At 42.9% G+C, this 115,343-nt stretch carries 78 protein-coding genes and 2 pseudogenes (1 of these 80 only partly in view); 41 read left to right on the forward strand and 39 right to left on the reverse strand.

Annotation, left to right across the window (positions count from 1 at the left end):
* Nucleotides 1-718 precede the first annotated feature (718 nt).
* The 12 genes from HMPREF0659_RS07605 to hflX form a co-directional block, all read right to left on the reverse strand.
* Complete coding sequence (locus HMPREF0659_RS07605; RefSeq protein WP_013265761.1) at nucleotides 719-2,731, reverse strand: fructose-bisphosphatase class III; 2,013 nt, start codon at nucleotides 2,729-2,731, stop codon at nucleotides 719-721.
* A 3-nt stretch (nucleotides 2,732-2,734) separates the two neighbouring features.
* The gene (locus tag HMPREF0659_RS07610) at nucleotides 2,735-3,892 is read right to left on the reverse strand and encodes a glycosyltransferase (protein ID WP_013265822.1); all 1,158 of its coding nucleotides are present in this window, start codon (nucleotides 3,890-3,892) and stop codon (nucleotides 2,735-2,737) included.
* A complete protein-coding gene (locus tag HMPREF0659_RS07615; RefSeq protein ID WP_013265382.1) occupies nucleotides 3,893-5,131 on the reverse strand; it encodes a glycosyltransferase in 1,239 nt (412 codons plus the stop codon).
* 19 nt (nucleotides 5,132-5,150) lie between these two features.
* The gene (gene lysA, locus HMPREF0659_RS07620) at nucleotides 5,151-6,308 is read right to left on the reverse strand and encodes a diaminopimelate decarboxylase (RefSeq protein WP_013265683.1); all 1,158 of its coding nucleotides are present in this window, start codon (nucleotides 6,306-6,308) and stop codon (nucleotides 5,151-5,153) included.
* A gap of 145 nt (nucleotides 6,309-6,453) precedes the next feature.
* Nucleotides 6,454-7,770, reverse strand: coding sequence for an aspartate kinase (locus HMPREF0659_RS07625; protein ID WP_044046166.1), 1,317 nt, complete (start codon nucleotides 7,768-7,770; stop codon nucleotides 6,454-6,456).
* Nucleotides 7,771-7,828: 58 nt separating this feature from the next.
* Nucleotides 7,829-8,563, reverse strand: a complete 735-nt coding sequence (locus HMPREF0659_RS07630; protein ID WP_013265828.1) for a cell division ATP-binding protein FtsE — start codon at nucleotides 8,561-8,563, stop codon at nucleotides 7,829-7,831.
* 257 nt (nucleotides 8,564-8,820) lie between these two features.
* Nucleotides 8,821-9,555: a hypothetical protein gene (locus HMPREF0659_RS12815; RefSeq protein ID WP_013265312.1), complete on the reverse strand. Its 735-nt coding sequence runs from the start codon at nucleotides 9,553-9,555 to the stop codon at nucleotides 8,821-8,823.
* Between the two features lie 212 nt (nucleotides 9,556-9,767).
* Nucleotides 9,768-10,355, reverse strand: coding sequence for an SMI1/KNR4 family protein (locus tag HMPREF0659_RS07640; protein WP_013265086.1), 588 nt, complete (start codon nucleotides 10,353-10,355; stop codon nucleotides 9,768-9,770).
* A gap of 1,054 nt (nucleotides 10,356-11,409) precedes the next feature.
* On the reverse strand, nucleotides 11,410-13,056 hold the full coding sequence (locus HMPREF0659_RS07645) for a fumarate hydratase (RefSeq protein ID WP_013265368.1): 1,647 nt from the start codon (nucleotides 13,054-13,056) through the stop codon (nucleotides 11,410-11,412).
* Nucleotides 13,057-13,152: 96 nt separating this feature from the next.
* Nucleotides 13,153-16,083 (reverse strand): M16 family metallopeptidase, encoded by a 2,931-nt coding sequence (locus tag HMPREF0659_RS07650; protein WP_044046030.1) that lies wholly within the window; start codon nucleotides 16,081-16,083, stop codon nucleotides 13,153-13,155.
* 47 nt (nucleotides 16,084-16,130) lie between these two features.
* On the reverse strand, nucleotides 16,131-17,984 hold the full coding sequence (locus tag HMPREF0659_RS07655; protein ID WP_013265196.1) for a DUF4954 family protein: 1,854 nt from the start codon (nucleotides 17,982-17,984) through the stop codon (nucleotides 16,131-16,133).
* A 120-nt stretch (nucleotides 17,985-18,104) separates the two neighbouring features.
* A complete protein-coding gene (hflX, locus tag HMPREF0659_RS07660; protein ID WP_013265581.1) occupies nucleotides 18,105-19,355 on the reverse strand; it encodes a GTPase HflX in 1,251 nt (416 codons plus the stop codon).
* Between the two features lie 921 nt (nucleotides 19,356-20,276).
* Here hflX and HMPREF0659_RS07665 point away from each other — a divergent pair.
* Nucleotides 20,277-20,471: a hypothetical protein gene (locus HMPREF0659_RS07665; protein WP_044046031.1), complete on the forward strand. Its 195-nt coding sequence runs from the start codon at nucleotides 20,277-20,279 to the stop codon at nucleotides 20,469-20,471.
* Between the two features lie 50 nt (nucleotides 20,472-20,521).
* Nucleotides 20,522-23,131, forward strand: coding sequence for a fimbrillin family protein (locus HMPREF0659_RS07670; protein WP_044046032.1), 2,610 nt, complete (start codon nucleotides 20,522-20,524; stop codon nucleotides 23,129-23,131).
* Between the two features lie 247 nt (nucleotides 23,132-23,378).
* Here the strand turns inward: HMPREF0659_RS07670 and HMPREF0659_RS07675 are convergent, their stop codons facing one another.
* From HMPREF0659_RS07675 to HMPREF0659_RS07685, 3 genes are all read right to left on the reverse strand, one after another.
* Nucleotides 23,379-24,209: an MBL fold metallo-hydrolase gene (locus HMPREF0659_RS07675; protein WP_013265235.1), complete on the reverse strand. Its 831-nt coding sequence runs from the start codon at nucleotides 24,207-24,209 to the stop codon at nucleotides 23,379-23,381.
* Nucleotides 24,210-24,400: 191 nt separating this feature from the next.
* A complete protein-coding gene (gene murB, locus HMPREF0659_RS07680; RefSeq protein WP_262502353.1) occupies nucleotides 24,401-25,420 on the reverse strand; it encodes a UDP-N-acetylmuramate dehydrogenase in 1,020 nt (339 codons plus the stop codon).
* Nucleotides 25,421-25,561: 141 nt separating this feature from the next.
* Nucleotides 25,562-26,419 (reverse strand): DUF4348 domain-containing protein, encoded by an 858-nt coding sequence (locus HMPREF0659_RS07685; RefSeq protein ID WP_013265826.1) that lies wholly within the window; start codon nucleotides 26,417-26,419, stop codon nucleotides 25,562-25,564.
* A gap of 141 nt (nucleotides 26,420-26,560) precedes the next feature.
* Here HMPREF0659_RS07685 and pheS point away from each other — a divergent pair, with 141 nt between their 5' ends.
* Complete coding sequence (pheS, locus tag HMPREF0659_RS07690; protein WP_013265326.1) at nucleotides 26,561-27,598, forward strand: phenylalanine--tRNA ligase subunit alpha; 1,038 nt, start codon at nucleotides 26,561-26,563, stop codon at nucleotides 27,596-27,598.
* 658 nt (nucleotides 27,599-28,256) lie between these two features.
* Here the strand turns inward: pheS and HMPREF0659_RS07695 are convergent.
* Both HMPREF0659_RS07695 and HMPREF0659_RS07700 read right to left on the reverse strand, forming a co-directional pair.
* Entirely contained in the window at nucleotides 28,257-28,748 is a 492-nt protein-coding gene (locus HMPREF0659_RS07695) for a 3'-5' exonuclease (protein WP_013265055.1), read from the reverse strand.
* Nucleotides 28,749-28,833: 85 nt separating this feature from the next.
* On the reverse strand, nucleotides 28,834-29,355 hold the full coding sequence (locus HMPREF0659_RS07700) for a DUF6155 family protein (RefSeq protein WP_013265671.1): 522 nt from the start codon (nucleotides 29,353-29,355) through the stop codon (nucleotides 28,834-28,836).
* A gap of 157 nt (nucleotides 29,356-29,512) precedes the next feature.
* Here HMPREF0659_RS07700 and HMPREF0659_RS07705 point away from each other — a divergent pair, with 157 nt between their 5' ends.
* From HMPREF0659_RS07705 to HMPREF0659_RS07720, 4 genes are all read left to right on the forward strand, one after another.
* Nucleotides 29,513-32,203, forward strand: a complete 2,691-nt coding sequence (locus HMPREF0659_RS07705; protein WP_013265065.1) for a 3'-5' exonuclease — start codon at nucleotides 29,513-29,515, stop codon at nucleotides 32,201-32,203.
* 190 nt (nucleotides 32,204-32,393) lie between these two features.
* Complete coding sequence (locus HMPREF0659_RS07710) at nucleotides 32,394-32,654, forward strand: SemiSWEET family transporter (protein ID WP_004360329.1); 261 nt, start codon at nucleotides 32,394-32,396, stop codon at nucleotides 32,652-32,654.
* A gap of 170 nt (nucleotides 32,655-32,824) precedes the next feature.
* Nucleotides 32,825-33,388, forward strand: coding sequence for a hypothetical protein (locus HMPREF0659_RS07715; RefSeq protein WP_226893222.1), 564 nt, complete (start codon nucleotides 32,825-32,827; stop codon nucleotides 33,386-33,388).
* A 9-nt stretch (nucleotides 33,389-33,397) separates the two neighbouring features.
* Nucleotides 33,398-33,910, forward strand: coding sequence for a hypothetical protein (locus HMPREF0659_RS07720; protein WP_013265409.1), 513 nt, complete (start codon nucleotides 33,398-33,400; stop codon nucleotides 33,908-33,910).
* A 20-nt stretch (nucleotides 33,911-33,930) separates the two neighbouring features.
* On the opposite strand, the gene HMPREF0659_RS07725 is transcribed toward HMPREF0659_RS07720, so the two are convergent.
* A complete protein-coding gene (locus HMPREF0659_RS07725; protein WP_013265429.1) occupies nucleotides 33,931-34,290 on the reverse strand; it encodes a hypothetical protein in 360 nt (119 codons plus the stop codon).
* A gap of 879 nt (nucleotides 34,291-35,169) precedes the next feature.
* Nucleotides 35,170-35,355: a PG1828 family lipoprotein gene (locus tag HMPREF0659_RS07730; RefSeq protein ID WP_013265153.1), complete on the reverse strand. Its 186-nt coding sequence runs from the start codon at nucleotides 35,353-35,355 to the stop codon at nucleotides 35,170-35,172.
* 341 nt (nucleotides 35,356-35,696) lie between these two features.
* Here HMPREF0659_RS07730 and mtaB point away from each other — a divergent pair, with 341 nt between their 5' ends.
* From mtaB to HMPREF0659_RS07815, 17 genes are all read left to right on the forward strand, one after another.
* Entirely contained in the window at nucleotides 35,697-37,046 is a 1,350-nt protein-coding gene (gene mtaB / locus HMPREF0659_RS07735) for a tRNA (N(6)-L-threonylcarbamoyladenosine(37)-C(2))-methylthiotransferase MtaB (protein ID WP_013265134.1), read from the forward strand.
* The gene (locus HMPREF0659_RS07740) at nucleotides 37,043-38,080 is read left to right on the forward strand and encodes a glycosyltransferase family 2 protein (RefSeq protein WP_013265725.1); all 1,038 of its coding nucleotides are present in this window, start codon (nucleotides 37,043-37,045) and stop codon (nucleotides 38,078-38,080) included. The genes mtaB and HMPREF0659_RS07740 overlap by 4 nt, the downstream gene beginning before the upstream one ends.
* Nucleotides 38,081-38,201: 121 nt before the next feature.
* Nucleotides 38,202-39,014, forward strand: coding sequence for a gliding motility protein GldB-related protein (locus tag HMPREF0659_RS07745; protein WP_013265456.1), 813 nt, complete (start codon nucleotides 38,202-38,204; stop codon nucleotides 39,012-39,014).
* Nucleotides 39,015-39,517: 503 nt separating this feature from the next.
* Nucleotides 39,518-40,231: a carboxypeptidase-like regulatory domain-containing protein gene (locus HMPREF0659_RS07750; protein WP_013265614.1), complete on the forward strand. Its 714-nt coding sequence runs from the start codon at nucleotides 39,518-39,520 to the stop codon at nucleotides 40,229-40,231.
* Nucleotides 40,232-40,242: 11 nt separating this feature from the next.
* Nucleotides 40,243-40,956: a carboxypeptidase-like regulatory domain-containing protein gene (locus HMPREF0659_RS07755; protein ID WP_013265233.1), complete on the forward strand. Its 714-nt coding sequence runs from the start codon at nucleotides 40,243-40,245 to the stop codon at nucleotides 40,954-40,956.
* Nucleotides 40,957-40,967: 11 nt separating this feature from the next.
* The gene (locus tag HMPREF0659_RS07760; RefSeq protein WP_013265729.1) at nucleotides 40,968-41,681 is read left to right on the forward strand and encodes a carboxypeptidase-like regulatory domain-containing protein; all 714 of its coding nucleotides are present in this window, start codon (nucleotides 40,968-40,970) and stop codon (nucleotides 41,679-41,681) included.
* A gap of 11 nt (nucleotides 41,682-41,692) precedes the next feature.
* The gene (locus tag HMPREF0659_RS07765) at nucleotides 41,693-42,391 is read left to right on the forward strand and encodes a peptidase associated/transthyretin-like domain-containing protein (protein ID WP_013265478.1); all 699 of its coding nucleotides are present in this window, start codon (nucleotides 41,693-41,695) and stop codon (nucleotides 42,389-42,391) included.
* Nucleotides 42,376-42,996: a radical SAM protein gene (locus HMPREF0659_RS07770; RefSeq protein ID WP_013265783.1), complete on the forward strand. Its 621-nt coding sequence runs from the start codon at nucleotides 42,376-42,378 to the stop codon at nucleotides 42,994-42,996. Before HMPREF0659_RS07765 ends, HMPREF0659_RS07770 begins: the two co-directional genes overlap by 16 nt.
* Before the next feature lie 88 nt (nucleotides 42,997-43,084).
* Nucleotides 43,085-48,631: an alpha-2-macroglobulin family protein gene (locus HMPREF0659_RS07775; protein ID WP_013265767.1), complete on the forward strand. Its 5,547-nt coding sequence runs from the start codon at nucleotides 43,085-43,087 to the stop codon at nucleotides 48,629-48,631.
* 141 nt (nucleotides 48,632-48,772) lie between these two features.
* On the forward strand, nucleotides 48,773-49,780 hold the full coding sequence (locus HMPREF0659_RS07780) for a 4-hydroxy-3-methylbut-2-enyl diphosphate reductase (protein WP_013265516.1): 1,008 nt from the start codon (nucleotides 48,773-48,775) through the stop codon (nucleotides 49,778-49,780).
* A 336-nt stretch (nucleotides 49,781-50,116) separates the two neighbouring features.
* Complete coding sequence (locus HMPREF0659_RS07785; RefSeq protein WP_013265638.1) at nucleotides 50,117-51,325, forward strand: MFS transporter; 1,209 nt, start codon at nucleotides 50,117-50,119, stop codon at nucleotides 51,323-51,325.
* 1,133 nt (nucleotides 51,326-52,458) lie between these two features.
* Nucleotides 52,459-55,725, forward strand: a complete 3,267-nt coding sequence (locus HMPREF0659_RS07790) for a SusC/RagA family TonB-linked outer membrane protein (RefSeq protein WP_013265892.1) — start codon at nucleotides 52,459-52,461, stop codon at nucleotides 55,723-55,725.
* A gap of 68 nt (nucleotides 55,726-55,793) precedes the next feature.
* Nucleotides 55,794-57,248 carry a RagB/SusD family nutrient uptake outer membrane protein gene (locus tag HMPREF0659_RS07795; protein ID WP_013265907.1) on the forward strand — a complete coding sequence of 485 codons (1,455 nt, stop codon included), beginning with the start codon at nucleotides 55,794-55,796 and terminating at the stop codon, nucleotides 57,246-57,248.
* 21 nt (nucleotides 57,249-57,269) lie between these two features.
* Nucleotides 57,270-57,986: a DUF4843 domain-containing protein gene (locus tag HMPREF0659_RS07800; protein WP_226893194.1), complete on the forward strand. Its 717-nt coding sequence runs from the start codon at nucleotides 57,270-57,272 to the stop codon at nucleotides 57,984-57,986.
* Between the two features lie 147 nt (nucleotides 57,987-58,133).
* Entirely contained in the window at nucleotides 58,134-59,570 is a 1,437-nt protein-coding gene (locus HMPREF0659_RS07805; RefSeq protein ID WP_013265285.1) for a PKD-like domain-containing protein, read from the forward strand.
* Nucleotides 59,571-59,622: 52 nt separating this feature from the next.
* Nucleotides 59,623-62,166, forward strand: a complete 2,544-nt coding sequence (locus HMPREF0659_RS07810) for a zinc-dependent metalloprotease (protein WP_044046169.1) — start codon at nucleotides 59,623-59,625, stop codon at nucleotides 62,164-62,166.
* A gap of 26 nt (nucleotides 62,167-62,192) precedes the next feature.
* Nucleotides 62,193-64,799, forward strand: coding sequence for a zinc-dependent metalloprotease (locus tag HMPREF0659_RS07815; protein WP_013265749.1), 2,607 nt, complete (start codon nucleotides 62,193-62,195; stop codon nucleotides 64,797-64,799).
* A gap of 611 nt (nucleotides 64,800-65,410) precedes the next feature.
* Here the strand turns inward: HMPREF0659_RS07815 and HMPREF0659_RS07820 are convergent.
* The 3 genes from HMPREF0659_RS07820 to HMPREF0659_RS07830 are packed head-to-tail and all read right to left on the reverse strand — an operon-like array spanning nucleotide 65,411 to nucleotide 66,300.
* Nucleotides 65,411-65,716: a hypothetical protein gene (locus HMPREF0659_RS07820; protein ID WP_013265289.1), complete on the reverse strand. Its 306-nt coding sequence runs from the start codon at nucleotides 65,714-65,716 to the stop codon at nucleotides 65,411-65,413.
* Nucleotides 65,717-65,720: 4 nt separating this feature from the next.
* A complete protein-coding gene (locus tag HMPREF0659_RS07825) occupies nucleotides 65,721-66,074 on the reverse strand; it encodes a phage holin family protein (protein ID WP_013265805.1) in 354 nt (117 codons plus the stop codon).
* A 10-nt stretch (nucleotides 66,075-66,084) separates the two neighbouring features.
* Nucleotides 66,085-66,300, reverse strand: a complete 216-nt coding sequence (locus HMPREF0659_RS07830) for a YtxH domain-containing protein (protein WP_004360299.1) — start codon at nucleotides 66,298-66,300, stop codon at nucleotides 66,085-66,087.
* A 232-nt stretch (nucleotides 66,301-66,532) separates the two neighbouring features.
* Here HMPREF0659_RS07830 and HMPREF0659_RS07835 point away from each other — a divergent pair, with 232 nt between their 5' ends.
* From HMPREF0659_RS07835 to HMPREF0659_RS07855, 5 genes and pseudogenes are all read left to right on the forward strand, one after another.
* A complete protein-coding gene (locus tag HMPREF0659_RS07835; protein ID WP_013265192.1) occupies nucleotides 66,533-67,027 on the forward strand; it encodes an SPOR domain-containing protein in 495 nt (164 codons plus the stop codon).
* Nucleotides 67,028-67,447: a Holliday junction resolvase RuvX gene (gene ruvX, locus HMPREF0659_RS07840; protein WP_013265447.1), complete on the forward strand. Its 420-nt coding sequence runs from the start codon at nucleotides 67,028-67,030 to the stop codon at nucleotides 67,445-67,447. It begins immediately after the preceding gene.
* A gap of 153 nt (nucleotides 67,448-67,600) precedes the next feature.
* Nucleotides 67,601-68,161, forward strand: a complete 561-nt coding sequence (gene def, locus HMPREF0659_RS07845; protein ID WP_013265431.1) for a peptide deformylase — start codon at nucleotides 67,601-67,603, stop codon at nucleotides 68,159-68,161.
* Nucleotides 68,162-68,165: 4 nt separating this feature from the next.
* Nucleotides 68,166-68,780: a tetratricopeptide repeat protein gene (locus HMPREF0659_RS07850; RefSeq protein ID WP_013265522.1), complete on the forward strand. Its 615-nt coding sequence runs from the start codon at nucleotides 68,166-68,168 to the stop codon at nucleotides 68,778-68,780.
* A gap of 313 nt (nucleotides 68,781-69,093) precedes the next feature.
* Nucleotides 69,094-69,925 (forward strand): annotated as a pseudogene (locus HMPREF0659_RS07855) (IS5 family transposase).
* A 119-nt stretch (nucleotides 69,926-70,044) separates the two neighbouring features.
* Here the strand turns inward: HMPREF0659_RS07855 and HMPREF0659_RS07860 are convergent.
* The 5 genes from HMPREF0659_RS07860 to HMPREF0659_RS07880 form a co-directional block, all read right to left on the reverse strand.
* A complete protein-coding gene (locus HMPREF0659_RS07860) occupies nucleotides 70,045-72,363 on the reverse strand; it encodes a glycoside hydrolase family 3 N-terminal domain-containing protein (RefSeq protein ID WP_013265864.1) in 2,319 nt (772 codons plus the stop codon).
* A gap of 50 nt (nucleotides 72,364-72,413) precedes the next feature.
* Nucleotides 72,414-73,400, reverse strand: a complete 987-nt coding sequence (locus tag HMPREF0659_RS07865) for a hypothetical protein (protein WP_226893195.1) — start codon at nucleotides 73,398-73,400, stop codon at nucleotides 72,414-72,416.
* 78 nt (nucleotides 73,401-73,478) lie between these two features.
* Nucleotides 73,479-75,254, reverse strand: coding sequence for a SusD/RagB family nutrient-binding outer membrane lipoprotein (locus HMPREF0659_RS07870; protein ID WP_013265918.1), 1,776 nt, complete (start codon nucleotides 75,252-75,254; stop codon nucleotides 73,479-73,481).
* Between the two features lie 58 nt (nucleotides 75,255-75,312).
* The gene (locus HMPREF0659_RS07875; protein ID WP_013265148.1) at nucleotides 75,313-78,489 is read right to left on the reverse strand and encodes a SusC/RagA family TonB-linked outer membrane protein; all 3,177 of its coding nucleotides are present in this window, start codon (nucleotides 78,487-78,489) and stop codon (nucleotides 75,313-75,315) included.
* 27 nt (nucleotides 78,490-78,516) lie between these two features.
* Nucleotides 78,517-79,731 carry a glycoside hydrolase family 5 protein gene (locus HMPREF0659_RS07880; protein ID WP_013265520.1) on the reverse strand — a complete coding sequence of 405 codons (1,215 nt, stop codon included), beginning with the start codon at nucleotides 79,729-79,731 and terminating at the stop codon, nucleotides 78,517-78,519.
* A 277-nt stretch (nucleotides 79,732-80,008) separates the two neighbouring features.
* Here HMPREF0659_RS07880 and HMPREF0659_RS13070 point away from each other — a divergent pair, with 277 nt between their 5' ends.
* Both HMPREF0659_RS13070 and HMPREF0659_RS07885 read left to right on the forward strand, forming a co-directional pair.
* The gene (locus HMPREF0659_RS13070; protein ID WP_458692619.1) at nucleotides 80,009-80,137 is read left to right on the forward strand and encodes an IS1/IS1595 family N-terminal zinc-binding domain-containing protein; all 129 of its coding nucleotides are present in this window, start codon (nucleotides 80,009-80,011) and stop codon (nucleotides 80,135-80,137) included.
* A gap of 94 nt (nucleotides 80,138-80,231) precedes the next feature.
* Nucleotides 80,232-81,449, forward strand: a complete 1,218-nt coding sequence (locus HMPREF0659_RS07885) for an IS4 family transposase (RefSeq protein WP_044046034.1) — start codon at nucleotides 80,232-80,234, stop codon at nucleotides 81,447-81,449.
* 691 nt (nucleotides 81,450-82,140) lie between these two features.
* On the opposite strand, the gene HMPREF0659_RS07890 is transcribed toward HMPREF0659_RS07885, so the two are convergent.
* Entirely contained in the window at nucleotides 82,141-86,157 is a 4,017-nt protein-coding gene (locus HMPREF0659_RS07890) for a hybrid sensor histidine kinase/response regulator transcription factor (protein WP_013265459.1), read from the reverse strand.
* Nucleotides 86,158-86,575: 418 nt separating this feature from the next.
* Here HMPREF0659_RS07890 and HMPREF0659_RS13040 point away from each other — a divergent pair.
* Nucleotides 86,576-87,222, forward strand: a pseudogene (locus HMPREF0659_RS13040) (transposase).
* A 324-nt stretch (nucleotides 87,223-87,546) separates the two neighbouring features.
* Here the strand turns inward: HMPREF0659_RS13040 and thrS are convergent.
* Nucleotides 87,547-89,496: a threonine--tRNA ligase gene (thrS, locus tag HMPREF0659_RS07900; RefSeq protein WP_013265405.1), complete on the reverse strand. Its 1,950-nt coding sequence runs from the start codon at nucleotides 89,494-89,496 to the stop codon at nucleotides 87,547-87,549.
* 385 nt (nucleotides 89,497-89,881) lie between these two features.
* On the opposite strand from thrS, the gene infC reads away from it, so the two are divergent.
* The 4 genes from infC to HMPREF0659_RS07920 all read left to right on the forward strand — a co-directional run bounded on the left by infC (nucleotide 89,882) and on the right by HMPREF0659_RS07920 (nucleotide 92,338).
* A complete protein-coding gene (gene infC, locus HMPREF0659_RS07905) occupies nucleotides 89,882-90,562 on the forward strand; it encodes a translation initiation factor IF-3 (protein ID WP_009436028.1) in 681 nt (226 codons plus the stop codon).
* A gap of 113 nt (nucleotides 90,563-90,675) precedes the next feature.
* The gene (gene rpmI / locus HMPREF0659_RS07910; RefSeq protein WP_009436018.1) at nucleotides 90,676-90,873 is read left to right on the forward strand and encodes a 50S ribosomal protein L35; all 198 of its coding nucleotides are present in this window, start codon (nucleotides 90,676-90,678) and stop codon (nucleotides 90,871-90,873) included.
* 35 nt (nucleotides 90,874-90,908) lie between these two features.
* Complete coding sequence (gene rplT, locus HMPREF0659_RS07915) at nucleotides 90,909-91,253, forward strand: 50S ribosomal protein L20 (protein ID WP_004383393.1); 345 nt, start codon at nucleotides 90,909-90,911, stop codon at nucleotides 91,251-91,253.
* 305 nt (nucleotides 91,254-91,558) lie between these two features.
* Complete coding sequence (locus HMPREF0659_RS07920) at nucleotides 91,559-92,338, forward strand: hypothetical protein (protein ID WP_013265905.1); 780 nt, start codon at nucleotides 91,559-91,561, stop codon at nucleotides 92,336-92,338.
* A 50-nt stretch (nucleotides 92,339-92,388) separates the two neighbouring features.
* Here HMPREF0659_RS07920 and HMPREF0659_RS07925 read toward each other — a convergent pair whose 3' ends face one another.
* The 8 genes from HMPREF0659_RS07925 to HMPREF0659_RS07960 all read right to left on the reverse strand — a co-directional run bounded on the left by HMPREF0659_RS07925 (nucleotide 92,389) and on the right by HMPREF0659_RS07960 (nucleotide 102,521).
* A complete protein-coding gene (locus HMPREF0659_RS07925) occupies nucleotides 92,389-92,823 on the reverse strand; it encodes a hypothetical protein (RefSeq protein ID WP_044046035.1) in 435 nt (144 codons plus the stop codon).
* Between the two features lie 64 nt (nucleotides 92,824-92,887).
* Complete coding sequence (locus HMPREF0659_RS07930) at nucleotides 92,888-93,385, reverse strand: STM3941 family protein (RefSeq protein ID WP_013265814.1); 498 nt, start codon at nucleotides 93,383-93,385, stop codon at nucleotides 92,888-92,890.
* A 6-nt stretch (nucleotides 93,386-93,391) separates the two neighbouring features.
* Nucleotides 93,392-96,124 (reverse strand): Tex family protein, encoded by a 2,733-nt coding sequence (locus HMPREF0659_RS07935; RefSeq protein WP_013265214.1) that lies wholly within the window; start codon nucleotides 96,122-96,124, stop codon nucleotides 93,392-93,394.
* 42 nt (nucleotides 96,125-96,166) lie between these two features.
* A complete protein-coding gene (locus HMPREF0659_RS07940; RefSeq protein ID WP_044046036.1) occupies nucleotides 96,167-96,697 on the reverse strand; it encodes a 50S ribosomal protein L19 in 531 nt (176 codons plus the stop codon).
* 23 nt (nucleotides 96,698-96,720) lie between these two features.
* A complete protein-coding gene (locus tag HMPREF0659_RS07945) occupies nucleotides 96,721-97,371 on the reverse strand; it encodes a murein L,D-transpeptidase catalytic domain-containing protein (RefSeq protein WP_013265176.1) in 651 nt (216 codons plus the stop codon).
* Between the two features lie 139 nt (nucleotides 97,372-97,510).
* Nucleotides 97,511-99,652, reverse strand: coding sequence for a M3 family metallopeptidase (locus HMPREF0659_RS07950; protein ID WP_044046172.1), 2,142 nt, complete (start codon nucleotides 99,650-99,652; stop codon nucleotides 97,511-97,513).
* A gap of 706 nt (nucleotides 99,653-100,358) precedes the next feature.
* The gene (locus HMPREF0659_RS07955; RefSeq protein ID WP_013265502.1) at nucleotides 100,359-101,369 is read right to left on the reverse strand and encodes an iron ABC transporter permease; all 1,011 of its coding nucleotides are present in this window, start codon (nucleotides 101,367-101,369) and stop codon (nucleotides 100,359-100,361) included.
* 21 nt (nucleotides 101,370-101,390) lie between these two features.
* Nucleotides 101,391-102,521, reverse strand: coding sequence for an ABC transporter substrate-binding protein (locus HMPREF0659_RS07960; protein ID WP_044046173.1), 1,131 nt, complete (start codon nucleotides 102,519-102,521; stop codon nucleotides 101,391-101,393).
* 130 nt (nucleotides 102,522-102,651) lie between these two features.
* Between HMPREF0659_RS07960 and HMPREF0659_RS07965 the strand changes: the two genes are divergently transcribed.
* The 5 genes from HMPREF0659_RS07965 to HMPREF0659_RS07985 all read left to right on the forward strand — a co-directional run bounded on the left by HMPREF0659_RS07965 (nucleotide 102,652) and on the right by HMPREF0659_RS07985 (nucleotide 110,898).
* On the forward strand, nucleotides 102,652-104,118 hold the full coding sequence (locus HMPREF0659_RS07965) for an SLC13 family permease (RefSeq protein ID WP_013265348.1): 1,467 nt from the start codon (nucleotides 102,652-102,654) through the stop codon (nucleotides 104,116-104,118).
* A gap of 39 nt (nucleotides 104,119-104,157) precedes the next feature.
* A complete protein-coding gene (locus HMPREF0659_RS07970; RefSeq protein WP_044046037.1) occupies nucleotides 104,158-104,859 on the forward strand; it encodes a hypothetical protein in 702 nt (233 codons plus the stop codon).
* A 249-nt stretch (nucleotides 104,860-105,108) separates the two neighbouring features.
* Entirely contained in the window at nucleotides 105,109-105,555 is a 447-nt protein-coding gene (locus HMPREF0659_RS07975; protein ID WP_044046038.1) for a YhcH/YjgK/YiaL family protein, read from the forward strand.
* 722 nt (nucleotides 105,556-106,277) lie between these two features.
* Nucleotides 106,278-107,978: a thiol-activated cytolysin family protein gene (locus HMPREF0659_RS07980; RefSeq protein ID WP_013265690.1), complete on the forward strand. Its 1,701-nt coding sequence runs from the start codon at nucleotides 106,278-106,280 to the stop codon at nucleotides 107,976-107,978.
* Between the two features lie 94 nt (nucleotides 107,979-108,072).
* Nucleotides 108,073-110,898 (forward strand): C10 family peptidase, encoded by a 2,826-nt coding sequence (locus HMPREF0659_RS07985; RefSeq protein ID WP_013265798.1) that lies wholly within the window; start codon nucleotides 108,073-108,075, stop codon nucleotides 110,896-110,898.
* A 550-nt stretch (nucleotides 110,899-111,448) separates the two neighbouring features.
* Here HMPREF0659_RS07985 and HMPREF0659_RS07990 read toward each other — a convergent pair.
* Together HMPREF0659_RS07990 and HMPREF0659_RS07995 are read right to left on the reverse strand one after the other, a co-directional pair.
* Nucleotides 111,449-113,944 (reverse strand): TonB-dependent receptor, encoded by a 2,496-nt coding sequence (locus HMPREF0659_RS07990; RefSeq protein ID WP_013265372.1) that lies wholly within the window; start codon nucleotides 113,942-113,944, stop codon nucleotides 111,449-111,451.
* A gap of 491 nt (nucleotides 113,945-114,435) precedes the next feature.
* Nucleotides 114,436-115,343, reverse strand: partial view of a zinc ribbon domain-containing protein gene (locus HMPREF0659_RS07995; protein ID WP_013265184.1) — the 3' portion only. The gene runs 259 nt beyond the window's last position; only the last 908 of its 1,167 coding nucleotides appear in the window; its start codon lies off the right edge, out of view; the stop codon is at nucleotides 114,436-114,438.

A 115,343-nucleotide genomic window follows, 5' to 3' on the forward strand; every position in this document is an offset into this window, starting at 1 on the left:
AAGATAGCAAACATTAAGATTTAAAGTTTAGACATCAATGGTTAATATAAAAAAACTCACACAGAGGAGTGTACTCTGTGTGAGGTTTAATTCAATTCATAATTCTTAATTGATAATTCTGATTACCGATGTGGGAAAGTTCAAAGCAATAAACTCTAATTATCAAGTTCAATGTCCAAACTTCAAATTCAAAGGGACTACGAATTACGCAAATTGCACGAATCATTTAGTAATAAGCATTCGTGTCATTAGTGCTATCGTAGTTGTTCAAAGTTCAAATCATAATATTCAAAGTTCAAACTTCAAATTCAATGGGACTACGAATTACGCAAATTGCACGAATCACTTAGCAATAAGCATTCGTGTCATTAGTGCTATTCGTAGTTGTTCAATGTTCGTAGTTCTAATCATCAAGTTCAATGTCCAAACCTCAAATTCAAAGGGACTACAAATTACACGTATTGCACGAATAAGTAGGCAACAAGCATTCGTGTCATTAGTGCTATTCGTAGTTGTTCGAAATTCAAATCATAATATTCAAAGTTCAAACCTCAATGTTCAAAGGACAAGAGATTCTAATCATAAAGTTCAAAGTTCAAACTTCAATGTTCAAAGGACAAGAGGTTCTAATCATAAAGTTCAAAGTTCAAACCTCAATGTTCAAAGGACAAGAGGTTCTAATCATAAAGTTCAAACCTCAATGTTCAAAGGTCAGTGTTTAGACCTTTGGTGGAGTCTTACGTTCATGCTCGGTGAGGAAGCCACAGCGGTAAGCATAAAGGAGTTCTTTGAGTGCTTCAATCTGTAGACGGAGTTCTGTACCCTTGTCGGTGTCTTCCACGCGTAGGCGCTGTTGGTTCATCTCAACAATCTGAATGGTTGAAACGATGTCTGTTCCTCGCTTGATGGCATCTTCTGTTGATGTGAAAGGCTCGTGTTGTACGAGCTGGAAACCACGTGAGTGATAGACGAGGGTGTAACCAGCGATACCCGTTTCCTTGTGGTAGGCTTGTGAGAAACCACCATCAATCACCATCAGTTTGCCGTTTGCCTTGATAGGATTCTCACCCTTGACAACATGAACAGGGACGTGACCATTGATGATGTGACGGTTAGGCTGTGGCACATCAAATTCATCTAAAATCATATCGGCAATCTCCTCATTGTCGCGCATACCAAAGTAGTAGCCCTTCTCCTCATGATGAGTTTCCTTCTCAGCAATGAAGTAGCGTTCGAAAGTAGCCATCTTTGCCTTGTCGAAGAGCGGACTATCAGGTCCACACCATAGGAAGAGGAAGAAGTCGATAGCATCTTGACGTTCTTCATCTGTCTGCATTTCATTGTTTGTCTGGAAGGCAGAACGAATCTTCATACCTGTCTGATAAAGCAATTCCTTACCCTTCAACTTCACACCTGGACCAATCTCAACCTCTTTTAGTTTGCCCTCTTTCGTGAGTGGGATAGAGGCATGATAAAGGAGATTGTGGTTGAAGACGTTATACATACAGCCGTGGCGGAGCAGAGAACGAATATGGCTACGCAACTTCTCACTGCCAGTAAACGACTGATGCAGGCGGTCGATGAGTGCCTGTTCAGCCTCAGTAAGCTGTTCTGGATTCTTCGGGTCGATGGTTGGGAAGTTGCATGAACACATCTTATATTCCTTACCATCAAGGGTAATTGTACCCTTCTTATAGTCGATAGCTTTGAGCAAACGACGGTCGTCCATCTTCCAAAGCGGATGACGGCTAATCATCTGTGACTCAATTTTAAATTGAAGGACGCTGATAGCCTTGTGCATCTGTGCTGTCAGTGCCTTGCTACGCTCATCGAGTGGGTTGTCTTTCGATATCTTTGGCATGAACTCCTCGCATGGATCATCACCATATACGTCCATTGCAAAGGTAGCTAATTGAATAAGGTTGATACCATATCCATCCTCAATGGTAGCCATGTTCGCATAACGCAGGGCTATGCGAATAACATTACAGATACAAGCATCGTTACCAGCACATGCTCCCATCCACAAGATATCATGGTTTCCCCATGTGATATCCCAGTTGTGATAGTTCTTCAAGGTGTCCATAACGATGTGAGCACCCGGTCCACGATCGTACACATCACCTAAGATATGCAGCTGGTCGATGACTAATCGTTGGATAACCTCACAGATAGCAATGATGAAGTCATCAGCTCGTCCAGTAGAGATAATCGTCTTGATGATAGCACTCACATAGTCGGTCTTATCCTTATCGTCAGCATGCTCGTGTAGTAACTCTTGGATGATATAAGAGAAGTCGGCAGGTAACGACTTCCGAACCTTTGAGCGTGTATATTTGCTGGATACATCACGACAAACCTCGATCAAGCGGTGTATGGTGATATGATACCAGTCTTTGATATCCTTTTCCTCTTTCTTAACGAGCTCCAGTTTCTGTTCTGGATAATAAATCAGAGTACAAAGTTCTTGCTTTTCTATGTTTCTTAGTCTTTCACCAAAGAGCTCATTAACCTTTCTCTTAATGTTACCAGAGGCATTTTTAAGCACGTGTTGGAACGCTTGATACTCGCCATGAATGTCGGCAAGGAAGTGTTCAGTACCTTTTGGTAGGTGTGCGATAGCCTCAAGGTTGATAATCTCAGTTGCAGCGTCAGCAATATTTGGGAACGACTTTGCTAATAGTCGTAAGTAGCGTTCATCCTTTTTTAAATCGTATTTCTTCTGTGTCATGCGTTAATGTCTTTGTACGAAATTATTTCTTTTGATGCCCTTTGTTTTCCTATCATCACGTGGAGGGACAGGCATGAATCCCTCTTTAAGAAGCACCTTCTCGGCAAGGAGCTGTATCATACGACATGAATAGCGATAGAGACGAAGGTGGCGGAGTGCGTCTGCAAGTCGGTCTTCGTCATAGTCATTATACTTTATAACTGTGTATAAATCAGCCAACAGACGTAGGGAAAGTTTCTTCTTTCGCTCTATCTGTCGTGTGTTTGCAATGATGGTTGCTATCTTCTTGATGATAGCATCTTCCTCATTGGAGTAGTCACTGAGTCGCTGTCGCGTCATGGGCTGGTTTCCTATCAGCTTGTCTGTGTCAACCGAGGTTGTTTCTTTTGGTGACAAGAGTGGGAATCGCTGTATGGCAGCAGTGTCAATCGTGGGTGCATTGAGTTGTAGTCGGCTGATACAGTTGTCCACAATCTCTCTTATTCCCTCGTCATCAGCATAGAGGAAGATTCTTCGCCATTGTTCTGGATTCAGACTTCGGAGGTTCAGAAGTTGGTCGCTGGGCAAGAGATTGTGGGTTGTCTCTTGTGCTAAGCCAACGTGTAACAGACTTGGAATTGCATCTTTCTCCATTGCTGTCATGGCGAATTGATAGCGTGTGTCAAGTACTTTACGATAGAAAGAAATCGTTTGCAGTGCCATGTCGTCGTCGCTCAACGAACTATTAAGAACGCTATCTTGTACGATGTCAATGCGTTGTGTCCATCCTAACTTTAGTATGTCCTGCCTTTCCTGCTCGTTAGTCACAAGGAGAGCATCCATACCTCGCACCATCTTCGCTTGATAGAGTAGCGTCTTTATCTTCTTAGTAGACTTCTGCTCTGTCGTCCTTGCTCTCTCATCAAGTGCCCAATGTGGTGAGAACACTACCGCACACTGCTTTTTAGCAGCCCAATTGGCATGTGTGGCAGCTTTGCGTTCCCAACAGGTATGAATATGAACGATGTCAGGTTGGAAGTCAGCAAGGAGCTTTTTGAAATCCCCTTGTTGTGTAACCGTCTTGACATCAGCATATTCTTTCTGTGCTATGGTGAGTCGAAGAAGGTAATCAGATAGCAGATTGCCTGCTTTTATGCTGTCTATGTAATGGAGGATGCGCATTTATAGTTTGTGAGATATGAAGTCATACTTATCTGCACGATGGTATTTTAATTTATAACCAAGGTGCTTCCATGCGATAGCAAGCTCGTATGGGATAATTTTCCAGGCTGGAATATCAATGTCGAAACGTCTTAAGGCTTTCTTCGCCATGACTAAACGCAGGATGATAGTGAGGATAAGCGACAGTCCAGCCGCAACAGCGATAGTCCACATACCGAGGAGGAGCGAGCCAGCAAGTGCAACACATTGTAGGAGGTAGTTACCATGCAGAGCCGTTTGGTCGATATATGGGAGAAGACGATGTTGTGGTGTTCGTTGCAAGTGTTGGCGATTCTCCATATAGAAAAGGTGGGTGCTGAGCCAGACTTTCTCTGTTGGCGTCTCTTCTATGAGTGTTCCTTCAGGCGAATTTTCAAAGGCCAAGTTGCTACCTTTGGCGTATTTGTTCACCATGAAATCGTACTCTCCACGTATATACTTCAAGTTCCCACGGAATCCCTCTTCACGTAAGAAAGTGGCTTTACGGAATGCTAAAGCGTTAAACGGGCACGCGTATGCCTTATTATGCTGATATTCACACATAAAATAGCGTGCCAAATAATGTCTTTCGAAGTGTCGATAAGCGGGTGTTTCATCCTCATAACGAGTATAGCCCACAACGAGTTCTTTGTCTTCTTGGCAGTTTCTGGCTATAGCTTGCAGCCAGTTATCACCCGTTGGATAGCAACAGATGTCAGCCATTATCACCCAATCATACTTCGCAGCCTTCACTCCTAATGTTATAGCAAGCTTCTTCTTGCTCATATAACGTGATGATTCAGGGATGAAAGTGGTGTATAGATGCGAGTTAGATGCAAAGCGTTTCAGTACATCACTCGTCTCATGATCATTCTGTGGAGCCACAACAATCACCTGAAAGTCTGCTGGATAGTTCTGATTCAGATAGAGTGGGAGGTTCTTTGCAAGTTCCTGTGCATTGTCATGGGGTGTAAAGATAATCGAGATAGGAGGTAAAGTTGGGAGTTGTTCTTCAATGACAATTGGCTCCGTTATCGTTTCATTCTCCTCCTCTATACGCTCATCTTCCTTACTTATTTCTTCACTTTCGGCTGTGGAAGTTGGCAGACCATACTCTGCAATCCTTACTTTTCGGAAGAAAGGATTGAGAAAAGAAGTCAGCAATGCTACTAAAAGCAACACTACTGAGATGATGATGGTCGTATTATCAAAAGTGAACATTTATTCGTTTCGTTATGGATTATAGTTCGTCTGAGGTATAACCTATGGGCAGTTTCCTACAATTATATTGCGAAGCCATGATTTCTCCGTATGCTCCGGCAGAGCGCATCGCAATCAAGTCGCCTCGATGAACGGTGTTAAGTTCGATTTCTTTTGCGAAGACATCACTCGATTCGCAAATCGGTCCTACCACATCATAAGCGTGTAAAGCGCCATCGTTCGACAGGTTTTCTATCTTATGGCTTGCCTGATAGAGAGCGGGACGAATCAAGTCAGTCATTCCTGCATCGACAATCGCAAACTGTTTTGCTGTTCCTTGCTTCACATAAAGGGTGCGAGTGATGAGACTTCCCATCTGTCCTACGACTGCACGACCCAATTCGAAGTGGAGTTTCTGTCCTTCTCTTAGTTTCAGATAGCGTGCGAAGGTATAGAAATAAGACTTGAAATCAGGGATTGGATGGTTGTCAGGATTGTCGTAATCGATACCCAATCCACCACCAACATTGATATTCTTAATCTTTATATTCTCCTGCTCTAAACCGTCTTGTATCTCGTTGATACGGCTGCAAAGATGACGGAAATCAGTCATTTCGAGCAGCTGTGAACCGATGTGGAAGTGCAAACCGATAAAGTGAATGTTCGACATCCTGCTTGCTTCAAGGATGGTAGGTAGCATGTCTTGCATGGCAATACCAAACTTATTCTCAGCTAATCCAGTGGTAATCTTCTCATGTGTATGTGCTCCCACGTCAGGGTTGATACGGAAACATACGTTTGCCGTCTTACCCTTTTTCGCTGCCAACTCATTGATAACTTCTAACTCAGCCACACTCTCTACGTTGAAACAGAAGATGTCATGGTCTAATCCGAGGTTGATTTCCCAGTCTGACTTACCCACACCTGCATAGACAATCTTGTCTGCTGGGAAGCCACAGTCTAAGCAACGCTGTATCTCACCACCACTCACACAGTCAGCTCCCATACCTGTCTGCTGGATAACATTCAGCACCTTTGCGTTCGCATTGGCTTTAATAGCATAGTGGACGATGAAGTTTTCATATTTTTTTAACTCTTTATTAATCGCCTGTAGTGTCTCTCTCAAGAGGTCACAGTCATAATAATAAAATGGAGTTTCAATTTTCTTGAACTTATCTATAGGGAATTTCTGTACCATGTGTTTTGTCTCCTGAAGTGGTGTTTATCTGAGTTGTAGAGGAAATCTACGCCCTCGCATGTCCAATTGTCTGCTCCCAGTGATGACCAGGCGAGGGCGTTTGTGCCTACAATAAATACTTATTGTTAATTTATCAGTTCTTTCTTTAGTTAAAGAGGACGGTTGACAATGACTGTAAGGCACGCTTCTTATCCTCCTCGCGAATCAAGAAAGAAATGTTAAAGTTGCTTCCACCATAGCTAATCATACGTACAGGGATATCCTTCATTGCGTCAGTTGCCAATGTCTCAAAGCCAACATTACTCCAATCAAGGTCGCCAACAACACAGACAATACACATCTCTGTGTCAACGGTTACGGTGCCATACTTTTTCAACTCATCAACAATCTCAGCCAAATGGCTATTGTTCTCGATGGTCATTGATACACCCACCTCACTGGTAGTAATCATGTCGATAGAAGTCTGATAGCTCTCGAAGATTTCAAATACCTTACGTAAGAAGCCCGATGCACCTAACATACGACTTGACTTAATCTTGATAGCAGTGATATTGTCTTTGGCTGCAACAGCCTTAATCTTTCTTCTCACCAATGTGTTGTCGATGATAGTACCCTCTGCATCTGGGTCCATCGTGTTCTTTAGACGAACAGGAATACCAGCATACTTAGCTGGCTGAACGCAAGTAGGGTGGAGAATCTTCGCACCGAAGTAAGCCAACTCCGATGCTTCTTCGAAGTTCAGCTGGCGTACAGCCTCTGTCTTCTCCACGACACGTGGATCATTGTTGTGCATTCCGTCGATATCTGTCCATATCTGAATCTCCTCTGCGTTGATAGCAGCACCTACAAGTGAAGCGGTATAGTCAGAACCACCACGCTGCAAGTTGTCTACCTCACCATAGGCATTACGGCAGATGAAGCCCTGTGTGATATAGATCTGATAGCCCTGATTCTCATCCATAATCGCTGTCAGATGCTCTTTGATATACTGTCCGTCAGGCTCTGCATTCTTGTCAGTGCGCATAAAGTCGAGTGCAGAAAGTAATGTTGCTTTGATGCCCTGCTCCTGCAGATAGTTTACAACCATGTTGGTTGAGAGTACCTCACCCTGTGCAACGATGCTCTTTTCCTCAAACGAAGTGAACAAATCCTTTGTGAAGGTGCGCAAGTAGTTAAACTCTTCTGTCAAGAACTGACGTGTCTTCTGCTTGTATTCCTCAGTAGAGTAAAGTTCCTCAACGTGGCCAAGATATTTCTGTTCGAGGTTGTTGATAAGTTCGTTTGCTCCCTCTGGATTCTTGCGATAGAGGTAATCAGATATTTCTATCAGTGTGTTTGTCGTTCCACTCATTGCGGAGAGCACGATAAATGTTGGTTCTCCTGACTTTGTTATCAAGGAAGCTACACCCTTCATACGTTCTGGTGAACCAACGGATGTACCTCCAAATTTCATTACTTTCATCATCTTCAATCTTTCTAAATGTGGATTTATGCTGAGTTCTATGCGCTTAATCGTTTTGTTATGGCTCGTCAATCGTCTCTACTGGAGCCGTCTCTTCTGCTAATTCGCAAACTTCTTTCTTGTCGGTGAGTTGGTGAAGTTCGCCCTCATGACAGCGATAAACCTTACCGGGGAACTGGTCAATGAGGTTGATGTTATGGGTAGACATGATAACCGTTGTGCCTGCTTGGCATGAGTCTTTGAGAATACTAACAATGTTCGCAGCCGTCTCTGGGTCAAGATTACCCGTAGGCTCATCGGCAATAATAATCTTAGGAGTGTTCAGCAAGGCGCGTGCAATGGCAATACGCTGCTGCTCACCGCCAGAGAGTTCACTTGGCATCTTGTTCTTCTTGTCGGTCATACCCACCTGTGCCAACACTTCTTCAATGCGTCGTTCAATCTTCTGTTTGCTGGTCCAACCTGTTGCCTGCAAGACAAACTTGAGGTTCTTTGATACAGAGCGGTCATGCAAGAGTTGGAAATCTTGGAAGATAATACCCATCTGTTTGCGGAGTGCAGGGATACGACTACGCTTAATGTTAGGCATACTCTCGTCGAGAACAACAGCCTTCTCAGCATCTTCGCTGTCAATATCCAATTCGCCATAGATGGTTTTCAATAGCGAACTCTTGCCCGAACCAACACGGCCGATGAGATAGATAAACTCTCCTGTTTCTGCCTGAAAGTCAACATCTTTCAGAATTAAGCGTTCATCTTGATATATGTTTACCTTCTTGTAGTCTATTAACATGATTATCTCTGTATGATTTATTATTGTCAATTGATACTTATGTCCATTGCCTATTGGCAAGGATTTATTCTGCAAAGATACTAAAAAACACTGTAATAGATGCAGGAAATAAGAGGTTTAACGCATTTACACTTTATTATGATTGTACAAGGACAACTTTCACAAACCATTATGGCTGTGAAAGCTGATAGAACCCCTACTGTTAGAGGCTCTAAATCGCTGAATACTTTCTCATCAGAGAGTTTTAGGTAACGGCGTTACTTGCCTTTGGTTGGTTGACGATATGCGGCTTTCAACTTATTAGGGAAGTCAACCGACAGGGCTGAATCTTTGAAGTTAATGTAGATGTCTTCGTTATTCTTTGTCTTGATATGCGTCACATTCGTATCGTCTGAATGTAAGTATAATAGCACATCCTGCCCTTCTTCGGTCTTGAAATGACCCACATTAATTTCGCCAAGTGACATTCCGTTTGTTCTCATCTCTATGTCTGGCACCGTTGCGTTGCCGTCTACTTGTGTAATACTTGCTATCGGTATTTCCTTAGCGTATAACCCTTCAATAAACAACGTGTCATTTCTAATCGTCGTATTATTATCGCTGCCTGTGATTGGAAGGGTCCCGATGAGGGGAATCATACCTAAAATCACAATGATAGAGAGCATGAGTACGAGTATGCCCTTCCCCTTCTTCTCTATCTTGTACAGCTGTAACAGCATGTAAACGATAGCTACTATTTCGGGGACGAGTATAACGACAAGTTGATAATCTTCCCAATGAAAGGCAAGACAAGCGAAACCACCGACAAGGATGAAGCTACCTGCCAATATTAGTGCTATCTTAATTCTCCTCAATCGTTTAAGTCCTTCCTCGCTTTTAAGTTTCGCTTTCGGTATTCTTGACCCAAAATTGATAGAAGAATCTGGTCCGATAGTACTTCCGAGAATAATCAGCGGTAAGCTCATCAGTAGTGTTATAATGATGTCTATCATATCTCAACTTGTTTTAATTTTATTTATGCAATATCAATCAACTTTGTTATCAAGGTTTATAATAGAAACTAAGCATTAGCTCTCTACCTCTAATGTCTTGATTACTAAAGCTACTTGAAAGCGTATTATTAATTCCATAGCTATAGGTTGTCAATACCCTTGTATGGGTGTTCACTGATACTCTTATATGACTAATATCACGAGGCTTTATGTTACCTTTTAATTGGAGTGGTATAAAGGTCTTCATCTATTTTTCTTCCCCTCTCATCAAACAGTGAGTATATCCTCTTTAACTCTGATATAAGCATTTGCTCGAACGTTTCCCATTGGAATAGGGAGGTTGCATCGTCTCTATCACAATAGTGCACGGTGCTTGTTCTTTTATCTATATAAAGATAAGAACCGTCCCAGTCATAACCGCCTATAAAGAAATGGTCGTCTGTGGCATTTCGAGGTCTTTCCCGAATGTTTGCCGTAATAATCGAAAACGGTTGGCGGCTTTCATCAGTGCTTCTTTTATAGTTTCTTCTTAATCCGTCTAAACAAAAGGTTCCAACCAATATGTCCAAGCCATTGCTTACATCTAACAAGAATTTTTTATAATCGATGGGAATTTCCATGCCCAATTCTTTCTCCAATGCTTGGACATCGTTCTTACTTAGCGGAGGATATAGGGTGTTTAGCCAAGCCTCGGGGGCTATATGGGGCGCTTTTCCTATAAGGATTGCACCGGAGGATTGGGATTCTTCAATACCCTGGTTCTGAAATCTATAAATTAAATCCCTATATGTTTTATTCATATTCGATTTTTCTATATACGTTATACTATTTATGGTAAAGGCTCATCATTAAAAATGAAGAATTTGACAATAGTTGATTTAATCTCTATTGATTTTCTTCCCACTTGATGGATTCCTGTAATTACCATTATGCCTACTAAGATGTTCTTCACAAATTCAATAAGATATCGCAAATATATAATAATATTCAATACGGCGCAACTATTTGGCTCAATAATTTGCTGCGTATTATGTGAGGGGGATAGTAGTTGTGTTTATAGCTTTTGTGGTTAATGTAAAATAAATTCACAACGTGCTTTTTAAAAGATGCTCTTTTGGCTTCTTAAAGACGCCTAATTGGCTTGCAAAAGGTGCCCTTTTGAGGTCTTACTAACGCCCTTTTGGAATCCATTTAAGCACCTTTTGCTTTCACGTTTTGCAAGTGTTTGGTTCTCTGTTAGTTACAGAGGTATCGAAAAGAAGCTTTTTGGGGCTTTTTTAGGGAGTTTTTTAAGGCTTTTGTGTCAATATTTTTCGTAACCAACGAGCCTTTTTTAGTTCTTCCGAAATCTGGAGTGCTCAACTAAAAGTCTTATATAATAGGCACACGGAGTCACGGAGGGGACGGAGGTAAACGCAATGTCACGGAGGTGCCGACGGCACAAAGAGCAACGGAGGTGTAGCGTACAGATTTTTGATAACTTTTGGGATAAATGCTTTGGGTATAAAGTTGCTAAAAAAGTGTGCAAACAAGCTCCGTTGCTCTATGCACCGACGGTGCCTCCGTGACTTTCATTGCTTGGGTTTAATAATCCTCCGTCCTCTCCGTGCCTCCGTGTGACATTACTTCAAACTCTAAGCACAAGTGGCAAACCTTATCACTCCAAAATCCTGAAGAGCCACCTTTTAATAAAAAAGCAAACGAAAAAAGCGGTATAAAGACGTTGTAAAAGTTCGTCTTATACCGCTTTGTAAGATGAGGCTATACCTATGTTTCGTTAGGGAAAGGGATATCCTTTCCTGCGATTTACGCTTGATAGCATCGTTGGTATAGCTGATTTATGTGCTGTGTGGATTACTTCTCGCAGCTGCAGCCTGTCCAAGGCTTCAGCTCTTTGAAGAAGTCGTGACCCTTATCGTCAACAAGGATGAAGGCAGGGAAGTCCTCAACGGTAATCTTCCAAACAGCTTCCATACCCAATTCAGGATACTCTACGCACTCGATACTCTTGATGCTGCTCTGTGAGAGAACGGCAGCCACACCACCGATAGTACCGAGGTAGAAACCACCATGCTTCTGGCAAGCATCTGTCACAGCCTGTGTACGGTTACCCTTAGCAATCATCACGAGTGAACCACCATGCTCCTGGAACTCGTCAACGTATGGGTCCATACGGTTGGCAGTGGTAGGTCCCATTGAACCACATGGGTAGCCCTCTGGTGTCTTGGCTGGTCCTGCATAGAGGACAGGGTAATTCTTGATGTAATCAGGCAATTCCTCGCCAGCATCCAAACGTGCCTTGAGCTTAGCGTGAGCAATGTCACGTGCCACGATGATAGTACCCTTGAGGTTAACACGTGTTGAAACAGGATACTTTGTCAGCTCAGCACGAACGGCATCCATACCCTTGTCGAGGTCGATTTCTATGCCCTTCGCACCTTCTCCTGGCTTGCGATACTCCTCTGGAATCAACTCGCTTGGGTTGGTGTCCATCTTCTCCAACCAAATACCGTCCTTATTGATCTTCGCTTTGATGTTACGGTCAGCAGAACAGCTAACACCCATGCCGATAGGGCAGCTTGCACCGTGACGTGGCAGACGGATGATGCGGATGTCGTGAGCAAGGTACTTACCACCGAACTGTGCACCAAGACCAATCTTATGAGCCTCTTTGAGGAGCTTCTCCTCAAGGTCGATGTCGCGGAAAGCACGTCCTGTCTCGTCGCCAGTAGTAGGAAGATTGTCGTAATACTTGATACTTCCGAGCTTAACGGTGAGGAGGTTCTTCTCAGCAGAAGTACCACCAATCACGAAACAGATGTGATAAGGAGGACAAGCAGCAGTACCGAGGCTCTTCATCTTCTCAACGAGGAAAGGAATGAGCGTACCCTCATTCTGGATAGTAGCTTTGGTCATTGGGTAGAAGTAGGTCTTGTTAGCAGAGCCACCACCCTTTGCTACCATTACGAAACGATATTCAGCGCCCTCAACAGCCTCAATATCAATCTGTGCAGGGAGGTTACACTTGGTATTTACCTCATCGTACATATTGAGCGGAGCGTTCTGTGAGTAGCGGAGATTCTCTTGTGTAAAGGTGTTGAAGACACCACGAGAGAGTGCCTCCTCGTCCTCGAAACCAGTCCATACCTGCTGACCCTTCTCACCGTGAATGATAGCAGTACCCGTGTCCTGGCAGAAAGGCAGTACACCCTTCACAGCTGTCTCAGCATTGCGGAGGAACTGGAGTGCCACGTACTTGTCGTTTTCTGATGCCTCTGGGTCGGTCAGAATCTTTGCAACTTGCTCATTGTGTGCACGACGGAGCATGAACTCACAATCGTGGAAAGCCTCCTGTGCTAATAAAGTAAGTGCTTCTTTGCTTACCTTCAGAATCTCTTTACCTTCAAACTCACCAACGCTGATACCTTCCTTTGATACCAGACGATACTCGGTGTCATCTTTGCCCAATTGGAACATTGGTGCATACTTGAATTCTGCCATAATGTTTTGTTTACCTGTCTGCCCTTAATCGGTAGGGCAGACAGGGTTTTTTCTATTTGTTTATAATATGTTTTTGTATTCTTTTCTTACTGTTTATTAATAGCCGAAGATTTCTTCTGTTGTCACTCTCTTGATAGGTGCAATCTTTTCTAATGCCTTGAGGTCAAGTTCTTTCTCGTTACCAAGGATGATATACTTGAATGGCTTGTTGGCAATATACTCCTTCTCGAAGTTAATAACATCCTGCAGTTGCAGACTTGGAAGGGCGTTGTAAATCTTTTCACTCAATGAGCAGTCAAGACCTAAACGCTGTGCTGCAAGATAAGAGGTGAGGATAGAGTACTTAGTTGTACGAGCAGAAGCAAGGCTCTTCATCAAGCTTTGCTTGGCGAGGTCAAAGCCACTCTGGCGTACAGGTACGTTGTTGAGAAGCTTGTTGAACTCTCTCACACAGTCCATCATCTTGTCATTCTGTGTGATGATGTAGGTGTAGAAACTCTCATTACCTCCTAAACGATAAGGAGATGCATAGACAGCTGAAGCTGAATAAGCCAAACCACGTGCCTCACGTAACTCTTGGAAGACGATGGCATTCATACCACCTCCGAAGTATTCATTGAAGAGGGCAATGATAGGGGCACGGTCGGCAGACCACTTCTGGTTCTGATTGTGGAGCTGAACCATGTAGATATTCTTTGCATCGTAAGGTGCAATAAGAACCTCGTTCTTAGGTGTTGTCTCCTCAGTATAACGCTTGATAGTAGGCACTGCAGCGAACTTCTTTGGTGTCTGGATAGTCTTGCTGACAAGCTGGTCAACCTCTTTCAGGCTTGAAGGACCGTAGTAAAGCACTGTCAACTTATAGTTCTTCAAGTTCTTCAAAAGGTTAAGCAGTACCTGTGGGTTGATTGACTTCAACTCCTGTTCACTTGGAATGTTGCGAGTAGGGTTGTACTTTCCGTAGGTAGCATAGTTTCTGAGGGCAGCGAAGTTAGCCTTCTGGTTGGCTTTGTTATCGCTGCGTGACTTTAGAATCTGCTCTACATAGAGGTCGTAAGCCTCCTTGTCAACCTTTGCATTACTGAGTAAGTTGTTCAACAGAGCAAGTGCCTGAGGCAGGTTAGAGTTGAGACCACTTAACGTAATGTATGAAACTTCGTTTCTTTCAGAGATGCTATAGTCGCAAGCTAACTTATAGAACTGCTGCTTAATCTGCTCGTTGCTGAGCTTATTGGTACCTAAGTAATCAAGATAACCAGCTGCATAGCTGAGCATTGGGTTATGTTCGTCACCGTAAGGAACTACGAAGCAAAGTGTAAAGAGGTCGTTTGTTTTGTCCTGCTTATAGAGAACAGGAAGACCCTTTTGTGTTGTTGCCTTGGTAAGGTCGCGCTTGTAGTTAACAAACTGTGGCTGGATAGGAGTTGTCTTGGTGTTTACAATCTCCTTGAGGAAGTCACTCTGCTTGTCGTTGTTGGTTGGGATTGGAGTGATAGTAGGCTTCTCAACCTTCTTAATAGTAGTATCGTTACCTTGCTCCTTGTAGACACAAGCGAAGTCGTTACGGAAGAATTGATTAGCAAACTTTACTATCTCAGCCTTTGTTAACTTTGAAATACGATTGAGTTTATCCACCTCCTGCTTCCAGTCTTTGTGGTTAATGAAGGCATCCACATACTGCTTTGCACGGAACTGGTTGTTATCTAACTGCGTATAATAGTAACGCTTGTAGTTGTTAACGATAGATGGCAAGAGATCATCAGAGAAGTTACCCTTCTTGAGTTTCTCAATTTCAGACAAAGCAAGGCTGCGCACCTCCTGCAAAGTCTGTCCACTCTTTGGCTGTCCATAGACATAGAATACCGAATATTCGTCCATATCTGCGATACCTGCGCTAACCTCCTGTACCTTCAGCTTCTGGCTGAGGTCGAGGTCGAAGAGTCCTGCTTGTCCGTTAGACAAGAGTTGTGCTATAACCTCTAATGTATCTAACTGCAAAGACTTACTTGCGTCTGCACGCCAACCCATGAAGAGCATAGGAGCTTCCTTACCAACAACAGTCGTATCAACGGGTGCTGTGAGGGCTGGTTGAGCTGGGAACTGTGGTACGTCGATGTGGGCGCTTGGCTTCCAATTGCCAAAATACTTCTCAATCGAAGCTACTGTCTTGTCTGGGTCGAGGTCGCCTGAAAGACAGATAGCGATGTTGTTTGGGACGTAGTATTTGTTAAAATAGTTCTTGATGTTGGTGATTGAAGGATTCTTCAGGTGCTCACCAAGTCCGATAGTGGTCTGTGTACCGTATGGGTGGGTAGGGAAGAGCTTTGCAAAGAGGGCTGCATAGACTTTACGCCAGTCGCTTGAAAGACCGATGTTATACTCTTCATACACCGCCTCCAACTCTGTATGGAAGCCACGGATAACCATATTCTGGAAACGATCGCCCTGAACTCTTGCCCAAGTGTCAATCTCATTAGATGGAATATTCTCTACATAGCAAGTTACATCATTAGAAGTATAAGCGTTTGTACCCTCACTACCGATGGCTGTCATCATCTTGTCATACTCGTTTGGAATGTTATAACGAGCTGCAAGTTGTGAGATAGAGTCAATCTGGTGGTACCATTGCTTGCGTGCAGCTGGGTCAGTGATATGGCGATACTGCTCGAAACGAGCCTCGATAGAGTCGAGGTAAGGGCGTTCAGCCTCCACATTAGACGAACCAAAGTGGGTAGTACCCTTAAACATAAGGTGCTCTAAGTAGTGTGCAAGACCTGTTGTCTCCTTTGGGTCATTGCGAGAACCTGTGCGCACAGCGATATATGTCTGTACACGTGGCTTCTCTTTGTTGACAGAAAGATAGATTTTCAGGCCGTTTTTCAGTGTGTAGATACGTGTCTGCATCGGGTCATTCGGTATGCTCTCATAGCTGTAACGCTGCGCATAAGCCGTCACAGATGCAAATAGGAACAATAGTCCTAAGCTTAGCCCCTGCATGAGGGTACTGTTAAGGAAATGTTTTTTCATACAATCAGTATTTGTTTATTGTTATAATTGGGTAGAGAATGTAATGATTAATTCTCAAAATCAACCTCATGATCAAGGCTATTAACGAACGATTCAAAGACCTCTCTGTCTACATCGCCCATCTCAAACTCCTTCTCGGCATCCTTTTTAATCTCTGCAATCCATGCACGCCGTGCCTCGATATAATCCTGTTTGATGCGTGCATCGTCCTCGGGAGAAATCTCATTAATGCCGTAGTATTCCAGAATCATGCGATAGGTCCACGCCCATTGATAGATACGATAGTTCTCGTTAATCTCTCGGAAGCGGTTAACCACCTCTTCTATCGTTTCAAGACTACCGCTCTTGATATCTTCGATGAGGCGTCGCTCTTCTGATACAGGGAGCAGAAGACCAGAGAGGTCGTCCCATCGTCCAAGTCCTACTTCGGTCTGTGGCTTACCAAAGAAGCCCCATTTGTGTGCACGTTTCAGTACCGCTCCCATGTAGATGCGCAGTGCGATGTCATAATATTTGATACCTTTTCGCAGACTGGTAGCATTGATAACGTATTCATGATAGTTATAAGACGAAACATTGTCACCACTTGCCTGTCGCAGATTCTCAAGTATCTTCTTTCCCTGCAGAATCTCTCCAACAGAGTAAGGTGATAGCCAATCGAAGTTGACAATACTCTTCTGTGTCTGCTGTGGACGCATATCACGCTTTGGCCACTTGCGTATGTCGCGATAAAGACCAACCGTTGTGATGTTACGACCGGGCACGAGATACATCTTATCAGCCTCTGCAATGAGGTAAGAGAAGGGGAGGGCAGTCGTGTTAGGGTGGTGCATCAGCTTACCGAAACATACGGAGAACGTACCGATCGTTGCTGGCATGAGCAGATAACTACCACTGGCAGTCTTCGTTCCACGCTCCAAGATACCCCAGTGCATTGGTCCCATCTTATAGGCATGGTTAGAGAAGTTGGTACCAGAACCTGCGTTATAGAAAGAGAACATACCACCAATGAGCAGTGAACTCTTATGATGTGAGGCACAGAACGGACCGCAGAAAGCTGCGCACGCCTCACCGTTTGACATAAAGGAATTGGCAAAGAAGACACTCTGTGAGGCTGTGAAGCCATTGCTTATCTGACAGGCTTCACCCACGAAGCAGTCTTGCATTTTCACACTGTTCACAATGCTGGAGCCATCTGATATGATAGAGTTCTCACAGATGACACCTGTACCGATGTAAACGCTGGCATATTCAGAGCTGAGAATGGTACAATCGCTCAAACGACTTGCACCAGAAATCTCGCAATCGTCCTGAATAACCGTGTTGGTAATCTCCCTTGTGTTGACAATCTTCACATTGTTGCCAATCGTTCCACGTTCTGGATTGGTGCGAGCAATCTCCTCTTTCACTAATCTTCGGATAGCATTCTTGAGGTCTTTGTCGTTGAAATGCTTCACCATAAAGGCTGCAAACTGGCTATTGAGGTCGTGGAAGAAAATCACATTGCCGTCGCCCACCTCGTTCAGCACCGAGATAAGATTACCTTCTCCATAGGTAGCTCCTTCCGTAGTCTCCATGACAGAGATGTTAGAGATGAGGCAGTCGTCACCGATGGTATAGTTATTAATATAATTCCCCACCTTCTCAATAAGGCAGTCGTTACCAACGGTCACATTACGTAGGGTTGCATCATTGATACCAGAATGTTTGACGAAGCCCTTTGTTATCTCGACTTCTTTCTGGACACTTCCCAACTGTACGTCACCATAGAACATGACACGGTGGAAGAATTTCGCTTGAAATCCGTCCTCCGCAACCTCTACTCGACTCCAATCTTCTGCCCAGCAGCTATTGCTCTCGAGTATCTCAATCTCTTCAAAGGTAAGGGAACGATATTGCATAAACTTTTCTTTTAGTTGTTGTTATTAGCCTTATTAGGCTTATTGGGTTTATTAGGCTTATTAGCCCCATTAGCCTTATTAGCCTAATAAGCCCAATAAGGCAAATATGCCCAATAGTCTTTATTCCTCTTCGATATTGTAAAGGAAGTCATTGTAAGGATACTTCTGCACGTGGAGTTCGCGTACTTTCTTGTAAAGCACCTCTCTGAACTCGTCGATATTCTCCTTTTCCTTGGCTGAAATAAAGAGACAGTTGTCATGCTCCTTAGCCATCCATGTCTTCTTTAGTTCGTCCAAGGTGATATTCTCTTTGGTTGCTGGCGTGAGGTCGTCTTCCTCTTTCTCCACCCAATGATAGTTGTCAATCTTGTTGAAGATAATCATTGATGGCTTGTCAGCACAACCAAGTTCAGACAAAGTCTGGTTGACTACCTGTATTTGTTCCTCAAAGTCAGGATGTGATATGTCCACAACGTGCAAGAGAAGGTCGGCTTCGCGCACCTCATCGAGTGTTGACTTAAACGAATCAACCAAGTCGGTTGGCAACTTACGGATAAATCCAACGGTGTCAGCTAACAGGAACGGAAGATTGTCTACAACGACCTTGCGCACAGTTGTGTCGAGTGTTGCGAAGAGTTTGTTCTCTGCAAATACCTCGCTCTTAGCCAAGAGGTTCATGGTGGTTGACTTACCCACGTTCGTGTAACCCACCAAGGCAACACGAATCATACGGCCACGGTTCTTACGCTGTGTTACCTTCTGCTTGTCAATCTCAGCAAGTCTTTGCTTTAAGAGGGTCATACGCTGCAAGATGATACGGCGGTCCATCTCCAACTGGGTCTCACCCGGACCACGCAAACCTACCGAACCTTTACCGCCACCAGAGCCTGAACCGCCACCCTGACGCTCCAAGTGAGTCCACAGACGTTGCAGACGTGGGAGCATATAGCGATACTGTGCCAACTCAACCTGTGTCTTTGCGTTGGCTGTCTGGGCACGCATAGCAAAGATGTCGAGGATGAGAGAGGTACGGTCTAATATCTTCACACCGAGTTCCTGTTCGATATTACGCATCTGCTTTGCCGACAACTCGTCGTCGAAGATGACCATACCGATAGGCTCCTCCTCGTCTTCTTTCATCTTGATGTAATCTCTTATTTCTTCAAGTTTACCCTTGCCGACGTATGTAACAGAGCTTGGACCTGTCACTCTCTGTGTGAATCGCTTCACTGTGATAGCACCAGCAGTATCAGCGAGGAACTCTAATTCGTCAAGATATTCCTTCGTCTTGTCCTCGTTCTGGTCCTTTGTAATAAGACCCACAAGGATGGCTGTTTCCGCCTTGACGTCAGATATGATAAATTCTTTCATTCAATTGTCTCTTTTTACTTGATGTTTAGCGCACAAATTCTTTGTTAGAATAAGTACACAATGCACAGGGCAAAGGTACTCAAAAAAAATGAAAGATACTAATGAGATATGTTGTTTTTATTATCTTTAAACCCAATTCGGTCATTAGAGTCTAAACATATTTTGTTTTATTATCGAGTAGATTGCTTGACTTTGCAACGCAGGCGTAGCGGGCTACGTCAAGTTACAAAGCCAAGCAAGATGCCGATAAGAAAATAAAAGATGTTAGGAAACAATACCATCGTAAGAAGAACTATACATATTGTGGTCTAATGCCGATTTGGGTTAAGTTCACTCTCTTAGATACTTTTTTCTTTCTTTCCTCTTTTTCTTATAATTTATCATCCCTTCTTTCCTTATAGATTCCTTTATAAATGGGGACTATTAGATAGCGGATGATTAATAGAAATGATACGTGCGAAGGCTTAGCACATATGGTGCGGAGGCTTAACACGTGTGGTGCGGGTGCTTAATATGAAAGATTATTATGGAATGCCTGTACGCCAATCACTTACATTTATCGTCACGTATGATAGCTTTCTTTTATCGTCTGATGCCTATATTTCCCTATGTTCTACTTGCTTTTCTCGTCGAATTTGTTGTATGCGCGATGCAATTTGACTTTATATTTTTCGATAATAATTGTTAAAATGTATTTTTGTTATAGGATTATATTGTAACTTTGCATCCGAAATCAATTTAGGGTAAGTAAATAACTCTCTGCCACTTACAGAGTTCTCTATGACGAATAACGGATAACTTGTAGTATAGAAGAACTAACGATGGATAACTTATAGAAGGCAGCTGAAAGATAGCTGGCAATAATTCACACTTAACACAAAACAAATATATATAATTAAATTAACGGTAGTTTTTAAACGTATGAAAAGAGTAAAGTATGAGATTCCACAAATTCGGGTATTTCTGGTTGTGGAAACAGAGGGTATTTTAGCAGGTTCTGATCCTGAAACAACATTTGAACCTTCCGTAAGTCCTTGGATAAATGGGGATACAGAAGAGTTAGACGGTGATACACATACCGCATCAGGTGGTGACACAAGTACTCCACAACCATAAAAAAAGAGCTAATAACCAACGTAATTAAACGTAAAAGGACTAAATCAAAAATGAATTCAAGATTCTTATTTTCACGTGTGATGTTAGGCTTGACAGCTGCAACATCTGCTTTCTTTATCGCATGTAGCGATATTGATACAGCTCAGGATCCACAGAAACCAACTGAGAGTATCATGTTTAGTACGAGTGATGTGCAGGACAGACCTGATGCTTCTTTGCCAAAGACAAAGGCACCAGAGGTTTACGAGTCGCACACTATTAATTTGACAGGTGCTAATGCTAAAGGCTTTGTACTTGAGGAGAGCACCATTGAGGGTGTTAATCCAGTACAGCAAACACCTGCTACACGTGGTACGATGAAGACAGCTATCGACGCTCAGTTTACTGTTTTCGCATGTAAGAACGGTGGAGTGTCACCTGACTATATGTATAATGAGAAGGTGAATGCCAACGGAACGATGGTAACACCTAAGAAGTGGAAGAAGTCTGAGGCTTCAACGCTGAAGTTCTATGCCGTTTATCCAGCTGCACAGGATGCTGACCAGCAGATCAGCCCAGCTGCTTACAGTGCATCGCAGAAGCCTGTTATCAAGTTCAGTCCTAAGAGTGACGTGAAGCAACAGGCTGACCTCATGGTGGCAAAGACGGCTGATATGGCTTACGACAACTATGTTAGCACACCTGTCCCATTGCTGTTCACTCACGCCACAACGGCTATCCAGTTTAAGATAGGTAATGACCTCTCTTATAATCAGGAGGTAAAGAAGATTGAAATCCAGAATGTTTATGGTGAAGGAACATACGATCTCGCTACCAAGACATGGACAGTTGGTACAACAAAGAAGAACTATACATTAACGTTGAACCCTACTTTCTCTACTGCACAGAACCCTGGAACAGTGATGAACGGCGGTGATGGTACGTTCTTCATGATTCCTCAGACCCTTCCAGACGATGCTAAGGTGAAGATTACCTTTGCAAGTGGTAAGTATTGGGAAGGTAAAATCGGTGGAACGGGTAAGGTTTGGGCTGAAGGAACGACAAAGACTTACACCATTTCAAACTCTAAGGACCTCTCTGATCGTGACTTCACACTGTCCATTACACCAACAAACGGAACAGAAAGAGAGTACAATCAGTTTGATCTTCCATTCACTGTAACCAGCTATAGTCGCTTGAAAGGCTTCTCAGGAAATAGTCGTGACAAGGCTGAAGCATGGCAGGTTGCAAGCTATGAGGTAAGCACGGATGGTACAAACTGGTCTGCTCCAACAACAACAAAGCCAGAGATGGTAACAGCAATGACTGAGAGTGGTAATGGTGGTACATCTGGTGAAGTAGGTAATCTCAAGCTGACGAACGATTATAAGGACTATGCGCAGATTCGTAATCAGGAGTTAAAGGCTGCAACAGAGGTTACAACTCGCAAGGACTTGTCTATGATAAATGGCAAGCAATATACTGCAAACTGCTATATTGTTTCTGCTCCTGGTAAGTATAAGTTCCCATTGTACTATGGAAATAGTCGCGAGAATTCTACTGATAATACGCTTTCTTTCCAGAACAATACAAGCAGTGCAAATGCTTTGAAGTATTTCCATGGAGGTATAGAACAGGCTACAAATAACTACATGATGCCTTATCATGACATTCACCAGTGGGTAAGCAATGCTGCTGTTTTGTGGCAGAGTAAGGCGAACATGGTGAAGGTAACAGGTATAGACCGTAATGGACATACGTCTGGACATTTAGGTGGTAGAGATATTTATGTGGAGTTTGAGGTTGATAAAAACAACATAGAGACAGGTAATGCCATCATTGCTGTATACTATAATGGCAAGGTTGCATGGTCATGGCATATCTGGATTACAGGTAAAGAGGTTGCTGACGTACAGTCAGGTCACTTCCTTAGCGAGCCTATCGGCTTTGTTCCAACAAAGTGGATGCGTACTACTTACAGACAGGACCGCTACGTGAAAGTAACTGTTAAGCAGCCACGTTCTGGTAAGACAGCGTCTGTTGTGTTTAAGCAGAAGCCACATGAGGAGACTCCAGAAGGTCAAGCAATGCACTATCAGTGGGGACGTAAGGATCCATTCTGGCCTGGTATGGATGGTTTGACAGCATCACCAAACATATATGATGGTGGTATCTCTCTTGCAGAGTCTGTACAGGAACCAAGACTGATGGGCCGTCCACGCCACTTAGAGTATGTATTTACTTCAAAAGCAACATACTTTGGTGGTACTTGGGATTGGAATAATAACCCTGGTTATACCAATTCTTATCTTAATCTTTGGGATGCTAACAATGAAACAGGTTATGGATATACAGGTCCATTCGTGAAGACTATCTACGATCCAAGTCCTGCTGGCTTCCATGTTCCACGTACCAGTCAGTTGAGCAAGGTTGGTAATGATAAGTATGTTGTGAGTCCTAAGATGGGATATATGGATCCTGAATATGTGTCTGATGGGGCAAAGACTCCAGATATTGGCTACTATTGGACGAGTGAAAAGAGTTTTATTAATAACAATGGTACAGACGCTGCATTCTCAATCTTTGGTATTACGGATGCAAATAGTAAGATCCAAGTAGACGGAAAGAATAAAATTGTTAACCCATCAATGGCTTACTGTGTCCTTCCAATCAAGGAATAGCCTTTTAACTAAATAATTATAGTAACTTGTTTTACTATATTTCATAAAAAAGCTGCAGTCGTAATGGCTGCAGCTTTTTTGGTTTAAAGTGAGAAAGTTATTACTATTTACTTTTCCTGTCACTGTTGTCACTCTTTTTAGATACTTAACAGGCTATCATACAATGATATAACCTTAAATGTTAAAAGTGACAGGAAACTAAAAACAAACTTGTTTTGTAGTTATAGGTTCATTAATACGACTAAGATTAAACGTGAATCTTCAAACCATCGTAGGCAAAGAAAACATCATTTGGAAGGAGTTTTTGTGCCTCTTCATGTAAGCCAATCTTATGGGTGAGATGGGTTAAATAAGTGCGTTTTGCTCCTATCTTTCGGCTGAAATCAATGGCTTCAGATATCAACTGATGGGAGTGGTGTTCACGTTCCCAGCGTAAAGCGTTTACAACCAGTGTCTCAACACCTTCAAGATAAGGGAGTTCCTCTTCCTTAATAGTTTTCATATCTGTTATATAAGCGAGTTTCCCAAAGCGATAACCGAGGATGGGTAGTCCGCCATGCATCACAGAGATAGGCATCACTTCGATGTCACCAATCGTAAACTTTACATGCGGTTGAATACTATGAAGGTTCAGTTTTGGAACTCCTGGATAGGGATTGTCTGTGAAACAATAAGGGAAGTTATGATGTAAGCCGTCACAAGTGTTCTCGTTGGCATACACTTCTATATCCCCCAATGCACAATAAGGGCGTACATCATCAATCCCTCCTACATGATCATAGTGGATATGCGTAATCAATAAGCCATCAATCTTACGGAAAGGTTGTGGCAACATCTGTTGGCGAAAGTCAGGACCGCTGTCAATGACAATACGCGTCTTTGCCGTTTCCAATAAAGCAGAGGTGCGCAATCGGTTGTCGCGTGGGTCCTTACTCTTACAAACATCACAGCTACAGCCAAGTACTGGAACACCATTGGAGGTGCCAGTGCCGAGGAAGGTGAAGACCTCCCCCAACCCCTCCAAAGGAGGGGAGTGCCTAACGGAATGCTCGTTGTTTATGAGTTCTTCTTGCTTCAAAGGGAATGTTCTTAAAAGTTGGTTTGATGCTTTATAATCATTTCTTAATTAAAAGCTTATTTATAACGAGTGTTTATGGTTGGATATCGCAGTTGTTAGGATTAAGTATTAATATTAAACCATACCACAACCTAAAGAAGTAGTTACTTTTGTTTAGCACTCCCCTCTCTTCGGAGGGGTTGGGGGAGGCTTTAATTTGGAAAAGTATTCACCTCTGGATGTATCTCAATTCCAAACTTCTCCTTCACATCATGCTGAATTGTCTGGTAGAGTCTGACTACGTCAGCACCTGTTGCACCACCAAGGTTCACCAATACCAAAGCCTGCTTATCGTAAACGCCTGCAGGACCTAATGCCTTACCCTTCCAACCGCATTGTTCAATCATCCAACCAGCTGGAATCTTCTCATGGTCAGCATCAATAGTATAGTGGGGCATCTGTTCATATTGCGCTGCCAACTCCTCATATTTAGCTTTTGGAACGATAGGATTCATAAAGAAACTACCCGCATTACCAATCTTCTTTGGGTCAGGAAGTTTCGCATTACGGATGTCAGTAATCGTCTGACGAAGTTCTGCTACGGTAGGATTTTCTATACCTTGTTCAGCCAATGCTGCACGAATATTACCATAATCGAGTTTAGGTTGATAAGTCTTAGAAAGACGATAGGTCACCGATGTGATAAGATACTTATTGCGCCATTCATGCTTAAACTTACTCTGTCGATAGCTGTATTCACAATCAGCATTCTTGAAATGATGCACTTCACCAGTGGCAATCTCCACCGCCTCAACCTCATCAATCAGGTCTTTAGCTTCCACACCATAGGCTCCGATATTTTGTACAGCACTTGCACCGCACTCTCCCGGTATGATAGAAAGGTTTTCTGCACCATAGAGATCATGAGAAACACAATAGTCTACAAAATCATCCCATACGTAAGCTGAGCCACAACGTACACGTTCCTCGTCGATTTGCTCGATAAAGGAGATGCCAGAGTGGAGTACGGTTCCCTTGAAATCACCAGTGAGTAGAAGGTTACTACCCCCACCGAGAATCAGTAGTGGATAATCCTCTTCCTTTAAAGAGCGCACAAGTTCCTGTGCTTCCTCTACTGATTCGTATTCAACAAAACGCTGACATTTGGCGTCAATGCCGAAGGTATTATGCTTTAGTAGACTATAGTTATGTTCTATTTTCATGTTTCTGATATTGTTTTTGCGTTTCCCTTTGTTCCTATTTATAGAAAGGTGTTATTCTTTATGAATCAAATCATCCACAATGATAACATGAATAGCAGGTGTTTCTTAATAAAGAAAGACCCACTACCAAGGTAGGCAGGGGTCTGTTCGTTAATAAGCTACAACCTTCTCTAAGCGCCAACTCTTACCATTCTGCTTAAAGATGAGCTGCGTTTCAGCGCCATTAGACAACCCACGGAAGGTAACAATCCTGCGATCTGTGTCTGAATACTTCTGACCATAAAGGATGTTATAAATCATTTCGTGTGGAAGTTCTGGTAAGAATGATGACCATTCTTCAGCAGGGATAGTCGTGTTGACCACATTCGTCTCCTCACCATTAGGGTCTGGACCTGAATAAGCTAATGAACTCTTCACAGCCCCTTTACCACCATTTGCGAAGAAGTGTGACAGGAAGGTATAGAAAGATGCGTTATAACTATCCTTGAATGTGATGTTACGAATCTGATTCAACTTCCAGCTACCATCCTGATGATCGAACCAATACTGCTCTATCGTACCTCTCTTTAAATGTATCTTCTCAACGATGACACTATCCAAGTCGGTAGACTTAGAGAACTTCATCTGTTTCTCATTATCAAAGATAAGCGTGTAATAGCCCTGTTTGCGGAAGAAATAATCCATCTTCCAGTTTCCACGAGTCAGCTCCGTAGTCTTTGTACCATTGACTACAGGCAGTGGGAACTTAATACGATTCATCTGCAACTTCTTATTAGCAATAAAGTTAAAGAAGAAGTCATCAAACAATTGGTCTGCTGCCTTTGGCATAGGAGTAGCAGCAATCACCTCCGTGGCAGAGTCAACGCTATCTACAGTGTCAGTGTCTTCTGCTGCTGTAGAATCAGTAGTTGTACTGTCATCGCCATCAACCTTCTTGCTTGTGCAACCTGTAGTAACAGCTACCATAGCTACACAAACACACACAATAAGTAAAAAAGCTTTTTTCATACTCTCTTTTTATTCATCTCAAATTTCCTGCAAATGTACAATATTTATTTCTAATAAGACAGTATTTTTATAAATTTATATTAGGGTAATTTCTCCGTTACGATTATAAATTGTACCTTTGCAGGAAAATAATCAAGAACTATGTTATTAGACAAGATAGAAGAACTTCTCAAGGAAGTGAGTGCACTCACGGCTAAGAGTGCTGATGATGTGGAGCAACTCCGTCTGAAATACCTCAGTAAGAAAGGCGAAATCAATGCGTTGATGGGCGAGTTCCGTAATGTGGCAGCCGACCAGAAGAAGGTTGTCGGCATGAAGATTAATGAACTTAAGCAGAGTGCACAGGACAAGATTAACGAACTCAAGGACCAGCTTGAAACAAGTGAGGCACAGAGTGATGATATCGACTTGACACGTACTGCTTATCCTATTAACCTCGGTACACGTCATCCGTTGACACTTGTAAAGAACGAGATTATTGATATCTTTGCTCGTATGGGTTTCACTCTCTATCAGGGTCCAGAGATTGATGACGACCAGCATGTGTTTACTATGTTGAACTTTGCTGCTGATCATCCTGCACGTGATATGCAAGATACCTTCTTTATTGAGCGCAGCAGTACGATGGACGTTACGAAGAACGTTCTTCTCCGTAGCCACACTTCTAATGATGAGGCACACTATATGTCTACACACGAACCTCCAATCCGTGTTCTTTGCCCAGGTCGTGTATATCGTAATGAGGCTATCTCGGCTCGTGCACACTGCTTCTTCCATCAGGTAGAGGGTCTTTATGTTGATAAGAATGTTAGCTTTACCGACCTAAAGCAGGTGCTTCTCACCTTTGCTCGTGAGATGTTTGGTGCAGATACAAAGATCCGTCTTCGTCCAAGCTATTTCCCATTCACTGAGCCAAGCGCAGAGATGGATATCAGCTGTAACATCTGTGGCGGTGAGGGCTGCGGCTTCTGTAAGCACACTGGATGGGTTGAGATTCTTGGTTGTGGTATGGTTGACCCACACGACCTCGAGGCTTGTGGCATTGATTCAAGCGTATATACAGGTTATGCCTTCGGTATGGGTGTTGAGCGTATAGCCAACCTCAAGTATCGTGTAAGCGACCTCCGCCTCTTCTCTGAGAACGATACCCGCTTCCTTCGCGAGTTTGAGGGAGCGTAGTGTTGGGTGAAAGGTGTTAAGTGTTAGGTGTTGATGGGCACTTAGGTGTTGGGTGTTTGATGATGGGTGTTGATGATTTGCCCTTTCTATACTTAACATCTTTGAAATATACGCTGTAAAAGATAAAAAACTTTATAGATTTTGATAATAAGTAATGGGTGTTGATGAAGTTTTAAACAATTCATCAACACCCATTTTCGTTTCTATATATTCTGCTTAATGGTCCGTCTTTTATAACGGATAACCCCAAATCTATCAGATGTTTCTCACTCCCTAAGGCTATTCTAACTTCTTTCTAACAGCATATACCATTCGTATCAACAATGTTCTTTTATGTAGTCATTGTCTAATAAGATTACTATTAAGCCTTAACACTATATGTGCGGAGCCTTAACACAACACGTGCGGGGGCTCTGTACGTTCGTTGAAGAGGGGTGCGAGCCTTATTCTTGACATCCTCTTTATATAAAGACGATGATGACTTTATTAAATATAATGGTGACTTTATATAAAGACTATGAAGACAAACCCTCTCGAAAAAGCCCATCATAGTTATCACCAACACCTCTTACGTAGCATATCATCACCACCTAATATCCACCACCTACCACCCAAGTGATCATCATCACCTAACATCCAACACCTATCACCCACCACCCTATAATATTTCACGTGCTATCCACGCACAAGCTTCCGCATCAGCGAGGGCGTGATGGTGGTCGGTTAGTTCATAGCCACAGGCAGAAGAAACCGTTTGTAACTGATGGTCGGGGAGGTGAGGGAAGTGGCGTCGTGCAGCCTTCAGTGTATCAAGAAACTCATAATCAGGGTAATCCATTTGGTAGGTATAGAAGGAAGCCTTCAGACAAGATTTGTCGAAAGATGCGTTATGGGCCACAAGTGGTAAGCCTTCAATCATAGGCTCTATCTGCTTCCATACCTCACAGAATACGGGTGCGCCGTCAGTATCTGCACACGTAAGCCCATGCACCTGCGTACATCGCCAATGATAGTAATTCGGTTCGGGCTGTATAAGCGAATAGAAACTGTCAACAATCTCTCCTCCTCTTACTATCACCACGCCCACCGAGCATACACTACATCGTTCAAAGTTAGCTGTCTCAAAGTCAATCGCTGCAAAATCCTGCATAGTTTCTTTATGAATTTGTTAGTTGTTTGCTACATCTTAGATCTATAGATGAGGCTCTATGTTTGTTTAGACAAAGTCTTTTTGTTCATTCTTGACAACCATAATAGTCATAATACATATCCCATAAGGTATCGGAAAAACCCCAACCACATTGTGTTGAATTAAGCATACTTTCAATTCTCTGTCTGAAATGTTCCTCAAGGTTATGGTCGGAAATATGCTTCAAGGCTTTCTCAAAATTCGTTTCTAATGTAGTATAATACTGTTCCCACATATCACCGAAGGTCATTGTGTATTCACATCCCAACTCTATATAGTAAAGCATTAGATCTCCAAGACTGATGGCATTAGCTTTCAACTTCTTGAAGTCGGAGATTGCCTTGCGGCAAGTTGCAAATGAAGGCTTATCAGAAAAGCCTCGATCAGGGAAGAATTCGTTGCGAATAATCTTTTTATACTTTTCCAATGCAGCGCTATAATCAGGTGTAAGATACATTTCCAGATACATCTTCGCTTCTGCACTTGCATCATACAGACTCAACACAAGGTTTATTACGTCTTCCTTAGGTAGTACTGCCAGATGCTTCTTTAGTTTTAATTTGGTCATATCAGAGTCCTCTCCACATTAGTGTTTGTTGTTAACATAAAGTTGCTACGCACAAAGTTACAACTTTATTTCTATTCTTTTAACTTGATAACGAGTTATTTCCAATCTTTTTCTTACTTTTGCAGGAGAAGCATCTACTGCTATAAAAATACTTTCTATGGAGGCAAATAATTACACACCAAGTTTAGATAAATATCAAGTTCCTGTTGTTGAGGCAAGTCAGGGATATCATCTTGTGCTGGCATCACCGGGATGTGGTAAGACACATATCCTCGCAGAGAGGATAAGATACGCACGAGAAAGGGGTGTGAAGTATGAGGATATGCTCTGTCTTACATTCACCAACCGTGCTGCAAGAGAGATGACCAACCGTATTCAGAAGGTGGTGGGAGGTGATTTCTCTGAACTAATGGTGGGTAATGTGCATCGTTTTTGTTCTAAGTTCCTTTTTGAGCAGGGTAGGATCCCAGCTGATTCTGCCATTATTGACGACGAAGAGGCGGTGAGTATTATCGCTGATTATCGCAATGAAGATGAAGAAGGAGTAACAAGAGACTTCAACCGATACAAAGGTTATCAGACGATTATCTTCTTTCAGCATTTCATCTATCAGATGGAACACCAGCATCCATGGAAGTATTACCTCCATCCAGAGAGTTTCACGGATGATGATCGAGAAGCTGTAAAGCATATCTGTGCCTCACAAAAGATAGAATATGACGAGCAGGCAGTAGTGAATATCTATCATCATGCACAGGAATATATGGACGAAGCGAATGCACCCGGGCTTGACGGAAAGACAGCAGATAGGATTCGTGTACTTCTTTGGAAGATGTATTACGCTAATTGTTATGCCCGATACAAGGAGGAGAATCACCTCTTTGACTTTGAAGACTTGCTCCTCTATACATACGATATCTATCGTTCTGACCCTACCTGCAAGCGTTATCCATGGATACAGGTCGATGAAGTGCAGGATCTTAATGGTATGCAGCTTGCTATTATCGACTTACTGACAGCAGAAGACAACCCGATGGTGATGTACTTAGGCGACGAACAGCAGGCTATCTTCTCTTTTATGGGGGCGAAAGTGGAGACACTAACCCTCTTGAAGATGCGCTGTAAGGGTAATATTCATCATCTGCAGCGTAACCACCGTTCACCAAAATATCTACTTGACGTCTTTAATGACTACGCAGAAAAGCAACTGAAGATAGACCGCGAACTACTCCCTCTTTCCGATAATGACACTAAGGCTACGTCGGGAGACTTGAGAATCATACATAGTAGTACGATAGAAGCCGAACACAAGGATATTACCACTGAGGCACTCTCCCTTTACGAGCAGAATAAGGAGGAGCGTACAGCCGTCATCGTTAGTGCTAATTCGGATGCTGATCGTATCAGTGAAGCTATGACGGAAGCAGGGCTGACCCACTTTAAGGTGTCTGGTCGCGACCTCTTCGATACACCAGATGTCAAGCTATTGTTGGCTCATTTGAGTGTACTCTCTAATGAACATAATTCTATTGCGTGGACACGTATCATGAAAGGGGTGCGTGCCTTCCCTTCTCATGCCCTTGCTCGCCGATTTAATTGGAAGCTAAAGCAGTTGGCACTGTCGCCATCCGACTTTCTTCTTTACCCCGAAAGCTGTTACACAGCAGAGTTTCTTCGTGCCTACAACGAGGAAGAAATTGTTGTATTCGATACTGAAACAACAGGCTTGAATGTCTTTCAAGATGATATTATAGAGATTGCTGCCATCCGAATCAAGGGTGGGGAAGTGGTTGGCGAACCGCTTGACCTCTACATAGAGACCGATAAACCGATTCTACCAATGCTCGGTGATAAGGAGAATCCGATGTATGCTATCTATCATGAGAAGATGTCTACTGGCGAATTACTCTCTCCCTCTGATGCCTTACGACGTTTCCTTGCCTACGTTGGGACCAGTCCTATCCTTGGTCATAACGCCAACTATGATTACAACATATTGGACAATAATCTGCAACGTTACTGCAATGACACGATGCAGGCACATGATATTCGTTGCTTCGACTCGCTCAAACTGATAAGACTATTGGCTCCGAGCCTTCATTCTTATAAGTTGGAAAGCCTGCTCGAGACCTTCCAGTTGGCGGGTGTTAATAGTCATCAGGCAATTGATGATGTGAAGGCAACAGTCAGTCTTGTACGCCTCTGTGCTGAGAAAGCACGTGAGAAGCAAGCACAACAAGAGGCTTTCATCCACCATCCGAAGGTGAAACCATTTGCCAATGTGCTGCGTAGCAATTATGGCGAACGCTATCGAGAGGCTGTTAACCGACTTTATCAGCTATCAACCGACCATGAGCCAGCCCTTGTCAGCGAGCTCTCCGCTGCTTATAACGCCTTTCATTCCGATGGTTTAATCAATGATATTCCCCGATTAGACTATATCCTCCGTTATCTCCGCATAGACATGCTGACGGATGAACCAGTAGCTAATGCCCTTGCACCACAACTCTCGCAGTACATAATGGATATTAATACGCTGAAGGAAGCCGACTTCTGTAACAGTAAGAGTATTCTTGAGCGTATCTATGTGACGACTGTTCATAAGGCAAAGGGACTGGAGTTTGATAATGTTATCATCTTTGATGCAGCCGATGGACGCTACCCGAACGCCTATAACAAGACGAAACAGCAGGACGAGGAAGACGCTCGTAAGTTCTATGTTGCCATGTCACGCGCTAAGCGTAGGCTGTTCATCGCCTATGCCCTGCAGATGGTCGATCGCCACGGAAGGGTTTTCAATCGTGAATTAACGCCCCTAATGGATAGTATTCAAAAGTATTTTAATTAGGATTGAGCTATATCAAATGACTGATATAAAATAAGAAAGTAACAGATGAAACGATACATTTTGTCTATCATTTGTTTTAAAAAAGAAATAATTTGTATCTTTGTAGCGTTAGAATGAAATGTTAGATAGGTAAAGAAAAGATATAAACTAAATCTTTCTTGTATTCATAAACAAATAAAATCAGAATAATATGACAAAAGAAAAGTTCTTCACCTCTATGGGTTGGATTGGTATGGTAACATCAGTTTTAATGTATGTATTCTACATTCCTCAGATAGAGAACAACTTAGCAGGGCAGAAGGGAACCTTCATTCAGCCATTTATGGCAGGTGTTAACTGTACCTTGTGGGTTGCTTACGGATTGTTTAAGGAGAAGCGTGATTGGCCTTTGGCGATTGCTAACACACCGGGTATCATCTTTGGTTTTGTAGCTGCTTTCACTGCATTGTAAGTCAAAACAATATAAAATAAGCTTCCTCTTCATTCTTTCGAATGAAGGGGATTTTTGTTTTATGGCTGAAAATCAGTAGAATTACATTGTCGTTTGGGAAACATTTACTATCTTTGAAGCAGGTAACAGAAGTTATTTGTGAACATAGTAAACTAACAGTAATTATGCGTATGAAAAGATATCAATCAATTCTGACGTTGCTTTTCCTTTCTTTTTTAGTGGCTGCCTGTAAGATAAAAGTCGCTGATAAGGAGGAAACTACAAACGAAACAGGAACAGCAGTTGTAGTGAATCAATATCGTTTTCCTGACCAAAGAGAGCATCTAAAGGCTTTTAAGGACGACATAGTCATCATGAAATGTGAAGATTACGACTTCAACACGGCTCCAATAGGTATCGGAAATAAGTTCTTTACGCTATTGCGTGGGTGGGTATATACCGATGGTGTCCTCTCTCATACCATAACAAGTGAGGGACTGACAGAGGGTATTTTGGTGCAAGACTTCCCCAATTATGAGGATTTGAAAGAATATGGTGGCTATTATGTTTCAGATAAACCTTATATCAAGATGAAGCTTTATCGCACGAAGGATGCCGTTTGGTTTATGAATAAGCGGTACCCTATCGCACGAGAAAATGGTGACAGTATCTTCTCACCTTTGATGAAAAGTGAGAACGGAAGGAGTCAATCTGTATGGATTTTTGTAGGGGATATTCCGTTGAAAAACAATTAATCGAAGCGTATGAAGACTATACTACTTATCTTTTCTTGTCTCCTTCTTCTCAGTTGCACAACAGAGAAGCGAAAAGTAACAACCGTTCATTCTCCATATGATACTGTGTATGTCTACGCAAAGGATGAGACGGGACAAAAGATATACAATGTTATTTCCGAGAAGGCGGTAACAGCTAATGGAGACTCGTTATTTGGTAAGATTAGAAAAGAAGTTCCAAAGCAACTGAATGATAAAGAGTTTGAAGCCGCTAAGAGTGTCGTAAGGAAGTATATTCATAGGCATCAAGATGAGTTTCTTCCCTTTGAGTTCTATTTTCAGCAATACTTAGGTTATAAGAAAGAGGGTGTTTTAATGGCGGATGTTGCTTTATTCTCATATTATAATGTCATCTATCAAAAGGGTGTTGCTGGGATTACTCGTGAAGACTATAGGGTGAAATTCAGGTTTCTGAAAGACCTTGGGAAGGAGCGTAAGATGCTTACAATAAACTTGGATAAAGGAGTTGTTGTAAATGAATAGGACAATTTTAGAGTCGCCACTTATCTTTTTTGCCGCACAAAGCTAACTTCTTTGTCCTCGTACCATAACAAGCCTTTGATAGTCAGTATGCTATCGTGTAACTCCATGACTTTACAGCGGTTAGTGTCATTCTCATCATAGACTAAAAAAAGCGAGTCGTTCACAAAGTGGTAACTATTAAACCACTTGCAAGTGTCGCCTATGCCCGGGTCGTATGCAATGGTAGAATCCGTCACGTCGAGTGTTGGACGCATACCAATGTTTGTCTTTTCCACACCAACCCAATTCCCTATAAATTCTTTAGGGTAAACGGGTCCATCGTTTCTGCCGCAAGCAGCGAGCAAAACAGACAAGAGAATAGAAAGTAAGTAGTATCTCATACCTCACGAATTTACCAATATCAACAATCACGAATAAGTGCATATGTCCTAAAAGGCTGACCAAAACAGAATTATAGTCTTTAGCCCTTTTATGTAATAAACGCCATTACCACCATAAAATTGCTTAGTAGAATGTTTTTTTTTTGATGATTACAAAAGTCGTAAAATACTTCTTTGATATTTGAATTTTATTTACAAAGCATACGTACTTTCAGGCTTTAAAAGTCGAAAAAACGAGCTAAAAGGCAGCCTTTGTAAGTTGCATAGAATCAGATAGTTGCATAATAACGTTTTTAAAGGTGCTTAGTAAGACTTCAAAAGGGCGTTACTTGGACTTCAAAAGGGCATCTTTTGCAAGCCAAAAGGGCGTTAATAGGAAGCCAATTTACGCCCTTCTTGTTTGTCGCCTTAGAATTTTATTTACAAAAACCATTCTTCTTGTAAACGGGAAAGAGAATTTAAAAGGCATAATTGTGTGAAAAGCAATTGTTCTTCTGTTCTCCTATCTTAATCTAATTCAACTTTTGTTCTTAGGGTATGCTGACTTTCATTTCCCCTGCTTACAAGTAACTTGTTATCTTGTCTACTCGTTACCTTGTCAACAAAAGAAACGTTTTTCTGTTACTCTGTCTTTATATTCCGCCCTTCTTTTGTTTCTCTGTTACTTTGTCTTTATTTTATCCTGTCTTAATCTTACTTTGTCTCAAAGTGGTTTAGTTATCTTGTCTATAGTAATAGTAGTAATCATAATTATGAATTATGAATTATGAATTCTGAATTAGATAAATTATGGTTCTGATTACCTCATGTCTATAAACGAAAAAAACCGCAGGACAATGTCCTGCGGCCAATTTCTCTCTTTTTCTGTTCGTTCTCTGATTACTTAACAGAGTCAGCAGCTACTGAATCAGCAGCAACAGAGTCAGCAGCAGCTGAGTCAGAGCTGAGTGAATCAACAGTTGAATCTGCTGTAGTGTCAGGGTTCTGAGCTGGCTTAGAGTTACCACCACAAGATGCGAAAGAGATAGCTGCGATAGCTACGAACATTAAAACTAATTTCTTCATTTTCTTTGCTTTTTAAATCTGTAAAACAATCATTTGTTTGTTAAAACGATGCAAAGGTAAGTATTTTTTTTATACGGCAATAATTTTTTTAGAACTTTTTTTGTTCTTCTTTTGTAACAAATTCGTAAGCTGTTGATAATCAGTATGATATGAATATTAAATAAATGTTAAAGGTTTTAATGTGTGCCTACACAATTTAAAAAACCTTTGTTTTTAGCGCCTTTAGAGCTTTGTTTTTGCGTGTAAAATCTTATTTTCTGGCTCTTTCTTGTTTTTTCTGATGAGCAAACGGGCTTATTTCTTTGGTTTTGTCTTCATTTTACTGTAACTTTGCAAGTTATATGATAGATACAGCAGCATTTCAAGGCAAGACAGCCAAGTTCTATACGTTGGGTTGTAAGCTCAACTTCTCAGAGACAAGTACCTTCGCGCGTACCTTATATAATATGGGCGTGCGTGAAGCGAAGAAGACTGAGCAGGCAGACATATGTCTGATTAACACCTGTTCGGTTACTGAGGTTGCTGACCATAAGTGCCGTCAGATCATCCATCGTATGGTTCGCCAGAACCCAGGTGCTTTCGTAATCGTGACAGGTTGCTATGCTCAGCTTGAGAGTGCAACGGTAGCGAAGATAGAAGGTGTTGACCTTGTGTTGGGTAGTAATGAGAAAGCCGACCTCGTACAGTATCTTAGTGATGCTTGGAACAAGGTCGATACAGCTAAAGAAGAGACGTCAGAGGGAGAGTATCACTCTGTAAAGACGAAGGATATTAAAAGTTTCCAAGCAAGTTGCTCACGTGGTAATCGTACACGCTACTTCCTAAAGGTGCAAGACGGATGTAATTACTTCTGTACTTATTGTACGATTCCTTTTGCTCGTGGATTCTCACGTAACCCGACTATTCAGTCACTTGTTGCGCAGGCAGAAGAGGCTGCAAGAGAGGGTGGAAAGGAGATTGTTTTGACGGGAGTGAATATAGGTGACTTCGGTAAGACCACAGGTGAGAGTTTCTTAGACCTCGTTAAGGCATTAGATAAGGTAGAGGGCATACAGCGATTCCGTATTAGTTCGTTGGAACCCGACTTGATTGATGATGAGTTGATAGCGTATTGTGCAGAGTCACGAGCGTTTATGCCACATTTCCACCTCCCACTTCAGAGTGGTTCTGACGAGGTGTTGGAGTTGATGCACCGTCGTTATGACACGGCACTCTTTGCTCGTAAGATAAAACTTATTAAGGAAAAGATGCCCGATGCATTTATCGGAGTGGATGTGATGGTAGGTTCTCGTGGCGAGCGTCCAGAGTATTTTGAGGATTGTTATAACTTCCTCGACTCTCTTCCAGTCACCCAACTCCATGTCTTCCCTTATTCGGAACGTCCAGGAACAGCGGCATTGTCAATCCCTTATGTGGTAGATGACCGTGAGAAGAAGCACCGTGCGCATAAGCTTTTGAAACTCTCTGACGAGAAGACACGTACCTTCTATGCGGAGCATATAGGGCAGGAGGCAGACGTCCTCTTTGAGAAAGCGGCACGAGGAAAGGCTATGCATGGCTTTACAGATAACTATATTCGTGTAGAACTATCGCCCGATCAGGCAAAGGAAGAATATGACAACCAGATTCTCCGAGTACGATTGGGAGAGTTTAATTTCGATCAAAGTTCATTAAAGGCAGAACTCTTATGAAAGTAGCGATAGTCATATTGAACTGGAATGGACGAAGCATGATGGAGCAATATCTCCCTTCCGTGCTGAAATTCTCACGAGATGAAGCAGAGGTTATCATAGCCGACAATGCTTCAACAGATGACTCTGTCGCATGGTTGAAAGAAACTTATCCACATGTTCGCGTGATAGAATTAGCTGAGAACTACGGCTTTGCGGAAGGCTATAATCGTGCGTTAAAGCAGGTAGACAGTGAATATTACGTGTTGTTAAACAGTGATGTTGAGGTCACACACCACTGGCTTACGCCCCTCATCGAGGAGATGGACGCCCATGAGGATATAGCAGCTTGCCAGCCAAAATTGCTCTCTGTTGCTAATCCTGACGCTTTTGAGTATGCCGGTGCATCGGGAGGTTTCATTGATCGTTATGGCTATCCATTCTGCCGTGGACGTATCTTTGACACGGTAGAGGATGATAATGGGCAGTATGATAATAGTGAAGAGGTACTTTGGGCAACAGGAGCTTGCTTGATGATACGTGCCAAAGACTATTGGGCAGCAGGTGGATTGGACGGCAGATTCTTTGCTCATAATGAAGAAATCGACCTCTGTTGGCGTCTGCATCAGATGGGTAAGCGCATCTTCTGTTTCCCTGAAAGCTATGTTTATCACGTTGGAGGCGGTACATTGCCTAAGTCAAATCCACGTAAAACCTTCCTGAACTTCCGTAATAACTTGACCATGTTATGGAAGAACTTACCAGAAGATGAATTGAAACATGTCATGCGCGTAAGATGGTTTTTAGACTATTTAGCTGCATTTCAAACGCTGATTCTGAATCATAATTGGGGTGAATTTAAGGCGATTTTCTCAGCTCGTAGGGCTTTTAAAAAGTGGCGACATGAGTTTGAGAGATTACCTATTCGTCTTGATGGAGTAGTGAAACATCGAGAAAATATCCCTTCTTGCACGAATGATGGACGTAAGAAATATGCCCTCCTTTGGCAATATTACGTGAAGGGTCGTAAGTTTTTTAGCTCCTTATCTGAATGAAAATGGGATATAGTTGCATGTTATTTTAATATTTTTAGCAGAACGCTTGCGTTTTAAAATATATTTTAGTAATTTTGCAATCAATACTCAAATATTGTAAAAAGTAACCAGAAAGTAACCAGTGAGATATCTCTATTGCATATTATTAGTTGTTCTGTTCACCTGTGTAGGCTGTCAGTTCAAACTTTCATCTGATGACGTGAATGAAAATTCACTGTTATTAGAGATAGATCGCTATGACCGTTTGGAATATCGTTACTTGACAACAGGTGATTTCTCTGCGCTCCAGCAGATGAATACAGAGTATCCGATAGAGACCCGTACACTGATAGAGGATGTCGTAAAGATTGGTGAGATAACCGATCCAGACATCAATACAAAGTTCTTGAAGTTCTATCAAGACACGACCTTACAGTCTGTTATTGCAGCTGTAGAGTCGGAGTTTGCCAATACAGAAGACCTTGATCATCAGTTTAATGGAGCTTTCAGACGACTGAAACAGGCTTTGCCGAACATTACAATCCCAAGAGTCTATGCACAGATATCAGCTTTAGACCAGAGTGTTGTCGTGGGTAATGGTACTATCGGTATCTCGCTTGACAAGTATCTCGGTCCTAATTATCCTTTGTATGCTAAGTTTTATTCGCCAACACAGCGTAAACAGATGTCACGTGAATACATCCTTCCAGATTGTATGACATTCTATTTGATGAGTATCTATCCTTTACAGCATTTCGAATCGCGTCCGCAAGTGGAGCGTGACTTGCAGATTGGAAAGATACAATGGATTGTCAATCAGATAATGACAAAGCGAACCTATCACAGTCGGTATGAGGAGGCTGTAGACAACTATATGAAGAAGAACCCTAAGACTTCTTATGAGGAACTGCTTCGTATGACAGACTTCTCCAAATTTACTGTTGTGGAGAGTTAATGAACATTGCTTGACGAAATTAAAAGAAAGATACTATCCCCTCTCAGAACCAACGGCATCGACCATATGAAAGGTTTTGCAGAGGGGATAATTGTATCACCAAGTTATCAGAGTTTAACCTCTAATCAGTCGTTGGAAGATAAATTGCTCGTATCTCAGTGATATATTATAAGGCAATATGCCCTCAGCACAAATGGTGCTAAGCCTTCGCACCACATGTGCGGAGCCTCCGCACGAGGCTTGAACAGGGCTGGGGAACTTTATAAGTATCATCTTATTTGAGGCAAGATACAAATAGTAGACATACAAGGTGTGTTTTTAAGTAAGCGGTGTAAATAGTTTGTCATCTGTTGATAAGCTAATACTTTTCATGTGTATTTTATAGTGAACGATTAAATTTATCGTCATCTAATAACAAAAATGTCAGTTTGTTTTTGTTTATCTTCTTTTTTTTATATTTTTGTAGCAAGGTCTTTTATTTACTAACGCTTAAATAATTATTTATGGAAAAGGGGAGAGCCATTTGCAAAGTCTTGAAGGATGTCCGTCAGAAAATAGCAAATGAGAACGGAATAAGCTATCATCCAGAAGAGTGTCACCATAAGGGTGAATGTACAGGTACGTGTCCTGGCTGTGAGAAAGAAATCCGTTACCTTGAAGAACAACTGAAGAATAAACAGCATAGCGGTTTAGGTTTGAAGGTGGCAGGTATCGCAGCAGGCGTCTGTGTGACAGTATTGCCAATGGCTGCTATGGTACAGACAGAGAGTAAGATTAGTCTGGAGGCGAATCCCCAGCTCATAAAGCAGGATAGTATAAAAGTGGTAGACCTGACGAATGGTAATCCTGATGCTGTGCTTTTACGTGGACAGGTGCTTGATAAGGAAACAAAAGAGTCATTAATTGGGGCAGTTGTTATGTTGAAAGGTTCAATAGCTCCAAATGGATTGGGAACGTGTACCAATGTGGATGGCTGGTATGCAGTGAAAGCTTTACCAACTGACACCTTAGAAGCTGGCTTTGTAGGCTATCATAAGACTTTCGTGACGGTTAAAGAGCTGTTAGCGACAAAGGATAAGACGATTTATCTTGAGCAGGATACTACCAATTGGCATAAGATTATCACCGTTGGGGGCATAAAAGGAATATCAGGGAAGCATCATCCTAAGAAAGGACCTAAGTCGCATAAGGAGAAGAATAAAAAGAAGTGTAAGTAAGGATAAGGATTATGGTAAAAGGAAAGAGTACTTGTAAGCTATTGAAGGATATTCGGCAGCAGATAGCGGATGCGAATGGTATCAGTTATCAGCCTAAGGAGTGTCATCACAAGGGGGATTGTGCAGGTACCTGCCCTGCTTGTGAGGAGGAGATACGCTACCTTGAACGTGAGTTAAAGGCACGTAAGGGTAATGACTTCGGTATGAAGGTGGCTGGTATTGCTGCTGGTATCTGCGCTACGGTAATGCCGATGACTACTGCTGCGCAAACTGTTAAGCCTGATAGTACGGCTAATCGTCCTGTACATACAGCTAAGAAAGGCGATGTAAAGGTAGTAGACCTTTCTGATGGTTGTGCATCACCTGTGGTTGTACGTGGAATGGTCATAGGTGGTGATGATAAGGAACCTTTGATAGGTGCTTCTGTTGTAATAGACGGAACAAACAAGGGCGTTGCAACAAACGTGGATGGACAGTTTGCCTTGAAGTTACCACCAGACACTTCGTTGGTTATTTCATATATCGGATACAAGACAAAGAAGGTTCATGTAAGCTCTCTTTTGCATTCTGATAATAATGTTATAGTGCTTGAGGATAGTAGAGAGCCAATGTTAGATGGCATTGTAACAACAGCTACACTACCTACCAGTAAAGATGACGTGTATGGTCATAGGACTTATAAACCGAAGTCGCATAAGGAAAAGAATAAAAAGAAGTGTAAGTAAGGATAAGGATTATGGTAAAAGGAAAGAGTACTTGTAAGCTATTAAAGGATATTCGGCAGCAGATAGCGGATGCGAATGGTATTAGCTATCAGCCTAAGGAGTGTCATCACAAGGGAGATTGTGCAGGTACTTGCCCTGCTTGTGAGGAGGAGATACGTTATCTTGAACATGAGTTAAAGGCACGTAAGGGTAATGGCTTCGGTATGAAGGTGGCTGGTATTGCTGCAGGTATCTGCGCTACGGTAATGCCGATAACTGCTGCTGCGCAAGCTGTTAAGCCTGATAGTACGGCTAATTGTCCTGTACATACAGCTAAGAAAGGCGATGTAAAGGTAGTAGACCTTTCTGATGGTTGTGCATCACCTGTGGTTGTACGTGGAATGGTCATTGGTAGTGATGATAAAGAACCAGTTATAGGTGCTTCTGTTGTAATAGATGGAACAAACAAGGGCGTTGCTACAAACGTAGATGGACAGTTTGCTTTGAAGTTACCACCAGACACTTCGTTGGTTATTTCATATATAGGTTGTAAGGATAAGAAAGTTCGTGTAAGTTCTCTTTTGCATTCTGATAATAATGTTATTGTACTGGAAGTCTCTGAATTATCGGGTTTATCGGGCATAGCAGGAGGGCTTGTAACCGTCTTGAACTACGATGACGTGTATGGTCATAGGACTTATAAACCGAAGACGCATAAGGAAAAGAATAAAAAGAAATGTAAGTAAGGATTAATATTATGACAAAAGGAAAGAGTACTTGTAAGCTATTAAAGGATATTCGACAGCAGATAGCGGATGCGAATGGTATCAGCTATCAGCCTAAGGAGTGTCATTACGAAGGGGATTGTGCAGGCACTTGCCCTGCTTGTGAGGCGGAGATACGCTATTTAGAGACGCAATTAAGAGAACGGAAACGCAAGGGATGGGGCATGAAAGTGGCTGGTTTGGCTGCTGGTCTTTGTGTTGCTACGGTTCCGCTTACATCATGTCAGAACACTCCCAAAGCTTGCAACGTTGAGAATAAAGCTCAGGATTCTACTGATACGCCAGTTATGGGTAAAGTAGTGATACCAAAAGCACTCACTGCAGATTCGAAGAATGCTATTGTTATTATTGGACGCGTGCTCGACTCATCTACTGGTAAGGCTGCTCCGGAGGTTAATGTTATGCTATTAGGAGGTAAGAAGAGGCTGCCTTTGGGCGAAGATGGAAGATTTGTATTGCAGGTTAATCGTAATGACACCCTCGTGTTTTCATCTTATGGATTTGAAGATAAGGTGATAGCAGTGAAGTCTATTCGTAATCCTGATAATATGGTTGTCCGTTTAGAACCTTCTCTTGACTTAGTAGGGGAGATAGACAGGGAGTATTTAGAGAAAGAATTAGCCGATAGCACTGCTCCTCAATCACATAAAGAGAAATGCAATCAGAAATAACAGCACCGTTTATTGCCATTAATCGGCACAGGCTCACCACGGATGGCGAAGGCGTAACGACATTGGTAGGCTTTCATGGTTGTCCGCTTCATTGCGAGTACTGCTTAAATGCTCAGTGCTTGCAGGCTGATGGTGTATGGTGCAGGCTGACACCCGGTGAGTTGTATAGTGAGGTAGAGATAGACGATCTTTACTTTGTGGCAACGGGTGGCGGTATCTGTTTTGGCGGTGGTGAACCCCTTTTACGTTCAGACTTCATCAAGGCCTTTGCCGAGATAATGAATCCCGAATGGAAGTTGACAATAGAGACATCGCTCAACGTACCGCTTGAGAATGTTAAAGCTATTGCCTCGTTGGTGCAGATGTGGTATGTAGATATTAAGGATATGAACCCTGATATCTACAAAGCATATGGATGTAAAGAGAATAAGCAGGTAATCAGTAATCTTCAATGGTTAGCAGCGAATGGATATGCTGATAAGGTAATCATACGTCTACCCTTGATACCTGAATATAATACAGACGAAGACCGCCAGCAGAGTCAGCAACAGTTAGAAAAGATGGGCTTTACAAACTTTGATAAGTTTAATTATATTGTGCGGTAGTAGTATTCATCTTATACAATATACATAGCTCATCTTTGTATTTTTACTTGAAAAGCATTATCTTTGCAATTAATAAAAGAAAGAGAGTATGAAGAAACCACTTGTCATTTTATCAATTATATTTCTGTTGTTGCCAATTACAGTAACAGCACAGAGCTTTGACGCTTTATGGCAACAAGTAAATCAAGCTGAGCAAAAGGACTTACCAAAGACACAAATCAGCTTGTTAAAGAAGATTGAACAGAAAGCACAGAACGAGAAAGCCTATGGGCAAATCTTGGCTGCAAGTCTGTTAGCATCAAGGTTACAGACAGAGATTACACCCGACTCTGCTGAGGTAGAGTTAAAGCGGTTGAAGGCAAAGGCAAAAATGGTAGAAGGGAAGGATGAAGTCTTGTCGGCTGTCTACAACTGTATCTTGGGTGTGATAGGACGGAATGAAGAAAGTGGAAATGCTGACGACTACTTTAAGAAGGCTCTGGCAAACCCTTCTCTGTTAGCAAGTCAGAAAGCAGCCGACTTTAAGCCTTTGATAAAGATAGGTAAAAACGATGATATCTTCAAGGGTGACCTGTTGCATGTTATTGGTATGCAAGTGGGTAACTACGACAAACTGCATAGCTATTATAAAAGCGTTGGAAACCGTGAGGCAGCTTGCTACACGGCATTGATGGGAATAAAGGAGGAGAAAGAGAGTATTCCAAAGCTCGACTCACTCATGCAAGTGTATAGCGACTTACCGATATGTGGGGAAGTTGCGTTGAAGCGTTATGCTTGTATGGGAGAAGATACTCCGGTTGAGGAGAAGATAGCATATATTGATAACGCACTTGTCCGTTGGGCATCATGGAATAGAATTGTATCATTACGTAATGCTCGTGCAGAACTGACAAGACCGATGTTTGAAGTGAGTTTCGATAAGCGTAATGTTAGTTCGACGGAGAAGAATAACTGGGTTAAGCTGAATACGCGCAATGTGTCAGATGTAGTCATAACGGTTACGCGTACGAAACTATTAGGAAATCATTCTATCAGTTTTGTAGATAAAGACGACATGGCTAAGTTGAAGGCAAGTCTGTTGCCTGCAACAACGCAGACGATAACCCGTACTTTCACTGGTCATAAGGATTATGAAGCGGTGAAAGACTCTTTCTTAATGCCTACATTACCTTTGGGTGTTTACCTTATTAAAGTAGAGACGCCTAAAAAGAATTTTACACCAGAATATGCTTTCTACTATGTTAGTGACCTCTATGTCATGAGCGAACTACAGCCAAAGAAGAAAGCACGGTATGTTGTTGTCAATGTTGTGGATGGGCAACCAGTAGCAAATGCAACGGTTCAGGCTACCTATCCAAATTATAATGATAAACCTTCTATCGTCAAGAAACTGGTTACGAACAAGAATGGAGAGGTTGTTTTTGATTCGGAAAGAACTACCCCTGACATCTATGTCTTTACGAATAAGGATAAAGCCTTTGAAGAAACTCAACTGGAGGGGTCGTATGACTACGATAAGGAGAACTATAACAAGATGGTAACTCAGGTCTTCACGGATAGAGGTATCTATCGTCCTGGGCAGACGGTGCACGCATCTGTCATCGCTTATCAGAACACAAAGCAAGACTATAAGACTAAGGCTGCAGGCGGACAAACCTTCGATATGGTTTTGAAAGATGCCAATTATAAGGAGATAGGACGTAAGTCAGTAACCACAGACCGTTTCGGTACTGCTGCAGCAGACTTTAATCTTCCAACAAGTGGACTGACAGGTAGTTTCTCTATTTATGCTGATTTTGGAACAAAAGGATCTAAGCGTTTCCAAGTAGATGAGTATAAGCGTCCAACGTTTGATGTAAACTTTGACGAGTATAAGGAGAAGTATGCTGTCGGTGATTCTATCAAGTTGATTGGTTGTGCCAAGAGTTTTGCTGGTGTACCCGTACAAGGTGCAAAGGTGCATTATGTCGTTACACGTAATATAAGCTATTGGAGTCGCTTCTATGAAGATAGTGAGGAAGTGAACGAGCAAGATGTTGTCACAGACGACAAGGGAGAGTTTGTTGTTACCGTACCTTTTGTCTTATCTGACAAAGCCAAGAAAGAACTGAAGTCTGGTAAGGGTTATCGTTCACTTTTCTATAACTTCAGCGTTGAGGCTTCGGTGACCGATGCTGCAGGTGAGACACATGACGGTTTTGCATCCTTACCATTAGGAACAAAGGAGGCAAGTCTTTCTTGCAATATTCCTGACAGGAATCTGCGTGACAGTCTTAAAACGATTAAGTTTAATTATCTGAATGCTGCAGGATCTCCTGTTGATGGAACAGTGAAGTATGTAATTGTGCCACAGCAGAAGGATAAGAATAATTATGTTTATAGCGATTATAAGACAGCGAAGGCAAATGAGAATGTTGCTATAAAGGGTTTGTCTTCTGGTGCTTATCGCCTACATGCTATTTGTGGAACAGATACGATAGATGAGGATTTTGTTGTCTTCTCTTTTGATGATAAGCGTCCTGTTATTGCGACACATGACTGGTTCTATCTGAGTGGAATCCAATTCCCTCGCGATGGTGGTCCTATCTATATGCAGGTGGGTTCAAGTGATGAGAATCAATATGTTGTTTATTCTATCTTCTCAGATAATAAAGTGATTGAAACAGGTTCTTTCAATCAAAGCAATAGTATACAGACACGCAAGTTTGTATATAAGGAAGAGTATGGTGATGAGATACTTCTTAATTATGCTTGGGTAAAGAATGGCGTTCTGTATGCTCATTCAGAGAGGATTATGCGTCCGTTACCAGATAAGAGCTTAATTGTGAAATGGAAGACCTTCCGTAATAAACTTATCCCTGGTCAGCAGGAGGAATGGACAGTAACGATTAATCGTCCTGATGGCAAGGCTGCCAATGCTCAACTGATGGCAACACTTTATGACAAGAGTCTTGATCAGTTCTTGTCTAATTCATGGAACTTAGGCAACTTCTTCTCGCTTAATTATACATCTGTTAATTGGGAGAGTCCTGACTATTCTGGTTTGGGTCTTTCATGGGAAGCTAATATCAAACCTTTTGATGTAGACTGGTTGTCGTTCTCGAGATTTGATAGTCGCTTCTTAGAAGATTATGATACGCCAGATGCTTATATTTATTCAGTAACATCAGATCGAATGGTAAGCATGACGCGTGCCGTTAAGTCAATGGCTTTGGCAAAGGAGTCTTCTATGAATGAGGTCGTTAAGGTTGGCTTCGGATCTACAAAGGAAACGAAAGAGGAATTTACTGCTCCTGTTGTCAAGAAAGATGAGGAGATCAAACAAGAGAAGGACGAACCGAAGAATGTAAAGCCTTCTATGCGTGAGAATCTTAATGAGACAGCCTTCTTCTATCCTCAGTTGCAGACAGATGGGAAGGGTAATGTAAGTATTAAGTTTACGCTTCCAGAGAGTCTTACTACTTGGCGTTTCATGGGATTGGCACATGATGAGGATATGAACAATGGCTTCCTTTCTGATGATATCGTTGCTCAGAAGACCTTGATGGTGCAGCCTAATATGCCTCGCTTTGTACGTATGGGTGACGAAGCAATGGTTTCTGCTCGCTTGTTTAATCAGTCTGAGAAGGATATCAAGGCAAAAGCAAAGGTTGAAATCCTTGACCCTGCAACAGAGAAGGTGCTCTTTACGGATAGTAAAGCTGTTGTTTTGAAGGCGCAGGGGAGTGGTTCTGCAACTTATAGCTTAGCTTCTTTATTAGCACAGAATGCAAATAAGCTTACAGCTGACCAGTCCTTGCTTGTTGTTCGCTTCACGGTTGAGGGCGATGGCTTCTCTGATGGTGAGCAACATTACCTCTCAGTACTTCAGAATAAGGAGTATGTAACAAACACCTATCCATTCACACAGAATGATGCTGGGGTGAAGACGATTAATGTTGGTAAGCTTTTCCCAAAGAAGAGTACGGATCAGAAGCTGACAGTAGAGTACACCAATAACCCTAATTGGCTGATGATTCAGGCATTGCCTTATGTGTCAGATGCAAATGAAAAGAATGCTATCAGTCTTGTTTCGTCTTATTATGCAAACCGTTTGGGTAAGCAGATCATGAGTACTTCCCCATCGATTAAGCAGACTATTGAGCAATGGAAGAAGGAGACTGGTAAAGAAACGTCAATGATGTCGGCTTTGGAGAAGAACCAAGAACTCAAGTCTTTGACACTTGATGAGACTCCTTGGGTGATGGATGCTAAGAATGAAAGCGAACAAAAACAGCAACTCGTGCGTTTCTTCGATGAGAATCAGTTGCAGAACAAATTGACATCAACATTCTCAAGTCTAAAGAAACTGCAAAACTCTGATGGCTCGTTCTCTTGGTGGCCAGGAATGAAAGGAAGTCTGTATATGACAGTTGCGGTGACGAAGACGCTTGCTCGTTTGCAGAACCTTACAAGTCCAAGCCCAGAGGTAACAAACATGATTAACGCTTCTTTCCGTTTTATGGATAAGAAGGTAGCTAAGTGTGTGGCTGAAATGAAGCGTGATGAGAAGAGGTATAATACGATACTCTTCCCATCTGATGACCTTTGTGATTATCTTTACACCAATGCTTTGTTCTATCATGACCGAGCTACAAATGACATAAAGTACCTCATCGACCGCCTGACCAAGAAGCCTACGGACTTGACTATCTATGGTAAAGCGAATACTGCAGTAATCCTTCAGCAGTATGGTAAGGTTGAAAAGGCACGTGAATACCTGCAGAGTATTAAGGAATATACGGTTTATACGGAGGAGAAGGGGCGTTACTTCGATTCTAAAAACGCTTATTACAGTTGGCGTGATTATAAGATTCCAACAGAGGTGGCTGCTATCGAGGCGATAAAGACGATTACTCCTACTGATGGTAAGACGCTTGTTGAGATGCAGCGTTGGCTCTTGCAGGAGAAGCGTACGCAGGCTTGGGATACACCATTGAACTCAGTGAATGCTATTTGGGCATTTATGAACAATGGCAATTGGTTGATGCAGAATGGAGAGCATGCTACGTTGATGCTTGATAACAAACCATTGCAGACAACACAGCCTACGGCAGGTTTGGGTTATGTGAAGGCTACACAGCCAGTTGATTTCCAATCGTCTGAAAGTCATGATTTGGTTATCAGCAAGACAAGCGCTGGCACAAGCTGGGGTGCTGTCTATGCACAGTTCTTCCAGACGTCAACAGATATCTCTGATACTTCATCTGGCTTGAAGATTAAGCGTGAGGTCTTGGTTGATAGCGTACTGTTGAAGAGAGGAAAAAGCCTTAAAGTTGGTGACAAGGTGCGTATCCGTTTGACGATCATTGCTGACCGTGATTACGACTTTGTGCAGGTTGTTGATAAGCGTGCTGCCTGCCTTGAGCCTGTTAGTCAGTTGAGTGGATATCATTGGGGATACTACATTGCTCCAAAGGATTACACCACTAATTACTACTTCGACCAAATGGCAAAGGGTAAGCATGTCGTTGAGACAGAATATTATATTGACCGAGCAGGTGTTTATCAGACAGGAACCTGCACTGCGCAATGTGCATATGCACCAGAGTATAGTGGACGTACTGGCGCGGAGGTTATACGAGTAAATGAGTAGACGAGTTGACAAGTGAACAAGTTATTTAAGTTGACAAGTAAACGAGTTGACGAGTAAACAAGTTATATGATAGAGTTGTGGAGTAGGGGGATGTTATCTTAACTCCCCTAACTTCTCAACTCCTTAATTCCTTAAAAAGAAATGCTTCAAATAGAGATAGATAACGGTAGTGGTTTTTGCTTCGGTGTGACCACTGCCATTAAGAAAGCCGAAGAAGAATTGGCAAAGGGTACAAAGCTCTATTGCTTAGGTGATATCGTACATAACAGTATGGAGGTGGAACGCCTCACAAAGAAAGGACTCATCACGATTAATCATGAGCAGATGCGCGAGCTTCATAACGTGAAGGTTTTGCTGCGTGCACATGGCGAACCACCTGAGACTTACGAACTTGCAAGACGTAATAACATTGAGATTATCGATGCTACTTGCCCTGTGGTTCTTGCCCTTCAGCGTCGTATTAAGACACAGTATGAGAAAGGTCGTCAACCTTCTTATATGATATCTTCAAAGGGCGGAGCTGCTGTTGATGAACCTTCAAGCCTCAAGCCAGTAACGAATGAAGCGGTGGAAACCTCTATTTCCTCTGTTTCTCTTCCTCCTGCAGTAGGCGAGGGACAAGAACTTAGTGCCTCCTCTTCCATTGTTATCTTTGGAAAGAATGGTCATGCTGAGGTGCTTGGACTTGTTGGTCAGACCCATAGTCAGGCGATTGTGATAGAGAAGTTTGAAGATGTTAAGGCGTTAGACTTTAATAATGACATCTATCTCTACTCACAGACGACAAAGAGTTTGGATGAGTTTCATAAGATTATAGAATACATTCAAAGTCATATCTCACCCAAAGCAAAGTTCCAAAGCTTTGATACCATCTGCCGACAGGTTGCTAATCGTATGCCAAACATTTCTACCTTTGCTGCTCGTCACGACTTGATTCTCTTTGTAGCAGGCCGTAAGAGTTCAAATGGTAAGGTTCTTTTCCACGAATGTTTGAGTGTAAACCCAAACTCCCATCAAGTTGAGAGTGCAGACGAAATTGACATGAGTTGGTTTGATGGAGTCGAGACAGTAGGAATCTGTGGGGCTACGAGTACGCCAAAATGGCTGATGGAAGAATGCCGTGATGAGATACTCAGGCGTACGAAATAATAGCTTTATAATCCTCAAACAAAGAGATTAAACGCGAAAAACTATCAAATTTTGATAGTTTTTCGCGTTTTTTTTATACCTTTGCATCGTCAATCAAGATTTAATGTGACTTTTATTGCAACACTTGGGTTAGGTTTTATCTTGAAATAGCAGAATACAGGATAAAATTTGTTGGGTCTTCCAACAGTTTTATATGATGGAGTATGTCAGTTGTTGATGATAGGTTTTAGGGATTTGTTCGTGGACATAACATTACTCTAATCAACAAAAGAAGATGTCATGTTGTCCCATATTATTTAAGTGAAGTATTCATCAATAGTGTTGCATAGTAGACTTATGAAAGAACAAAAGAGTTTCCTTGTCCCTATGGCATTCTTAGGGCTTATGTTTTTCACTTGTGGATTTGCCTTGGGTATAAATTCATTGTTGGTTCCAGTATTGAAGGTGTCGTTAAGTGTTTCTTCAATGGAAGCATATATGCTCATTGGTGCAACATTCTTGCCTTTCCTTATCTTTGGCTATCCTGCGGGAATGTTAATTAGCAAGATAGGATATAAGCGTACGATGGCTATTGCGTTCGGAATGTTTGCTGTAGGTTTTGGAGTGTTTATCTTCTCGGCAGATGCAAAGAGTTTTCCTTTGTTTCTTGCAGCTTCCTTTTTCTGTGGAACGGCTAACACCTTCTTACAGGCAGCTATAAATCCTTATGTGACAATATTGGGACCAACGGAGAGTGCTGCAAAGCGTATCTCTATTATGGGTATGATCAACAAGTTAGCTTGGCCAGTGTCACCCCTCTTTATTGCTCTTTTCGCAGGTGCTTCAGGTAGTGTTGCTATAGATGATTTAGGTAAACCTTTTGCTGTGATTATTTGTCTGTTCGTTGCTTTAGGTGTAGTGGCTCTTTTGTCACCATTGCCAGAGGTGAAGGCAGCAGGTGAGGATAGCAGTGAGACTGATGAGGTTGACCAAGAAGTATCTGCTTATGCAAACAGTAAGAAGTCTGTTTTCCAGTTCCCACACTTGGTTCTGGGTGCTATTGCCATCTTCTTTTATGTTGGTGCAGAGACTATCGTGTTGGGAACGCTCATTGACTATGCGAATGAGTTAGGACTTGCTCATCCAGAAAACTATTCTTGGATAACTCCGATTAGTATTAGTATTGGATATATTGCAGGAATCATTCTGATTCCTAAGTATCTTTCTCAGACACGTGCTTTGCAGATTTGTTCATTCGTAGCCTTGTTGGGAACGACTCTTGTTGTTCTTCTTCCTGGAGTTTACAGTATATATAGTGTCGGTGTCATGGCTTTAGGATGTTCACTGATGTGGCCAGCGTTTTGGCCTTTGGCATTGATGGATTTGGGTAAGTTTACCAAGAAGGGTTCATCACTCTTGACGATGGGACTTATCGGTGGAGCAGCAATTACAGTACTGTTTGGTCTTTTAAAGGATGTTTCAGATGCTCGATATGCCTATGGTCTTTGCTTTGTATGCTTTGGTTATATCTTGTTCTATGCGTTCAAGGGCTATAAGTTACGTTAATAGATTCATATCTAAAGACGTTATAAGTCTCTGTATAATAACCTTTCTTTAGGTTGGAAGCAGTATTTTTATTACATTAAATAATCCTAAGTTACAATAGTTTTACGGGGTTGCCTTTACGAAGGTAATCCCGTTTTTGTATACTATCTTTTAAACGTATGATGTTGGCTCCTCCCGTAAGATAGACTGATAAACTAAGACGCTCAAATAATATGGCACACAGAGTCACGGAGTGGACGGAGGTAAATGCAATGTCATGGAGGTGACGATGCACAAAGAGCAACAGAGACGAAGCGTACAGATATCTAATAACTTTTGGGATAAATGTTTTGAGCATAAAATCTCTAATAAGACTTGCTAATAAACCTCCGTAACTCTATGCACCGACGATGCCTCCGTGCCTTCCATTGTTTTGTTTTATTAATCCTCCGTTCTCTCCGTGCCTCCGTGTGACATTTCTTCAAACTCTAAACGCAAGTGGCAAACCTTATCACCCCAATATCCTGAAGACCCTAAAATATGTTTAGGCTCTAATGACCGCATGGGTTAATTTTGATTTCGTATTAGGTATTTTAATCTACCCACTTTTTTATTATTGTGAAATATATTTACATAACTTCGAACTAAATCTCCTTTTCATGCGTATAAAATAGCATTTCTAAAGACGTCTGTAACTATCAGATATACAGTATGTTATCAACTTGTGTTTTAAAAGGTGCTTACTAAGGGCTCAAAAGGGCGTTAGTAAGACTTCAAAAGGGCACCTTTTAGAAGCCTATTAAGCCCCTTTTCGAAGGCTAAAGACCATATATAAAATTCAAGGTGTACAAAAAATATTTACATACATTTGTCGGTTGTGGCTAAGTGAAGGCATAAATGGCAGAAAGACAATGTAAAGAATAGGCAAAGAAATAATATTTTAGGTTTCAATCAAATATTTGTGATAGATGTTATGAAATGATATGTTTTTAATATATAAACTTAAAAAATATTTGCAAGGTTTTTGTTTTTTGTGTACTTTTGTAGATTCGCTGTTTAAAAAGCGGCTTTAATAAAAAGAATATCAGTATAATTTGTATTCTACTTTTTTAATTTATAAAAATAGTTCTAAACATTAAAGTACCAGAGGGGAAATGAGAAAAGAAATGCAAAAAAGTAATCTCGTATTACGAATTTGGGCAGTACTGGCTCTGATGTTAATGCTTAGTATAGGGTCAACCGTATCGGCACAAACACAAGATGTCGATAAGATGGTGGTGACGCTGTCTATGAAGCAAACAGACATGAAGACCTTCTTAGATGAAGTGTCAAAGCAAACAGGATTACAATTTGATGTGACTCCCGAACTACTATCTCAAGCGGAGAAAGTTAACATTGACGCACAAGCGCAGCCTGTTCGTGCCGTGTTAGGACAAGTCTTTAATAAGACTGGTTTTAGCTATAGTATTGATGGCAACAGCGTGAAACTTGTTCGTAAACCAACACAAGAGAAACGGAAGGGAGTATATGGACAGGTAACCGATAAAGACGGTTTGCCTCTGCCTGGTGTAACTATTCGAATGAAAGGCTTTAATGGCGGTTATATTACGAATTTAGATGGTCAGTATGAGATTAATACCGACTTGCCAGAGGTTACGCTCACCTTTAATTATATAGGATATAAGCCTTTAGAAAAAAAGGTAAAGAATGGTACGGCTGGTAACTTCACGATGCAGGAAGACGTTGGTGAGTTGGGTGAAGTTGTCGTAACAGGTTTTGCAACAAAGAATAGAAACAGTTTTACAGGTTCGCAAGTATCTATAAAGAAAGACGAATTATTGTCTGTTGGTACAAAAAATGTACTTACGAGTTTGGCTAACTTTGTGCCAGGTCTTAGCGTGTTAGAAGATAACCTTGGCGGATCTGACCCAAATAAGATTGCTGATATCAATATTCGTGGACGCGCTACCTTCTCAGGTCAAGCTAACTTGCCAGTATTCGTTGTTGACGGTTCGCAGGTAAAGGTAGACTATGTCAATGATATGGATATGAACGATATCGAGTCAATCACTGTACTCAAAGATGCATCGGCATCAGCACTCTATGGTGCGAAGGCTTCTGCAGGTGTTATCGTCATCACAACGAAGGCACTCAAGGGTGGTAAGTTGAGATTTAATTATAACGGAACATTACGTTTGTCAACTCCAGATTTGAGCGATTACAAATTGCTTTCAGCATCACAAAAGCTTGAGTACGAGCGCTTGGCAGGTCTTTACACAGCGACCAACTTAGCGGACCAATATGCGCTGCAAAACAAGTATGCATACTATTACAACCAGATTCAAGACGGTGTAACAACCGATTGGATTAAGAAGCCATTGCGTAATGCGCTTTCTTCACAGCATAGTGTAAGTATCGACGGAGGTGATGAGCACGCACGATATAACTTAGGTGTGCGTTATGGAGATGAGGAAGGTGTAATGAAGGGTTCGAGTCGTGAGCGTTTGTCAACAAACTTCAAGCTCTCATATAACCTTTCTGGTAAGTTCTTTATCAGTAATACGGCTACTATCTCATCTGTAAAATCAACTCAGTCGCCATATGGTGACTTCTCTGAGTGGGTGAAGCAGAACCCATATGAATATCCATATGATGAGTATGGCGCATTGAAACCAAAGTTGAATTATGACCTCTCTAACCCTTTGTATGAGGCATCGTTAGGTAGTTTCAACAGAGGAAATACGCTTGACGTATTAAACACAACAACACTTCAGTTATGGTTGGGTGAGAAGTTCAGAATTGATGGAGACTTCTCAATACAAAAGACGAAATATGAAGGACGTAACTTTGTGTCACCATTCTCGGCAGATCAGATTAAGAACGTAGCCGATGTGTCACGCAGAGGAAGCCTGACAGAGACTTTCACCAGTACAACTACTTATCAGGGTAAGTTGATGGTGTCATACAATAACTATATATTTAGTAAGCTGTTCCTTACCACGATGGCAGGTGCAACGATTGAGTCAAACTCTGTCGATGGTAGTAGGTATGGTTCTGTAGGTTATTATTCAGACAATGTAGCCCACCCATTGTTGGCAGGAAACTATCCAACAGGTAAACCAGGTGGTGTAGACAATAAGTATAATGGTGCAGGTTTCTTCGTAAACCTTAACACAATATGGGATAACCGTTACTTCTTAGATGTAATTTATCGTTATGAAGGTTCGTCTAAGTTTGGTAAGAACTCCCGTTTTGCACCTTTCTGGAGTGTGGGAACAGGATGGAATATTCATAATGAGAAGTTCCTTAAAGGTTCACCTTTCCAGTTGTTAAAGCTTCGTGCAAGTTTGGGTTATCTTGGAAACATCTCGTTTGAACCCTATCAGGCGTTGACAATGTATACCAGTTTGGCAGGTCTTAACTATATAAAAGGTATTGGTGCTGTACCAATGGGTATTGGAAACAAGAACCTTAAGTGGGAGAGAACACTCAGTGCCAACCTCGGTCTTGACCTCACAATGTTCAAGGGACGCTGGGACTTCTCGGCAGATGTTTATGTAAAGAATACAGACAACTTGTTGCTTGACATTACTAAGGCTCCGTCATTGGGTATTACCACGTCACGTGAGAATGTCGGAGAGGTAGAGAATCATGGATTCGAGTTCCAGACACGTGTTATTCCTATTAAGAATAAGGATTGGGAGTGGTCGTTGAGCCTTAACTATGCCTACAACAAGAATAAGATTAAGAAGATTAGTAATGCTCTTCGCGAACAAAACGAGAAGAACCAGGCAAAGGGTGGTGTGACACCGTTGCCTATCTATGAGGAAGGTCAGTCGTTGACAGCATTGAAGGTAGTTTCTTCAGCTGGTATCGACCCTATTACGGGTAATGAGGTATTTATTAAGCGTGACGGCAGCCTTACGTTCGTTTACGATCCTAATGACAAGGTCGTATATGGCGATACCACACCATTCGGTATGGGTTCAATAGGTTCTTACCTTACCTATAAGCAGTTCTCAATGGGTATGTCTATGCGTTATTCTTTCGGTGGAGCTGTCTATAACCAGACGTTAGCAAGTAAGGTGGAGGGTGCTGACCCACGCTATAATGCTGACGAACGCGTATTTAGCAGCAGATGGAAGGAAGTTGGTCAGCAAGCAAAGTACAAGCGAATTAGCGATTCAAGCGTACCTATGCAGACATCACGATTTGTTGAGACAAATAATTATATCACGCTGAGCAGTCTCTCGTTAGCATACGAAGTGCCATTGACATTCATTAAGCGATATGGCTTGAAGCGTTTACACTTGGAGATGTTGGCTAATGACCTCTTCTATCTCTCATCTGTAAAACGTGAGCGCGGATTAAGTTATCCTTATGAGCGAAGTGTAGAGTTCTCAGTAAGACTTGGATTTTAAACCGATGATGGCTGACACATTAATATAATGGTGAAAGACTATTTAGGTAACAATAAGAAAAAACGAATATGAAGAGAATATCATATTATACAAAACTATTGGTAGGTGCTGTCATGATGCTATCTGTGGTATCGTGTAACGACTTTATAAATGTTCAACCAGCAGGACAAGTTGATGAGGAAGAGCAGTTCTCATCTATCCGTGGTTTCCGTAATGCAATGTATGGTGCTTATGGTAGTATGGCAACATCAGACTTATATGGTGGCAACTTAGGCTTTGGTTTCGTAGACCAGTTAGGACAAATCTTTGGTTACGATAACTCATCAGAGACAAGCTACTTCGTAGGACAATACGATTATATGCGTAGTGATGTACGCTCAATCGTTGATGCTATTTGGACAAAGCAATATCAAGCAATAGCATACGTCAATAATATAATTGATCAAACAGAGAATGCTAAGTTTGAGCATGCGGAGCTACCTTTGATGCGTGGTGAGTGCTATGGCTTACGTGCCTTTATGCACTTCGACCTCGTTCGTCTTTTTGCTGAAGACTATGGTCAAAGCAATGCGTCAACACGTGGTATACCATACTCAACGTCTTTCGACCTCAATAATAAGAAGTTATTGACTTTGCATAAAACGTACGAGGCAATATTGTCGGATTTGGATAAAGCTGAAGAACTTTTGAAGAACGATAATGTAGTAAACGTTGAGACCACAGCTTCCAGTGACTATTTGAAAGGACGTGCTGTGTTCTTTAATAAGTATGCTGTGGCTGCTACAAAGGCAAGAGTTTACTATGCTATGGGTGACGAGGCGAATGCGGCTAAGTATGCTAAGCAGGTAATCGATGCAACCAATAACTTCTCATTGAAGAAGTATAGCTCATTGAGTGATGTAAAGCGTTTCCCTGCAGCAGGAGAATTGATCTTCGGCTTGTATAACAATACGCTTTCAAGCACTATCTCTACACTTTTCTTATCACAGACAGCACGTGGTACATTCACTGAAGGACGTAGAGATCTGGAGAATCTGTATGAAACATCAGCTTTCTCGGCTACAAGTACAGACTTGCGTTACACAGGCTATTACAGACAGAATACTACACCAGATGGTTTGAAGACCTATTCTTTTGTAAGATTCTTAGAAAGTGATGCACAGGTGAATAGCAATCCTTTACAGGGCTTGACACTAATCCGTTTGCCAGAGATGTATTATATCTTAAGTGAATGTACATACGATAGTAATAAGACAGAGGCTGTTAGATTACTCAATGAAGTAAGAAAAAGTCGTGGATTAGAGGATGTTGATAGCGCAAAGGTAGCAACACGCGAGGCTTTCAATAAGGAGATGTTGCGTGAGCGTATGCGTGAGATGCCTGGAGAAGGACAAACGTTCTATGCGTTAAAGCACTATAACAAAGCATTTACTGACTTTAGAGGTATTACCACACGTCAGCCATCTAATTCCATCTTCGTCTTGCCTTGGCCAGAAACGGAGAAAGAGTTCGGAGGACAGTAAGTTATTAAACACTTTATGAAAATGAAAAAAACAATAAGAAATATACTACTTGTTTGCGCTGGTGTAACCATATTTGCAGCATGCAGCAACGTCGACTTTGATGGTGAACATAGTTCTGACGGCATGTTTGAACCAACAAATCAAGTTAGCTTCTATTATGCACAACCAGGTGATACCGTTGTGAATTACTCATTCGGAGTAAAGCCTGTTGATACACTTACACACGTGGTTTATCTCCCCGTGCAGCTCGTAGGTAATCTTTCTACTGAGGCGCAGTCTTTCAGTGTAGAAGTTGGTAAGGGTACAACAGCTGTCGCTGGGAAGCATTACACACTTAATGCTGACACCTTGCGTTTCGCTCCTAATGCTTATCGTACCTATGTTCCTGTAACGTTGATACGTGCTAACTTGTCAGAAGATAAGGATGATTCAATACGATTGGTATTGAATTTAGTAGGGAAGGATAAGTTGGGAACAAGACTTACCAAGAACAATACGGTAAAAATAACCTTTAACAACGTACTCTCTAAGCCTGATTTCTGGGAAGTGATGGAGAGTTATTGGGGTTTAGGAGCCTTTACCAAAAACAAGTATCGTAAGTTACTTGCTTATTATGACAGTAATGAGTCTACTATCAGAGATATCATAGAAGGCTCTGATGTAACGGCACAAGGCTATCTGTATCAGCATGTACAAGAGGTAGTTGCTTACTTTGCAGCGCATCCAGATGAGTTGTAAAAAGTAGGATAAGTGTTGTTACTTGTCTTAAGGTATAATCGAGTGTACACTGAGTATCGTTTCAATAAGGAACTTTGGTTTACGATAAAACGATGATTATACCTTATGATAGAATGAATATTGGTAAACAGATAAATAAGAAATAAGATGATAAAGAAATATTTATATCTTCTCTTGGCACTCCCATTAGTGGCATTGTCATTTCAGTCATGTATAAAAGATGAGTCTTATGGTCCTTCTGGCAATTCGTCTAAGTTGTCATTGGCACAGGACTTACAGGAGAAATATACCCTCAATAGATGGGATACATTGAAGATTTCGCCTAATGTCGTACAGACAAATGAGCAAAAGAAGGTTGACTATGAGTGGGAAGTAAATGGTAAGGTTGTATCGACCGATGCTTCTCTTAAATATGTTTGTAAGGACTTCGGCTCTTTTCCATGTCGATTAAAGGTGAGCAATGGAGATAATATTCAATATTATGAGTTTGGACTAAATGTACAATACTCTTATGTTGATGGTCTTTACATATTAGCAAGTAATAGCGGAAAGACAATTGTTTCTTATCTGCCCGAGGAAGGAAGTACAAAGACTTTTGACTTAGATGTTCTGCAAAAGAATAACCCAAGCATTGATTTCACAGGAGAACCTAAGGGAATTGATTATGCGTTAGCACGTGATAACAAGACTCCACTCTTGTTTGTTGCCGTGGGAAGTCCAAGTACTATCTATGAGTTCGACGGTAATCTGATGAATATGCGCTTCACTACTAATAGTACAGGCGATGTTACATATCTTAGAAAGAGTGCCTTGACATATCCTAAGTCAATGCTGACAATGGTAAATCATGTACCAAACCGATTGACACTCTCAGAGACAACACCCTTCAACTTAGGTAAGTCAATAAAGGATGCTTTAGGTTCTGACATATCTTTAGCTGATGCTGCTACAGCTTGGAAGCAGCAAGACCTACGTTATGTACAAGGCTACGTAATGTTTGATAATGCTGAAGGACGATTGGTCGCACAAAAGGTACAGGCTACAGGTAAGGTGCCTGTTGAGTTATTGAAAGGTAAGTTTACGGGTGAAACACTGGTTGGTATGGGACCTGTTGACAACGAGCGTAACATCGTTTTACTCACATGGAATGCTACTTCATCAAAGTTTAAGTGCTATTATATCTTCCCAGGCTTCTATCCTTCTACAGCTACTAAGGTTGAGGCAGCAGTTGTAAAAGATGAGGCTGTTGTACCAGCTACTGCGGGTTTGACCACACAATCAGTTGTACGCGTATCTGCAGAGAAGAACTTAGTTTACTATTCTGCTGGTAATAAGCTGTATGCTTACAACGTATTGTCTGGTGGTAATTTCCCACAAAGCGCATTAACAACCTTTGGAGATGCCAGTGAGACTATCGCTGATATGCTCATCTTAGAAGGAAGCAATAAGCTTTATGTAGCTACAAACGCGGCTTCAGGTCAGCTTGTGGGAAGCATTTACTGTTTTGATATGAACGAAAACAAATTGCTTTGGGCGAAAAAGAATATTACTGGACGTATCAAGAGCATTACATACAGACAATAATGAACGTGGCATGTAAGGAGATTACATGCCACTTTCAAACCATAATTCCGACATGAAAACAAACAATATAATGGTAACACTGCGCACAATAGGAATAGGCTTATTACTATTGTGCGTTAATGTTAGGGCTTTTGCCGATGATAAAAAAGGCGACGAAGAGAAAAAAGCTAAGAAGGAAACAAAATACGATAAACTATTTAAGGACAAGAAGAAGGAAACGGCAAGTAGTAAGTTTATCACTGTACATAAGAGTGATGGGAAACTCTACTTGGAGGTCCCTGTTAAATACTTGCATAAAGAGATGTTGTTGGGTGGTGGTATCTCCTCAACAACAGACCCAACCTATCTGACCATTGGTACAAAGAGCTTCACTCCTTTGCATTTCTTTTTCGAAGTTCAAGACAGCAGCTTGGTGATGAAGACACCTAACAGTGTGGTTTATTCAGACGGTAGTGCAAGCGCTGAGATGCAAGAAGCTTTGAAGATTAGCTATCGTGACCCAGTCTTGATGGGCTTTAAGATTGCTGCTTACAACAATGATAGTTCGGCTATCGTGATAGATGCAACAGATCTCTTGGCACGTCCTAACAGTATGTTACCCATTATTCCAAAGAAGTCGGGTGATTTAGCATTGTCTGCTTCGCCTAAGAGCGAAATGTCTTATGTTAGAACGATTAAGAGTTTTGATCGTAATATAACGATAAACGTTGATTTCAACTATCTACTCACTGCCTCACTCATGTCTTTACCAGTTGCGAGTGAGATTCCAACGACTGTAGGTGTTACCTATAGTTTAGCATTATTGCCAGATAGCAAGATGCGCCAGCGCGTAACAGATTCGCGTGTTGGTATTGCATCTGTATCTAAACTCACCTTCGATAATAACATAGCAAAAAGCAAGCAAACATTCATAGCACAACGTTGGAACCTTGTTCCACAGAATCTAAAGGCTTACGAGCAAGGTAAGTTATCAAAGCCTGTTAAGCCAATATGCTTTTATATTGATGATGCCTTCCCTGTTGAATGGAAGAATGCGATAAAGCAAGGAGTAGAACTTTGGAATAAGGCTTTTGAACAAGCGGGTTATCAAAAGGCTATTGAAGCCTTAGACTTCCCAAAGAATGACCATAACTTCGATGCAGACGATATTGCCTATTCTTGCATTCGATACGTGCCAAGTACAGCTGAAAAGGTGACATCTTCTTTTTTGGCGAACCCACAAACAGGAGAAATCATCAATGCCTCTGTGTTTGTTCCTGCCAATGTCGGTGATCAGATTTACCGTTGGTTATTCTTAGGTTCAGCAGCATCAGATGCCACAATGCGTACTTCTCATCTTCCGCAAGACAAGTTCAATCAAGGATTGAAGTACATGGTAGCATGCGAAGTAGGGCGAAGCCTTGGTTTGCTTGATAATATAGGAGCTTCGTATTCCTATCCTGTTGACTCTCTTCGTAATAGCACATTCACACATGCCAACAATCTTGCTGCATCAATAATGGCTAATACACCTTTTAATTATGTTGCTCAGCCAAGTGATAAGGGTGTTGTTTATATGCCAGAGAATGTTGGACAGTATGACAAGCATGCTATCGAATGGGCTTATCGTTATTTCAACCCATCAAAGACAAGTTTAAGTGCTGAAACCGATGCACTTGAGAAGATGGTTGATAAGCGTGTACAGAATCCTCGTTATCGTTTCTTCCGAACTTCTTCATTGATTTGGGACCCACGTGTACAAGAAGGTGCATTGGGCAGTGATGCGATTAAGGCAAGCGAATATGGATTGCGTAATATGCAAATCGTTGAAAACAACCTTTATAACTGGGTGAAAGACGATGATGATAGTCGCATCAAAGAGAAGTTATATTTGGCAATCTCTCAGCAGAGATATGCTTTTTTCAAACGTGTGTTGAGCAATGTTGGTGGTATCTTCTTAAACGATATGAAAGTAACATCGGGTGTTCCTCGCTATGAGGTGGTACCTAAAGCGCGTCAGCGTCAGGCGATGTTATGGTGCTTAAATCAGGCAAAGCATTTTAAGCAATATGCTAACCCAAACTTTGAGCGTAAGGGATTCATGGCTATAAGCTATTACGACCAGCTCTTAGAGTTTATTGGATATGACCTCTTTGGTGTTCGTACACGCTTGGCAGTAGCATCACATCTGTCATCACAGAGTTATAGTCAGAAAGAATATTTCGACGACCTTTTCTCTTCACTCTTCCAAAGTGCACAATTGTGTAAGGCTCCATCTCAGGAGGAGCGAGTGTTACAACGTGCTTATCTAACGTATTCACGTGCGGTTATCGACAAGGCTAACAAGCAGGGTGGCAATGGTCCAGCAGCACTTCAGTCTACATCGGTTAACGGCAGTCAGACGAGTAGCACTGCCTATGGTAACCCTACAGCCTCACTCGCACCAACAGTTGATGCTGCTTTGTTAGACGGCTCGGCTATTTACTTCTACACTTCACTGTTGAAGCTTAAGCCAATGTTGGAGAAGTGTGTCAAAGCAAACCTCTCACCTGATGCGCACTCACATTATTCTATGTTGCTCTTTAAGGTGAACAAAGCTTTGGAGGATGGTCAATGAAATATTCATTAATAGCTAATCAGTTAATGCGTCGCATACTATTACTTCTGCTTCTCTTCTCTCTGGTCGCAACATCGGGAGCGGCTTTCCCATTTTCAAAACGTAAGAAGAAGGCGCAGAGCACACAAACAGAAAAGAAATCGGCTTACGAGCGTGCCCTCACCGAGCAATTAACGGAGTCGGTGCGTGGTAGCTTTGTCTCATTTCATAAGACTGACGGACGTATACTGATGGAGCTTCCGAAGCAGTCTTTGGGTCGCGACATGATTATTGGCGTAACCATTTCGTCAGTGTCAAATCCTAAGATGGGCGACTTAGGCTTTAAGAATTCCAACTTAGTGCATGTACGCTTCATTGAGAAAGATAGTTCTGTGGTGATGCAGGTGGTAAATACCGACTTGTTTGTACCAAAGAATCAGCCTTCAGCTACGCTTGCTGCAAGGCTGAATTATGATAATCTTGATTTCTTTTCATTCCCTATCAAGGCACATAACGACTCCACAGGAGCCGTGCTGTTCGATGCTTCGTCCTTTATTCTAAAGGAGAATCGCTTCTTCCCAGTGATTGCTAAGAATGTAGGGTCGTACACAGTAAACTCATCTTTGAAAGATAATCTTACAAGGGTGACGAAACTAAAAGTCTTCGATGAGAATGCCTGTGTCGGTATGGATAGGCATTACATTATTAGTCTCTCTGGTAAGAAGGGTTCGCCTATCACCAACTATCCCGTAACGATTGGCGTAAACTTTACGTTAGCTTTGTTGCCAAACGACTTGATGACACCTCGTTTGAGTGATACACGTGTGGGAATGTTTCTTATGAACAAGGATGTTCTTAAGAAGGATGGGTCAATTGATAAAGCAACATTCGTTAAGCGTTGGCGACTTGTACCGAAGGATACGGCTGCCTACTTTGCTGGCGAACTCTGCGAACCAACAAAGCCAATCGTCTATTATGTAGAGAATACATTTCCTCCACTTTGGAAACGAGCTATCAAAGCTGGTGTTCTATGGTGGAATAAGGCTTTCGAACGTATTGGGTTTAAGAATGTCATGCAGGTGGCAGACTTCCCTGCGAACGACCCTAATTTCGACCCTGATAACTTCAAGTATTCTTGTATCAGATACTTACCTACTGACGTTGAGAATGCTATGGGCCCTTCGTGGACTGACCCTCGCACAGGAGAAGTAATCAATGCTACCGTTCTTGTTTATAATGATGTTGTAAACACGATTAACAACTGGCGATTTGTTCAGACGGCACAGATTGATCCTCGTGCACGTGGAGCGCAGATGCCTGACAGTATTATAGAGGAGACACTCGAGTATATTATTGCGCACGAGATTGGTCATACGCTTGGATTTATGCACAATATGGCAGCATCTGCAGCACTTCCAACCGACTCGCTGCGTTCACCAGCCTTCACGCAAAAGTATGGTACAACGGCTTCCATCATGGATTATGCACGTTTTAATTATGTTGCACAACCTACTGACCACGGCGTTAAACTTACGCCACCGCGTCTTGGTGTCTATGACTACTATGCTATTGAGTGGGCTTACAAACTTTTCCCTGGTTCGAAGGGGTTTGAGGATGATGCTAAACAGCTGCGTTTGTTGGCTGATAAACATGAGGGCGATCCTTTCTATCGTTATGGCTTACAGCAAACGGGAACGAAATATGACCCTTCTGCTATTGAGGAAGACCTCGGTGACGACCCTGTAAAGTCGTCTACCTATGGTATGGACAATCTTCGAATGATTCTCAAGAACCTTGATCATTGGATTGGTGATGAGGATGGTGATAATCGTAAGGCTGAGTTATATAATGAGGTGTTGTCTCAAGCTATGCATTATGTACGTAATGTTAGTGTTAATGTTCCTGGCATCTACCTCTATCAAACAAGCGAGAAGTCGGGCTTACCACGCTATAAGGTTGTGCCTAAGGCTAAGCAAAAAGAGTCTGTGCAATGGCTTCTGAAGCAAGCACGCACGTTTGCGACGTTGGGTAACGATACGATTGAGAAGAAACTACCATTCGGAGCAAACAAGCCTTTTAAGATTTTAGCTCGTGATGTGCAGTCGCTTGCTATGATGGCAACGTCAAAACTTGCTATTTCTTATTATCTTGACTCTACCTCTTATTCGCCAATCGAGTATATGGAGGATGTTTATCAAGATGTCTTTGGCAAGACGATTGCCGGTAAAGAGAATCTTTCAGTGGCTGACCTCTCTATGCAACGACTCTATGTCGACTTATTGCAAGAGGGTGTCTCTGATATGAAGCAAGCACCTAATGTTCATAATCTTCAGATGCCTTCGACTTCTGTAAATAGTTTTATTACGAATATGCTACGAAGGAACGAGGCTGAAAAAGAGCATACGGAATGTTGTTATTTGGCAGACAGACAACGAAGTTTAGATGATGATACTCATTTTCTTAATTTCGGTAATGGCTATGGTGAGCCAGAACCTTTGTGGGGAACAACTGTCAATCGCACTTCAGAGTTCCAATTAGAGTATGCGCAGAAGTTACTTTCTTTATTGGAAACAACTATTCCACGTGTTTCTTCTCCTGATTTGAAAGCACATTATATGCTTCTTGAAAAGCGTTTGAAGAAGTATTTGAAATAATAGAATTCTTCAATTCGATAAACTTAAAGCTCTCTATAATTCTCATAATTATAGGGAGTTTTTTGTTCTTTCGAAATATGAAGTGATAAACTAAGCTCTAATATTATAAAGTACACAGAGTCTACTTATAGTTTGCAGTTAAATCTTACGTAGGGAATAAGAATGTTTATACTCGGAAAAAAGTTTACATAAATTCAAGGTCTGTGTAAGTAAAAGCTAAGAAAAGGGGCTTTTCTTCCGTCTTTGTAACTAAAAGATAATCAGATGGTTGTAAAACGATATTTGTAAAGGTGCTTTCTGAGGCTCTTAAAGGGCGTTAGTAAGACTTCAATTAACGCCCTTTAGAAGTGCTATAAGGCATCTTTTCATGTGCAAAAGAGCGTAGATTGAAAACGAAGATATGAAAAAACAGGACAAAGACGTCTTCATTGTCTCTGTTTTTGTATGAACGAGACTTTTATTATCGCTCGTAAAAGTTGCAGAAAACAAGTAATTTTAGAGGGTGAAAGACGTGCTTTCTCTCCTTTCAATAATTGTGATAATGCTTATTAGTGATAGAAATAATGCTTATCAGTAGGAAGTTTCCACAGCTTATTTAGCTGCCGCATAGCTTATTTCTTTTTCTTTTTGAATAAGCTGAACTTATTAAAAGGACTTGATGATTGCTTACCACCAAACATACGATAGAGCTTCCACGTAAGGATAAGTCCATCCAATACGCCCGCACCAACATTGAATGCACCAGAGAAGCGCTGAGTAGGCGTGTTCTTGTCTTTTGGCTTATGCATAAGCTCATTCCACAACCCCGCAATCTTGTTGCTATCCTTGGTCAAGTCTGTACGCAGCTGCGCCTTGCGCAAACGTATGTCGTTCAGCGACCTATAATTGGTTCCAAAGTGAGTGGTCTGTTCAGTCATAAGCTTATTTTGACATTAAGAGACTTCCCAAGAATCTTACCAATGGGCGTTCAATAAGACTGCGACGTAGTAAGATGAAGAAAAAGAGTAATAGCAAATAGCCACCACCCACAATGAGGAAAGCCCAAATAAGTGAACCCACCAATGTCTGCAATGCAAAGGCTGCAGCAAAGGAGAGATAAATTAGGGAAATTAATAAGATAGTGCAGAAGACAACCATGATTGTAATCACAGTCAGTAATCGCACGACCTTTTCAATTACATCGAGCTTCATGTACTCTGACTGAAGCCCGATATAATGCTTTAGCACCTCTACGAGTTGTGCTATTGTTTCTACGTTCTTATCGTTTGAGAACATCCTTTATAATTTAGATAGCGTCTGAAGCTGCATCCTTGATATCCTCAACGAAATCCTCAGCTTCCTTGCGACTGAGCTTGATGTCATGCTTCTTGCAGAAATCGTCTACTGCGTCAGAAATCTTTGAACGTGTGTCTGTACCCTTCTCTGGAGCCAAAAGAAGTCCGAGAGCTGCGCCTGTGATGCTACCACAGAGGAATGCGCAAACATAACCTAATGTCTTCATAATCTCTTATTTTTTATTGTTAATGAATAGTTCTTTCTTTATCAATGGCAAATATAGTCAAAGTTTCGCATATTAGCAATAGATAGGAAGTATTTTTGTGTTAAAAATCTTACAAATAGTTTATTTAACAAACTTTATTGACGCTGCTTTCTTACTTCTGCTTCTTATTTTGTAACTTCGCACGATAATTAGATAGTAAATTAATAGTATAATCAATAAAAACTAAGGGATTATGAAGAAATTTATGGTTTTGGGCGCAGCTATGTGTGTGGCAATGGCTTTCACTGGCTGTAAGTCAAGCGAGAGTGCATATAAGAAGGCTTACGAGAAGGCTAAGTCTCAGGAGCAGAATACTACTACGAATAATGATGACAACGCAACTCAGCAGGATGCTGTTGTAGCTCCAGTAGAGACTCAGCCAGTTACTCAGGCTCCTGTTGTTGATAATTACGACAATGAGCCAGTACGCCGCGAGACTGTTTCTGTTGTAAATGGTGCTGGTTTGAAGGCTTACAGCGTAGTTGTTGGTTCATTCGGCGTTAAGTCTAATGCTGAGGGCTTGCAGCAGCGTTTGAAGAATGCTGGCTATGATGCTCAGGTTGCTTACAATGCTGGTAACAACATGTATCGCGTTGTTGCTTCTACTTACGACAGCAAGGCTTCAGCTGTTCAGAGCCGCAATCAGCTCCGTGCTACTTACGCTGATGCTTGGTTGCTCTCTCGATAAATGAGTAGAATTTTAGCGATAGATTACGGTAAAAAACGTACAGGATTAGCAGTCACCGACCCATTGTGCATCATCGCCAATGGGTTGGCGACTGTTCCTACGTCTGAACTTTTTGAGTTTTTGAACCAGTATATCGCAAAGGAGGCGGTCAGCCAACTTGTCATTGGCAAACCCATACAGCCCAATGGTCAGCCAAGTGAGAACCTCGCTCGTGTGGAGCAATTTGTCAATCGTTGGCGCAAGGCACACCCAGAGTTGCCTATTGATTATTATGACGAGCGCTTTACATCGGTTATCGCTCATCAAGCAATGATTGCGGGTGGGGTTAAGAAGAAGACTCGCCGTGAAGATAAGGGGCTTGTTGACGAGATTTCGGCAACAATCATCCTACAAGATTATATGAGGTCCAAGGGGCTTTAATCCGTTTGGTGCTTATGTTTGTTAAGCTTCGAAACGTTTGGAAATCAGACTCGTAAAGCCTTGAGCCGTTTGATTGTTAAGCTGATAGAGCTTTACGCTATTTGATGATTAAACTTGTTGGACACCTATTAAGTTTAAAAGAAAGATAAGAATATGGTATTACCCATTTACACATATGGTCAGCCAGTGTTGCGAAAGGTAGCCGAGGATATCCCCCTCGATTATCCCGACCTCCAAGAGCTGATACAAAATATGTTTGAGACCAACACCGCCAGCGATGGCGTAGGTTTGGCAGCGCCACAGATTGGTAAGTCTATCCGTGTCGTTGTTGTCGACTTGGATGTGCTCTCAGACACCTTCCCTGAGTATAAAGACTATCGTCACGCATTCATCAATGGTCACATCCTTGAGTATGATGACTCTGAGACGGAGACCTTGGAAGAGGGATGTCTCTCTCTGCCAGGTGTTCACGAGAGTGTGACACGTGCAAAGCGCGTCTACGTAAAGTGGTATGACGAGAACCTCGTTGAGCATGAGGAGTGGATTGATGGCTATCTTGCTCGAGTTATCCAGCATGAGTTTGATCACCTCGAAGGTCGTGTCTTCACTGATCGTCTCTCGGCATTCCGCAAGCAGATGATTACCAGCAAGCTCAAAGCCCTTCTGCAGGGAAAAGTTCGCTGCCACTATCGTGTGAAGGCTCCACGTAAGTAAGCCTATGTTGCGTGGTATCGTAGTATCCTTGCTTTGCCTATTGGCATTACCGTCAGCAGCCCAATACAACGTCAAGAAGATGATGGAGGAGGGGAGGCGGACGCTTGATCAGGGATACTACGTTACTTCCATGCAGATTTTCTCCCGTATCGTTGCCCTCAAACCAAATCTATACGAGGCTTGGTATTTGATGGCATTGTCAAAGTATCACCTTGAAGACTATAAGGGTGCTGGTGATGATTGTCGCCGTGCTTTGACTTTACAGCCCTATATTGCTGATATCTACGAACTTTATGGTATGTCTAATATCCATGTGGAGCGTTACGACAGTGCTATCGTAGCCTTTTCTCATGCCCTTGATATAACCCCCGACAATCGCGACTATTGGTTTAATCGTGCTTATTGTCTCTATCAAGTGGGCGACAGCAAGGCTGCCCTTCAGCAACTTGATTATATCCTTAAGCGATGGAAGACCTTCGATGCAGCCTCCCAACTACGTTCCGACATCGTAGCGGGTAGGAAGCCAAAGCAACAGCCCATGAAACCTAATGCTTCGCAATTTTACAAGCTCCCCAGCTTAAAAGTAGAGAGTGATGACAAGCGTCCGTTGAAGCTTTGAACTTTGAACTTTGAGTTTTTCCCCTTTTCCCTTTTATTTTTCTACAGTTGTAACCATGATAACGGTACCGCTCTTTAGTTTATTCATAGCTAAGGTCAGTGTTCCTTATTTCAGTATTACTAAATGCTTACCTTGTCTACTTATTTATCAAATTGGTCACATATAGATTTGCTAATAAAAAAGAGGGTGTGTCAAAATGCAAATTAATAACTTGACAACTTTCAAACTATGAAGTCGTCTTGACTTTTTATTTTGTTAAAATCGAGAGGAATTCTTATCTTTGTATTAGCAAACCAAGCCTCAAATTCCTCTCATGTACAACGTACTGGACAAAGATACAATAAAAAATGAAATTCTACCTCATTTATCAGTTGCAAAAACGTGGATGTATTTGCCAAAGCAGCCTGTCAGAGGTAATTCAATGCATTCTTTATAAGCTTAAGACTGGTTGCCAATGGCATATGCTTCCAGTTTCATCGTTCTTCACAGCAAAGGTTCTGCATTACAAAACTGTGTACGGACATTTTCGCAAATGGTGTAAGAAAGGAGAATGGCAAAAAGTGTGGACAACACTTCTAAGCCGTTATAAATCTTTCTTGGATATGTCAAGTATAGATTTGGATGGCAGCCATACTACAGCATTACGTGGTGGAGAGTGTCAGAGCTATCAGGGACGCAAGAAGCGAAAGACTACAAATGCCATTTATGTAACTGACCGCCATGGAATACCACTCGCCATGTCCACTCTAATTGCAGATTCTCACAATGATTTGTACAATATTTCAGAAGTGGTTAAAGAAGTGTTCTCACAACTCACAAAGTCTGATATTTCTATTGATGGATTATTTCTCAATGCTGATGCGGGATTCGATGCAAAAGAGTTTAGGCACATGTGTCTAAGAATGGGTGTGTTTGCAAATGTAGCATTTAATTATAGAGCAGGGGGTGGGGAAGATTGCTATTTGTTTGACGATATACTGTATAAAGAAAGGTACAGCATAGAAAGAACAAATGCGTGGTTAGATTCATACAGAAGTCTGTTGAACAGATTTGATGTTACTTTGACAAGTTGGCAAGCATGGAATTATATAGCATTTATTGTTATTCTGATGAAGAAAGTGAAAAAGAAACAAAAGTCAAGATAAGTTCAATATGAGCAATATATTTCTCTACCCCATATTCACCAAAGATTTTCCCAAAATCCATTCCTAACAAGAATACATAGAATATTCTTGCAGGAATGGATCCCAATCTTTATATATGCTTATCTATTGGCTGTCTGCCACAGATAAGTATCTGCACAATGAACAGAGGCAGTTTGGTCGGCAATCATCAACTTGAAGTCGCCTTCCTCCAATCTCCATTTGCCATCCCAACCTACAAAAGCCAAGTCGTCTGCCTTTAATTCGAAGGTCACAGTCTTGGTTTCACCTGGCTGAAGTTCCACCTTGTCGAAGGCACGGAGACGACGACCATCTGGTACCATGCTGGCAACGAGATCGCTGCTGAACAGGAGAATGCTCTCCTTGCCTGCCACCTTACCCGTGTTCTTCACATCCACGCTCACCTTGATAATGTCTCCGTGGCGGAAGTCAGACTTGGAAACCTTCAGGTTGCTATATTGATAAGAGGTGTAGCTCAAACCATATCCGAAGCCCCACTGCTGGGTAATCTTCGCATTGTAGTCGTAAGCCCCTTCCATCGTACCCACCTCCTCACTTTTCTTGAAGTCGTAGTTAGCGAGCGAATTGATTTCCTTAGGATAGGTGTAAGGCATCTTGCCACTGAAGTTTGACTTGCCCGATACCAAGTTTACCAAGGCATCGCCGCCCATGTTGCCAGGGATAAGGATATCGATGATACCCTGTGCCAATGGTTCGATGTCGGCGATGAGACGTGGACGTCCTTCATTCAGTACCAAGATGACAGGCTTGCCTGTCTGAGCCAAAGCCTTGACCAGATTGCGCTGGTTTTCAGAAAGCCAGAGGTCTGTCAGGTTGCCCGGAGTCTCGGTATAGGAGTTCTCGCCAATGCAAGCCACAATGACGTCGGCATCCTTTGCTGCAGCCACTGCCCCCAGAATCTGAGGTTCGTTCTCCTCCCAATACTTGCCCTTTTCATTATAGGTAACACCCTGATTCAAGATAACATTCTCCTTGCCATACTCATTGCAGAATGCCTCATAGATGGTATTATACTTGCCGGCAAACTCATCGGTACGATGGCCCTGCCAGGTATAGCTCCATCCACCGTCCAGACAGCGCATCTGATTGGCATTAGGCCCCGTGAGGAGAATCTTCTTGCCATGCTGCAAAGGAAGGATATTACGCTCGTTCTTCAGGAGCACCATACTCTCGGTAGCACCCTCTAAGGCGAGTTTGGCAAACTCCTCGCCACCAAACTTAGGATAATTCTTCAGTTTCTGGGTTGGGTTCTTGAAGAGATCGAGACGGTACTTCATACGAAGCACACGGCGACAGGCATCATCAATGCGACTCATCGGAATCTTGCCTTCCTTCACCAATTCAATAAGGTAGCCACAAGCATCGCAAGAATAAGGTTCCATAATCATGTCGATACCAGCATTGATGGCGATGCGGAGTGCATCCTTCTTGTCCTTTGCCACCATTTCACGAGTATAGAGATTATTGATGTCTGCCCAGTCGGTGATAAGCACACCATCCCATCCTGTCTCTTCCTTCAGCCATCCTGTCAGGATTTCCTTGTTGGCGTGCATCGGCATACCGTTGACGGAAGCGGAATTCACCATCACGGTCAAGGCTCCAGCTTGCAGACCCGCCAGGAAAGGAGCAAAGTGCTTCTCTCGCAAGTTGGCAGGAGAGATATAGGCTGGTGTACGGTCTTTACCAGTCCAAGGCACGCCATAGCCCATGAAGTGCTTCATTGAAGTGGCGATGTGATACTGGTCGATGTTATTTGGGTCCTCGCCCTGGAAACCATAGACCATGGCCTTGCCCATCTCTGAACTGAGATAGCAATCCTCGCCAAAGTTCTCCCAGATGCGAGGCCAACGGGCATCACGACCGAGATCAACGGTAGGACTGAAAGTCCAAGGCACACTCACCGCACGAGTCTCATAAGCAGTAGCCTCAGCCGAATGGCGAGCAATCTCACGATTGAAGGTGGCAGCTACATTGATGTTCTGCGGGAAGAGGGTACCGTCTTGTGTATAAGTAGAACCGTGGTTCTGATCGAGACCGAAGACGCAAGGGATGCCGATGCGCTTCATCGAAATCTTCTGGATTTGCTCGATGTACTTCTCCCACTGCTTGGCGGTTGGCGCGCAAGTGTTAGGAGCGTTGAGGATAGAGCCAATCTTATAGCGAGAAAAGATAGAATCGGTCTTGTGCTCGTCGATATAGAACACACCGTTCTTGTCGTTGGCACCAAAGAGGGCGGTCACCAATTCCATCATCTGACCTATCTTTTCCTCCAAGGTGAGTTTCTTCAGGGTTTGTTCTACTTGAGCCTCTATCTTAGGGTTGCTTTTGATAACTGGAACATTAGCACTGGTTGTATAAGCAAATGCCAACATTGAAATAGATAATAATAATTTCTTCATAAGTTCAAAGGCTTGACGTTTTATGATAAAACGGAAATCTTTCTAATATTTTATTCGATAGTTACTTTCTTTACGGTGTAACCGTCACCCACGAGGAGGAAACCATCCTGCTCTGTCAAAAGTTGGATAGATAAGTCGGTCAGTTTAAACTCCCATTTAGCAGGTCCATCCACCATGATGTCGCCACGCTCTGGGTCGCCCTTACCAGTAAGGATGTTATTCCACCAAGCAGTGGCAGCAGTACCCTGACCATTTCCATTCACATAGACACGGAGGATGGTGCCAGCCTTCACCTTTGAGAGGAAGGTATCCTTCAAGGCATTGAATGGTGTACCCCATGTCACGGCAAACTCACCTTCCCAGATGGTGTTCTCCACAGATTGGCGAGCCTCGGTGGTTACCTTGATGGTACCGCCAGCAAACTGTACACCATTGCTATCTACCAATGTAATGTCGTAATCACCATTGGCGAGGTCGGAAGGAGCAGTAACTTTCAATGTCGTACCCTCATCGAGAACTTCGAAGGCAACCTCCTTATCAGCGATGAGAACTTTCTGAACGAGACCCAGGTTCTTGCACTCGTGGATGGTTGTAGTTTCTCCTGGAGCTACCCTAAGCTCGATGGCATTGGTACCCAAGGCTGGGTCATCGGCAGCAGGAGTCACGGTAACGTTCAAGGTGCGGGATGTGGTCTTGCCCTTGGTGGTGGTTGCCACAATCTTCAGTTCATGATTACCTAAAGGCAAAGTTTGGTCGATGGTAGTACCTTCGGCAATCTGAGTGCCGTCGAGCAACCATGTCACTGTGGTGTAGTGAACAGGAGTCACCTTGATTTCCAACTTATAATTTGTCTTGCGGTCTATCTTGGAATCAGCCAAGTCGGTGTTCAAAATACGTGGATCGTCATTTTCGCTGACAGTGAAGTATGGATCATCGTCAGAAGAGCAAGAAGACAAAGTAGATGTACCAGCCAGTGCGAAACTCATGGCGAAGAGCATCATCATAGCCTTCAAGACTTTTCCTTTATATTGTTTCATTGTCTTATTCATAATTAATTATTCTATCTATTGTCCTATAAAACTTAACATTTAATACTTTACATTAAACGCTTAACACTACTTGCTGTATCCCTTTCCGAATGGAGGATTGAAGTTTGGCTGAAGGTTTACATCAGCCTTGTCCCACCAGAGGCGCTTGTGCCAGTCGTCTGTACCACCCATGCGGTCGATGGCAGCCTTGTAGTTGGCACTGTTGTACTGACCTTCCAACTCAGGATACTGCAAACGGACAGGCATTGACCAGTTCGAATCTGTGTAAGTAAAACCATTCTTGGTCAAGAGATCACGATTCAAGATAGCAGGATAGTCAGAGCGGCGCATGTTTGCCCAACCCTCAGAAGGGTTCATCATGTGGAGAATCCAAGCCTGGGTGTTGATGGTCTCCTTAGGATTGTCACCCAACGGATTATTGGCAATGAACGCATCTATCTCTTCCTTGGAAATCTTGTTGGATGTAAGATAGTAGTTGTTGAGCAACTCCATGCTGGCACGAACACCAGCCTCGTAGTGGCTCTCTGCATCACCACCCCCAACATTCCATCCCTTGGTTGCAGCCTCAGCCTTGAGGAACTCCACCTCGGCATAGCTCATCAAGTCGCCAGGACAAGAAGGCATCTCAAAGTCGATGTTCAGGCAAGGACGACCTGCTCGGGCTATATAATCAGAGTTGGCATAAGTGTTCTTGTCTATCTCCGCATACTTCTTCAAAGTGGGAAGGTCATCAACCGTAGCTGGACTCATCCAGTCTGTGTACCAGGTAGCACCAGGGTTGCAAGGCTCTTCACCGAGATTCTTGCTCCGGAAGTAAGCCAGGAAATCATCGGTCAAGTCGATGTTCTGCTCTTTGTCTGGCTTCACCTGACTACGTTTGATATTGTAGTAGTGACGGCAGATGCGATAGAGACGAGGGTCGTTGGTATTCTGCAACTGATAGAACAAGGTAGAGCATACCATGGTAGGCGATGTGGCATCCTGACCATAGAGAATCTCTCCTAAGGCATTGGTGCGGAAATCGTAGTCGTTGGCTCCATCATAATAAGTATAGGGAGTATCGGCATATCTGATGTAAGCATCATCTGCTGCACTGGCGATAGCACCGGCAGCAACAGCCTTCTCAAACTCTTCCTTTGCCTTCTGTGGATTAACATCTGAAATGCGCATGGCATAGCGCATACGGAGCGCATTGGCATACTTCTTCCACTTGGCTACATCACCACCCATGCTGGTGACATCACCAGAAATGCGGTCGGTACCGGTGCCAAGTTGCTTCTCGCAAGCGTCAAGCTCCTCAAAGAACCAGCTGTAGAGTTCCTCTACGGTATCATACTTAGGGGTGGAGATGCCTGAGATGTAACCCAGACCTGCCTCCAAACAAGGTACGTCACCGTAGGTATCTGCCAAGACTGCCGTGAGATAGACACGATGGATACGAAGTGCCGCATTCAAGTTTGCCTTGTCTGCTGAATTGTGGATGGCATCCACAAGGTTCTTGATACTGACCTCATAGTAGCGGTCCCAGACGCGACGAGCGATGTCGTCCTCACGGAAGTTGGAACCTGCATAGTTGGTTACGTTCCAACCACCAGCGAAATACTGTGGAAAACCTGAGATATAGTTACGGTAGGTATCCATCAAACTGAAGTCACCATAAGTCTGCAACAAAGCAGTAGTCAACTGTGCGTTAGGGTCGAGCTCGCTCACCTTGGTCTTGTCGGTATTGATGTTGCTCAAGGTTTCATCTGAGCAAGAAGTCATCGCAGTGCCGGTTGTCATCAGGGCGAAAGCCATCATCAGGCTGCTCTTACCTATATATTTCTTGATTATATTGTTCATTTTCATACATTATTATATATTAGAACTCTTCTAAAGAAATTGATTTATTTTTTTGAGATTAGAACTTCACGTTCACGTTTAAACCATAGCTCTTGCGAGATGGTAGAGAGCCATATTCCAGACCGAGACCAGAGGTATTGTAACTGGAGTCTGGGTCGATGTTAGGAATATTCTTCCAAATAATGAATGGGTTACGAGCCACGAAGGATACGGTCAAGCCCTTGACATACTTGCCCAGGATGCTCTCTGGGAAGGTATAGCCGAAAGTAATCTCACGACACTTCACGTAAGAGTTGTCGTAAACGAAGGCACTCTGCACGCCATTTGCTACATGCTTCCAGTAATCCTCAGGGTTCACGGCGATGTCGTTCTTACGATAAGTACCATCGCCATTGTCGATGACACCCTCTACGACAAATCCCTTGCAGTTACCTGTTTCACGCCATGCGGCAAGGTCCATACCCGAAGCCTTACGAGCCTCCTCAGAAGTGTACCACTCCTCACGGCCTGCCAATGTTCCCTTTGCCTTACCTGTCTGGTATGCGGAACGCATGGACATAGAGTAGATGTCGGCACCTACCTTAACATCGAATGCAGCAGAGAGGCGGAAGTTCTTGTAGCTGAAGGTTGAGTAGAAACCACCTGTCCAGTCCCAAGTAGAGTTACCGATGGTCTTGATTTTCTGGTCAACCTTTGGAAGACCAGTAGCTGCATCGACAACCACCTGACCCTTGTCGTTGTAGAGGAAGTCGTGTCCACGGATGGCTCCATAATTCTCTCCTACCTTGGCACCAACAGAAACACCGCACCAGTATGCCTTCGCCAACTCGAAGTAGTCCATGCCATTGGTGAGCGACTTCACCTTGTTGGTATTCTTCGAGAAGTTGACACCCAAGTCCCAAGCGAAGTCCTTGATCTGCAAGGCACGGGCATTGAGGGCAATCTCGATACCCTGGTTCTGAATCTCACCGGCATTGATGAGGCGGTAAGCATAGCCAGAGGTGGTGGTTGAAGCCAAGCTCAAAATCTGGTCCTTGGAGTTCTGGTTGTAATAGGTGGCATCCAAACCCAAGCGTCCGTTGAAGAACTTCATCTCCAAGCCTACCTCGTAAGAATCTGTCATAGTAGGCTTCAAATCCTTGTTTGGCTGTGTTGAGTTGGCTATCATACCGATGGTATAACCCGAGTAGCTGTACTTGCCCGTGGTATAGTTGAGTGCCAACAGGTATGGATCGGTATCGCTACCTACCTTTGCCCAAGATGCGCGAATCTTACCGTAATTGATAAACTTCTTGTTCTTGATAAACTCGGAGAAAACCAAGCTACCAGATACAGAAGGATATACGTATGTATTGTTATTGGTAGGGAGCGTAGATGACCTATCGCCACGGAGAGTTCCCTCCAGATAGTAAGTATGTTTGTAGCCGAGGCTCGCACTGGCATAGAGGGAAGAAATCTGCTTCTTATACATGCTCTCACGAGTATTCTGCTCCTGATAGTTCATGATGTTCTGTATTCCATTCATCTGCTGGTTGAGACCAACGTTGGTAGTGGTCTTGTTGTTCACCTTGAAGATGTTACCACCAGCGGTAGCATTGACATCGAAGTCGCCCCATGAGTTGTTGTAGAGGGCGAGTATCTCGGCGTTGAATGTGCGGTTGTTGAAGATTTGGTCGGTAAGCTTTCCGGCAGGAGTACCTGGAGTTGTTTTGGCGATGAAGTCCTCGAAGTTCATGCTGTTGATGTCGGTACCGATGGTACCCTGCAACTTGAGGTGGTTGTCGATGTTCCAGATGGCCTTACCCGTAAAACGGAACACGTCCTTGTCGGATGTATTGCTGTTCTTATAGAGATCCCAGTATGGGTTCTTGTTATACTGGTCGTTACCATTCCAGTTGGAATAGTTGCCGTCGGCATCCTCATAGTGCTTCAACCAAGCCTGGTCGTAGGTACCCGCCAGAGTCATGAGGTTCTTACCCACGTTGCTCTGGGAATCGCCAAGGGCAGGACGATTCTTCACCTTCTCACGAGTATAGTTGGCGGTGAAGTCGAAGTCAACAGGACCTGCGGAGGTATTAACACGGAGGTTGAAGTTGTCACGACTCATATTGGTGTTAGGCAGGATGTCCTTGTTGCGCATATCGGTAACAGAGAAACGCATACCCGTCTTACCGGAATTAACAGAGAGGATGGCAGAGTTTTGGGTGGTGAAACCTGTGCGGAAGAAATCGGAGGCGTTGTTAGGGTGCATCAAGAATGGACGCTCCTCACCATCGAAATACTTGAACATGAAATCATCGGCCTTAGGTCCCCAACTGGTATTGGTACCAGAGGTGCTGGATGCAGGAAGCTCGCCATTGTAACCAGCGCCATATATCTCCTGGATGTCGTCCCACTTAGCCAACTGGGTATCGACAGTGTAAGAACCATTGTACTCCACGGAAATCTTATCCTTCTCCGCCTTCTTGGTCGTAATCAAGATAACACCGTGGGAAGCACGGCTACCATAGAGGGCAGAGGCAGCAGGACCTTTCAATACGGTCATCGTCTCAATATCATCAGGGTTGATGGCAGAGATTCCATCACCCAGATCATAACCGCCACTTTCACCAGCACTGCCAAAGTTTGTATTATCCAAAGGCACACCATCCACCACGTAGAGAGGCTGGTTGTTGCCTGCCATTTCTGTATTACCACGAAGGAGCACGCGGGTAGAACCAGAAGCACCGCCAGCCGTATTCTGCACGACGAGACCAGCCACCTTACCAGAAAGAGAGTTGATGACGTTGGTTTCCTTCGCCTTGCTGAGTTCCTCACCCTTCACTTCCTCCAAGCCATAGCCGAGAGCCTTGCGGTCTCGTTTGATACCGAGGGCGGTAACAACTACCTCATTCAAGGCTTTACTATCCACTTGCATCTTGATTTTCATACCATTAACAGCTTTCACGGTCATCGTCTTGTAACCGACGTAGCTCACTTCGAGTGTAGCTCCAGGCTTGCAATTCAGCGTAAAGTTACCATCCAGATCGGTAACGACACCGTTTGTTGTACCAGTCACCTTCACGCTTGCACCAATCAAGGTTTCGCCAGTAGCATCCACTACTGTACCCTTGATACCTTGGTTCTGCTGAACGCTCATAGCAGCATTGTTCATCTGAGCAGCGAGGATGGCAGAAGTAGGCATCCACATCAAACCTGCACCGAGCATGCCGAGAAACATGGTTTTCTTTCTCATAATAGATATTTTGTTTTTAGTTTAACATTATTCTTTCCCAAAGATTCCTTCGAGAATCCAAGGAGCATTCACCTTCATACTCTTGAAACGATCGAAGATGCCATACTTCTCAGAGCCGTTGCCAAAGTGGTTGTTGTCCCAAACGAAAGTAGAGAAGCCTCGTTTGCGAGCCTCCGTAGTCAAGAACTTACAGTAGTAGGTCATGTTTTCATGCACTTTCACTGAGTTTGACTTATAGTGGTCGGTTACTCCCCATTCTCCTATTACGATACCCAGTCCTTTGTTACTCCATGTATTCATTGCCTTATCGAAGAAATCCGTCATCGTCTTCTCGTTTTCAGCAGGTATCTTGCCAACATCCTTGTAGGCATCACCCCAGTAATCGTAGGCGCAATCGCCGGCATAGCTCCATGGCTGATAGTAGTGGAATTCCACACTCATATAGTTGTTGCCATTGCCTTCGGCATCCTTCGGAATGACGAATCCTCCATTCTCGATACCAAACCAAGGGTTGCAAACGTAAGTCTGTAAGATGAGGTGGCGCTTGGCATTGTTGCCGCCTGTGGCACGAACCATATCCACGAATATCTGATTGTAAGCATTCTGCACTTCGAGGTTCTCGGCAGTAGGCTTGCTCCAGTTGTCCCTGACGTGAACCTCATTGGTACCGGCGAAAGCCAAGCGGCTGTCATAATTGGCAAACTCAGAGGCGATATTCATCCAGAGGAGCGCAAGCTTTTGGCAGTTTTCATCCTTATATTGATAGGTCGGACGACCTTCGAGCCATTTTTCATGATGCGCATTGATGATAACCTTGAGGTCATTATCCAGACACCAACCCACTACCTCCTTGATACGAGCAATCCAAGCCTTGTCGATGCTCATCGCCTGAGCATTGGTAATGTGGCACTGCCAACGGATTGGAATCCGGATGGCATTGAAACCTGCCTTCTTCACGGCTTGTATCATCTTTTTGGTGACAACGGGATTGCCCCAAGCTGTCTCTGCATGGATGGAACCGTCAGGGTTGCCAATCTGCATCGACTCTCCATCCTGTCCAGGAGCTGAGCACTCGAATTCATTGCCGAGATTCCAACCTACTACATCCTTGTTCCATTGCTTGGCGGTAGGAATCGATTCGCTTGTATCAGGCGTATCCACCACCGAAGGACTAGCACTGCAAGAAAATACAGTAAACATACTTACAAATAGCAAGCAGATTTTCAAAAGGTTCCTTTTCATTATTAAGTTTATTGTTGTTTATGCTTAATTGTTTATTGATTGCGAGTTATTGTTTGAACTTGGCTGCAAAAGTATAGAAAAGAGGAAAAAACTAGGTTAGAATGCAAACAAAAAAGGTTTCAAATCTAACTTATCGTTAGGTTTGAAACCTTACATTTTATATATAACTAACTGAATATCAGTAGGGCGTAATGGACATTTGGTAGGCTGAAAAACTCTTGGAATTCTTTTATTTACTACCTTTGCAGCATTTGAAAATCTATGAATAAAAAACTGTATCTTCTGTAATAGCTCAAATGTTAAAAAGAATGGGTATCGACGTTCTGTTCAGATGTATTCCTGCAAGGATTGTGGTAGACAATTTCAAGGTGGTCTGCGTATAAATAATATTATTGCTGTCCGGTAAACCTTTTCCACATAATAAAAGTTAAGGGCTAAAATCCGTATTTGGATTTCAGCCCTTTTTGTTACTTTTGTTTCTGCGATAAAACTTCAATAACATGGGCAAAAGTACACATTTTATCGGACAGCCGGTCTATAATCAGGTAATAAAATTACTCGATAAGCAACAAATCAAGCAAATCAGCCTTGAAACACCCCGAAGTGAAGCTTATGTGAAGCGTCTTGATGGGTGGACTCACCTTGTCATAATGCTTTTCGTTGTTCTCAAACACTTTGATTCTCTTCGGGAAGTGGAGATAGGCATGAAGGCTGAAGTAAACAAATTTCATCATCTTGGCATCGACTATATCGTCCGTCGTAGTACGCTTGCTGATGCCAACAAGCGTCGCCCACAAGAGTTCTTTGCAAGCGTTTATGCGTACCTCTTAGAGCGTTATGGTTCTTTTTTATCGGACAGCCGCCCTAAAGGTGAACAGAAGACATGGGAAAAGCTTCTGTATATGATGGATTCAACTACGATTACCCTTTTTGACAACATACTCAAGGGTGTAGGCAGACACCCCAAGAGTGGTAAGAAGAAAGACGGTATGAAGGTTCATACGGTGATGAAGTATCATGTTGGCGTTCCCATGGTCGTACAGCTTACCTCTGCCGCCACGCATGATCATTATCTACTTAAAGAAGTGCATCTTCCTAAGGATGCTACCCTTACCATGGACAGAGCATACGTTGATTATGCACAGTTCCAGCGACTTACAGAGGAAGGGGTATGCTATGTGACCAAGATGAAGAAGAATCTCACCTATACGGAGTTGTCCTCAGTAACCTATGTAAGCCCTGATGGATTGGTTACACATACAGACAAGAAGATTGTCTTTGAGAAGGGGGAGATAAGACACCAGGCAAGACGAGTGGAACTGTGGAGTGACAACTCACATAAGTCAGTTGTCCTGTTGACCAATAACCTTGAGCTTGATGTAAAGGACCTTGAGGAGATTTACAAGCGAAGATGGGCTATAGAGTCCCTTTACAAGCAGCTCAAACAGAACTTCCCACTGCATTTCTTCTATGGTGACAGTGTAAATGCCATACAGATACAGACATGGGTAGTACTCATTGCCAATCTGCTTTGTACCGTTATCTCCAGAATGATAAAAAGACACGTATCCTTCTCGCAGCTAGTAACCATGCTGAGGCTCACACTGATGTATTACACTGATTTCATCTCATTTATGGAAAATCCACAAAATGATGAACTCATCATAATAGCTGAAAAGGCAAATTCACCACCAAAAGAACTTGACTTATTTGATTAGGGGGCTTGGATTTCAAAAAAGAATGAGGAATTACCTATATAAAGGCAATTCCGCAAGGATTTATATGTTATTTAAGTTTTACCGGACAGCAATAAAATAATATGGTTCTTCCGTTAAATGCGTAGATTGTTAATAGAATGAGATTAATCCACATAAACGGAATAATTACCCCCATTTAGATGGTTTTATAAAGGGGGATAAACTATATGATAAACGTAATTAGCTGCGATATCGATCTGTCTTCTACAAACAACTTATTCCCCCATTAGTTGAAATTTGTAAACTATTTTCATGTGTTTCAAAACCAACACATGCTCTTTGGGCTTCTAAAAGACGCCCAATTGACTTGCAAAAGGTGCCCTTTAAGACCCTTACTAACGCCCTTTTGAAGTCCAATTAAGCACCTTTTATTTTACTACTTAGTAACTACTTGATTATCTGTTGATTGCATACCTACTTCTTATATGTGTTTTTGGCGTTATTTATAGATATTTTCTTTGAAATTATGTAATAATTTTTCAAACTCTTGCCTACAAGTTTTCGAAGTCTTAAAATGAAAAGGTTTTCAATGAAAGAGGATGATAATAGGATAGAATGTTGACTGTCTTAGCCATATTTTTGTTTAATGAGCAACCTCGGCTGCTGATAGTAGTAACTTTACGTCCTTTACTAACAATTTACACTGTTCATTTTAGTCATACTTACTAGGTGACACCCCGAAATGCTTCTTGAAGACTGTACTAAAGTACTTTACGTTTACAAATCCTGTCTTCATAGAGACATCCAAGACGCTATCGCCTTGCTTCAGATACTGGGCTGCCTGCTCCAAACGGATGAGTCGTATGAAGTCTTGCGGTCCTTGCCCCGTCAGAGTCTTCAACCTGCCATAGAAGAGGGTGCGGCTCATCGCCATCTCCCGGCAAAGGCGGTCGATGGTGAAGTCGGTGTCGCTCAGGTTATCGAGGATGAGACGGGTTGCTTTCTCAACGAAAGCTTGGTCCATCGGATCCAATCCCAGTTCTTTTTCATCGGAAGATTTATTCTTTTCATCAGAAGCAGATGACATGGAAGGTTCGCTTGGCAACAGGCTCTTTTGAGACGATTGCCCAGAGTCTTCTCCTCTGACGATGGCGAGACTTCGCTCCATATAGTATTGACTCAGACGACAACGGTTCTTCAACATGCTCGTTATCTTGCTGGCAAGAATGGCAGAGTCGAATGGCTTCGCAATGTAATCGTCTGCTCCAAGGTCTAGACCTTCTATCATGAAATCGCGCCCTGCCTTCGCTGTTAGGAGGATGACAGGTAGCCAACTGGTCTCCTTGTTTTCCTTGATGCTACGGCAGAGTTCGTCGCCCTGCATACCCGGCATCATCACATCCGATACTACGATGTCACACTCACCATTCTCTGACAGATACTTCAAGGCAGCCTCACCACTCTCCACATCCACCACATGGTATTGGTCGGCGAAAGCCATACGGATGTATTGACGGAAGTCTTCGTTATCATCGACAAAAAGGAGCGTGTCCTTAAGTGATTCTTCTGATTTTATTTTTTCATCAGTAGACATGGAGTTATCGGAAGTTTCTGGCAAACTTGATGGCTTGGAAGAAACGGAAACATCAACATATCCGTTATCAGGCAATACAACCAAGAAAGTAGATCCCTTGCCTTCCTCACTCTCGAACGTTAACTTTCCTCCCAGTTTCTGCACAAGCTGGCGAGTGAGCATCAAGCCCAAGCCACTGCCCATCTCCTGAGAGTTGACAGCATTGGAGGCACGAAAGAAACTCTGGAAGATATGCTTGGCCTCGATTTTCGGGATACCAATGCCGGTATCGCTTACCTGGATGCTGACTTGCTTACCAATCTCATCAATCGAAGCTGAGATGGTGATGGTTCCACCCACCTTCGTATATTTTATAGCATTGGAGAGCAGATTCTCGAATATCAGATCCATCATAGAAAGATCGGTAGAGAAGGTATGCTGTCCACAGGTTGCCAACCGAAGATTGAGATGTTTCTCCTGGGCAGACATCTGGAACTTATCCACCTGCTGACGCAAGAGAACAGACAGTTCCACTTTCTGCATGTGGACTTGTGTCTTCACTACGGCTATTTTCTGGAAATCAAGCAACTCGGTCACCATCCTCAGAAGTTTGTCGCCATTACACAGTGCCATCTCCAAGAACTTTCGGCTCTTATCGCCCAGTGTAGTATCTTTCGCCAAGTCGGCAAGAGGAGCCAGCACAAGACTCAAAGGGGTACGGATGTTATGGGCGGTATTCACAAAGAAGTTGATCTTGTCATCGTAGTACTTGCGATGCAAACGCTCTCTGTAGTAATCCCAGCCGAAATAGACTATAACACCTAAGATACAGAGATAGGCAATCCATGCCCACCAAGAGTTCCACCATGGTTGGGCGATATGAATGCGCAAGGTGGATTCTCCCAATATGCGTCCGTTACTCCTACCCATTGCCTTGACATGCAGGGTGTAACTGCCAGGAGGCAAATTGGCGAAACGAGCCTGCTGGTAGGCAGAAGGCACACTCCACTGATGGTCATACCCCGCCAGGTAATACTGATATTGGATGTCGTGCTGATACGGATAGTTGATGCTCTCGAAATGCACGATGAGGGTTTTCTCATCATGAGAGAAACTCATCTTTCCTTCTTGCAACATCTCGAAGAGTTCTGCATGCCAATCTTCCAGTTGGTCAGCCTCATCGAAAGTCTTTCCTTCCACCTCAACACCCGTGATATGAAGAGGAGCCTTGTAGTTCAATCCCCTGGCAAACTTGGATGCTAAGACCACAGCTCCTTCACTGCTTCCGAATATCATTCGCCCGTCTTGCGTTCGGACCACAGCCATACGCTTGTACTCCCGCTCCAATCCCTTGAAGAAGTTGAGATTGATTACCTTTCCATGATCGATGAAAGCCAGTCCCTTGTCGGTACTCATCCATACCTGGCCAATGGGAGTCTTGACCAAGGCATAGACGGTGTTGGAAGGCAAAGACTGCGAGATGGTATAGTTCTTAACCTGGTGCTTCTGCCAATCGTAGAGGTACAAGCCTCCTCCATCGGTGGCTATCCAGATATGCCGTGCATCCTGAAAATCCATCGCATTGACAAAGAAATTATAATCGACTGACGGAAATTCCGACGGATAGAAGAATCGACTGACACGAAGGCTTCGCTTGTCGATACGATAACATCCATGGGTCGTTCCCACCGCAATAATCTTCTTATCAGGAGACTCCACGATACTCTGAACCTCATTGATTGGCAAGTAGTTAACGGAGTTATCCACATTTCCATTCTTTTCTAATGATGATGGGATATGTACCAAGTCTCCATCCAAACAACCTATCCACAAGCCTCCTTCGCTATCCTTGAAAATGCTATACACATAGTCGGTCTTTAACTTGCCATTCGACACAGAGTAAGCCCGACTACTGCTTCCATCGGCATGAACCTGAAAGATGCCATCACCATAGGTTCCCACCAAGACCTTGCCATCAGCAGTCTGACAAAGGGTTAGCGCCACCTTATTATATAGGGAATGATGCCACAGATGGGTTTGCTCGTCATAGATGCTCACCCCCTTGTCGGTAGCATACCATATTTTGCTATTGCGGCCCTGTGCATCCACGCTCTGCATAACATCGTTCACACCATTATTGATAAGCGACTGGCTGTTGAGATTCTCATGACGCACAAACTCCAAGGTATGCTCCATAGGAATAGCCATATCCACACCTCCTGAATAGGAGCCCATCCAAAGGTCGCCAAGATGGTCCTTGCAAAGGGCATAGACGCCATTGCCATGCAATACATTTTCCGGTCTGCCATCCGTATTCAAAAGTAGATTCGTCTTACAAGTCTTCTTGTCGTAGGCATAGACACCTGCTCCATCCACCGCCATCAAGATGGTGGCTGCATCGTAGGGGATAATGGAACGAACAGGAATGAGCGGAATATCTGATAAGGATGAGAATTGCGTGAGAGAAGACAATGGCTTCCATGTTCTGTCATCGAGCAAGAGAATGCCACGATGGAAAGTTCCCAACCATATCTGATGAGCCTTCACGTCGTGATAAGACGAAAGCACGGAATACCCTCGCAAGAGCAATCGAGGCTGGGCTGCATTTTGTGAATAGGCGAAGACTCCCGAAGGAGAACCTATCAATAATTGTTTGCCGAAGAATCGGATATGATTGACATATGTGTTCTTCAGAATGTATTTTCCTTTGTTCGACGAACTATACGCTGTTTTGTCTTTGCTACCAGCAATAGATAGAGGAGCCATCATATACACGCCCCTATCTAACGCCATCCAAAAGCATCCCTTGTCATCAACCAACAAGTCATTGAGCACCACACTTCCTCCAAGTACATTCATCAGATTGACCTGGAGTTGGAATGTGTCTTTCACCTTATTATATATATAGATCTTTCCTTTATTATCATAGGCATAGATATGCTGTTGGCTATTCTTAGTCAACTTGATGTTTCTACCACTGGCATCACTAAACTGCATATCCGTAGCCAAGGTATAGTTTCGTACCTGTTGACCATTGTACCTGTCAACGCCTCGCTTGGTACTGATCCACATAGCACCATCCTCAGCCTCAACTATCGAATACACACGGGCACTGGAGAGCCCATTGTCCGTATTGAGATTCGACAACATCAGCATATTGCGGGTCAAATATTCCTGAGCATGAAGCTGCAAACACAGCACCATGCACAAGAGCCACAGGAAACCAACCTGTAATCTTAGGAAATATGATAAGCCTTTATTTTTCATTTATCGGTCCAATATATTAATTTCTTCCAGTCCCTTGGTTTGCTTCTTCGGCGTTATGCCGAGTCCCTTCAAGCTCTCCACCCTGCGCATCACGTTGCCGCTTCCATCGTAAAGCTGCTACCTTGTCTTATCGAAGGTCCTGGAAAGACGAGTTATCAGATCATCGATACCCAGGAAGAAGCCGATGGCAAGCCCTATAACGATTCCTATTACTTTTTTATATTGAAGTTGTCTTGACTTTTTATTTTGTTAAAATTGAGAGGATTTCTTATCTTTGTATTAGCAAACCAAGCCTCAAATTCCTCTCATGTACAAAGTACTATACAAAGATACAATAAAAATGAAATTCTACCTCATTTATCAGTTGCAAAACGTGGATATATTTGCCAAAGTAGACTGTAAGAGGTAATTCCATACATTCTTTATAAGCTTAAGACTGGTTGTCAATGGTATATGCTTCCAGTTTTATCGTTCTTCACAGCAAAGGTTCTTCATTGCAAAACTGTGTATGGACATTTTCGCAAATGGTGTAAGAAAGGAGAATGGCAAAAAGTGTGGACAACACTTCTAAACCGTTATAAATCTTTCTTGGATATGTCAAGTATAGATTTGAAGTGTTCTTACAACTCACAATGCCTGATATCTCTATTGACGGATTATTTTTCAATGCCGATGCGGGATTCGATGGAAAAGAGTTTAGGCACATGTGCCTAAGAATGGGTGTGTTTGCAAATGTAGCATTTAATCATAGAGTAGGAGGTGTTTGACGATATTCTGTATAAAGAAAGGTACAGCATAGAAAGAACAAATGTGTGGTTGGATTCATACAGAAGTTTGTAGAACAGATTTGATGTTACTTTGACCAGTTGGCAAGCATGGGATTATATAGCATTTATGGTTATTCTGATGAAGAAAGTGAAAAAGAGCAAAAGTCAAGATAAGTTCTATAAGTAGTTTTTTCCTTAAAGCAAAAAAAAGACCATTTCTTTACTCAAAATCGAGTACAGAAATGGTCTTTTTTAATGAATTGTTTCAAACTGTAAGATTATCAAAATGGTATTTGCATTTTGACACACCCTTGTAAGAGATTCTCTCCTCTCGTAGTGAGAGGAGAAGACCATAAAGGTCATAATATGTTAGCCTCAAAAGCGAAGGACTTCTAACTTCTGTTCTTCCCCTACAAATAAGTTATTATGATACCACCACTTACCTAACATAATAGGGATATCGCGGTATTCACTCCCCTCCCTTCGGGGAGGTTGGGTGGGGCTTTCTTTATTAATCCAACCCCTTCAGCTGTTCAGCAACCTCGTTGTTGATACGCTCTGCGAAGGCTTCCATTGTCATAGTAGCCTGCTCGCCACCGCCCTGCTGACGCATTGAAACGAGACCCTCGGCAGCTTCTTTCTCGCCAACGATAACCATGTAAGGAACACGCTTGAGCTCGTTGTCGCGAATCTTGCGACCAATCTTCTCGTTGCGGTCGTCCATAATTGAACGTACGTCGTGCGCATCGAAGTAAGCCTTCACCTTGCGGGCATAGTCGTTATACTTCTCAGAGATTGGGAGGATAGCAACCTGATCAGGTGTCAACCAGAGTGGGAAGTGACCTGCTGTGTGCTCGATGAGAACGGCTGTGAAACGCTCGAGTGAACCGAATGGTGCACGGTGAACCATCACTGGTGTCTTCTTAGAGTTGTCTTCTGCTGTATATTCGAGTTTGAAGCGGTTAGGCAGGTTATAGTCTACCTGAATTGTACCGAGCTGCCAACGGCGACCGATAGCATCCTTCACCATGAAGTCGAGCTTAGGACCATAGAAGGCAGCCTCACCAAGCTCTACACGAGCGTTAAGACCCTTCTCTGCGCATGCTTCCTTAATGGCTGCTTCGCTCTCTTCCCATACCTCGTCAGAGCCGATATACTTCTCCTTGTCCTCTGGGTCGCGGAGGGAAATTTGTGCCTCGTAGTTATCGAAACCGAAGGTCTTGAACACCTTGAGGATGATATCGATATTGTTCTCAAACTCTGCCTTTACCTGATCAGGACGTACGAAGATATGCGCATCGTCCTGCGTGAAAGTACGAACACGTGTAAGTCCGTGAAGCTCACCGCTCTTCTCGTAGCGGAATACGGTTCCAAACTCTGCGATACGCAGTGGAAGATCCTTATAAGAACGTGGCTTATGAGCATAAATCTCACAGTGGTGAGGGCAGTTCATTGGTTTGAGCATATACTCCTCATCCTCCTCTGGTGTGTGGATTGGCTGGAACGCATCCTTGCCATAGTGGGCATAGTGACCAGAAGTTACGTAGAGGTTCTTACCACCAATACCCGGTGTGATTACCTCCTGATAGTTGTAAGGACGGAGGAGACGACGCAAGAGCTCCTGTAGGCGCAGGCGAAGCTGTGTTCCCTTTGGCAACCAGATAGGAAGACCCTTACCGACACGGTCAGAGAACATAAAGAGTTCCATTTCCTTACCAATCTTTCTATGGTCGCGCTTCTTAGCCTCCTCAAGCATCTCGAGGTATTCATCAAGCATCTTCTTCTTAGGGAAGGTGATACCATAGATACGTGTCATCTGCTCGCGCTTAGCATCGCCACGCCAGAAAGCTCCAGCAACGCTGGTTATCTTGACAGCCTTGATAGCACCCGTAGAAACGAGGTGCGGACCACGACAAAGGTCGGTGAAATTACCCTGCGAATATGTTGAGATAGTGCCATCCTCGAGATCCTCAACGATGTGCTCCACCTTATATTCCTGTCCATCGGCAGTAAACTCCTTAACAGCATCCGCCTTAGAGACATCACGACGAACGACCTGCTCGTTCTTCTTAGCAAGTTCGCGCATCTTCTCTTCAATCTTTGGGAAGTCATTCTCAGAGATTGTCTGACCCTCTGCAGGCATCACGTCATAGAAGAAGCCGTTCTCAACAGCTGGTCCGAATCCGAACTGAATGCCTGGGTAAAGCTCCTGCAAAGCCTCAGCGAGGAGGTGGGCAGAAGTGTGCCAGAAGGTGTGCTTACCTTCTTCGTCATCGAACTTGTAAAGTGCGATGGTAGCGTCCTCATTGATAGGACGATTGAGTTCTGTTGTTTCGCCATTTACACCGCAAGATACAACGTCACGGGCGAGAGCCGGCGAAATGCTCTCGGCGATTTGAAAACCAGTTACGCCCTGCTCGTATTCACGAACGGAACCGTCTGGGAAAGTGATTTTAACCATACTACAAATTAGTTTTATAAATCAAATATGTGGCAAAGGTAATACTTTTAATTCAGAATTCATAATTCATAATTCATAATTATGATTACTTTATTAAATTAATAAGATATAATCTAAACATTAAGGTAGAAGTTTTTCATTATTATGTTACAAATATGCTTACTAAATGTATGTTTCCTTAAAAGCTATACAGATAGGAATATTTTTAATAGTCTGCCTGTAAGTTATTGATGTACTTTTACTGTTAAAGGATAATAAATTGGAAAAGTACATGTTGTTTTTCAACGTTGGAGGAGAAAAATATTAGTAAAAACGCTTGGATAATCGGTTGGAAAATAGTAACTTTGCACGCGTTTAGCGAATTTAGACACTTTAAAATAGTTGAATGAAGAATGACAAAATGAAAATGAAGTACCGCGTGAACGAGCAGATTCGCGTTCGGGAAGTACGTGTGGTAAGTGATGATGGAGCTGAGGTTATGCCTACGCGAAAAGCGTTGGAATTAGCTCAGAAAGAGGGAGTTGACCTTGTGGAGATTTCTCCTAACGCACAGCCACCGGTTTGTCGTATCATCGACTATTCTAAGTTCCTCTACCAGCAGAAGAAGCATCAGAAGGAGATGAAGCAGAAGCAGGTTAAGCAGGAGGTGAAGGAGATTCGTTTCGGTCCTCAGACGGATGAGCACGACTATAAGTTTAAGCTCAAGCATGCGCAGGAGTTCCTCAATGCAGGTAATAAGGTACGCGCATACGTGTTCTTCCGTGGTCGTTCGATTCTGTTTAAGGAGCAGGGCGAGGTGTTATTGCTTCGTTTCGCCAACGATCTTGAGGAGCTTGCAAAGGTAGAGCAGCTTCCGAAACTCGAAGGCAAGAAGATGTTCCTCTATCTTGCACCTAAGAAGGCAGGTGTTGCCAAGAAGAGTCAGCAGAAGCGCGACCGTGAGGAGGCAGAGGCTGGTGCGAAGGCAGGTGCTGAGGGCGTCAGCGAGGAGCCAAAGACGGATGGCGGTTTGTTTGCCAACGCTAAGAATGGTGCTGACGCATTGAAGAAACTGAATATTGACTAACGCCCGTTGGGTGTCTCCTCGTTATGAGGGGCGACATGGGCAACCTGTGCGTAACGTCCTGGTATATACGTTGCCACAGATGAATATAAATAACAATTTTAAATTTTACAAAAATGCCAAAACAGAAGACAAATTCCGGCGCAAAGAAGAGATTCACGTTCACCGGTACTGGTAAGATTAAACGTCATCACGCTTACCACAGTCACATTCTGACTAAGAAGACAAAGAAACAGAAGAGAAATCTTGTTCACCAGACGCTCGTGGATGGTACAAACTTGAAGCAGGTACGCGACCTGCTCAGACTTCGTTAATTCATTAGTCAAACAAATTAAAAGGAAAGAAAACTATGCCAAGATCAGTCAATCATGTTGCTTCAAAAGCAAAGAGAACAAGAATTCTGAAGCAGACTAAGGGTTACTATGGTGCCCGTAAAAATGTTTGGACGGTAGCAAAGAATACCTATGAGAAGGGTTTGACTTATGCTTATCGTGACCGTCGTAACAAGAAGCGTAACTTCCGCGCATTGTGGATTCAGCGTATCAACGCTGCTGCTCGTCTTTATGATATGAGCTACAGCCAGTTGATGGGTGCATTGCACAAGGCTGGTATCGAGATCAACCGTAAGGTGCTCGCTGACCTCGCTGTTAACAATCAGGAAGCTTTTAAGGCTATTGTTGACAAAGTAAAGTAAATTAATGACGCTCACGAACGTGGGCACTCGTTATAACGGAATGGAAGCTGTCGCCTGAAAGGGTGGCAGCTTTTTTTTAGAAAGCCCCACCCGACCTCCCCGAAGGGGGAGGAGTAGCCTCACCCCAACCCCTCTCCGAACCAACGGTCACTGACTGAAGGGAAGTAAAGGAGAGGGGAGTGAACAGCGTGTTATCCCTATGGTAGTCCTTTCGCCTTCCTCGAACCAGCAGTGAGCGTCGGTTTAGAACGGGGGGGAGTGAACAGCGTGTTATCCCTATATAATTAGATGATTCTGTGGTTAAAATGAAAGAAGTAAAGAAGAAGTCCCTGAGCATAGGGGTGTCTCGCTATTTACTTGCCTCTCCTTTTGGAGAGGGGTTGGGGGTGAGGCTCTTGTTCAGATACATTGTGGCAATTCTGCTGCTCGTTGTAGGAGTGGGGCAGGAGGCACATGCGCAATATGTGATAACGAAAGAGACTGCGAGGTGTCTGACGAAGCAGGATTCTTTATTGTCGGATAATTTTGGGCAGAAGGTTGATGGGCAGCTTAAGGGTTCTTATCGTGCTGATACTGTAAGTCTTATTGATAAATACTTTCGTAGGGGTATGTCGAGAAAGGGCATACTGATGATTCCTAAGGGTAAACGACCTGCACCCGAAACCTATTTGAAACGAAGATATATAAGGCGACATCTGAAGAATTTTAAGGCAGGTGCATCGTGTATTGTTTCGAAAGAATTGTTAGAACGATATCATGGCGACTCTATCGGTAAGGCTGATAATAGTCAGTTTATCATGATGAAATCGGAGATGGATAGTGTATTGATGAGAAGTCATGGCGACTTGTCGCGTATCGAACATGAATTGGGAATCCCTGCAGGTGCGTGGAAACATCGGGTATTAGTAAGAATTGACATCCCCAAACCAAAGAAACTCAAGTTGAGGATGCCGTCGGGTAACGAAATCGGAGCGAATGTGTTATGGCTTCCAGGTGGACTTCTACCTACTGGATATAAAGAAGCGGTGATAGATAGGATTCCGAAAGGAAAATATAAAGCTTCGTTGATTGAGATTACCCAATGATTGTATAGAAAGAAACTTAAATAAGAGGCTATCGCTCATATTCACCTGATTTAAATGTAATGAATAATGAGGATTAGTATGATAAGGAAGCATAAACCTATGATACCATCAAGGACACGATTGGAAAAGTATTCGGGATTACGAGGGTAAATGTCAACATCTATTAGCTTTAATTCGCCAGTTTCAATCATACCTTGTATTATCTCTTTCTTACTTCTACCCTCTTTGAGAAACATTTCGAGTGTTTGTTGTTGTTCCTCATTCAGGTCTATATCATATGCTTGATTACGTTGAATTTGTCTCTGCTTCCATCTCTTGAATTGTTCTTTGTATGATTCTTTGAAGCAATCAAATACTGGTGATTCAGTTATCAAGGAATGATAACTATAATTATCTCTGATAATAAAGCGATGATAGACGAAGCGAAGTGCAGCACCTATATGAACCAATGTTAAGCCTATAAAGCCTCCAATAATGTCATGCATAGCTTAATACTCACCTCCAATCCCTCCCAAAGGGAGGAGGGCTTAAATAGGGTTATTTGTTATATTATTTATGTTTTGCCAAGTTCAGCTTGCAGAGCGTAAGTGCTTCTTCAGCTCGCCCATCCATCATATAGGCAGGGAAGGAGTAAAGGGCGTTGATAGTCTTGAGGTTATACTCCATAGTCTTGCGTTTTATCCACGAAGGTTCGTTTGCGATAACCTTTTCAGGGTTTTTCATCTGAATGGTTATCAACCTGTTACCTTTAAAACGTATTAGGGAGAAGTCGGCAATCTCGTTCCATAATATTTCCTCAGCTCCGCAGATAGAGATACCTCTATCGGTAAATTCTATTTCTTTCTTATGGTTTATGAGAAGTTTTACCTTTTTATAAGCCATAAACAAACCGCCGCCACCAAAGAAGATGATGGAGAGGATGCCAGTAACTCTTATTGTCCATAGTGGATAAGTTGTGGTGGGGTTTTCTATGGTAAGGAGCCATACGCCCAAGGCGGTAAACGCAATACAACCTAAGTAGGCAAGGATTTTCTTTGTCTGATTCATATATTTTTATTGTTTGATATTCTTCATACTCAATGCGATACGTTTGCGACGCATATCGACTTCGACGACACGGACGCGGACGTGCTGATGAAGGCGGATGACTTGTGTGGGGTCAGTGACGAAGCGGTCGGAGAGTTGAGAGATGTGGACGAGTCCGTCTTGATGAACACCGATGTCGACGAAGGCTCCGAAGTTGGTAATGTTCGTCACGATACCGGGGAGTTCCATTCCTATGATGAGGTCGGAGAGGGTATGGACATTCTTGTCGAATTCGAAGACTTCAACCTCTCCACGTGGATCGCGCCCAGGCTTCTCAAGCTCGGTGAGGATGTCGCGGAGGGTAGCCTCCCCCGACCCCTCCGAAAGGAGGGGAGGCAAACTTGTAGATACATTGCTGAGGTGTTGGGGAAGATTTAAAGCGCCCTTATCCTCTCGTGTGCGCATAGGCACTCCTCCCTTTTCGGGGAGGTTGGGTGGGGCTCCTCCCCTCCTTTCGGAGGGGTTGGGGGAGGCTTCACTCCCCCTCTCCCTTCGGAGAGGGGGCTGGGGGGTGAGGTACCTTTTGACATCAATTTCTGCCAAGAGTTTCTTATTGCCAATGAGATCCTTTATCGTACATTTCAAGTCCTTCGCCATCTGCTCAACGATGTGATAGCTCTCGGGGTGAACGGCAGAGTTATCGAGTGGGTTCTTGGCATCGGGAATACGGAGGAAGCCTGCGCATTGCTGGTAGGCAGTATCACCCAGACGCTTCACCTTCTTGAGCTGGGCACGTGAGGTGAAAGGACCGTGCTCACGTCGGTAATCAATGATGTTGCGGGCAAGGGCAGGGCCGAGTCCGCTGACGTAGGTGAGCAAGTGGAGGGAAGCCGTGTTGAGGTTGACACCCACCTGATTGACACAACTCATCACCGTTTGGTCGAGTGAATGCTTAAGCTTTGATTGGTCGACATCGTGCTGATATTGTCCAACACCGATGCTCTTCGGGTCAATCTTCACGAGTTCAGCGAGCGGGTCCATCAGTCGTCTACCGATAGATATGGCTCCACGTGTAGTCACATCCTCGTCGGGGAACTCCTCACGAGCCACGGGAGAAGCGGAATAGATGGAGGCACCGTCCTCGGAGACGAGGAAGATAAACAAGGATGAAGCGGACCCTACTGGCCCAACTGGCCTAACTGGCCCCTCCCCCGACCCCTCCCCCAAAGGGAGGGGAGTAGTATGTCCTGCTGATTGTGGTTTGCTATTAATTGGAGAAGTATTATCTGTAAATTGCTGTTTGCTTTTAGGCAAGTGACGGTAATCACTCCCCTCCCTATGGGGGAGGGGTGAGGGGGAGGGGCCAGTTGTAGTTTCGGTCGTTATGTTCTCAACAAACTCCTTACTCTCCCTGCTTGCCGTACCATTGCCAATGGCAATAGCCTCAATATTATAAGTGTTTATCATCCTTTGCAGGGCTTCCGTGGCTTGTCTTACCTGATTGCGTGGTGGATGCGGATAGATAATCTCATGATGAAGGAGGTTACCTTGTTCGTCAAGGCAAGCTATCTTGCATCCGTTGGCAAAACCGGGGTCGAGGGCGAGGACACGTTTCTGACCGAGTGGGGGAGAGAGGAGAAGCTGGCGGAGGTTCTCGGTAAAGACTTTGATGGCTTCTTCGTCGGCACGCCCCTTGCTCAAGGCAGCAAATTCATTTTCAATGCTCGGATTGATAAGACGTTTGAAGGAGTCTTCAACGGCTTGGCTAACGAGGGTCTGACAAACTCCGTGTCCACGCACGAATTGGCGGGTGAGGCGTGCAATACATTCTTCACCGTCAATCGTGATGCTTACGCGTAAGATGCCTTGGTCCTCACCACGGCGCATGGCAAGAAGTCGATGGCTATTGCATCGTCGGAGAGGTTCGGAGAAATCGAAGTAATCAGCGAACTTCTGTGCCTCGTCGGTATCCTTCATCTTCTTGATGACCTTCGACGTAATGACAGCCCCACGCTGGTAAGCCGTGCGGACGGTATTGCGTGCCTGCTGGTTCTCGGAGACAATCTCGGCAATGATGTCCAAAGCCAAAGCCCCACCCGACCTCCCCGAAAGGGGAGGAGTGCCTATGCGCACACGAGAGGATAAAGATTCTTTGGCTCTTCCTTGATATTTCTGCAGAATACTTGCAAGTTTGTCTCCTCCCCCTTCGGGGAGGTCGGGTGGGGCTGTAGGTTTTTGGGCTTCTCTCATTATCGCCAACGCTAACGGCTCCAATCCCTGTTCACGTGCAATCTGCGCGCGTGTACGGCGTTTGGGTTTATATGGTAGGTAGATATCTTCCAACTCTGTGGAATCCATACAAGCGAGAATCTTTGCTTCTAATTCTGGTGTGAGTTTCTCTTGCTCGCGGATTGTTCTGAGTATGGTCTCCTTACGTTTTCCGAGTTCCTTCAAACGGTCATAAAGTTCGCTGATATCAGTTATCTGAACCTCATCAAGCCCCCCTGTCCGCTCCTTACGATAGCGCGAGATGAAGGGAATCGTACAGCCCTCGTTTAGTAAGGTGAGAACAGCCGATACGCTTTGGAGGGGAAGGGAAAGCGAGTGGGAGATGAAGGAAGCACCAGAAGCCCCCTCCGGCTCCCCCGAACCAACGGTCACTGACCGAAGGGAAGTAAAGGGTGGGAGAGCCCTATTTGCTGAGGGTTCGCTATTGTTTTTAGGCTCGTTATTTTTGTTGTATGTTGGTTGTATATTCATTTTCAGATATAGGTTTATGTTTTTGGATAAAAGCCTTACATATTATTTGGTAGTCAGGCTTTTTGTCTTAATCACGATGGTTGGATGTTTTTCTTGTCGTGGATCGTTTATATAAGTAAGGATGTTGACAGAGCCTATGTCCGTGGGCTTAATACCCTTTGGCAAAGCCTCCGTTATACGTTGGGGTGAGAGTTTGTAATCAATGATAGTCAACTTCTTTCGTGGTTTCCTTAGTTTACCGTTTATTACCCATTGTAGTTCTGCAAGCGAGTTGGTTCGCATGATGATGATATCTTTGGGTGGTTTACAGAATATGATGTTCTTCCCTTGCCTTATCTGCTCTTCTACTGCGAATGTCTGAATGGATTCAATCGCTTGGGGCGGAATAAGTCCCAGTCTTTTTGCCACAATCTCTTTGGCCGAATCCGACCGCATCTCGTCGATGGTGACGTGCAGGAGGGAGTCGGGAAGGGGTGTGCCGTCAATGACGCATAAGGTCTGCGCATGTGTGCTGAGAGTGGTGAGCACAGTCAGGATTATACAAGTCAGGGTTCTTTTCAGGTTCAGTTCCATTATAATCTTTTTGTTCGTCAAGATTATTTATATGCATAAAGCAGGATAGGCTTCTTGCTCTTGTCACAAAGGGCTTCGATTTTCTTCAGCATAGCAGGGCTTGTGGTGAAGCATCCCCACGAAGCATCGGAGAGTGGGAGATAAGATGTGAGATGGTGCATAATGCCCACGTATCGAGAACTATGAATGAGGATATTTCTTCGTCTTGCATTGCTGTTTGATGCATCCAACCCATCAAGGGCAAAACGCAACCCGACAGTAGCGGAATAGCCTTTCTCTGCAATCTTGAAAGCTCCGAGACTTGAGCATCTGCTCCCCTCTTTGTTTGAGAAAACAGGTTTCCATGCACTGTTTCCCTTTCCTTTGCCATGTGCACAGGGACCAGTGTCGAGTACGGATAAAGTCTTCAGGTCGATGATAGCCATTCGGTCCTCACCCGATGGGCGCGAAAAGTCCACGAGGATGCAGTAGTCTTCGTTATACCCCTTTTCGTGACAGATTTCCCATACATCTTTGAAATAGCTTTGGAATGAATAGGACTTTATCTTCCAATAGCCTTTTACCCCAAAGTTGAGGGTTAGAAGAGAGAGAAGAATGAAAAAGAAGAGGCGGACCCAACTGGCCCCTCCCCCGCCCCCTCCCCCAAAGGGAGGGGAGTAGCATGTTCTGCTCATTGTGGTTTGCTATTAATTGGAGAAGTATTATCTGTAAATTACTGTTTACTTTCAGGCAAGTGACGGTAATCACTCCCCTCCCTTCGGGGGAGGGGTAAGGGGGAGGGGCCAGTTGGTTGGTTCAGCTGGTTGAGGCTTCTTACATCCCCCTCGCCTTCAGCAATCCCTTTGTATCAGGAGCTTTGAGGCCAGTGAAGTCAGAGAAAATCTGCATCAAGTCGCGTGTATTACCACGTGAGAGAATCTTCTGGCGGAAGTCATCACCCACCTTACGTGTCAGTGCACCGTGAGCCTCGAAGTAATCAGCAATGTTTGCGGCTAATACCTCACTCCACAGATAGCTGTAATAACCAGCTGCATATCCACCACCCCAAATGTGGTTGAAGTAAGAAGTAGAGTAGCGTGGAGGAATCTGATTGTTCAACAGACCCATATCCGCCAGCACCTTCTTCTCGAAGGCTGGAGCCTCTTCGACTGTCGGAACCTCAGATGGTGAGAGGCAATGCCAAGCCAAGTCTACGCTTGTAGCTGAAAGGTTCTCGCCTAATGCGTAAGCTGAAAGGAAGTTGAGCGAACCCAACATCTTCTCACGCAGGGCATCTGGCATCGGTTCGTTGGTCTTGTAATGGCGTGCATAGTTATTGAACACCTCTGGTATGCTTGCGAACGACTCATTAAACTGTGAAGGCATCTCCACGAAGTCACGTGATACGGCAGTACCACTCAACGTGTTATACTTACAGTTAGAAAGCATACCGTGCAGGGCGTGTCCAAATTCGTGGAACATCGTCTGAGTCTCATCCCAAGTAAGGAGCGTTGGCTGACCTTCAGGAGCCTTGGCATAGTTACATACGTTGTAGATGAGCGGTTTCTGGTGACGGTCACCACTCTGCTTGAGGAAGGCACTCATCCAAGCACCACCACGCTTTGTCGGACGGCGGAAGTAATCGCAATAGAAGAGCGCCAACTGCTTGCCGTTAGCATCTATCACGTCAAACACCTTCATATCCTTGTGATAAGTAGGGATATCCTTACGCTCGCGGAAGCTAAGTCCATAGACACGATGAGCCGCATAGAAGATACCGTTCACGAGTACGGAATCAAGATTGAAGTAAGGCTTCACGTCATCATCTGAGAAACTGTACTGATCCTTCTTCATCTTAGCCGAATAATAGAAGCGGTCGTAAGGCTGGAGGCGGAAGTCAGCACCCTCCGTCTTCTGAGCATACTCCTCTATAGCCTTTGTCTGAGCCTCCGACTTAGGTTTATAAGCCTCAATCATCTGATGCAAGAAGGCATAGACGTTATCCGTATTCTTTGCCATCGTCTTTGATAGCGAGTAAGAAGCATAGTTCTTGTAACCCATCAGCTGAGCCTTCTCCGCACGCAAGCGAGCTATCTTCACGATGACAGGGAAGGTATTGTAAGCACCAGTGCCGTCTGTACGATGAATAGAAGCGTTGTAGACACGCTCACGTAAGCCACGGTTTTCAAGACTTGCAAGGATAGGCTGCTGAGTGGTATTCGTAATTACGATGCAGTAAGGTGCCTTACCACCACGGCTCTCAGCATCTTTCTTGCACTGAGCGATATCCGTCTCGCTGAGTCCTGCTAATTCCTTCACGTCACTGACCCATACGGTAGCCTCATTGGCAGCCTTAGGAAGCATATCGCCAAACTCCTGCTGAAGCTTTGCCAACTCCTTGTTGATTTCCTGCATACGTGCCATCTTCTCTTTTGGAAGCAAGGCACCGGCATGAGTGAAGTCCTTGTAAACCACCTCTAATAACTTCTTGTCTTCACCCTTGAGCGTCTTGTACTCATGGTCATAGACATACTTGATGCGCTGGAAGAACTTCTGGTTGAACTTTATTTCATTCTCAAACTCCGTCATCAGTGGTACGATACTTCCCTGTGCCTTTTCAATCTCAGGTGTCTTGTCAGCAGATACCAGCGCATAGAAGATGTTTGAGATACGTTCCAAGTCCTTTCCGCTCCGCTCGTAAGCCAAGATAGTATTAGCGAAGGTAGGTTTCTGTTTATTGTCCGTAATCTTCTTTATCTCAGCTCTCTGCTCAGCGATAGCCGCTTTGATAGCAGGGAGATAGTCTTCACCCTTGATACGGCTGAAATCAGGGGCGTTGAAAGGTAGCGTACTCTGTTTCATAAGCGAATTGCTGACCGTCTGTGTGGTCTTAGGTCTTGCTTTCTGTGCCTGACCTGTAAGTGCTGTGCAGGCAAGTCCTGCGGCAAGCACAACATTTTTAAGATTCTGTTTCATGTTCATAATATTGTTGGGTGTTGGGTGTTGGGTGATGGGTGTTGATGGTGTGTAGATTTTAGTAATCATCAACACCTCTCACCTAACACCTCTCACCCCTTACCTATTTTACCGCAAACTTACATAAAAAAAACGAGATTATGAAATTAATGGGGTGGGAAATGATGGGTGATGGGTGATGGGTATTGGGTGATGGGTGATGGGTGTTGGGTGTTGATGATATGAGGGATTGAATGTTGGGGGATGGGTGTTGGGTGATGAATGTTGAGTGTTGATGATATGAGGGATTGAATGTTGGGTGTTGATGATGTGTGGATTTACAATGAACTTTATAGAAATCATTAACATCCACCACTCAACACCCACTACTCACCATCCACCACTCCTCAAAATATATTGACAAAATATGCAAAGTAAACGTGGGGGATGGGTGAAAAAACGAGTTGTTTAAGAGCCTGCGTAAGTTCTTTGTTATCAAATAGTTGTAAAGATGGGCTCCAAAAGGTACTTTGTAAGGGCTCAAAAAGGCGTTACTAAGGGGCTTAAAGGGCATCTTTTGCAAGTCAAAAGGGCGTTGTTTGTAAGCCGTTTGGTGGTCTTTACAAAATCAGTATGTGAAAAAATAAGACAAAAAAGTACTTTCAGAAGTTTGAAATTAATAAGTTTTACCTTTTGCATTTAGGATCTTAAAAATGTCGGTTGACAATTACCTACGCTGAATAATTACGTAAATGATAACGGGGGCACCGATGAGTGGGGTGACAGCATTAAGTGGGATTATACCTGATTCGCCAGGAAGATAACAAATAAAGTTGCAAAGTAAAGCGATTACAGCACCGCTCAACACTGTTCCTGGAAGAAGTATCTGATGATTCTCAGTACGGAATAAGAGGCGGGCTATATGTGGAATAGCTAACCCGATAAATGAAATAGGACCACAAAAAGCGGTTGTGATGGCTGTTAGCAGCCCTACGACTACTAATAGTATATTGCGAATCTGGCGTGTGCTAATCCCTAAACTCTCTGCATATTGTGGTCCTAAGAGTAGGATGTTCAGTGGCTTTACCAATAAAAAAGAAGCTATAATACCTATTAAACAGAGAATAGAAAAAGGAGGGATATGATTCATTGATACAGCTCCAAAATTACCCATTCCCCATACCATATAGCTTTTCACGCCTTCTTCCGATGCAAAGAAATTCAAAAGAGAAACAGCGGAAGAAGAAACATATCCCACCATGATACCCACTATCAGTAATAAAACACTGTTGCGCACTAAAGTGGAAAGGAACAAGATGAGTACTGTTACAGCGATTGCTCCAACGAAAGCTGCGGTAAGAATGGCAAGAAAGCCTGAAACAGTAAAGATAGAAGTAGAGACAGTTCCACCCAATAATAGCATCACCAAGGCAACACCTAAGCCTGCACCAGAACTGATACCAAATACATCTGGACCTGCTAAAGGATTGCGAAAGGCTGTTTGAAGCATTAAACCACAAACTGACAACGATGCTCCACAAAGTATGGCAGTGAGTGTTTGAGGGAGTCGGTTCTCTAAAATAATATATTCCCAGCTTTCTTTTCCTATGAAACGACCACACAGAATATCTAATATATCAGCAAAGGGTATCTGAACAGAACCAGTTGTAAGGTTCAGTCCAAATAGAAGTAGGATACTTGTTGCTAAGCATATAAAAAGAAGAATATTCCGTTTCATTATCTTATCGTTTCGGTTCTATCAATCTTCTAACTTCTGATAGTAACGCAGTGGGGCAATCTTCAAGTCGGGATGGAAAAGTTGAATCAAGTCTGAGAGCAACCAATCGGGACGCCAACTGACCTCCTCAAAGTAGGGTTTACTATCTATCTTACAGCCATATATTTCCTTTGTTTGATAAGGTTTTAGCTTTGCGTAACCTTGATATTCTGCCAATAAAACTCGGCGATTGAAATTACTATTATAACTTAATATCCAAAAATCACTTTGTGCGAACTTATCCAAGATCGTTTCAAAAGGCATTGCAAGACTTCCACTATGCTTATCATTTGAATAAGCATAGCGTCCATGTGCATCTTTATATAGTAAACCCACACTGCTCTCGCCACCCGGTAGATACCACACAGCACCCACTTTTCTGTCAGGTAAGACACTACGAGTAACCTTACTTTGACTTGCCTTTTGGCTTAAAGACTTATAGTTTTGTTTAACAACAGCAAATAAAGAGTCGGCTTCATGCTCCCGCCCAAAGAGAATACCATAAAACTTCATCCATTCAGCACGCCCTAAAGCAGAACGTTCCATGTAGTCGGCACATTCAATGATGGGTACTCCTATCTGTTCTAAACGACCATAACCACCATTGTTTTCAAAGGGAGAAAGTAGTATTGCATCTGCGTTTAGATCTATAATTCGCTCTACATCAGGCTTCATTGCATCACCACAGTCTACAATGCCACCCCTTTTTCTTGCGCGTTTCTGAATATCTGGGATAATCATATACTTCAAATCAGCAACACCTGCAATCGCTTTCTGTGCATGAAGCATCTCAACAAGGTTTGCATGGGCTGTCGTGAAGATAACACTCTTGCGAAGGGGAATGACCACTTTTGTTCCGTCGTCAGGAACGTTTACATCCTTTCCGCGTTCAACAAGGTAGTAAGTATGTAGAACGGTTCCCGCTTTCCAAGGATTCAACAAACGTACAACCACATAATCTTTCGTACGTTCGATTGTAATATTTCGAGCATACTGTAGTTCTGTTTTGTCTCCTTTCTCTTCTTTCTCGCTTTTATCAGCCACTTGCTTTTGATGATTACCACACGATAAAAACAATAAAACGGAGAGGGTAAATACTAATAATTGCCGCATAAACAAAGATTTATCATGCAAAAATACAAAAAAAGAAAGATTCTTTTGCTTGATAAGAATATTTTTTATACTTTAGCCCGCAAATCTATTAATCAACAATCTAAATTTATTAAACTAAACAACTAACACCATGGCAGAAGAAAAGACTAACGAACTTGGTAATCACATTGAGATGAAAAAAGTTTGGGAACTTTTAGCTATCCTCGTGGTTACAGCCATTATTTGGAATCTTCCCACAAGCAGTTTTGGCATTGATGGGTTGACCGTAGTACAGCAACGTATTATTGCAATCTTTGTGTTTGCCACCTTATCGTGGCTAACAGAGTGTATCCCTGCATGGGCAACGTCACTGAGTATTATGTCTATCATGTGCGTCACTGTATCCAAAAATGCTTTTGGAGTCTTCAAAGGCGACGGGATAGGTGAGTTACTTGACTCAAAGGAAATCATGGCATCCTTTGCTGACCCTATCATCATGCTCTTCCTTGCAGGCTTTATCTTAGCGATAGCGGCATCGAAGTCGGGACTTGATACGCTCTTGGCACGTAATCTTATTAAGCCTTTTGGTAATAAGAGTGAGAATGTTCTTTTGGGATTCCTGCTTATTACAGGACTCTTCTCAATGTTCATCTCAAATACTGCAACAGCGGCATTGATGCTTACTTTCCTTACTCCAGTCTTTGCTGCGCTACCTGCTAATGGTAAGGGACGTATTGCCTTGACAATGTCTATTCCTATTGCAGCCAACCTCGGTGGTATGGGAACACCGATTGGAACACCTCCGAACCTTATTGCTCTTAAATATCTCAATGACCCAGCTGGTCTTAATATGAATATTGACTTCATGCACTGGATGGCTTTCATGGCACCGCTTGTGATAGTTCTGCTTTTGTTGTCATGGAGAATTATTCTTTACTTCTTCCCATTCACACAGAAGACTATTCATTTGAAGATTGATGGTGAGGTACACCGTGGATGGCGTATGTGGGTTGTTATCATAACCTTTATCGTAACAATCCTTCTATGGGTCATTCCAAAGGATGTCACAGGTATTGATACCAATACCGTTTCAATGATTCCAATGGCAATCTTCGCTATCACTGGTGTTATCACTGCAAAGGATATGCAGGAGATTAACTGGAGTGTCATCTGGATGGTTGCAGGAGGTTTTGCTATTGGCTTGGGAATGAATGGTTCAGGTTTGGCAGATGCTGCTATCGAGAGTATTCCATTCGGCAATTGGAGTCCTATCGTTATCCTTGCTATCTCTGGTTTGATTTGTTACTTCCTCTCTAATTTTATTTCAAACACAGCAACTGCAGCGCTGTTGGTTCCAATCCTTGCTGTAGTATGTCGTGGTATGGGTGACAAACTCGGTGGTATTGGCGGTACAAGCACTGTCCTCATCGGTATTGCCATTGCTGCCTCTACTGCAATGTGTCTCCCTATCTCTACGCCACCGAATGCTATTGCTTACTCAACAGGACTTGTGAAGCAGAATGATATGCTTAAGGTGGGTCTGACCAGCGGTGTTGTTTCCCTTATCTTGGGTTACATCTTACTTTATTTCATTGGTCAGATACACTTCCTTGGATAAGGTCTTCGCTCCCTATAATCATATTTATATCAGAATATTATGAGCAAGTTGTTTAATTACTTAGCACTACTCTTGATGGTATTACCTTTCGCGAGTTGCCAAGAAAAGAAGGCGGAGGCAAATGTTCCGAAGTGGATTCTTTCTATGGTAAGTGATAGTAAGAATACAAGTGCTGAGACTGACTTCTCTAATATATTGTCTGACAAGAGCGTTCCTTACATTGGTTATATTGGAACAGACTATCAGAAGTTCTCGATAGACATTCAAAAAGTACAACGAATAGATGATAATCAATATGATGTCAGCGGTATTACCATTGTCAAGAACAATCGTTGTAACTTCCGTGGAACCATTGATATTGTTGAGAATAGGGAATTTACGCATCCCACGTATGGTGTGGACGACTCTATGAAGGGTCAGTTCAAACGACGTGGATGTAGTATTGCGAAGTATAACTTTGAAGAAGAAAACAGCCAAACGGGAAGCGGTGTCTTCACTGGTTATCTGCTGTTCTATTGGTACGAAACCAATGATGGTAAGTTCGTTTATGACGATATTGATAGTCATTCGGACTCCTATTGTAACAACCAATATGCAGGAACATGGAAAAGTAACAAGACAAAAAAGTCTAAACCATGTGCATGGGGGCAATACCGAGTGCCGAACAGCGGAGACCTTGACGTAGGGGCAGGGGAGTTCTCTGTCAACCCTAAGTATGCTAAGAATGGCTGGGGAAAGTAGTAAGGGATAAGTTTGCAAGACGGAATTTTATTCGCTTGAACTCTTCTACAACTAATAAAACTTGTCAGACGACGTCACACAAAGATAAGACGTCCTATCTGTAGATATCCTATCAAAAGGGGGTACACGCTCTGTGTACCCCTTTTTCATTTCTCAGATACACGTTATTTACAGGCTAATTCTTTGTTTTCAGAAAATAAATACGTATGTTTGCAGCAGTTTTCTATAACATTTAGTAAATCCAAGAACATGATAATAGCAGATTTAAGCGCATGCCATCGCTACTTTGGACTACATCCAAGAATGAAGGAAATGCTGGAGTATATCCTCCAACATGATTTCAGCCAACAAGAAGCAGGACGCATAATCCTCGATGCTGACGACCTCTTCATCAATTTAGACGAGGTAGAACTGAAGCGTAAAGAAGCGCAACGATTAGAGTTCCACAAGAACTATATTGATATTCAAGTACCCTTAGTGCAGGATGAGACAATGGGCTGGACAGCTTTATCTGACTTAGATGAGCCTGATATTGCCTATAATCCTGAGCGAGATTGCGGCTTTTATACACAAGGAGCAAAGGAGTACTTCCGTGTTAAGCCAGGACAATTCACCATCTTCTTCCCAGAGGATGCTCACGCACCCATCATTGGAGAAGGGAAACAAAGGAAGTTAGTGGGGAAGATTAGGATATAAGAAGAGCCTCCTCCCGACCCCTCCGAGCCAAAGGTCACTGACCGAAGGGAAGTAATAGGTGGTGATTTCAGTAGGATACACGCTGCGCACATGTGGTGCTAAGGCTCATCACACATGGTGTTAAGGCTTAACACGAGTAGTGTTGAGGCTTAATCACATTATTATATAATGTTTATAGAAAAGGATATTGGCGTTTGGAAGGGTTTATATCGCCAATAAATACAATTGACCTGCAACTAAAGTGCGAAGATTCATGCACTTTAATTGTAGGTCAATTACTTCTATACTGGTAGGATATATTTTATATTAAGACAAGTACTATAACTTTTTACGGTTTTATCTCGATTTAAACAATATAAACAAATTAGGATTATTAATTATATACGGATTGTCGGCATAAATAAATTTTATATTTTAAAGCTGTTGCGTTTATTATTTTTTAAAAGATACACAAAGTTTCGTATTAAATTAATTTCTATCTTTGTCGGAGAATGTGGACATTTTACTCGTACCCCGTTAAGTGAAAGGGGGATATATATACCATGATTTTAATAAGATTTATAACCGGTGTATTACTTGGCATATGTAAGCAGAATAACGACTAATAACTAATCCTATATATACCATTTATTAGAACTTGAATTGATAGATACCCATTCTGGCTGCAAATAGGCAGTCATTTATAATAAACCTAAACATAATAACCTAAAATTTAACAAAGAATGAAGAAGTATCTTTTCAAAGCAGTATTGCCTGTTTCGATGGCAGTTTGTGCCATTACGTTTGGTGCTTGCTCACAAGACGAGTTGTTGACGCCTGTTAAAGAGCAAAGTGAAGAAGGAGTTTTGAATAATCCGAAGGAGATTCGGAACTATCTAAAGACATTGCCTTTGGCTCCAATGATGACACGTGCCAATGGTCCAATAAACCCTGATGATGGTGCTCCGATACCTGTTGAGGAGGAAAATCCTATTGTAGAGACACAAGGTGTACTCGATGGTATACCTGGTAATTGGGTGAAAACAACACGGCATTACAAAATAAAACAGACTTTCGATGAGAATTTCCTATTCGATCCTACAAGCGATGTTGTGTATCCTGGTTGTGTTCTTAAGGGTGGAACGATTGCTAATGGTACCTACGCAATGATTACTTCGCATAAAACTGGCGATGTAACTTTCTCTATCAGTTTATCACCAGCTAATCCAAGAGAGGCACACGAAACCTCTGCTACGGTTCCAAATATTCGTAAGAGCGAGTATCAAGAAGTATGGAATAAGTGGGCTACAATGGATTGGAAGGAATCTCCTGTGACGACTATACAGAGTGTAGAGAAGATAAACTCTCAAGAAGAACTCGTTACGAAATTAGGAGTAGCTGTGACTGCACCTGTTGCTAATGGGTCGGTTAACCTTGGATTTAACTTCAATAAGAAGAAAAATCATATCTTAGCGCGACTCATACAGAAACATTTTACGGTCTCTACTGATGCTCCTAAGAAAGGTACAATCTTTGAATCAATTGACAAAGATGCTCTCGATGGTTATCAGCCCGTTTACATCTCAAGCATTAACTACGGTCGAATCATCTATCTCTCTATTGAGACTGATGAGAAAGAACGTAATATAAATGAGGCAATTGAGTTTGCTTTGAATAAAATCAAAGGTGTTGATGTAAATGTATCAGTCGATCAGGCTGTCAACTACCGCAAGATGTTAGCTAAGAGTGATGTACATATCACAGTCCTTGGTGGTGGAAAGACTATCCAGCAAGAGATTCTGAAGGGTGATATTGATTCTTTCCAGCGTTTCCTTGCAGCCGATATCCCAATGGAACAGATGTATCCTATCAGTTTCTCTTTGCGTTATGCTGTTGATAATTCGCAGGCTCGTGTTGTTACAAGCAACGAATTTACAGTTACACAACGTGATTTTGTTCCTGTGTTTAAGAAGGTACGTATGCAGTTGCAGGTGCTCGGTTTCTCTGGTCAACACAGTGGTCCGCTCCCTAACTTAGATAAGGATGCTAACATATGGGGAAAGGTTTTAGTCGGTGTCAACGGGCAAGAGCACGAGCTTGTAGGCATAGATAAGTCTAATCCGTTCTGGTTTGATTATCGAGAGAAGGAAGAAACATTACATCCAATAGGCTTTGGTGGTATCGTTAATGTTGAGTTTGATAAAGATAAGAACGAAAGTTTAGAAGATTTTGTCGACCATCAGAAGATATCATTCATCACAGATTTGCATACAGAAAACGGTATTTATAAGTATAACTATGGTCGAACACAGTTCAACCACACCCTTGGTACCGTCTTTTCTAAGTATAAGAGTGACAACCCTGTTGTCGTGTTAGAATGTAACTATAAGCATATTAAGATTCATACTTATGTGAAGATTCTTGACCTTAAGTTCTTTAACTAATAAACAACAATAGCAATTTTATCGGCGTCACCACTAAGACGTCAATAAAGTTGTAGTACATTTATTACCCTAAGTCAAATTCAAATCTATCAATATGAAAAGAGTATTTGCACTTTTTGCCTTATTATGTTTGTTGTGTCAGCTATCGTTGGCAGGACCTGTTGATCAGTCGCTGGCACTGAAGATAGCCTCAAACTTCTTTGGACAAGGCACTACAACACACCAACTCAGTATGGCGTATAAGGCTCCTTATAAGACTTCTCATGCCGGAAAGGCTGAGGAAAACTTATATTATATTATCAATCGAGGTAATGATCAGGGATTTGTAGTTATCGCAGCAGACAATCGAGTATCTCCGATCATCGCATTCTCAGAAAAGGGTAGCTTGACAGAGAATGACATTCAAGGGAATCCTTCTATTAAGTGGTTATATGGCGAGTATTGTAATCAGATAAAATGGGCTATCGAGAACACTCCAGACATTCCGTCACCAGAGTTTAAGCAAGTAGCCACCATGCATGCAAGCAACTATCAGATAGAGATTAGTCCGCTTCTCGAATATGCCTCTGACCGTAGAACAAAGCTCACAACACCTATTAGCTGGGGACAAAGTTGGCCTTTCAACCAGTATGCTCCTAACTATCGTTACAATGGTGAAACCTATGAAACAGTGTCAGGTTGCGTGGCTACAGCTATCTGTACCGTGCTACGTTGGCACAAATGGCCACGTAAGGCACATGGCTCAGTGAGCTACTATTGGAAACGTAACTACATGTCATTGAACTTTGATGGACGAGGTTCTGAGAATGCGGCTTATGATTGGAGCCAGATGCCAGCAGGTATTGACAGATATGGACGTGATAGAACAACTGGGCGTAACGTTACATCTGTACAAGCTGATAATGTAGGGCGCCTCTTGCGTGACATTGGTTACGCTGTTCAGATGGACTATAACCCTGCTGCCTTCGGCGGTTCTGGTGCATATGTTTACAATGCTCCAGAGGTTCTTACACGTAATTTTGGCTACAAGAATACCGTTAGATTTCTTCAGCGCAGCAACTACTACGAGCAAAGCTGGCTAAGAGAGATACACGATGAGTTGCGTGATTATGGTCCCGTTGTCTATGCAGGCTTCTCTGCTGGTGGTGGGCATTGCTTTGTTCTCGATGGTTTTGCTTCTAATGGCTTCGTACATGTTGACTGGGGATGGAACTACTCTTCAAATGGTTGGCATAAACTTAATGTACTACGCCCTGGACAAGAGGGTATTGGTGGTGGCAGTGGTGGATACAGCTCTAATCAACAGATGCTGCGTTACCTAAAACCTGATCGTAATGATGACCCTGATCCAGAACCTAATCCTAACCCAGAACCAAAGCCTAATCCACAACCCGACGTTGAAACAGGTTCGAGCCTCTACATTGCAGCTAAGTGTCAGCAGACTACTTTAGCGCAGCAAAACTCTGTTCCTGTTACAATCACTGTTGGTAATAAGAATAGAGAGTCTGCTTATTCAGGTAGATTGGCTCTTGCCCTTTATCAAGAGGAGAATGATTCTTATTCAACGATTATCTCTACAACAACGGCTTCTATTGGTGCAGAGTCTACGAAGAAGGTAACTTTCTACGCTAACCTTGCTAATGTTAAGTCTGGAACTTACAACCTTACAGTAAACTATGCCAAAGGAACAGGCTTTAAGGCTATTGATGCCGTAGCCGGAACAGTAACCATTGGTAAGTCTGATCCCGACCCTGACCCAGCTCCAAATCCTACTGTTAAGCAGCCTGAACTGTATGCTGTGCAGCGTATAACAGAGTATGCTAAGAAGGGACAGAACACGAAGATTGTGTCAACTCTTGCCAACGAAGGTAATACCGACTACAATGGTAGCTTGAAGCTTTACGCTCTTCCTGCTGAATCAAATGATGTTAAGTCAGCCACCCTCATCTCTGAAGGCAACGCAAAGATAGCCAGAGGCGAGCGTGTAACCTTTTCTTTCTATACGAACGATAACTTCGGACGCTTGGAGGTAGGCAAGTATAACTTGCTTGCAGGGTATGATGTTGATGGTGAAGAGGTAGCTGTAAAGGTGAAAGCTGATGCTAAAGTATGGAAAATAGGTGAACTAACGATTAATACAGCAGACGATAATGATAATAATTCACAAACTGTACACGATGTAAAGTTGCAGACTATCTATTTCTATCAGGGTAGTAGCTACCTTGGATCAGATAATGCTTACGTGTCAACTGCCCACAGCAAGTTTACAGCTCGTGTTTACTTGAAGTCTGTTAATGGTTTCGAAGGGCGTGTGAAGTTCTATGTTACTGATGCTCAATTGAGTTCTAAACCTCTCAATAGCAACATGACAGAGACAAGAACCATCACACTTAAGCCTAATGATAGTGGATATATTGAAGTATCACTCCCTACAAGATACCTAACGAAGGGACGTTATTACATGAATATTCTCTATAACAATGGTGGTGCAGCATGGCTTTATTATCCAACAGATGTAGTTCCATTCAATGTTTATACTGCCCTTAACGAGGCAGACTCATCTATCTTATTCAACAGCAAACTAAACCTCGGTCCAACCTTTGACTTTGACACTCCACCTACCTATGGAGAACACTTCCAATCAATTGGTAATAAAGTAGATAATGGCAATATTCCTTTAGGCATTGATGAGGTTATTTCTGGTGGGACAGAATTATCTGTTCATAATGATTTTGTAACTGATAACGTAACCCTTTCTGTTACAAAAGCAGGCACTGTACGTATTTACAGTGTTCAAGGAAATCTTATCAGTAAACATAATGTTAAAGTTGGCGACAACGTTATCAGCGTAACGGACTTACCTTCAGGAATTTATTTCCTAAACATAGGAAAAACTACTTGTAAGATTGTGAAGCGATAATACTAAACGATTATCACAATTTGGCGTATTATTTGAATCCACATTGAGAACGCTCTCAATGTGGATTCTCTATTCCTTATAGACAGCCATCATGTAATTTCTTTTACTATTCTACAATTTACTTAATGGTAACTATAAGCCTTAATTATCAACTATTGACGATGTCTTCACGCTGCACACATGTGGTGCCAAGCTCCAGCACACATGATGCGAATGCTCAGCACAAATGGTGTTGAGGCTAAATCACATTATTATATGTTGTTTGTATAAGAGCGTATTGCCGTTTGGAAGGGTTTATATTGCCAATAAAAACAATTGACCTGCAACTAAAGTGCGAAGATTCATGCACTTTAATTGTAGGTCAATTACTTTTATATAAATGGGTTACGAGCTATTAATTTATGTCTATAACCTTTCTATTTGATTTTACAAAAACATGGAGTGAAATCTTAATAGCCTATACCAAGCCTTATCCTATTTGCCTCCCCTCCTTTACTTCCCTTCGGTCAGTGACCTTCGGTTCGGAGGGGTTGGGGGAGGCTTTTTCTCATTAGAAATGCACCCTAAAATCTACACCCATTTGGAATGGATTACCCATCTGAGCAAAGGTGTAGCGTGTACCAGTGGCAGCACTCTGAACAGCAAAACTGTTGTATTTTGTATCTGTCAGATTACGCACCCAAAGGTTGACATGCAGTGGACCGAAGTCTGCATCGGCATGAGCACCTAAGACAGCATAGAAGTTCTGACCGATAGAGTTCTGCTCATCCCAGTAAGTCTTACCCTGTGCAGAGAGGTTGAGTCCCACCGTGACACTGCGTAAATGGAAACGATTTGATGGGTCGAGCAAGGCTGCAGGGTCAACGTCTATGCGGTAATCAGCATTGGCACCCAGTGTATGCTGTGGCACGAAAGGAACACGCTTATCCTTATAATTAACTGTTCCTACTCCAGCGATAGAGTCCTTATACTCATCAAACTGAGCACTTGTAAAGCCATAGCTAAGAGCATATGATAGTTTATTGTCCAAGGCTACACCACGGAGTGTTGCCTCCAAACCACAAGAATGACTGCGGCCAGCATTTGTCATCACACGTCCGAAACCATAGTTGCCAGCCATTACAGAGAGTTGCTGATTGCGAATCTGCATATAATAAGCAGCGAGGTCAAGATGAAGTTGGTTGTTTAAGAGATTGAGATGCGCTCCCACCTCATAGTTCCAGCTTGTCTCTGGCTTATATTCGATTGTCTTTGCAATGCGCTCATAGTAAGCCTCATTATGTGCAATATCCACATCAGCACGTGCCTTATTGGCTGCTTGTGAGGTCTCAGTCTGAAGTACATCAGAGAACATCTCGAAGTTATAACCGCCTGCACGATAGCCCTTTGACCATGTCGCATAAACATTGCTACCATCCTGAAGACGATAAGTCAAACCAAGTTTTGGAAGGAACTGTTTGAAATTATCATGCTCGCTATGCTTCAATGCTGAAGTGATAACAGGATTAATGGTTATGCCCATCACACTTTCCTGCAATGCTACACGTGCAGATGTCTCATAGTCAATGCTTACGCGCGAATAATCATAGCGCAACCCCAAAGTTGCCATCAAGCGATCAGAAAGTTCAACGTTACTCTCATGGTAAACACCTAAGTTGAGGGTTGGCGTACGGAAGATACCCGGAACAGGGTCCATTGTCATATTTATATTGACACCACCTGCCGCAGCAATAGCTGCAGCCGTGCTTGCACGTGCCGTTTTGTTGGCAAGCTCCTCTGACATTCCACCTGCAATCAATCTCTGTGCCATACCCCTTGCCATTGCATTGAGCATACCGTTATAAGCATAGTCGGTAATCTTCTTAGACAGGTAGCTGTTCATGTCTTGGTCGAAATAAACAGGAGCCGTCGTCTTCAACCACTGATAAGAACCAAAAGCACCGAAGGTCCAATGCCACTTGCTATTATTACGGCTCTTGATAGAAAGTTCCTCTGTCACCGTATTCCCTAATTGACGCTGTGTAAGGTGCATGAAGTCCTGCGGACGATAGTCTATATCCATGAGCATATAGTCACGGAGGAACTGCCAAGAAGTCATCGAATTGATATCAAATCCGTTTCCTGTATATTTAATACCCAGCCCTGTATTGATGATATTACGGCGGTAATTGCCTTGACGATTTTGGTTAGGCGATTGCGTACCAACCTTCAATCCATAAAGCGGTGAGGTGATTGTGGCAGAAGATAGTTCGTCTTCCGTCACCACCTGACCATATGGAAAGCCATTCTGACGAGTATATTGATAGTCAGCAATGAAGTCAAAGTTAAGTCTGTCTGTTGGACGCCAAAGGAAACGGCCCTTACCACCAAACTCATTGATAAGGTCGGCATGTGAGCCATCATACTGATTACGGAAGAATCCATTTTGTCCTCCATAGAAGCCAGCTACCGAGAATGCCATCTTATCATTCAGTTTCTCATAATGACTTGCCTCAATCTGACGATGCAGTTTCGTACCAATCGAGAGTTTTACATCCGTCCCTTGATATTGGAAAGGGTTACGACTATAGAGTCGAATCAGTCCACCTTCGGTATTCATACCATAAAGTGTACCCTGCGGACCATGTAGAACGTCGATGCGGTCGATATCATATGTGTGGAAATTAAACGCACTCTTGCTCAAGATTGGCATACCATCTACATAAATACCCACGGCTGGTGAGTAGACACGTGAGCCGATACCGCGCATATATATAGAAGATGTGTAACGGCTTCCGTACTCAGGCATAGAGAATGATGGGACAAACACAGAGAGATTACGAACATCCTGCACATTGAGGCTACGAATCAAATCACCATTGAAAGAAGTGCTGCTCAATGGTTGCTGGCGCAGACGGAAAGCCTCCTTTGGTTGGTCTATGACGACAACTTCGTCAATATCATAGACGCGAGAAGTATCTCCGCTTTCGATAATGTTGTTAGCTTGCATTCCTATCGGCAAAGATGACGCCATTAAAAGGGCAATACTAAGTTTAGACTTAATCATATAATCTTATTTCTAATGTTTTTATAAATCGTTAATGATGACAAAGGTAAGCATAAAAAATATAATAAACAATCCTAATTTATTAGGAATATTACAAATATTCTGTTGAGATACAGCCATATAAGTTGGACTGGATTAGAATGAAGAAAGGACTTATTCTATCAGCTACCACTTATAAATGTGTCAGGATTTTATCATTATGTAAAAACCAAAACATGATGAATTGGACTCGAATAGATGCCCTTTAGGATTCTATAAGACGTCCTTTTGAAGTCTTACTAACGCCCTTTTGAAGTCTAATTAGGCACCTTTTATTTTGCTGTTTGGTAACTGTCTGTTTTCGTGTTACTTATGTGGAAAATAAAAATAACCGTTTTTACCCTAAGAATAAGGTAAAAACGGCTATCGAAATGTAAATAAAATTCTAAACTAATGGAGGTCTATTTCCGATGTAAAGTCTGTTGAAAGTTCTATCTAACGCGTACTTTTTATTACTCATTTACGGCTCCACAGTGTGGACATCTTCCTTTTCTATGAAGGCGTACGCCACAGTTTCCGCAGTAATAAGTCTCGCTACTCTTGCGTAGATAAATGCGGAAGGCATAATAGATATAGGCAATGAGAAGCGGATAACCTATATAATATAAGGTGAGTACAGAAAAAACGATGTAATTCACGGCACATACTGCACCTAAACCGCTAAGATAGAGTAGGGCTTCTCCCGACTTCAATAGTCTTCGTACATCGTCAATCGTAGCAATACTGATGATGAGCATTGCCCAGACAAGAACTAAGAATATATTGAGTAATATGGGTTGGGAGAAGGGATTAAGAGAGGGGTGGAAGTAGAACTCACGCCATGTCTCGGGTGCAAAGAGTTGAATGCTTGCATAGAAGGCTGCAGAAAGTGCCACGATGACGGCTAACAGCGTGGGATAGAACGAACTAATATCATTAAAGTGTACGATATGTGCGTTCTTCTTCAATATCTTGCGTGCCAAATAACCTACACCCATGATTGAGATAACAATCAAGAATATGAGTAAGTGAATGTTCGAGAATGTAGAGATAAACTGAGAAATCGGGTCAGCGGGGTCAACTTGTTTTAACAGACGAGATTCATGAATCCAGCCAAAGGCATAGTCTTCCGTTGCAATCTGCACCCAAACTGAGTCCTGCTTGTCAATGGGAAGAATACGAATATCAGCCACAACAACTTCCTTTCCGTTCTTCACAGCGAAGGAATCTGTCTCCATCTTGTTTACAGCCTCTTCTGGTTGTTGACGAAGAAGCATCAATGAATCTGCCGTTACAATAAAGTTAAACCCTTGCGAATAATGGTGTTTTACGCGAAAAGCCAGGGAGTCTACCTTGCTTCGTGTGCCACTCCATTCTATGT

The organism is Prevotella melaninogenica ATCC 25845, assembly GCF_000144405.1.
GTDB classification, from domain to species: Bacteria; Bacteroidota; Bacteroidia; order Bacteroidales; family Bacteroidaceae; genus Prevotella; species Prevotella melaninogenica.

Coding starts and splice junctions, on each gene's coding strand:
- HMPREF0659_RS07715 (WP_226893222.1), top strand. CDS start 32,825: ATGAAAAGATATCAATCAATTCTGACGTTGCTTTTCCTTTCTTTTTTA.
- HMPREF0659_RS07970 (WP_044046037.1), top strand. CDS start 104,158: ATGAGCAAGTTGTTTAATTACTTAGCACTACTCTTGATGGTATTACCT.
- HMPREF0659_RS07800 (WP_226893194.1), top strand. CDS start 57,270: ATGAAAAAAACAATAAGAAATATACTACTTGTTTGCGCTGGTGTAACC.
- HMPREF0659_RS07645 (WP_013265368.1), bottom strand. CDS start 13,056: ATGGCAGAATTCAAGTATGCACCAATGTTCCAATTGGGCAAAGATGAC.
- HMPREF0659_RS07870 (WP_013265918.1), bottom strand. CDS start 75,254: ATGAACAATATAATCAAGAAATATATAGGTAAGAGCAGCCTGATGATG.
- HMPREF0659_RS07805 (WP_013265285.1), top strand. CDS start 58,134: ATGATAAAGAAATATTTATATCTTCTCTTGGCACTCCCATTAGTGGCA.
- HMPREF0659_RS07705 (WP_013265065.1), top strand. CDS start 29,513: ATGGAGGCAAATAATTACACACCAAGTTTAGATAAATATCAAGTTCCT.
- HMPREF0659_RS07765 (WP_013265478.1), top strand. CDS start 41,693: ATGACAAAAGGAAAGAGTACTTGTAAGCTATTAAAGGATATTCGACAG.
- HMPREF0659_RS07960 (WP_044046173.1), bottom strand. CDS start 102,521: ATGCGGCAATTATTAGTATTTACCCTCTCCGTTTTATTGTTTTTATCG.
- HMPREF0659_RS07830 (WP_004360299.1), bottom strand. CDS start 66,300: ATGAAGACATTAGGTTATGTTTGCGCATTCCTCTGTGGTAGCATCACA.
- HMPREF0659_RS07725 (WP_013265429.1), bottom strand. CDS start 34,290: ATGAGATACTACTTACTTTCTATTCTCTTGTCTGTTTTGCTCGCTGCT.
- HMPREF0659_RS07835 (WP_013265192.1), top strand. CDS start 66,533: ATGAAGAAATTTATGGTTTTGGGCGCAGCTATGTGTGTGGCAATGGCT.
- HMPREF0659_RS07630 (WP_013265828.1), bottom strand. CDS start 8,563: ATGTTAATAGACTACAAGAAGGTAAACATATATCAAGATGAACGCTTA.
- HMPREF0659_RS07860 (WP_013265864.1), bottom strand. CDS start 72,363: ATGAAGAAATTATTATTATCTATTTCAATGTTGGCATTTGCTTATACA.
- HMPREF0659_RS07790 (WP_013265892.1), top strand. CDS start 52,459: ATGAGAAAAGAAATGCAAAAAAGTAATCTCGTATTACGAATTTGGGCA.
- HMPREF0659_RS07775 (WP_013265767.1), top strand. CDS start 43,085: ATGAAGAAACCACTTGTCATTTTATCAATTATATTTCTGTTGTTGCCA.
- HMPREF0659_RS07935 (WP_013265214.1), bottom strand. CDS start 96,124: ATGAATATACAACCAACATACAACAAAAATAACGAGCCTAAAAACAAT.
- HMPREF0659_RS07985 (WP_013265798.1), top strand. CDS start 108,073: ATGAAAAGAGTATTTGCACTTTTTGCCTTATTATGTTTGTTGTGTCAG.
- hflX (WP_013265581.1), bottom strand. CDS start 19,355: ATGAAAGAATTTATCATATCTGACGTCAAGGCGGAAACAGCCATCCTT.
- HMPREF0659_RS07875 (WP_013265148.1), bottom strand. CDS start 78,489: ATGAGAAAGAAAACCATGTTTCTCGGCATGCTCGGTGCAGGTTTGATG.
- HMPREF0659_RS07990 (WP_013265372.1), bottom strand. CDS start 113,944: ATGATTAAGTCTAAACTTAGTATTGCCCTTTTAATGGCGTCATCTTTG.
- HMPREF0659_RS07980 (WP_013265690.1), top strand. CDS start 106,278: ATGAAGAAGTATCTTTTCAAAGCAGTATTGCCTGTTTCGATGGCAGTT.
- HMPREF0659_RS07750 (WP_013265614.1), top strand. CDS start 39,518: ATGGAAAAGGGGAGAGCCATTTGCAAAGTCTTGAAGGATGTCCGTCAG.
- HMPREF0659_RS07850 (WP_013265522.1), top strand. CDS start 68,166: ATGTTGCGTGGTATCGTAGTATCCTTGCTTTGCCTATTGGCATTACCG.
- HMPREF0659_RS07640 (WP_013265086.1), bottom strand. CDS start 10,355: ATGAATAAAACATATAGGGATTTAATTTATAGATTTCAGAACCAGGGT.
- HMPREF0659_RS07965 (WP_013265348.1), top strand. CDS start 102,652: ATGGCAGAAGAAAAGACTAACGAACTTGGTAATCACATTGAGATGAAA.
- HMPREF0659_RS07755 (WP_013265233.1), top strand. CDS start 40,243: ATGGTAAAAGGAAAGAGTACTTGTAAGCTATTGAAGGATATTCGGCAG.
- HMPREF0659_RS07955 (WP_013265502.1), bottom strand. CDS start 101,369: ATGAAACGGAATATTCTTCTTTTTATATGCTTAGCAACAAGTATCCTA.
- HMPREF0659_RS07730 (WP_013265153.1), bottom strand. CDS start 35,355: ATGAAGAAATTAGTTTTAATGTTCGTAGCTATCGCAGCTATCTCTTTC.
- HMPREF0659_RS07810 (WP_044046169.1), top strand. CDS start 59,623: ATGAAAACAAACAATATAATGGTAACACTGCGCACAATAGGAATAGGC.
- HMPREF0659_RS07615 (WP_013265382.1), bottom strand. CDS start 5,131: ATGTTCACTTTTGATAATACGACCATCATCATCTCAGTAGTGTTGCTT.
- rpmI (WP_009436018.1), top strand. CDS start 90,676: ATGCCAAAACAGAAGACAAATTCCGGCGCAAAGAAGAGATTCACGTTC.
- HMPREF0659_RS07975 (WP_044046038.1), top strand. CDS start 105,109: ATGATAATAGCAGATTTAAGCGCATGCCATCGCTACTTTGGACTACAT.
- mtaB (WP_013265134.1), top strand. CDS start 35,697: ATGATAGATACAGCAGCATTTCAAGGCAAGACAGCCAAGTTCTATACG.
- HMPREF0659_RS07890 (WP_013265459.1), bottom strand. CDS start 86,157: ATGCTGATGTTGTCGAATCTCAATACGGACAATGGGCTCTCCAGTGCC.
- HMPREF0659_RS07780 (WP_013265516.1), top strand. CDS start 48,773: ATGCTTCAAATAGAGATAGATAACGGTAGTGGTTTTTGCTTCGGTGTG.
- HMPREF0659_RS07795 (WP_013265907.1), top strand. CDS start 55,794: ATGAAGAGAATATCATATTATACAAAACTATTGGTAGGTGCTGTCATG.
- HMPREF0659_RS07650 (WP_044046030.1), bottom strand. CDS start 16,083: ATGAAAAAACATTTCCTTAACAGTACCCTCATGCAGGGGCTAAGCTTA.
- HMPREF0659_RS07760 (WP_013265729.1), top strand. CDS start 40,968: ATGGTAAAAGGAAAGAGTACTTGTAAGCTATTAAAGGATATTCGGCAG.
- HMPREF0659_RS07925 (WP_044046035.1), bottom strand. CDS start 92,823: ATGCATGACATTATTGGAGGCTTTATAGGCTTAACATTGGTTCATATA.
- HMPREF0659_RS07820 (WP_013265289.1), bottom strand. CDS start 65,716: ATGACTGAACAGACCACTCACTTTGGAACCAATTATAGGTCGCTGAAC.
- HMPREF0659_RS12815 (WP_013265312.1), bottom strand. CDS start 9,555: ATGATAGACATCATTATAACACTACTGATGAGCTTACCGCTGATTATT.
- HMPREF0659_RS07785 (WP_013265638.1), top strand. CDS start 50,117: ATGAAAGAACAAAAGAGTTTCCTTGTCCCTATGGCATTCTTAGGGCTT.
- HMPREF0659_RS07950 (WP_044046172.1), bottom strand. CDS start 99,652: ATGAAACAGAATCTTAAAAATGTTGTGCTTGCCGCAGGACTTGCCTGC.
- lysA (WP_013265683.1), bottom strand. CDS start 6,308: ATGGTACAGAAATTCCCTATAGATAAGTTCAAGAAAATTGAAACTCCA.
- HMPREF0659_RS07670 (WP_044046032.1), top strand. CDS start 20,522: ATGAATTCAAGATTCTTATTTTCACGTGTGATGTTAGGCTTGACAGCT.
- HMPREF0659_RS07930 (WP_013265814.1), bottom strand. CDS start 93,385: ATGAATCAGACAAAGAAAATCCTTGCCTACTTAGGTTGTATTGCGTTT.
- HMPREF0659_RS07920 (WP_013265905.1), top strand. CDS start 91,559: ATGAAAGAAGTAAAGAAGAAGTCCCTGAGCATAGGGGTGTCTCGCTAT.
- HMPREF0659_RS07685 (WP_013265826.1), bottom strand. CDS start 26,419: ATGAAAAAAGCTTTTTTACTTATTGTGTGTGTTTGTGTAGCTATGGTA.
- thrS (WP_013265405.1), bottom strand. CDS start 89,496: ATGGTTAAAATCACTTTCCCAGACGGTTCCGTTCGTGAATACGAGCAG.
- HMPREF0659_RS07605 (WP_013265761.1), bottom strand. CDS start 2,731: ATGACACAGAAGAAATACGATTTAAAAAAGGATGAACGCTACTTACGA.
- infC (WP_009436028.1), top strand. CDS start 89,882: ATGAAGAATGACAAAATGAAAATGAAGTACCGCGTGAACGAGCAGATT.
- pheS (WP_013265326.1), top strand. CDS start 26,561: ATGTTATTAGACAAGATAGAAGAACTTCTCAAGGAAGTGAGTGCACTC.
- rplT (WP_004383393.1), top strand. CDS start 90,909: ATGCCAAGATCAGTCAATCATGTTGCTTCAAAAGCAAAGAGAACAAGA.
- HMPREF0659_RS07665 (WP_044046031.1), top strand. CDS start 20,277: ATGAAAAGAGTAAAGTATGAGATTCCACAAATTCGGGTATTTCTGGTT.
- HMPREF0659_RS07940 (WP_044046036.1), bottom strand. CDS start 96,697: ATGGAACTGAACCTGAAAAGAACCCTGACTTGTATAATCCTGACTGTG.
- def (WP_013265431.1), top strand. CDS start 67,601: ATGGTATTACCCATTTACACATATGGTCAGCCAGTGTTGCGAAAGGTA.
- HMPREF0659_RS07655 (WP_013265196.1), bottom strand. CDS start 17,984: ATGCAATATCGTTCCCTTACCTTTGAAGAGATTGAGATACTCGAGAGC.
- HMPREF0659_RS07700 (WP_013265671.1), bottom strand. CDS start 29,355: ATGACCAAATTAAAACTAAAGAAGCATCTGGCAGTACTACCTAAGGAA.
- HMPREF0659_RS07880 (WP_013265520.1), bottom strand. CDS start 79,731: ATGAAAAGGAACCTTTTGAAAATCTGCTTGCTATTTGTAAGTATGTTT.
- HMPREF0659_RS07815 (WP_013265749.1), top strand. CDS start 62,193: ATGCGTCGCATACTATTACTTCTGCTTCTCTTCTCTCTGGTCGCAACA.
- HMPREF0659_RS07825 (WP_013265805.1), bottom strand. CDS start 66,074: ATGTTCTCAAACGATAAGAACGTAGAAACAATAGCACAACTCGTAGAG.
- HMPREF0659_RS07695 (WP_013265055.1), bottom strand. CDS start 28,748: ATGCAGGATTTTGCAGCGATTGACTTTGAGACAGCTAACTTTGAACGA.
- HMPREF0659_RS07610 (WP_013265822.1), bottom strand. CDS start 3,892: ATGCGCATCCTCCATTACATAGACAGCATAAAAGCAGGCAATCTGCTA.
- HMPREF0659_RS07865 (WP_226893195.1), bottom strand. CDS start 73,400: ATGAAACAATATAAAGGAAAAGTCTTGAAGGCTATGATGATGCTCTTC.
- HMPREF0659_RS07720 (WP_013265409.1), top strand. CDS start 33,398: ATGAAGACTATACTACTTATCTTTTCTTGTCTCCTTCTTCTCAGTTGC.
- HMPREF0659_RS07625 (WP_044046166.1), bottom strand. CDS start 7,770: ATGAAAGTAATGAAATTTGGAGGTACATCCGTTGGTTCACCAGAACGT.
- HMPREF0659_RS07885 (WP_044046034.1), top strand. CDS start 80,232: ATGGGCAAAAGTACACATTTTATCGGACAGCCGGTCTATAATCAGGTA.
- HMPREF0659_RS07740 (WP_013265725.1), top strand. CDS start 37,043: ATGAAAGTAGCGATAGTCATATTGAACTGGAATGGACGAAGCATGATG.
- ruvX (WP_013265447.1), top strand. CDS start 67,028: ATGAGTAGAATTTTAGCGATAGATTACGGTAAAAAACGTACAGGATTA.
- HMPREF0659_RS07770 (WP_013265783.1), top strand. CDS start 42,376: ATGCAATCAGAAATAACAGCACCGTTTATTGCCATTAATCGGCACAGG.
- HMPREF0659_RS07710 (WP_004360329.1), top strand. CDS start 32,394: ATGACAAAAGAAAAGTTCTTCACCTCTATGGGTTGGATTGGTATGGTA.
- HMPREF0659_RS07945 (WP_013265176.1), bottom strand. CDS start 97,371: ATGAGCAGAACATGCTACTCCCCTCCCTTTGGGGGAGGGGGCGGGGGA.